The 112418-nt window shown below is 72.7% G+C and carries 94 protein-coding genes, 1 tRNA gene and 3 pseudogenes; 66 read left to right on the plus strand and 32 right to left on the minus strand.

Annotation, left to right across the window (positions count from 1 at the left end; genetic code table 11):
• From AB0C96_RS26085 to AB0C96_RS26140, 12 genes and pseudogenes are all read left to right on the plus strand, one after another.
• Positions 1-105 (plus strand): annotated as a pseudogene (locus AB0C96_RS26085) (ABC transporter ATP-binding protein); the annotation flags it as partial.
• Positions 106-556: 451 nt separating this feature from the next.
• Positions 557-1423, plus strand: a complete 867-nt coding sequence (gene hpnC, locus AB0C96_RS26090; protein WP_362920356.1) for a squalene synthase HpnC — start codon at positions 557-559, stop codon at positions 1421-1423.
• Positions 1420-2373 carry a presqualene diphosphate synthase HpnD gene (hpnD, locus tag AB0C96_RS26095; RefSeq protein WP_362920358.1) on the plus strand — a complete coding sequence of 318 codons (954 nt, stop codon included), beginning with the start codon at positions 1420-1422 and terminating at the stop codon, positions 2371-2373. The genes hpnC and hpnD overlap by 4 nt, the downstream gene beginning before the upstream one ends.
• 100 nt (positions 2374-2473) lie before the next feature.
• Positions 2474-3883, plus strand: a complete 1410-nt coding sequence (gene hpnE / locus AB0C96_RS26100) for a hydroxysqualene dehydroxylase HpnE (RefSeq protein ID WP_362920359.1) — start codon at positions 2474-2476, stop codon at positions 3881-3883.
• Between the two features lie 53 nt (positions 3884-3936).
• The gene (locus AB0C96_RS26105; RefSeq protein ID WP_362920361.1) at positions 3937-5001 is read left to right on the plus strand and encodes a polyprenyl synthetase family protein; all 1065 of its coding nucleotides are present in this window, start codon (positions 3937-3939) and stop codon (positions 4999-5001) included.
• Between the two features lie 107 nt (positions 5002-5108).
• A complete protein-coding gene (shc, locus tag AB0C96_RS26110; protein WP_362920363.1) occupies positions 5109-7127 on the plus strand; it encodes a squalene--hopene cyclase in 2019 nt (672 codons plus the stop codon).
• Positions 7127-7795 carry a 1-hydroxy-2-methyl-2-butenyl 4-diphosphate reductase gene (locus AB0C96_RS26115; RefSeq protein ID WP_362920364.1) on the plus strand — a complete coding sequence of 223 codons (669 nt, stop codon included), beginning with the start codon at positions 7127-7129 and terminating at the stop codon, positions 7793-7795. The genes shc and AB0C96_RS26115 overlap by 1 nt, the downstream gene beginning before the upstream one ends.
• Positions 7796-7800: 5 nt before the next feature.
• Positions 7801-8826, plus strand: a complete 1026-nt coding sequence (gene hpnH / locus AB0C96_RS26120; RefSeq protein ID WP_362920366.1) for an adenosyl-hopene transferase HpnH — start codon at positions 7801-7803, stop codon at positions 8824-8826.
• 81 nt (positions 8827-8907) lie between these two features.
• Positions 8908-10788 carry a 1-deoxy-D-xylulose-5-phosphate synthase gene (gene dxs / locus AB0C96_RS26125; protein ID WP_362920368.1) on the plus strand — a complete coding sequence of 627 codons (1881 nt, stop codon included), beginning with the start codon at positions 8908-8910 and terminating at the stop codon, positions 10786-10788.
• Positions 10785-12191, plus strand: coding sequence for an aspartate aminotransferase family protein (locus AB0C96_RS26130; protein WP_362920370.1), 1407 nt, complete (start codon positions 10785-10787; stop codon positions 12189-12191). Before dxs ends, AB0C96_RS26130 begins: the two co-directional genes overlap by 4 nt.
• 40 nt (positions 12192-12231) lie before the next feature.
• A complete protein-coding gene (locus AB0C96_RS26135) occupies positions 12232-12849 on the plus strand; it encodes a GNAT family protein (RefSeq protein WP_362920372.1) in 618 nt (205 codons plus the stop codon).
• A 14-nt stretch (positions 12850-12863) separates the two neighbouring features.
• Positions 12864-14030 (plus strand): serpin family protein, encoded by a 1167-nt coding sequence (locus tag AB0C96_RS26140; protein ID WP_362920505.1) that lies wholly within the window; start codon positions 12864-12866, stop codon positions 14028-14030.
• A gap of 30 nt (positions 14031-14060) precedes the next feature.
• Here AB0C96_RS26140 and AB0C96_RS26145 read toward each other — a convergent pair whose 3' ends face one another.
• Positions 14061-14864, minus strand: coding sequence for a tyrosine-protein phosphatase (locus AB0C96_RS26145; protein ID WP_362920373.1), 804 nt, complete (start codon positions 14862-14864; stop codon positions 14061-14063).
• Between the two features lie 255 nt (positions 14865-15119).
• Here AB0C96_RS26145 and AB0C96_RS26150 point away from each other — a divergent pair, with 255 nt between their 5' ends.
• On the plus strand, positions 15120-15920 hold the full coding sequence (locus AB0C96_RS26150; RefSeq protein ID WP_362920374.1) for an SGNH/GDSL hydrolase family protein: 801 nt from the start codon (positions 15120-15122) through the stop codon (positions 15918-15920).
• Positions 15921-16008: 88 nt separating this feature from the next.
• Here AB0C96_RS26150 and AB0C96_RS26155 read toward each other — a convergent pair whose 3' ends face one another.
• Complete coding sequence (locus AB0C96_RS26155; RefSeq protein ID WP_362920376.1) at positions 16009-16500, minus strand: ATP-binding protein; 492 nt, start codon at positions 16498-16500, stop codon at positions 16009-16011.
• Positions 16501-16610: 110 nt separating this feature from the next.
• Here AB0C96_RS26155 and AB0C96_RS26160 point away from each other — a divergent pair, with 110 nt between their 5' ends.
• The 3 genes from AB0C96_RS26160 to AB0C96_RS26170 are packed head-to-tail and all read left to right on the plus strand — an operon-like array spanning position 16611 to position 18665.
• A complete protein-coding gene (locus AB0C96_RS26160) occupies positions 16611-17477 on the plus strand; it encodes a helix-turn-helix transcriptional regulator (protein WP_362920378.1) in 867 nt (288 codons plus the stop codon).
• Between the two features lie 7 nt (positions 17478-17484).
• Positions 17485-17763, plus strand: a complete 279-nt coding sequence (locus tag AB0C96_RS26165) for a DUF397 domain-containing protein (RefSeq protein WP_362920379.1) — start codon at positions 17485-17487, stop codon at positions 17761-17763.
• On the plus strand, positions 17760-18665 hold the full coding sequence (locus tag AB0C96_RS26170; RefSeq protein ID WP_362920380.1) for an SAM-dependent methyltransferase: 906 nt from the start codon (positions 17760-17762) through the stop codon (positions 18663-18665). The genes AB0C96_RS26165 and AB0C96_RS26170 overlap by 4 nt, the downstream gene beginning before the upstream one ends.
• Positions 18666-18704: 39 nt before the next feature.
• On the opposite strand, the gene AB0C96_RS26175 is transcribed toward AB0C96_RS26170, so the two are convergent.
• Complete coding sequence (locus AB0C96_RS26175) at positions 18705-19727, minus strand: carbohydrate kinase family protein (RefSeq protein WP_362920382.1); 1023 nt, start codon at positions 19725-19727, stop codon at positions 18705-18707.
• A gap of 377 nt (positions 19728-20104) precedes the next feature.
• Here AB0C96_RS26175 and AB0C96_RS26180 point away from each other — a divergent pair, with 377 nt between their 5' ends.
• From AB0C96_RS26180 to AB0C96_RS26215, 8 genes are all read left to right on the plus strand, one after another.
• Positions 20105-21511 carry an FAD-dependent oxidoreductase gene (locus tag AB0C96_RS26180; RefSeq protein ID WP_362920384.1) on the plus strand — a complete coding sequence of 469 codons (1407 nt, stop codon included), beginning with the start codon at positions 20105-20107 and terminating at the stop codon, positions 21509-21511.
• A gap of 89 nt (positions 21512-21600) precedes the next feature.
• The gene (locus AB0C96_RS26185; protein WP_362920386.1) at positions 21601-22449 is read left to right on the plus strand and encodes a GNAT family N-acetyltransferase; all 849 of its coding nucleotides are present in this window, start codon (positions 21601-21603) and stop codon (positions 22447-22449) included.
• Positions 22450-22657: 208 nt separating this feature from the next.
• The gene (locus tag AB0C96_RS26190; RefSeq protein WP_362920388.1) at positions 22658-23869 is read left to right on the plus strand and encodes an MBL fold metallo-hydrolase; all 1212 of its coding nucleotides are present in this window, start codon (positions 22658-22660) and stop codon (positions 23867-23869) included.
• A gap of 156 nt (positions 23870-24025) precedes the next feature.
• Positions 24026-25975 carry an ATP-binding protein gene (locus AB0C96_RS26195; protein WP_362920389.1) on the plus strand — a complete coding sequence of 650 codons (1950 nt, stop codon included), beginning with the start codon at positions 24026-24028 and terminating at the stop codon, positions 25973-25975.
• On the plus strand, positions 25965-26414 hold the full coding sequence (locus tag AB0C96_RS26200; RefSeq protein WP_362920390.1) for a roadblock/LC7 domain-containing protein: 450 nt from the start codon (positions 25965-25967) through the stop codon (positions 26412-26414). Before AB0C96_RS26195 ends, AB0C96_RS26200 begins: the two co-directional genes overlap by 11 nt.
• Positions 26415-26416: 2 nt before the next feature.
• Positions 26417-26812 (plus strand): DUF742 domain-containing protein, encoded by a 396-nt coding sequence (locus AB0C96_RS26205; protein ID WP_362920391.1) that lies wholly within the window; start codon positions 26417-26419, stop codon positions 26810-26812.
• A 19-nt stretch (positions 26813-26831) separates the two neighbouring features.
• Positions 26832-27416, plus strand: a complete 585-nt coding sequence (locus AB0C96_RS26210) for an ATP/GTP-binding protein (protein ID WP_362920393.1) — start codon at positions 26832-26834, stop codon at positions 27414-27416.
• On the plus strand, positions 27413-28015 hold the full coding sequence (locus AB0C96_RS26215; protein ID WP_362920394.1) for a GAF domain-containing protein: 603 nt from the start codon (positions 27413-27415) through the stop codon (positions 28013-28015). The genes AB0C96_RS26210 and AB0C96_RS26215 overlap by 4 nt, the downstream gene beginning before the upstream one ends.
• 87 nt (positions 28016-28102) lie before the next feature.
• On the opposite strand, the gene AB0C96_RS26220 is transcribed toward AB0C96_RS26215, so the two are convergent.
• Together AB0C96_RS26220 and AB0C96_RS26225 are read right to left on the minus strand one after the other, a co-directional pair.
• A complete protein-coding gene (locus AB0C96_RS26220; protein WP_362920395.1) occupies positions 28103-29413 on the minus strand; it encodes an acyl-CoA dehydrogenase family protein in 1311 nt (436 codons plus the stop codon).
• 301 nt (positions 29414-29714) lie between these two features.
• Positions 29715-32939 (minus strand): amidohydrolase family protein, encoded by a 3225-nt coding sequence (locus tag AB0C96_RS26225; RefSeq protein WP_362920396.1) that lies wholly within the window; start codon positions 32937-32939, stop codon positions 29715-29717.
• A 182-nt stretch (positions 32940-33121) separates the two neighbouring features.
• Here AB0C96_RS26225 and AB0C96_RS26230 point away from each other — a divergent pair, with 182 nt between their 5' ends.
• A complete protein-coding gene (locus AB0C96_RS26230; RefSeq protein WP_362920397.1) occupies positions 33122-34045 on the plus strand; it encodes an alpha/beta hydrolase in 924 nt (307 codons plus the stop codon).
• A gap of 8 nt (positions 34046-34053) precedes the next feature.
• Here the strand turns inward: AB0C96_RS26230 and AB0C96_RS26235 are convergent, their stop codons facing one another.
• From AB0C96_RS26235 to AB0C96_RS26245, 3 genes are all read right to left on the minus strand, one after another.
• Complete coding sequence (locus AB0C96_RS26235) at positions 34054-34959, minus strand: transketolase (protein WP_362920398.1); 906 nt, start codon at positions 34957-34959, stop codon at positions 34054-34056.
• Positions 34960-35035: 76 nt separating this feature from the next.
• On the minus strand, positions 35036-35686 hold the full coding sequence (locus AB0C96_RS26240) for a transketolase (protein ID WP_362920507.1): 651 nt from the start codon (positions 35684-35686) through the stop codon (positions 35036-35038).
• Positions 35687-35893: 207 nt separating this feature from the next.
• Entirely contained in the window at positions 35894-36187 is a 294-nt protein-coding gene (locus AB0C96_RS26245; RefSeq protein WP_362920399.1) for a YiaA/YiaB family inner membrane protein, read from the minus strand.
• 175 nt (positions 36188-36362) lie between these two features.
• Here AB0C96_RS26245 and AB0C96_RS26250 point away from each other — a divergent pair.
• From AB0C96_RS26250 to tsaA, 10 genes and pseudogenes are all read left to right on the plus strand, one after another.
• Positions 36363-36436, plus strand: a tRNA-Pro gene (locus AB0C96_RS26250).
• Between the two features lie 956 nt (positions 36437-37392).
• Entirely contained in the window at positions 37393-37974 is a 582-nt protein-coding gene (locus AB0C96_RS26255) for an NAD(P)H-dependent oxidoreductase (RefSeq protein WP_362920400.1), read from the plus strand.
• A 158-nt stretch (positions 37975-38132) separates the two neighbouring features.
• A complete protein-coding gene (locus AB0C96_RS26260; protein WP_362920401.1) occupies positions 38133-39023 on the plus strand; it encodes a menaquinone biosynthesis protein in 891 nt (296 codons plus the stop codon).
• Positions 39024-39108: 85 nt separating this feature from the next.
• Positions 39109-39276 carry a hypothetical protein gene (locus AB0C96_RS26265; RefSeq protein WP_362920402.1) on the plus strand — a complete coding sequence of 56 codons (168 nt, stop codon included), beginning with the start codon at positions 39109-39111 and terminating at the stop codon, positions 39274-39276.
• A gap of 102 nt (positions 39277-39378) precedes the next feature.
• On the plus strand, positions 39379-40317 hold the full coding sequence (locus AB0C96_RS26270; protein WP_362920404.1) for an NAD(P)-dependent oxidoreductase: 939 nt from the start codon (positions 39379-39381) through the stop codon (positions 40315-40317).
• A pseudogene (locus tag AB0C96_RS26275) lies at positions 40314-41056 on the plus strand (sigma factor). The gene AB0C96_RS26270 and the pseudogene AB0C96_RS26275 overlap by 4 nt, the downstream one beginning before the upstream one ends.
• 72 nt (positions 41057-41128) lie before the next feature.
• Positions 41129-41707 carry a carboxymuconolactone decarboxylase family protein gene (locus AB0C96_RS26280; RefSeq protein WP_362920509.1) on the plus strand — a complete coding sequence of 193 codons (579 nt, stop codon included), beginning with the start codon at positions 41129-41131 and terminating at the stop codon, positions 41705-41707.
• A pseudogene (locus AB0C96_RS26285) lies at positions 41704-42007 on the plus strand (RNA polymerase subunit sigma-24); the annotation flags it as partial. The gene AB0C96_RS26280 and the pseudogene AB0C96_RS26285, both read left to right, overlap by 4 nt.
• Before the next feature lie 212 nt (positions 42008-42219).
• Positions 42220-42678 carry an MBL fold metallo-hydrolase gene (locus AB0C96_RS26290; RefSeq protein WP_362920405.1) on the plus strand — a complete coding sequence of 153 codons (459 nt, stop codon included), beginning with the start codon at positions 42220-42222 and terminating at the stop codon, positions 42676-42678.
• Positions 42679-42855: 177 nt separating this feature from the next.
• The gene (gene tsaA / locus AB0C96_RS26295; RefSeq protein WP_362920407.1) at positions 42856-43260 is read left to right on the plus strand and encodes a tRNA (N6-threonylcarbamoyladenosine(37)-N6)-methyltransferase TrmO; all 405 of its coding nucleotides are present in this window, start codon (positions 42856-42858) and stop codon (positions 43258-43260) included.
• A 353-nt stretch (positions 43261-43613) separates the two neighbouring features.
• Here tsaA and AB0C96_RS26300 read toward each other — a convergent pair whose 3' ends face one another.
• On the minus strand, positions 43614-44243 hold the full coding sequence (locus AB0C96_RS26300; RefSeq protein WP_362920409.1) for a TetR/AcrR family transcriptional regulator: 630 nt from the start codon (positions 44241-44243) through the stop codon (positions 43614-43616).
• Positions 44244-44347: 104 nt separating this feature from the next.
• Between AB0C96_RS26300 and AB0C96_RS26305 the strand changes: the two genes are divergently transcribed.
• Together AB0C96_RS26305 and AB0C96_RS26310 are read left to right on the plus strand one after the other, a co-directional pair.
• Positions 44348-45391, plus strand: coding sequence for an NAD(P)/FAD-dependent oxidoreductase (locus AB0C96_RS26305; RefSeq protein ID WP_362920411.1), 1044 nt, complete (start codon positions 44348-44350; stop codon positions 45389-45391).
• A gap of 588 nt (positions 45392-45979) precedes the next feature.
• The gene (locus AB0C96_RS26310) at positions 45980-46924 is read left to right on the plus strand and encodes an alpha/beta fold hydrolase (RefSeq protein ID WP_362920511.1); all 945 of its coding nucleotides are present in this window, start codon (positions 45980-45982) and stop codon (positions 46922-46924) included.
• A gap of 103 nt (positions 46925-47027) precedes the next feature.
• On the opposite strand, the gene AB0C96_RS26315 is transcribed toward AB0C96_RS26310, so the two are convergent.
• The 3 genes from AB0C96_RS26315 to AB0C96_RS26325 form a co-directional block, all read right to left on the minus strand.
• On the minus strand, positions 47028-48404 hold the full coding sequence (locus AB0C96_RS26315) for an NtaA/DmoA family FMN-dependent monooxygenase (protein ID WP_362920413.1): 1377 nt from the start codon (positions 48402-48404) through the stop codon (positions 47028-47030).
• Between the two features lie 20 nt (positions 48405-48424).
• A complete protein-coding gene (locus AB0C96_RS26320) occupies positions 48425-49696 on the minus strand; it encodes an LLM class flavin-dependent oxidoreductase (RefSeq protein ID WP_362920415.1) in 1272 nt (423 codons plus the stop codon).
• A gap of 76 nt (positions 49697-49772) precedes the next feature.
• Positions 49773-49943: a putative leader peptide gene (locus tag AB0C96_RS26325; protein WP_362920418.1), complete on the minus strand. Its 171-nt coding sequence runs from the start codon at positions 49941-49943 to the stop codon at positions 49773-49775.
• 400 nt (positions 49944-50343) lie between these two features.
• Between AB0C96_RS26325 and AB0C96_RS26330 the strand changes: the two genes are divergently transcribed.
• The 5 genes from AB0C96_RS26330 (at position 50344) to AB0C96_RS26350 (ending at position 55509) form a co-directional block, all read left to right on the plus strand.
• On the plus strand, positions 50344-50832 hold the full coding sequence (locus AB0C96_RS26330) for a helix-turn-helix transcriptional regulator (RefSeq protein WP_362920420.1): 489 nt from the start codon (positions 50344-50346) through the stop codon (positions 50830-50832).
• A gap of 79 nt (positions 50833-50911) precedes the next feature.
• A complete protein-coding gene (locus tag AB0C96_RS26335) occupies positions 50912-51523 on the plus strand; it encodes a hypothetical protein (protein ID WP_362920513.1) in 612 nt (203 codons plus the stop codon).
• The gene (locus AB0C96_RS26340; RefSeq protein WP_362920422.1) at positions 51516-52736 is read left to right on the plus strand and encodes an MAB_1171c family putative transporter; all 1221 of its coding nucleotides are present in this window, start codon (positions 51516-51518) and stop codon (positions 52734-52736) included. Before AB0C96_RS26335 ends, AB0C96_RS26340 begins: the two co-directional genes overlap by 8 nt.
• Before the next feature lie 153 nt (positions 52737-52889).
• On the plus strand, positions 52890-54116 hold the full coding sequence (locus AB0C96_RS26345) for a cytochrome P450 (protein WP_362920424.1): 1227 nt from the start codon (positions 52890-52892) through the stop codon (positions 54114-54116).
• Positions 54117-54357: 241 nt separating this feature from the next.
• Entirely contained in the window at positions 54358-55509 is a 1152-nt protein-coding gene (locus tag AB0C96_RS26350) for a serine hydrolase (protein WP_362920426.1), read from the plus strand.
• A 197-nt stretch (positions 55510-55706) separates the two neighbouring features.
• Here AB0C96_RS26350 and AB0C96_RS26355 read toward each other — a convergent pair whose 3' ends face one another.
• The 3 genes from AB0C96_RS26355 to AB0C96_RS26365 form a co-directional block, all read right to left on the minus strand.
• Positions 55707-56285, minus strand: a complete 579-nt coding sequence (locus AB0C96_RS26355) for a DUF309 domain-containing protein (RefSeq protein ID WP_362920515.1) — start codon at positions 56283-56285, stop codon at positions 55707-55709.
• A 191-nt stretch (positions 56286-56476) separates the two neighbouring features.
• Positions 56477-56809 (minus strand): DUF427 domain-containing protein, encoded by a 333-nt coding sequence (locus AB0C96_RS26360; protein WP_362920428.1) that lies wholly within the window; start codon positions 56807-56809, stop codon positions 56477-56479.
• Between the two features lie 253 nt (positions 56810-57062).
• On the minus strand, positions 57063-57935 hold the full coding sequence (locus AB0C96_RS26365; protein ID WP_362920430.1) for a TetR/AcrR family transcriptional regulator: 873 nt from the start codon (positions 57933-57935) through the stop codon (positions 57063-57065).
• A gap of 206 nt (positions 57936-58141) precedes the next feature.
• On the opposite strand from AB0C96_RS26365, the gene AB0C96_RS26370 reads away from it, so the two are divergent.
• The 4 genes from AB0C96_RS26370 to AB0C96_RS26385 all read left to right on the plus strand — a co-directional run bounded on the left by AB0C96_RS26370 (position 58142) and on the right by AB0C96_RS26385 (position 64344).
• Entirely contained in the window at positions 58142-60208 is a 2067-nt protein-coding gene (locus tag AB0C96_RS26370; protein ID WP_362920432.1) for a SpoIIE family protein phosphatase, read from the plus strand.
• Between the two features lie 109 nt (positions 60209-60317).
• A complete protein-coding gene (locus AB0C96_RS26375) occupies positions 60318-61718 on the plus strand; it encodes a glutamine synthetase family protein (protein ID WP_362920433.1) in 1401 nt (466 codons plus the stop codon).
• Complete coding sequence (locus tag AB0C96_RS26380; RefSeq protein WP_362920435.1) at positions 61718-62914, plus strand: amidohydrolase family protein; 1197 nt, start codon at positions 61718-61720, stop codon at positions 62912-62914. Before AB0C96_RS26375 ends, AB0C96_RS26380 begins: the two co-directional genes overlap by 1 nt.
• A gap of 188 nt (positions 62915-63102) precedes the next feature.
• On the plus strand, positions 63103-64344 hold the full coding sequence (locus tag AB0C96_RS26385) for an MFS transporter (RefSeq protein ID WP_362920517.1): 1242 nt from the start codon (positions 63103-63105) through the stop codon (positions 64342-64344).
• A 258-nt stretch (positions 64345-64602) separates the two neighbouring features.
• On the opposite strand, the gene AB0C96_RS26390 is transcribed toward AB0C96_RS26385, so the two are convergent.
• Both AB0C96_RS26390 and AB0C96_RS26395 read right to left on the minus strand, forming a co-directional pair.
• Positions 64603-66141, minus strand: coding sequence for a M81 family metallopeptidase (locus AB0C96_RS26390; RefSeq protein ID WP_362920437.1), 1539 nt, complete (start codon positions 66139-66141; stop codon positions 64603-64605).
• 72 nt (positions 66142-66213) lie between these two features.
• Positions 66214-67392: an ROK family transcriptional regulator gene (locus AB0C96_RS26395; protein WP_362920439.1), complete on the minus strand. Its 1179-nt coding sequence runs from the start codon at positions 67390-67392 to the stop codon at positions 66214-66216.
• A 231-nt stretch (positions 67393-67623) separates the two neighbouring features.
• Between AB0C96_RS26395 and AB0C96_RS26400 the strand changes: the two genes are divergently transcribed.
• The 5 genes from AB0C96_RS26400 to AB0C96_RS26420 all read left to right on the plus strand — a co-directional run bounded on the left by AB0C96_RS26400 (position 67624) and on the right by AB0C96_RS26420 (position 75436).
• The gene (locus AB0C96_RS26400; protein ID WP_362920441.1) at positions 67624-69387 is read left to right on the plus strand and encodes a peptide ABC transporter substrate-binding protein; all 1764 of its coding nucleotides are present in this window, start codon (positions 67624-67626) and stop codon (positions 69385-69387) included.
• On the plus strand, positions 69384-70334 hold the full coding sequence (locus AB0C96_RS26405; RefSeq protein ID WP_362920443.1) for an ABC transporter permease: 951 nt from the start codon (positions 69384-69386) through the stop codon (positions 70332-70334). Before AB0C96_RS26400 ends, AB0C96_RS26405 begins: the two co-directional genes overlap by 4 nt.
• A complete protein-coding gene (locus AB0C96_RS26410) occupies positions 70331-71233 on the plus strand; it encodes an ABC transporter permease (RefSeq protein WP_362920444.1) in 903 nt (300 codons plus the stop codon). Before AB0C96_RS26405 ends, AB0C96_RS26410 begins: the two co-directional genes overlap by 4 nt.
• Positions 71230-73233, plus strand: a complete 2004-nt coding sequence (locus tag AB0C96_RS26415) for an ABC transporter ATP-binding protein (protein ID WP_362920446.1) — start codon at positions 71230-71232, stop codon at positions 73231-73233. The genes AB0C96_RS26410 and AB0C96_RS26415 overlap by 4 nt, the downstream gene beginning before the upstream one ends.
• 805 nt (positions 73234-74038) lie before the next feature.
• Complete coding sequence (locus tag AB0C96_RS26420; protein WP_362920448.1) at positions 74039-75436, plus strand: NADP-dependent succinic semialdehyde dehydrogenase; 1398 nt, start codon at positions 74039-74041, stop codon at positions 75434-75436.
• Between the two features lie 7 nt (positions 75437-75443).
• Here the strand turns inward: AB0C96_RS26420 and AB0C96_RS26425 are convergent, their stop codons facing one another.
• The 6 genes from AB0C96_RS26425 to AB0C96_RS26450 form a co-directional block, all read right to left on the minus strand.
• Entirely contained in the window at positions 75444-75623 is a 180-nt protein-coding gene (locus tag AB0C96_RS26425) for a hypothetical protein (protein ID WP_362920450.1), read from the minus strand.
• Positions 75624-75704: 81 nt separating this feature from the next.
• On the minus strand, positions 75705-77840 hold the full coding sequence (locus tag AB0C96_RS26430) for a SpoIIE family protein phosphatase (RefSeq protein ID WP_362920451.1): 2136 nt from the start codon (positions 77838-77840) through the stop codon (positions 75705-75707).
• A gap of 251 nt (positions 77841-78091) precedes the next feature.
• Positions 78092-79309 carry a metallophosphoesterase gene (locus AB0C96_RS26435; RefSeq protein ID WP_362920453.1) on the minus strand — a complete coding sequence of 406 codons (1218 nt, stop codon included), beginning with the start codon at positions 79307-79309 and terminating at the stop codon, positions 78092-78094.
• A gap of 134 nt (positions 79310-79443) precedes the next feature.
• A complete protein-coding gene (locus tag AB0C96_RS26440) occupies positions 79444-79971 on the minus strand; it encodes a DUF1990 domain-containing protein (protein ID WP_362920455.1) in 528 nt (175 codons plus the stop codon).
• 186 nt (positions 79972-80157) lie between these two features.
• Complete coding sequence (locus AB0C96_RS26445; protein WP_362920457.1) at positions 80158-80922, minus strand: crotonase/enoyl-CoA hydratase family protein; 765 nt, start codon at positions 80920-80922, stop codon at positions 80158-80160.
• Positions 80922-82589 carry an acyl-CoA dehydrogenase family protein gene (locus AB0C96_RS26450; RefSeq protein ID WP_362920459.1) on the minus strand — a complete coding sequence of 556 codons (1668 nt, stop codon included), beginning with the start codon at positions 82587-82589 and terminating at the stop codon, positions 80922-80924. Before AB0C96_RS26450 ends, AB0C96_RS26445 begins: the two co-directional genes overlap by 1 nt.
• 79 nt (positions 82590-82668) lie before the next feature.
• Between AB0C96_RS26450 and AB0C96_RS26455 the strand changes: the two genes are divergently transcribed.
• A complete protein-coding gene (locus AB0C96_RS26455) occupies positions 82669-83439 on the plus strand; it encodes a PaaX family transcriptional regulator C-terminal domain-containing protein (RefSeq protein WP_362920461.1) in 771 nt (256 codons plus the stop codon).
• A 28-nt stretch (positions 83440-83467) separates the two neighbouring features.
• On the opposite strand, the gene AB0C96_RS26460 is transcribed toward AB0C96_RS26455, so the two are convergent.
• Positions 83468-84673: a lactonase family protein gene (locus AB0C96_RS26460; protein WP_362920463.1), complete on the minus strand. Its 1206-nt coding sequence runs from the start codon at positions 84671-84673 to the stop codon at positions 83468-83470.
• Positions 84674-84948: 275 nt separating this feature from the next.
• Here AB0C96_RS26460 and AB0C96_RS26465 point away from each other — a divergent pair, with 275 nt between their 5' ends.
• Complete coding sequence (locus AB0C96_RS26465; protein ID WP_362920465.1) at positions 84949-86037, plus strand: tetratricopeptide repeat protein; 1089 nt, start codon at positions 84949-84951, stop codon at positions 86035-86037.
• Here AB0C96_RS26465 and AB0C96_RS26470 read toward each other — a convergent pair.
• Entirely contained in the window at positions 85931-87355 is a 1425-nt protein-coding gene (locus tag AB0C96_RS26470) for a lipase maturation factor family protein (protein ID WP_362920467.1), read from the minus strand. The two genes, AB0C96_RS26465 and AB0C96_RS26470, sit on opposite strands and share 107 nt — an antisense overlap.
• Positions 87356-87728: 373 nt before the next feature.
• Here AB0C96_RS26470 and AB0C96_RS26475 point away from each other — a divergent pair, with 373 nt between their 5' ends.
• Positions 87729-87899, plus strand: coding sequence for a hypothetical protein (locus AB0C96_RS26475; protein WP_362920518.1), 171 nt, complete (start codon positions 87729-87731; stop codon positions 87897-87899).
• 49 nt (positions 87900-87948) lie between these two features.
• On the opposite strand, the gene AB0C96_RS26480 is transcribed toward AB0C96_RS26475, so the two are convergent.
• Both AB0C96_RS26480 and AB0C96_RS26485 read right to left on the minus strand, forming a co-directional pair.
• Positions 87949-88524, minus strand: a complete 576-nt coding sequence (locus AB0C96_RS26480) for a TIGR03086 family metal-binding protein (RefSeq protein WP_362920469.1) — start codon at positions 88522-88524, stop codon at positions 87949-87951.
• 121 nt (positions 88525-88645) lie between these two features.
• Positions 88646-90475 (minus strand): alpha-L-fucosidase, encoded by a 1830-nt coding sequence (locus tag AB0C96_RS26485; RefSeq protein WP_362920471.1) that lies wholly within the window; start codon positions 90473-90475, stop codon positions 88646-88648.
• Positions 90476-90806: 331 nt separating this feature from the next.
• Between AB0C96_RS26485 and AB0C96_RS26490 the strand changes: the two genes are divergently transcribed.
• Together AB0C96_RS26490 and AB0C96_RS26495 are read left to right on the plus strand one after the other, a co-directional pair.
• Positions 90807-92369, plus strand: a complete 1563-nt coding sequence (locus AB0C96_RS26490; RefSeq protein ID WP_362920473.1) for an AMP-binding protein — start codon at positions 90807-90809, stop codon at positions 92367-92369.
• 283 nt (positions 92370-92652) lie between these two features.
• A complete protein-coding gene (locus tag AB0C96_RS26495; protein WP_362920476.1) occupies positions 92653-93798 on the plus strand; it encodes a glycoside hydrolase family 88 protein in 1146 nt (381 codons plus the stop codon).
• A gap of 45 nt (positions 93799-93843) precedes the next feature.
• On the opposite strand, the gene AB0C96_RS26500 is transcribed toward AB0C96_RS26495, so the two are convergent.
• Complete coding sequence (locus tag AB0C96_RS26500; protein WP_362920478.1) at positions 93844-96087, minus strand: alpha-galactosidase; 2244 nt, start codon at positions 96085-96087, stop codon at positions 93844-93846.
• Positions 96088-96276: 189 nt separating this feature from the next.
• Here AB0C96_RS26500 and AB0C96_RS26505 point away from each other — a divergent pair, with 189 nt between their 5' ends.
• Entirely contained in the window at positions 96277-96597 is a 321-nt protein-coding gene (locus AB0C96_RS26505) for a DUF1330 domain-containing protein (RefSeq protein WP_362920479.1), read from the plus strand.
• Between the two features lie 205 nt (positions 96598-96802).
• The gene (locus AB0C96_RS26510; protein WP_362920481.1) at positions 96803-98890 is read left to right on the plus strand and encodes a restriction endonuclease; all 2088 of its coding nucleotides are present in this window, start codon (positions 96803-96805) and stop codon (positions 98888-98890) included.
• 42 nt (positions 98891-98932) lie between these two features.
• Here the strand turns inward: AB0C96_RS26510 and AB0C96_RS26515 are convergent, their stop codons facing one another.
• On the minus strand, positions 98933-99736 hold the full coding sequence (locus AB0C96_RS26515; RefSeq protein WP_362920483.1) for an alpha/beta hydrolase: 804 nt from the start codon (positions 99734-99736) through the stop codon (positions 98933-98935).
• A gap of 47 nt (positions 99737-99783) precedes the next feature.
• Complete coding sequence (locus tag AB0C96_RS26520; protein ID WP_362920485.1) at positions 99784-100731, minus strand: aminoglycoside phosphotransferase family protein; 948 nt, start codon at positions 100729-100731, stop codon at positions 99784-99786.
• A gap of 113 nt (positions 100732-100844) precedes the next feature.
• Here AB0C96_RS26520 and AB0C96_RS26525 point away from each other — a divergent pair, with 113 nt between their 5' ends.
• The 7 genes from AB0C96_RS26525 to AB0C96_RS26555 all read left to right on the plus strand — a co-directional run bounded on the left by AB0C96_RS26525 (position 100845) and on the right by AB0C96_RS26555 (position 108556).
• Positions 100845-102089 (plus strand): CapA family protein, encoded by a 1245-nt coding sequence (locus AB0C96_RS26525; protein WP_362920487.1) that lies wholly within the window; start codon positions 100845-100847, stop codon positions 102087-102089.
• A 122-nt stretch (positions 102090-102211) separates the two neighbouring features.
• Positions 102212-102832: a TetR-like C-terminal domain-containing protein gene (locus AB0C96_RS26530; protein WP_362920488.1), complete on the plus strand. Its 621-nt coding sequence runs from the start codon at positions 102212-102214 to the stop codon at positions 102830-102832.
• A gap of 162 nt (positions 102833-102994) precedes the next feature.
• The gene (locus tag AB0C96_RS26535) at positions 102995-104215 is read left to right on the plus strand and encodes a cytochrome P450 (RefSeq protein ID WP_362920490.1); all 1221 of its coding nucleotides are present in this window, start codon (positions 102995-102997) and stop codon (positions 104213-104215) included.
• A 47-nt stretch (positions 104216-104262) separates the two neighbouring features.
• Positions 104263-104457 carry a ferredoxin gene (locus AB0C96_RS26540; protein ID WP_362920492.1) on the plus strand — a complete coding sequence of 65 codons (195 nt, stop codon included), beginning with the start codon at positions 104263-104265 and terminating at the stop codon, positions 104455-104457.
• Positions 104454-105716: an FAD-dependent oxidoreductase gene (locus AB0C96_RS26545; RefSeq protein ID WP_362920494.1), complete on the plus strand. Its 1263-nt coding sequence runs from the start codon at positions 104454-104456 to the stop codon at positions 105714-105716. The genes AB0C96_RS26540 and AB0C96_RS26545 overlap by 4 nt, the downstream gene beginning before the upstream one ends.
• A gap of 40 nt (positions 105717-105756) precedes the next feature.
• Positions 105757-108261, plus strand: coding sequence for an excinuclease ABC subunit UvrA (locus AB0C96_RS26550; protein WP_362920496.1), 2505 nt, complete (start codon positions 105757-105759; stop codon positions 108259-108261).
• A gap of 82 nt (positions 108262-108343) precedes the next feature.
• Positions 108344-108556, plus strand: a complete 213-nt coding sequence (locus tag AB0C96_RS26555; protein WP_362920498.1) for an EF-hand domain-containing protein — start codon at positions 108344-108346, stop codon at positions 108554-108556.
• 107 nt (positions 108557-108663) lie between these two features.
• Here AB0C96_RS26555 and AB0C96_RS26560 read toward each other — a convergent pair whose 3' ends face one another.
• Together AB0C96_RS26560 and AB0C96_RS26565 are read right to left on the minus strand one after the other, a co-directional pair.
• The gene (locus AB0C96_RS26560) at positions 108664-111042 is read right to left on the minus strand and encodes a GH92 family glycosyl hydrolase (protein ID WP_362920499.1); all 2379 of its coding nucleotides are present in this window, start codon (positions 111040-111042) and stop codon (positions 108664-108666) included.
• A gap of 124 nt (positions 111043-111166) precedes the next feature.
• The gene (locus AB0C96_RS26565; protein ID WP_362920501.1) at positions 111167-111379 is read right to left on the minus strand and encodes a hypothetical protein; all 213 of its coding nucleotides are present in this window, start codon (positions 111377-111379) and stop codon (positions 111167-111169) included.
• Positions 111380-111443: 64 nt separating this feature from the next.
• On the opposite strand from AB0C96_RS26565, the gene AB0C96_RS26570 reads away from it, so the two are divergent.
• Entirely contained in the window at positions 111444-112085 is a 642-nt protein-coding gene (locus tag AB0C96_RS26570; RefSeq protein ID WP_362920503.1) for an HAD family hydrolase, read from the plus strand.
• The last annotated feature ends 333 nt before the right edge of the window (positions 112086-112418 follow it).

Here is a 112418-nt window from a genome sequence, read left to right on the forward strand (position 1 = left end):
CGCGACACCTGCGACCGCGTGCTGTGGCTGGAGCGCGGCGAGTTGCTGATGGACGGCCCGACCGACGAGGTCATCAAGGCCTACGAGAAGGAGACGGGCAAGTAGCCCCGCTCACCTCGAAGGCCTCCGTGGGGCTCGCCTCGCGGGGGCCTTCCTCGGTGAAGGGATGGTCAACTGCACCGGAGCCGGGAACAGTTCGCGCGCGGTGGATGTTGTCCGGATCGTTGCCTTCGGGCTTCGGTACCCGTTCGGACGCGGACGAGTTGTACGACGTAAGCTGTACGGGTACCGAACGATATAAGTGGTACAAGTCGGGCAATGCTCACCCAAGAGGGCGATGAGGGCTCGATCGGGGCGCGTCGCCAGCTGCGGCGTGTCCGAAATAGGATGTTTTAGCTTGGCGGTGTAGAACGGGAGACGTGACGGCAATGGCTACTGGTTCGCTCCGGCACCGAAATGCGCCGGGCAGTCCCCGGTGAGCCGACGCGACGAGCGGGCGCGTCGTGCCCTCCTCCGGAGGGCGGCGACGGGTGACGGGCGGGACCAGACGCGCGCCGTGCTCGATCAGGCCGCACACGAGAACTTCCCGGTCGCCCCGTTCTTCCTGCCCCGTGCCTGGCGGGCCGATCTGATGGCCGTCTACGGCTTCGCCCGGCTGGTCGACGACATCGGCGACGGTGACCTCGCGCCCGGCGGCGGCGACGCCGTCCTCCTGGGGCTCGACCGTGCGCAGTACGACGACCGGCCCGCGCTGCTGGACGCCCTGGAGGCGGACCTGGGGCGCGTCTTCAGCGACCGCGCCCCCGGGCCCAAGCATCCGCTGATGCGCCGGCTCGGCCCGACCGTCCGCCGCTGCGAGCTGACCCCCGAGCCCTTCCTCGGCCTGATCGAGGCCAACCGACAGGACCAGCGGGTGAGCCGCTACGGCACGTACGGCGACCTGGTCTCCTACTGCGAGCTGTCCGCCAACCCCGTCGGCCGGCTCGTCCTCGGCATCACGGGCACGTCGAGCCCCGAGCGGATCCGCCGCTCCGACGCCGTCTGCACCGCCCTACAGATCGTCGAACACATCCAGGACGTGGCCGAGGACCTCGGGCGCGACCGCATCTACCTCCCCGCCGAGGACATGAAACGCTTCGGTGTCACCGAGGCCGATCTGGCCGCGCCGAGCGGGGGCGCATCGGTGCGCGCACTGATCGCGTACGAGGCGGAACGCGCCCGTGAGCTGCTGAATGAAGGCACCCCGCTGGTGGGTAGCGTCCACGGCAGACTCAAGCTGCTGCTGGCCGGTTTTGTTGCCGGCGGACGTGCCGCACTCCAGGCGGTCGCAGCCGCCGAACACGACGTACTCCCTGGACCGCCCAAGCCGACCAAGCTCAGCCTGCTGCGCGAGGTCGGGGCGACATTGCGAAGAGAGGGGTGAGTCGGACCGTGGAGGTTACCGCACACACATCCGCGCCGGTGCTCGCTGCATATCGCTACTGCGAGGCCATCACCGGGCAGCAGGCACGGAACTTCGCCTACGGCATCCGGCTGCTGCCGACCGACAAGCGGCAGGCCATGTCGGCGCTCTACGCCTTCTCGCGCCGGGTCGACGACATCGGCGACGGCCGTCTGGAGCCCCTCGCCAAGCAACAGCGCCTGGAGGACACCCGGGCGGTGCTGGCCCGCATCAAGGACGGCCGGATCGACGAGGACGACACCGACCCGGTGGCCGTCGCCCTCGCCGACGCCGCAGCCCGCTTCCCCATCCCGCTCGACGCACTGGACGAACTGATCGACGGTGTGCTCGCGGACGTGCGCGGCGAGAGCTACGAGACCTGGGACGAACTGAAGGTCTACTGCCGCTGCGTCGCCGGGGGCATCGGCCGGCTCTCGCTGGGCGTCTTCGGGACCGTACCGGGTGCGCCCGGGGCCGAGCACGCCCCCGAGTACGCCGACACCCTCGGTCTCGCCCTCCAACTGACCAACATTCTCCGGGACGTTCGCGAGGACGCCGGCAACGGCCGGACGTACCTCCCCGCCGAGGACCTCGCCAAGTTCGGCTGCTCGGCCGGCTTCGACCGGCCGGTCCCGCCGCCCGGCTCGGACTTCGCCGGACTGGTGCACTACGAGGTCAAGCGCGCCCGCGCGCTGTTCGCCGAGGGCTTCCAGCTGCTGCCGATGCTCGACCGGCGCAGCGGCGCCTGCGTGGCCGCGATGGCCGGTATCTACCACCGACTGCTCAGCCGGATCGCCGCCGAGCCCGAGGCGGTGCTGCGCGGCCGGGTCTCCCTGCCCGGCAGGGAGAAGGCGTTCGTCGCGGTGCGGGGGCTGTCGGGCCTCGACGCGCGGGCGATCGGTCGCCGGCAGGCCGTCAGGAGGCGTGGATGATGTGCCGGGCCGCCCACGACAGCGGCGACCCCGCGTCAGCGTGGCGGGCAACCCTCCCCTGGGCGCCTGCGTCCATGACACCGGTACAGGGGGAGGACACATGACGTCGCACGCCACCACCGCGGTGGTCATCGGGGGCGGACTCGCGGGCACGACCGCGGCGCTCGCGCTGGCCGACGCGGGGCTGCGGGTCACCCTCGTCGAGGGCCGGCCGCGGCTCGGCGGACTGGTCTTCTCCTTCCGCCGCGAGTCCACGGCCGGCGAGCTGAGCGTCGACAACGGCCAGCACGTCTACCTGCGGTGCTGCACCGCGTACCGGGCGCTGCTGGAGCGGATCGGCGCCGCGGAACTGGTTCCGTTGCAGGACCGGATGGACGTACCCGTCCTGGACGCGGACCGGATGCGGCTCGGCCGGCTCCGCCGCACCGCGCTGCCCGTGCCGCTGCACCTCGCCCAGAGCCTCGCGGGCTACCCGCACCTGTCACCGGTGGAGCGGGCCGGCGTGGTGCGCGCCACCCTCGCGCTCAAGGGCCTCGACCCGGCCGACCCCGCGCTGGACGGCATCGACTTCGGCAGCTGGCTGCGCCGGTACGGCCAGTCGCCGCGCGCCGTCGAGGCGCTGTGGGACCTGGTCGGCATCGCCACCCTCAACGCCCGCGCCGCCGACGCCTCGATGGGCCTGGCCGCCAAGGTCTTCAAGACCGGGCTGCTGTCCGCTCCCGGCGCCGCCGACATCGGCTGGTCCCGGGTCCCGCTCGGCGACGTCCACGACGCCCTGGCCCGTACGGCGTTGGAGAAGGCCGGGGTGCGCATCGCCCTGCGCACCCGCGCCACGGACCTCGACCGCACCGACGACGGCTGGCGGGTCTCGGTGGCGAACGGCCCGCACGGCAGCGAGCAGCTCACCGCGGACACCGTCGTCCTGGCCGTACCGCAGCGCGAAACGCACGCCCTGCTGCCCGACGGGGCGCTGCCCGGCAAGGACCGGCTGCTGGACATCGGCACCGCACCGATCCTCAACCTCCACGTCGTCTACGACCGCACGGTGCTGCGCCGCCCCTTCTTCGCCGCGGTCGGCTCCCCGGTGCAGTGGGTCTTCGACCGTACGCACGCCTCCGGGCTGCCGGGCCTGCCCGACGGGGCGGGCTGTCAGTACCTGGCCGTCTCGCAGTCCGCCGCGCAGGAGGAGATCGACCAGCCGGTCGCCAAGCTCCGCGCCCGCTACCTGCCCGAGCTGGAGCGGCTGTTGCCGGCCGCCCGGGGCGCCAGGATCCGCGACTTCTTCGTCACCCGCGAGCGCACCGCGACCTTTGCGCCCGCCCCGGGCGTCGGCAGGCTCCGCCCCGCCGCCCGCACCCGAGCCCCCGGCCTGTACCTGGCCGGCGCGTGGACCGCCACCGGGTGGCCCGCGACCATGGAAAGCGCTGTTCGCAGCGGCACGGCCGCCGCTCGCGAGGCACTCACCGAACTCGGCTTCCCCCAGGGCCAGTTGCCTCAGGAGGCGGCATGACTACGAGTACGAGCGCTCCCACGAGCACGAGCACCGGAAACAGAGGAGAAACCGTGAATCCGGCTTCCCCAGCTATCGACACCGCGAGCGTCACCGCGCTGCTGGAGCGCGGGCGGACACTCGCCACGCCCGTGCTCCGTGCCGCCGTGGAGCGGCTCGCTTCTCCCATGGACACCGTCGCCGCCTACCACTTCGGCTGGATCGACGCCGAGGGCAAGCCCAGCTCGGGCGACAGCGGCAAGGCCGTCCGGCCCGCCCTCGCCCTGCTGTCGGCCGAGGTCGCCGGCGCGGCCCCCGAGGTCGGCATCCCGGGCGCGGTCGCCGTGGAGCTGGTGCACAACTTCTCGCTGCTCCACGACGACCTGATGGACGGCGACGAGCAGCGCCGGCACCGCGACACGGTGTGGAAGGTGCACGGCCCCGCGCAGGCCATCCTCGTCGGTGACGCACTCTTCGCCCTCGCCAACGAAATACTGCTGGAGCTCGGCACCGTCGACGCCGGCCGCGCCACCCGCCGGCTCACCCTGGCCACCCGCAAGCTGATCGACGGCCAGGCGCAGGACATCTCCTACGAGCACCGCGAGCGGGTCACCGTCGAGGAGTGCCTGGAGATGGAGGGCAACAAGACCGGCGCGCTGCTGGCCTGCGCGGTCTCCATCGGTGCGGTGCTCGGCGGCGCCGACGACCGCACCGCGGACACCCTGGAGAAGTACGGCTACCACCTCGGCCTCGCGTTCCAGGCCGTCGACGACCTGCTCGGCATCTGGGGCGACCCGGAGGCCACCGGCAAGCAGACCTGGAGCGATCTGCGCCAGCGCAAGAAGTCGCTGCCGGTCGTCGCCGCGCTCGCCGCCGGCGGTCCGGCCTCCGAGCGGCTGGCCCAGATCCTGGCGGCCGACGCCAAGAAGAGCGAGACCGAGATCGCCGACTTCACGGAGGAGGAATTCGCCTCCCGCGCGGCGTTGATCGAGGAGGCCGGCGGACGGGAGTGGACCTCCCAGGAGGCCCGCCGCCAGCACGCCACCGCCGTCGCCGCGCTGGACGAGATCGAGATGCCGGAGGAGGTCCGTGCACAGCTCGTCGCCCTGGCGGACTTCGTCGTCGTACGAGAGAGATGATCGCCATCGACACCGAATAGATCGCAGTCGCCGGCCGGTGCCAGCCGGGCGCCGGCCGACGGAATCCCTGAGCTGAGCATTGACGGTTCACTGCAGAAGGGGAAGCCATGACAGCGACGACCGACGGAAGCACCGGGGCGCTGCCGCCCCGGGCCCCCTCGGCCAGCGAAGCCACCGCTGAGACAACCGAATCCGCCGCGCAGACGCGGACCGCCGTACGCAAGGACACGGCGGACGCCGCCCGCCGCGCGACCACACGCGCCACCGACTACCTGCTGTCCGTCCAGGACCCGAACGGATGGTGGAAGGGCGACCTCGCCACCAACGTCACGATGGACGCCGAAGACCTGCTGCTCCGTCAGTTCCTGGGCATCCAGGACCCGGAGCTCACCGAAGCGGCGGCCCGCTACATCCGGGGCGAGCAGCAGACCGACGGCACCTGGGCCACCTTCCACGGCGGGCCCGGGGAACTCTCCACCACCATCGAGGGCTACGTCGCCCTCCGGCTCGCCGGGGACGAGCCCGACGCCCCGCACATGGCCAAGGCCTCGGCGTGGGTCCGCGAGCAGGGCGGGATCGCCGCCTCCCGGGTGTTCACCCGCATCTGGCTGGCCCTCTTCGGCTGGTGGAGGTGGGAGGACCTGCCCGAACTCCCGCCGGAGCTCATCTACCTCCCCCGCTGGTTCCCGCTCAACATCTACGACTTCGGGTGCTGGGCGCGGCAGACCATCGTGCCGCTGACCGTCGTCTCGGCCAAACGCCCGGTCCGCCCCGCGCCGTTCGCCCTCGACGAGCTGCACGTCGACCCGCAGAACCCCGACCCACCCCGGCCGCTCGCCCCGGCCGCCAGCTGGGACGGCCTCTTCCAGCGCCTCGACAGGGCGCTGCACCTCTACCACAAGGTCGCGCCGCGCACGCTGCGCGGCGCCGCGATGCGCTCCGCCGCCCGCTGGATCATCGAACGACAGGAGAACGACGGCTGCTGGGGCGGTATCCAACCCCCCGCCGTGTACTCCCTCATCGCCCTGCACCTCCTCGGCTACGACCTCGACCACCCCGTGCTGCGCGCCGGCCTCGCGTCCCTGGACAGGTTCGCGGTGTGGCGAGAGGACGGTGCCCGGATGATCGAGGCCTGTCAGTCCCCGCTCTGGGACACCTGCCTGGCCACCATCGCGCTCGCCGACGCCGGAGTGCCCGCGGACCACCCGCAGTTGGTGAAGGCCGTCGACTGGATGCTCGCCGAGCAGATCGACCGGCCCGGCGACTGGAGCGTGCGACGGCCTCAACTCCCTTCCGGCGGCTGGGCGTTCGAGTTCGAGAACGACACCTACCCGGACATCGACGACACCGCTGAGGTGGTCCTCGCGCTACGCCGGGTCCGGCACCCCGACCCGCAGCGGGTTCAGGCCGCGGTGAACCGGGCGGTGCGCTGGAACCTCGGCATGCAGTCCCGGAACGGGGCCTGGGGCGCCTTCGACGTCGACAACACCAGCCCGCTGCCCAACCGGCTGCCGTTCTGCGACTTCGGCGAGGTCATCGACCCGCCGTCGGCCGACGTCACCGCCCACGTCGTCGAGATGCTCGCCGACGTCGGCCGCGCCCACGACCCGCGGACCCGCCGCGGCATCGCCTGGCTGCTGGCCGAGCAGGAGCCCACCGGGGCCTGGTTCGGCCGCTGGGGCACCAACTACGTCTACGGCACCGGCTCGGTGCTCCCCGCGCTCGCCGCGGCCGGTGTCCCGCGCTCGCACCCGGCCGTCCGCCGGGCCGTGCGCTGGCTGGAGCAGGTGCAGAACGACGACGGCGGCTGGGGCGAGGACCAGCGCTCGTACCAGGACAAGGAGAGGTGGGCCGGACGCGGCACCTCGACCGCCTCGCAGACCGCCTGGGCGCTGATGGCGCTGCTGGCGGCCGGGGAGAGGGAGAGCGAGGCGGTCCGGCGCGGGGTGCGCTGGCTGGTCGGGACCCAGCGCGAGGACGGCTCCTGGGACGAGCCGTACTACACCGGAACCGGCTTCCCCTGGGACTTCTCCATCAACTACCACCTCTACCGCCAGGTCTTCCCGCTGACCGCCCTGGGCCGCTATCTGGGCGGGGGACCGGCCGGTGCCACGGTGGGGGCCTGATGCCGAAACGGCCCCCGCCGGACGCGGACCCGCCGCTGCTGATCGCCTGTGCGCTCGGCATCGAACGGTTCGCGCTGCGCGGCGGTGACCGTGGGGGAGCGGCCGGCGCGGAGCGTCCGGAGGTGGTCGTGCTCCGCACGGGGATCGGCCCCCAGGCGGCCGAAAGCGCCCTCACCGAAGCGCTGGGCGAGGGGACCGTCACCGCACGGTCCCCCGTCGTCGCCAGTGGCTTCTGCGCGGGCCTCGCCCCCGGGATGCGCCCCGGCGACGTGGTCGTCGCCGAGGCCACCCGTGACCACCGACCCGGCGCACCGGACGTGACCTGTCGTGACAACGGGCCGCTGCTCGGGGCGCTGCGGCGGCGCGGCCTGACCGTGCACAGCGGCCTGCTGCGCGGCTCCGACCACGTCGTGCGCGGCCCCGAGCGGGCCGCGCTGCACGCCGCCGGCGCGATCGCGGTGGACATGGAATCCGCCGCCACGCTGGGGGTGGCCCGGCGCTCCGGCGGTCGTCCGGTTGCGGCCGTCCGGGTGGTCGTGGACGCCCCAGAACATGAACTCGTACGTATCGGCACCGTGCGCGGTGGAATATCAGCCTTCACAGTGCTGCGCTCCATGCTTCCTGTCTTCTACGAATGGCACCGTTCTTTGCTGCTCCCCAGGAGGTGAGCCAGATGGCCATGCCGCTCCGTCAGTCCATCCGGGTCGGGACCTATCTTTTTGAACAGAAGATGATTCGCCGGCGCGAGAAGTTCCCGCTCATCGTCGAGCTGGAACCGCTCTTCGCGTGCAATCTGAAGTGCGAGGGCTGCGGGAAGATCCAGCACCCGGCGGGCGTGCTGAAGCAGCGGATGCCGGTGGCGCAGGCGGTCGGGGCGGTGCTGGAGTCCGGCGCGCCCATGGTCTCCATCGCCGGTGGCGAACCACTGATGCACCCGCAGATCGACGAGATCGTGCGGCAGCTGGTGGCCCGGCGGAAGTATGTGTTCCTGTGCACCAACGCCATGTTGCTGCGCAAGAAGATGGATCTGTTCACGCCCTCGTCGTATTTCGCCTTCGCTGTGCACATCGACGGCATGCGGGAACGGCATGACGAATCGGTGGCAAAGGAAGGCGTATTCGACGAGGCGGTCGCGGCGATCAAGGAGGCCAAGCGGCGCGGCTTCCGGGTCACCACCAACTCCACCTTCTTCAACACCGACACCCCGCAGACCGTCATCGAGGTCCTCAATTTCCTCAATGACGACCTGAAGGTCGACGAAATGATGCTCTCGCCCGCCTACGCCTACGAGAAGGCCCCCGACCAGGAGCACTTCCTGGGCGTCGAACAGACCCGGGAGCTGTTCCGGAAGGCCTTCGCCGGCGGCAACCGGCGCCGCTGGCGGCTCAACCACAGCCCGCTCTTCCTGGACTTCCTGGAAGGCAAGGCGGACTTCCCCTGCACGGCCTGGGCGATCCCCAACTACTCGCTGTTCGGCTGGCAGCGCCCCTGCTACCTGATGAGCGACGGCTACGTCCCCACGTACCGGGAGCTGATCGAGGAGACCGACTGGGACGCGTACGGCCGCGGCAAGGACCCGCGCTGTGCCAACTGCATGGCGCACTGCGGTTACGAACCCACCGCCGTCCTGGCCACCATGGGCTCCCTCAAGGAATCCCTCCGGGCGGCCAAGGAGACCGTTGCGGGGAACCGCGGGTGACCCGATGAGCAGGCACGGAGCCCGCCGCCCCAAGGGCTCCCCGGCGTCACGGTCAGTCGAACGATCAGAGGGGGACCGAACATGACGATGCTGGAGAACATCCGGGGGCCGCGCGACCTGAAGGCGCTGCCCGCGTCCCGCCTGCCCGAACTCGCCGAGGAGATCCGGCACTTCCTCGTGCAGGCGGTCGCCCGCACCGGTGGGCACCTCGGGCCGAACCTGGGTGTGGTGGAGCTGACCATCGCCCTGCACCGGGTCTTCGACTCGCCTGCGGACCGGGTGCTGTTCGACACCGGTCACCAGTCGTACGTGCACAAGCTGGTCACCGGCCGGCAGGACTTCTCGAAGCTGCGGGCCAAGGGTGGGTTGTCGGGGTACCCCTCGCGGGCGGAGTCGGCGCATGACGTCATCGAGAACAGTCATGCCTCGACGGTGCTGGGCTGGGCCGACGGTCTGGCGAAGGCCAATCAGGTGCGGGGCAAGGACGACCATGTGGTGGCGGTCATCGGTGACGGTGCGCTGACCGGTGGTATGGCCTGGGAGGCGCTCAACAACATCGCGGCTGCCAAGGACCGTCCGCTGGTCATCGTCGTCAACGACAACGAGCGGTCCTACGCGCCGACCATCGGCGGTCTGGCCGACCACCTGGCCACCCTGCGCACCACCGACGGCTACGAACGCTTCCTGGCCTGGGGCAAGGACGTGCTCCAGCGCACCCCGGTCGTCGGACAGCCGCTCTACGAGACGCTGCACGGCGCCAAGAAGGGGTTCAAGGACGCCTTCGCACCCCAGGGCATGTTCGAGGACCTGGGCCTGAAGTACGTCGGCCCGATCGACGGCCACGACATCGCGGCCGTCGAATCGGCGCTGCGCCGCGCGGCGGGCTTCCACGGACCGGTGCTGGTGCACTGCCTCACCGAGAAGGGCCGCGGCTACCGACCGGCCCTGGAGGACGAGGCGGACCACTTCCACACCGTCGGGGTGATGGACCCGCTGACCTGCGCGCCCGTCGCCCCGCGCGGCGCACCGTCGTGGACGTCCGTCTTCGGTGACGAAATGGTCCGCATCGGCACCGAGCGCGAGGACGTCGTGGCGATCACGGCGGCGATGCTGCAACCGGTGGGTCTGGGCAAGTTCGCCAAGGCCTTCCCGGACCGGGTCTACGACGTCGGCATCGCCGAGCAGCATGCGGCCGTGTCGGCGGCGGGCCTGGCCACCGGTGGTCTGCACCCGGTCTTCGCGGTCTATGCGACCTTCCTCAACCGCGCCTTCGACCAGGTCCTGATGGACGTCGCCCTGCACCGGTGCGGCGTCACCTTCGTCCTGGACCGGGCCGGCGTCACCGGAACCGACGGTGCCTCGCACAACGGCATGTGGGACATGTCCCTGCTCCAGGTCGTCCCCGGCCTGCGGATCGCCGCGCCGCGCGACGCCGACCAGCTCCGGGCCCAGCTGCGCGAATCCCTCGACGTGCACGACGCGCCGACGGTGATCCGCTTCCCCAAGGAGTCGGTGGACGATCCGATCCCGGCCGTGGACCGGTTCGGCGGTGTCGACGTCCTGCACCGGGCGCCGCACCCGGACGTCCTGCTGGTCGCCGTCGGTGTGATGGCCCCGGTCTGCCTGCGGGTCGCCGAACTGCTCGCGGCGCGCGGCGTCGACACCACCGTCGTCGACCCGCGCTGGGTGAAGCCGGTCGACGAGGCCATCCCGCTGCTCGCCGCGCAGTACGCGATGGTGGCCGTCGTCGAGGACAACTGCCGTACCGGAGGCGTCGGGTGGGCGGTCGGGCAGGCGTTGCGGGACGCCGACGTGGACGTGCCGCTGCGCACCTTCGGGATTCCGGAGCAGTTCCTGCCGCATGCCAGGCGCGGTGAGCTGCTGGCGGACCTCGGGCTCACCCCCGCCGAGATCGCCGGCCGGATCAGCGGTGCCCTGGGCCGAAAGGAGCGCACACCATGAGCGGATTCGACCTCGCCGAGCTGCTCGCCGAGCGCGGCGCCGAGCGGTACGAGCTGCACGGCCGCCACCTCAACCACCAGCTCCCGCGGATGCTCCACACGATCGGCTTCGACAAGGTCTACGAGCGGGCCGAGGGCGCGTACTTCTGGGACCGTGACGGGCAGGACTACCTGGACATGCTCGCCGGGTTCGGGGTGATGGGCCTCGGCCGGCACCACCCCGTCGTCCGGCAGGCGCTGCACGACGTCCTGGACGCCGACCTGGCCGACCTCACCCGCTTCGACTGTCCGCCGCTGCCCGGTCTGCTCGCCGAGAAGCTGCTCGGCCACGCACCCCACCTGGACCGGGTCTTCTTCGGCAACAGCGGAACCGAAGCCGTCGAGACCGCCCTGAAGTTCGCCCGCTACGCGACCGGACGACCGCGGATCGTCTACTGCACCCACGCCTTCCACGGCCTGACCACCGGCTCGCTCTCGGTCAACGGCGAGGACGGCTTCCGCGACGGCTTCGCACCACTGCTGCCGGACACCGCGATCGCGCTGGGCGACCTGGCCGCGCTGGAACGGGAGCTGAAGCGCGGCGATGTGGCGGGCTTCGTCGTCGAGCCCGTCCAGGGCAAGGGCGTACACCCCACCCCGCCCGGATTCCTGTGCGCCGCACAGGAGTTGCTGCACCGGCACAAGGCCCTGCTGATCGTCGACGAGGTGCAGACCGGCCTCGGCCGCACCGGCGACTTCTTCGCGTACCAGCACGAGGACGGCGTCGAACCGGACCTGGTCTGTGTGGCCAAGGCGCTCTCCGGCGGCTACGTCCCGGTCGGCGCCACCCTCGGCAAGGACTGGATCTTCAAGAAGGTCTACTCGTCGATGGACCGGGTCCTGGTCCACTCCGCCAGCTTCGGCGCCAACGCCCAGGCGATGGCGGCCGGTCTCGCGGTGCTCGCCGTGATGGAGGACGAGGAGATCGTCGCCAACGCCCGGCACACCGGCGAGCTGCTGCGCTCCCGGCTCGCCGCGCTGATCGACCGGTACGAGCTGCTGCACGACGTACGGGGCCGCGGCCTGATGATCGGCATCGAGTTCGGCCGCCCCACCTCCCTGGGGCTGCGCAGCCGTTGGACGATGCTGCAAGCGGCCCGCAAGGGGCTGTTCGCGCAGATGGTCGTGGTCCCGCTGCTGCAACGGCACCGCATCCTCACCCAGGTCTCCGGCGACCATCTGGAGGTCATCAAGCTGATTCCGCCGCTGATCATCGGCGAGCGGGAAGTGGACCGCTTCGTCGAGGCGTTCACGGCCGTCATGGACGACGCCCACGGCGGCGGTGGGCTGATGTGGGACTTCGGGCGGACGCTGATGAAGCAGGCACTGCCGACGCGCTTGAGTGGCAGCACCGAACGGGAATAACCGGAGGACACCGCACTGGTCGGCCGGACACAATGCGAGGATGGCCGACCGTGTGCGCACCGCTCCGACCCCCGACTTCCTCGGCAAGCCCACGCTGACGGGCGAACGGGTCCTGCTCCGCCCCGTCACGGCCGACGACGTGCCCGCTCTGCTGCCGATGTTCCGGGACACCGAGGCCACGCGCCTGACCGGCAGCCACGGCGAGGACGAGCCGGACGAGACGCGGCTGCGCGCCTGGTACGACACCCGGTGGCACCAGAACGACCGGTTGGACCTCGCGGTGGTCGAGCGGGCGACCGGCGACGTCATCGGTGAAGCGGTGCTCAACGAGTGGGATCCGGGCAACGAGAGCTGTGGCTTCCGCATCTGCCTCGTACCGGCCTCCTTCGGGCAGGGCCTGGGGACGGAGGCGACACGGCTCATCGTCGGCCACGGCTTCGAGGAACTGGGCCTGCACCGCATCTCGTTGGAGGTCTATGCCTTCAACCCGCGGGCCCGCCGGGTCTACGAGAAGGTGGGCTTCGTCCCCGAGGGCGTACTGCGCGATGCGCTGCTGTGGGAGGGCGAGCGGGTGGACGCGGTGGTGATGTCGATGCTGGCGCCGGAGTGGTTCCGGCACGGCGGACGACCCGAAGCAGCCGGCCGCGGACGACGCTGAGGGGGGTGGTGGCGATGGTCGCCGCGACGACGGTGCGCTCGGTCAACGCCATGACGGCCCGCTGGGCGCGGGAGACGGTCGGGGAGCAGGGCACGGTGCTCACCGCGGCCGGGGTCTGGCCGCTGCTGGCTCTGCTGGCCGGTCCGGCGGGCGGACCGGCCCGCGCGGAGCTGGCCGAGGCGCTCGGCACGGATCCCGAGGACGCGGTGCGCGAGGGCTGCGCTCTGCTCGCCGCGCTGGACGCCGCGGCCGGCGTCGACACCGCGCTGGGGCTGTGGGCCCGGCGCACCCTGCCGCTGCGCCCCGCGTGGCTGAACGGTCTGCCGCCCGGCGTGCACGGCGAGCTGACCTGTGACCCGGAGGCCGACCAGGCGGCGATGGATGCCTGGGCCCGCCGGCACACCGACGGACTGATCGCGCAACTGCCGGTCCAGGTCACCCCCGACATGCTGCTCCTGCTGGCCACCGCGCTGCTGGTGCGCACGACCTGGCGGGAGCCCTTCACGGCGTTCCCGTCCCGGGCGTACGAAGGGCCGTGGGCGGGACGGGAGTTGACGGTGCTCAGCCGCTCCGGTCCGGACGTGGAGCAGGTACGGGTGCACGGCACACCGGCCGGCCCGCTGACCGCCGTACGGGTCGAGGGCGACAACGGGCTGGACGTCCACCTGCTGCTCGGCGGACCGGAGCTGCCGGGCGGCGAGGTGCTGCGGCACGGCGTCGCCGCGTTGGGCGGTGCCTACCCGACGGTGTCCGGGGCGGCGCTGACCGACGGCGCCGGGCCGGGGCTGCGGGTGACGACGGTGCCGAGCTACGACGGCGCCCCCCGTCTCGACCTCACCGCCACCGGGTTCACCGTCGACGCCGAGCACGACCTGCTCAAGCGGGCGGACCTCTTCGGGCTCACCACCGCCTCGGACACCTCCCGCGGTCACTTCCCGGGGATCAGTGACGTCCCGCTCGCGGTGGCGGCCGCCCGGCAGGCGGCGACCGCTACGTTCGGCCCGCTCGGCTTCCGGGCGGCGGCGGTCACGGTGATGCCGTTCGCCGCCGGCTCCGTCCCGCCGCCCCCGCCGTACCAGGCGCTGCGGATCGCGGCCCACTACGACCGGCCCTTCGGCTTCCTGGCGGTGCACCAGGCATCGGGGCTGGTGCTCGTCGCGGGGTGGGTGGCCGAACCGTGACGGGGCCGCCCGGCAGGTGCCCGTGTGGTGTCAGTCCAGCAGCCGGTCGCGCAGCCGCTCGCGGGTGGCCGGCGCCAGCTTCAGCCCGTCGGTGAGGTAGCTCTCCGTCGATCCCCAGGTCTGCTCGATCGCGTCGTACGCGGCCGAGAGGTACTCGGCATGCGCCCCGAACAGCGGGGAGAGCAGCTCCATGACCTCCTGCGACATCCCCACCGGTGAGCTGTCGGAGCGACGGATCTTGTAGCGGCGGTGCGGATCGTTGGACTTGAGGTAGTCCGCCTCGATGGCGTCCCGCTCCACGCCGATCGCCAACAGGGTCACGGCCACGGAGAGACCCGCGCGGTCCTTGCCGGCCGCGCAGTGCATCAGCGCCGGGACGCTGTCCTCGGCGAGCGCATGGAGCACCCGGCTGTGGTCCTCGGTACGCGTGGTGATGATGTGGCGGTAGGTGGCGGTCATCCGGGCCACGCCCTGGCCGTCGCCCAGCGCGCCGCGCAGTTGGTCCAGCTCACCTTCGCGCACCATCGCCCAGAACTCGGCGCCGTCGGCCGGGTCGGTGAGCGGGATGTTCACGTTGCGCACGCCCGGCAGAGTGACGTCGGGGCCTTCCAGCTTGATGTCCGCCGCGTTGCGGAAGTCGAAGATGGTGTGCAGCCCGAGTCTGGCCAGAAATGCCGCGTCCTCCTCCGTCGCATGGGCGAGGTGTCCGCTGCGGAACAGCCGGCCCTCCCGTACGCGACGCCCGTCCACGGTCGGCAGCCCGCCCACATCGCGGAAGTTGCGCACCTCCGCGAGCTCGGGGTGGGCCTGGGGGACCTGCGGCGTCTGCGTCACGGGCGCTCCTAGGTATCGGCCCGCCGACGCTGCTCGCCGGCGAGGCGGGGCACGTTCCGACCATACGACATTGATGCAATACGCAATCAGGCCGCGATGGAGGCGTGTGGGAGTGCGGCGCAGCGCTCGGGAAGCAATGTGTGATCAATCATTATTCCAACTTGAGAAGAATTTGACCTGGTGGCATTAATCACCCCTCGTCAACCCCTGGTTACGGTGGCGTAGGTCACTTCTGAAGGTGAAGTATGTCCTGACGTGGCAGACGATTCGAAGAACATCAGCAGCGGCGCCCACGGCGCCATCGGGTCGTACGCAGCCGTCGGGGACAGCTTTACTGAGGGGGTCGGGGATCCCGGCCCTGACGGGGTGTACATCGGTTGGGCGGACCGGCTCGCGGTCCTGCTTTCGGACCAGCAGGCGGAGGGGGACTTCCGCTACGCGAACCTCGCCGTACGGGGACGGCTTCTGGACCAGATCGTCGAGGAGCAGGTGCCGCGGGCCAAGGCGCTCGCCCCTGCTCTGGTGACGTTCTGTGCCGGTGGCAACGACATCCTGCGGCCGGGCTCGGACCCGGACGCGGTCGCCGAGCGTTACGAGGCGGCGGTGGTCGATCTCCGTGCGTCGGTCGGCATGGTCCTGCTCTGCACGGGTTTCGACACCCGCGGTGTCCCCGTGCTCAAGCATCTGCGCGGCAAGATCGCGACGTACACGGCCCATGTCCGGGCCATCGCGGACCGGCACGACTGCCCGGTCCTGGACCTCTGGTCGCTGAAGTCGGTGCAGGACCGGCGGGCCTGGAGCGAGGACCGGCTGCATCTGTCGGCCGACGGACACACCCGGGTGGCGCTGCGCGCGGCCCAGGTGCTCGGCCTGCGGGTGCCGGCCGACCCGGACCAGCCGTGGCCCCCGGAGGCGGAGCGGTCGGCCGCCGATGCGCGGCGGGACAACGTCCACTGGGCTCGGGAGCACCTGGTGCCGTGGATCGGGCGCCGGCTGCGCGGTGAGTCCTCCGGTGATCACGTCGAAGCCAAGCGGCCCGATCTGCTGCCGCTCTAGGGGAAGAGCCCCTCGGTACGGCCCCTGGGGTGAAGAGACCCCAGGGCATGACTGAGGCCTCGATTCCGTCAACGGCGGAATCGAGGCCTCAGTGCGCCGCGGTGCCGGTGTACGGCAGGTCGGCCCATACGATCCGACCCTGACCGCCGTCGGTGGGCCGCGAGCCCCAGCCGTCGGACAGGGCGCCGACGAGGAAGAGGCCGCGTCCGCACTCCTGATCCAGGGTGCCGGGCTGGACGTGCGGCGCCGTGACACCCGGACCGCCCTGGTCGGTGACCTCTATCCGTATGTGCGTCCCGACGAGAGTGAGCTCACAGCCCACCTTCTCGCTCTCGGTGTGCCGTACCGCGTTGGTGAAGAGTTCGGAGACCACCAACTCCACGTCGTCGCGGACTTGTTGATCCGCGCCCCACTCGCACAGCAGCGCACTGACGCGTCTGCGCGCCTCGGGAACGGAGGTGCGCCGCGCCGGCAAGTGGAACGCGTCCTGCGGGTACTGGGCGACGAAGCCGCCACAGCGCCCTAACGAAGGAGCGTTGTTGGAGGAAGCCACGACGTAACTATGTGCGATGTTGGTCACCGATGGCAAGGATCACTCTGTAATTTGCAGAATCGTAAGTGCAGTCTGTTCGTTGTGAGTGACGGCATGACACACTGCTGATCACTGAAGTCAGTTGGAGGCGATCGGACGTGGCGGACCCACGGTCGGCAGGTGCACCGACCGTCCTGCGGGTGGTGCTCGGCAAGCGACTACAGGACCTGCGCGAAAAGGCAGGACTCTCCTTCGAGCAGGCCGCCGCGGCACTCGACGTGACCCACGCCACGATACGGCGCATGGAGAAGGCAGAGGTCGGCCTCAAACTCCCCTATGTCGAGAAGCTGCTGGCGACCTACGGCGTCGTCGACGAGGACGAGGTGGAGGGCTTCCTCTCGCTCGCCCGCGAGGCCAACAAGCCCGGCTGGTGGCACCGCTTCCGAGACGTCCTCCCCGAGTGGTTCAGCGCGTTCGTCAGCCTGGAGGGCGAGGCCAACCTCATACGGGCCTACCAACCGCACTACGTCCCCGGGCTGTTGCAGACCGAGGACTACGCCACCGCCGTGCTGCGGGCCGGCATGCCACACGCCTCCGGAGCCGACATCGACCGGATCGTCGCGCTGCGCATGGAGCGGCAGTCCCTGCTCACCCGCGACAACGCACCGACGCTGTGGGTGGTCATGGACGAGACCGTCCTACGGCGCCCGATCGGCGGTCCCAGGGTGATGCGCGACCAGATCACCCGGCTGATGGAGGCCACCGCACTGCCGAACGTCCGGCTGCAGATCATGCCCTTCGCCGCGGGCCCGCACCCCGCCATGTACGGACCCTTCCACATCTTCCGCTTCCCGATTCCGGAACTCCCGGACATCGCCTACGCGGAAAGCCTCGTCGGAGCCGTGTACTTCGACCAGCGCAACGACGTCTCGCAGTTCCTGGAGGCCCTGGACCGGATGTGTGCGCAGGCCGCGCCGGCACACACCACCGAGGCCATTCTGGGTGGCTTTCGCAAGGAGATCTGAACCCCCCATGGATCGCATACGCATCTACAACGGCATGCCCGCCAAGGAGCTGGGCACCGAGGGCTGGCACAAACCCTGGAGCGGCGGAAACGGCGGTGAGTGCGTCGAGGCGATGAGGCTGGGGGACGGCCGGATCGCGCTCCGCCAGTCGACCGACCCGGACGGCCCGGCGCTGATCTACACCCACCGCGAAATGGTGAGCTTCATCGAGGGCGCCAAGGCCGGCCACGCCGACTTCCTGCTGTCCGCGACCCCCGGCCGGTGCGCCGAACGGAGCACGGCATGAGCGCGCCGGACGTCCCCCCGCCGGCACCGGAATCCGCCGTCCCGGAGTTCGGGCCGTACGCCCCGGGCCCGGAGCACTCGGGATTCCCGGTCGAGCAGATCGACACCAGCCGGCCGCACCCGGCCCGGATGTACGACTACTACCTCGGCGGCTGGGACAACTACGAGGTCGACCGGGTGGCCGCGGAGCGGGTCATCGAGGTCCACCCCCAGGTGCGGCTCAGCGCCCGCGCCAACCGGGCCTTCCTCCACCGGGCGGTGCGCGAACTGGCCCGCGGCGGCGTCCGCCAGATCCTCGACATCGGCACCGGCATCCCCACCTCGCCCAACACCCATGAGGTGGCCCGTGAGATCGCGCCCGACACCCGGGTGGTCTACGTCGACAACGACCCGATCGTGGCGACACACGCCGGCGCCCGCCTCACCAACACCGCGGACACCGGGTTCGTGCTCGGGGACGTCCGCGACCCCAAGGCGATCCTGCACCACCCCACCGTCCGGGAGCTGATCGACTTCGACCGGCCGGTGGCGGTGCTGCTCGTCGCGGTCCTGCACTTCGTCCGGGACGACGAGGACCCCGCCGCCCTCGTCGCGGCCCTCGCCGAGGAGCTCCCCGCGGGCAGCCATCTGGTGCTGTCGCACGCGACCGGTGAACCCTACGAGGCGTATGAGGGCGGCCGGACGGACGAGGTGGCGCGGGCCGGGGTGGAGGACGTCTACAAGAGCGCCACCGCCACCCTCAACCTGCGGTCCAGGGCCGGGATCGAGCCGCTCTTCGGGCCGTTCGCGCTGCTGGACCCCGGTGTCGTCCGCGTGCCGCTGTGGCGGCCGGACGGCCCGGTGCCCGGGCCCGAGGAGCTCAACAACACCATCTTCTACGCCGGGGTGGGTCGCAAGGACTGAAGCCGCCGCCCCGGGGCTCCCGTGCGCCGGGGCGGCGGCCTACGCCCCCGCAGGCGAGACCTCGGGCTCCGGAGGCTCCGGAAGCCCGGGGTCGCCGACGGGCGGCGGCGCGGGGAGGGTGACGGTCGCCACCGGCGCCTCGGGGAGGACCCCGTGCAGGCCGTCCGTGTCGATGGGGGAGGTGTGCGTGCCCCGCGTGGTGCACGCATGCGCCCCCGCCACGGCGCCCAGCCGTGCGCAGTCCTCCAGCGGTCGGCCGGCCAGCCGGCCGTAGAGGAAACCGGCGGTGAAGGCGTCGCCCGCGCCGTTGCTGTCCACGACGGGACCGGGCGGGACCGCCGCCGGCACCAGCCGAGGGGTGCGGTCGTTGGACGTGAGCAGGTAGGCGCCGCCGGCCCCGGCCGTCGCGACCACCGCCTCGGCGCGCCCCATGCGCAGGATGTCCCGCATCACGTCGCTGATCCGTTCGCCCGCCCCGGCCGTGCTGAGGAACACCAGGTCCGAGCGGAGCGCGAAGTCGCGGTGATGCTCCGTCAGGCCGTCCCAGTCGTGCAGGTCGGTGGAGACCGGGATGCCGAGCTCCTCGATGTCGTCGTAGAGGAAGCGGGCGAAGTGCGTGATGGAGAGGTGCACGTGTCGGGCCCGGCGGAGCACGGGGAGGTAGTGCTCGGGCGGCATCCGCAGGTCGTGCGGGTCCCGGGCGTCGTAGAAGGACATCCGGTGGCCGTCGGGTGAGACGAGGTTGACCGCGCGCCGGGTGCCGTGCGGCGAGATCAGCGGCCGGAAGTCGACACCGGTGCCGGACAGCCGCTCACGGACGAGACTGCCCGGGTGGTCGTCGCCGAGGAAGTCCACCAGCCCGGTGGCCAGCCCGAGCGCCGCGCAACCCAGTGCGACGCCGGTGCCGGTGTGCCCCGCACCTTCGTGGATGGGCGGGACCGGATGGGAGTCGGCCGGGGGTACCGGCAGCGCGCCGACCGGCACGTTCGTGTCCACACCCGTCCCACCGACGACGAGTACGTCATATGCGTCATACGGCTCGGAAACCTGCTGGAATGTCACAAGCGTCCTTGAATCCCTCGCTGGTGAGACCGTTTGCGGACGGGGCGTCCGCAGCCGGGAGTCTAGACGCACGCGCGCGCCAAATCGGGATGTCAGGAACGGGGGTGGCACGAGGGAGGCGCGGGCGGACGACCCTCCGCAACGGAGTGGCGTGAGCCGCCGACGAATCTGATGGGACGTCTATTCCATTGCCGCCAGGCGGTGTTGACATGCAAGCGGGGCGCGCTGAAGTCTGAGATCCGGTGGTGATCGGCTTCCGCGGACGGTGCCCTCTCTGGGCTCGGCGAGCGGACGCGGGCATGGCAAATGGGTTCCGGGCACGGCGACGAGCGGCCCGTCCGGCGGTCGGACGGTCCCTGTGGGGGAGCGAGGTGGGGATGGCAGAGCACTCCAATGGCGGGCGCACCGCGATCGTGATCGGTGGCGGGCTCGCCGGGATGCTGGCCGCCACGGCCCTGGTGGGGCACGCCGATGCGATCACGGTCGTCGAGCGCGACCGCTACCCGGAGGGGCGCGCCTTCCGCAAGGGCGTCCCGCAAGCCCGCCATCTGCATGTGCTCCTCAGCGGCGGACAGCGCGCGCTGGAGGAACTGCTGCCCGGCACGGTCGCCGCGCTCACCGAAGCGGGCGCGCACAGCCTGTACCTCTCGCGCGATCTGCTCACCCGCACGCCCACCGGGTGGCAGCGCCGCTTCGACGAACGACGCCACCTCACGCTCAGCATCACCCGTCCGGTGCTGGACGCGGTGGTGCGGGAACGTGTGCTGCGGGCGGCGGCCGCGTCGCCCACCCGGATCGAGGTCCTGGAGGCGACCGAGGCGATCGGCCTGACCGGGGACGCCGCCCGGGTGACCGGGGTACGGGTCCGGTCACGGGACGGCGGTCCGGGCGGGCGGACCGAGCGGGAGCTGTCGGCGGACGTCGTGGTGGACGCCTCGGGCCGTGGCTCCCGTGCGCCCCGGTGGTACGCCGAGCTGGGGCGGAGCGCCCCGCAGGAGGAGACCGTGGACGCGGGGCTCGCCTACGCCACCCGGATGTACCGCCCCAAGGACCCGGCCACCGCCCCCGATGTCGGCGTCAACGTCCCGAGCTGGCCGGAGTGCCCGCGCGGCGCCGTCTACGTGCCGGTCGAGGACGGCAATTGGATGCTGACCATGTCCGGAGTGCGCGGGCACCATCCGCCCACGGACGAGGGCGAGTTCACCGCCTTCAGCGCCACGGTCGGCGACCCGTACATCCACGACCTGCTGGTGCAGGCCGAGCCGCTCTCCCCGGTGCACGGCTTCCGCGACACCCGCAACCGCCGCCGGCACTTCGAGCGCCCCGGTGCCCTGCCGGAGGGCTTCCTCGTCCTGGGGGACGCCGGCTGCACCTTCAATCCCGTGTACGGCCAGGGCATGTCGGTCGCCGCCCTCGGCGCGCTCGCGGTGCGCCGCACGCTCACCGGCGGAGGGGGGTTGCGCCCCGGGATCACCGTCGAGGCGCAGCGTGCGGTGGCCCGGTCCGTGGAGCCCGCCTGGATCGCCGCGGTCGGCGCGGACCGCCCGTACGCCGGGCCCGAGGAGGGCAGGGCGAGCCTCGGCGAGCGGCTGAACGCCTGGTACATCGACCGGCTCTTCGCCCGCGCCGCCATCGATCCGGTCGTCGGCGCGGCCTTCCGGGACGTCTTCTGCCTCACCGCCCCGCCTGCCCGGCTCGTCGCCCCACGGGTCCTGCTGCGCACCCTCTTCCTGCCGCGCCGCCCCGGCCTGCCCGCCCCGCCCCTGACGGTGGAGACGGCCTAGGTGCGGCGGCCGGGAAGGGGGCCTTCCCGATCTCCGTGGGTTCGGGAAAAGGAGCTGCGCCCGCCCGTGCAGGCGCGGGAGGGCGAGCCATGACGTGGACGACGACCCAGGACCCCGGCGCTTTCGAGGCGGCCGCGGGGGAGTTCTTGCGCGCCCGGCCGGCCGAGCACACCGTACTGCTGACGGTGGTGTCCACGGTGCGGACGATCGGCGCGGATGTGTACGGGGCTGACGCCCCGTCATACGGTTGGTGGCGGCCGGGCGGGCGGGGCACGGTGGGCGCCGCGTTCGTCTGGACGCCGCCGCGGGCGGTGCTGCTCTCGCCGATGCCGGACGGCGCCGCGGCCGAGCTGGTGGACGCGCTGGCCCGCGAGGGGGCCGAGGTCCCGGGGGTGAACGCGGGGCGGGCGGCCGCCGGGGCGTTCGCGATGGCCTGGCAGCGGCGGTTCGGTGGCACGGTGCGCACCGCCGAGCGGCACCGGTGCTACCGCCTGGGCGAGCTGACGCCACCGGTCCCCGCGCCGCCCGGTGCGGCCCGGCTCGCCACCGCCGCCGACCGCGAGTTGCTGCGCGCCTGGTTCGCGGCGTTCGCCGCCGAGATCGGTGATCGGCCGCCCCGGGACGAGCGCGCGGTCGACGCCCGGATCGCGGACGGCCGCTGCACGCTGTGGGAGGGCGACGGCCGCCCGGTGTCGATGGCCGGGGTCACCGCCACGCTCGCCGGCATGGCCCGGGTGGCTCCCGTCTACACCCCGCCCGGCCTGCGCGGGCGCGGCTACGCGGGGGCGGTGACCGCCGCCGTCTCCCGGGCCGCCCGGGTCTCCGGCGCCAGGGAGCTGCTGCTCTTCACGGACCTGGCCAACCCCACCAGCAACGCCCTCTACCAGCGGCTGGGCTATCGGCCCATCGATGATCATGTAGTACTGGAGTTCGACTAGCTCGGTGTGTGCCGTGCCGTCCGGGACGCGGATCACACCGTGGCGCGGAATGTCACGGCCGGTCGCGCGGTTGGCGTCTGCGGGTGATGGTGTTGAGTCCGGGCGTCGTGGTGCAAAAGCCGCACGGCGGCGCCGGGCGGCCGGTGCGCCGGAACCCACCGCTCCCGCGGCCCGTTCACTTCGCGACCGCCCCGACCATGGAGGTGCCGTGACCGCTTCCCGCCCCCGCCGCTTCGACCTTTCCGCGCTGCGCCCCGCGAGCTTCGGCGCCGAGCCCACGGGGGAACGGCTGGCCAGGATGCGCAGATCGCCGCAGTTCGTGGACGGCCAGTTCCGCAACCCGGTGCCGACGCGGCAACTGCTCAACGGCTCCGCGCTGCCGATGGCGCGCACCCAGCTCAGCCGCGAGGGCCGGCTGCGCCGGGCGCCGGTCGGCCGGATCCCGGTGCACCGTCCGACCGTCGAGGAGTGGGGCAGGCCGCCCGCCTCCGGGCTGCGACTCACCTGGATGGGGCATTCGAGCGTGCTCGCGGAGATAGACGGGCAGCGGGTGCTCTTCGACCCGGTCTGGGGCGAGCGCTGTTCGCCGTTCACCTGGGCCGGTCCCAAGCGGATGCACCCGGTGCCGGTTGCGCTGGACGAGCTGGACCCGGTCGATGTCGTGGTGATCTCGCACGACCACTACGACCACCTCGACATGCCGACGATCCAGGGGCTGATCCGCACCGGCGCGGCCTTCGTCGTCCCGCTCGGCATCGGCGCCGACCTGGAGTTCTGGGGCGTGCCCGAGGAGCGGATCACCGAGCTCGACTGGCACGAGTCCACCCGCGTCGGCGGGCTGACCCTCACCGCCACCCCCGCACAGCACTTCTGCGGCCGGGGCCTGCGCGGCCCGCAGCACACCCTGTGGGCCTCCTGGGTGGTCGCCGGGCCGGAGCACCGGATCTACCACAGCGGGGACACCGGCTACTTCCCCGGATTCGCGGAGATCGGCGCGGCGCACGGCCCGTTCGACGCCACGATGATGCAGATCGGCGCGTACAGCGACTTCTGGCCGGACATCCACATGACCCCGGAGGAGGGGCTGCGGGCGCACGCGGACCTGTCCGGGGGCGTCCCGGAGGGGGTGCTGCTGCCGATCCACTGGGGCACCTTCAACCTCGCCCCGCACCCGTGGTCCGAACCTGCGGAGCGTACGGTGGCGGCGGCGCGGCGGGACGGTGCCAAGGTGGCCGTGCCGCCGCCGGGCAAGCCGTTCGAGCCCGCCGACGAGCCAGTGGTGGAGCCCTGGTGGCGGGCCGTTGCGGTGCCGCCCGTGCAGGGCTGGCCGAGTTGGCCGCCGGCGCGCGTCGCACCGGCGAGCGCCGTCCGAGAGCCGTCGCACGAGGCTGCCACGGAGGCATCAACTCCCTCCGTATGAACGGAGGTTCGGATCGGTCCGCACGGACATGCGGACCACACCCACCCAGGGAGGTGGCGAGGGGTAGCGAAACCCCGAAGTAGGTCGGAACCCCACCCCCGCAACAACTAGCGTGCGTGCTCCGCGAACTGCCAACGGCCGATCCGGAGGGCGCTGATGCCTACCGCATTCCCCCAGGGGACCCAGACGTCCCAGGAGGCTCAAAGGTCCCCGGAGACCCAGGGTTCCCCGGGGGCCGCCGCCGTACCCGCCCCCCTCCGGCGTCGGGAGCGGGAAGGCGGACGACACGGCCGGGCCTCCTTCCCGGAGTCGGCCGCCGACTCGGCGATACGGTCCCGCCTGGTCCGGCTCGCGGCGGTGCCCTGCCTGTTGACCGCCGTCGTCTGCACCGCCGTGGCCGCCTTCGTCGTCCAGGCCGGTGGTGCGCGGATCACCGGCCGGGAGTGGGCGGTGCTCTGCGGCGGCCTCGCCGTGGTCTGCGTCATCGTGCTCACCGCGAGCGCCGCCGCCAACGCCGAGGCCCGCGCCACGGTCACCCGCTACGCCCGGCTGCGCCAGGTCTGCGCCCGCAGCCAGTCCGACCTGTACGACCTCCTCGACCGGGTACGTCAGGGCGAGTGGCTCCAGCGCCGCGAACCCGATCCCGGCCCGGTGCCCACCGGCGACACCCTCGACCTGCTCGCCCACGAAGTGGCCGCGGCCGGCCGGGCCGCCGAGTCCGCGGTCATCGACGCGGTCGCCATCGCCCGCAGCAACGCCAGCGGCAGCGAGCAGAAGGTGGAGGTCTTCGTGAACCTCGCCCGCCGGCTCCAGTCCCTGGTGCACCGTGAGATCGAGCTGCTCGACGAGCTGGAGAACCAGGTCGAGGACCCGGACCTGCTCAAGGGGCTGTTCCACGTCGACCACCTGGCCACCCGCATCCGCCGGCACGCCGAGAACCTGGCCGTCCTCGGCGGCGCCATCTCGCGCCGCCAGTGGAGCCGCCCGGTCTCCATGACCGAAGTGCTGCGCTCCTCCATCGCCGAGGTCGAGCAGTACCCCCGGATCAAGCTGGTGCCCCCGATCGAGGGCACCCTGCGCGGACACGCCGTCGCCGACGTCATCCACCTGCTCGCCGAGCTCGTCGAGAACGCCACCATCTACTCGGCCCCGCAGACCCCGGTCCTGCTGCGCGCCCAACTCGTCACCTCGGGCCTCGCCATCGAGGTCGAGGACCGCGGCCTCGGTATGTCCGCCGACGAGCAGACCCGGATGAACGCGCTGCTGGCCGACCCCGATCACGTCGATGTCGCCGAGCTGCTGAGCGACGGACGGATCGGGCTCTTCGTGGTGTCCTCGCTCGCCCGCCGGCACGGCGTCGTCGTCCAGCTCCAGAGCAACATCTACGGCGGGGTGCAGGCCGTGCTGATCATCCCGCAGGGGTTGCTGGGCGAGGACTCGGCCGGCGGCGAGGCGGGGGGCGCGAACGCACCCCGGATCGGTTCCCCGGACGCCGACCCGGCCCGTGAGCACGGGAGGTACGACCGCGTGTACGACGGCGGCCACGAAGCCGACCAGGGCACCGGCCACGACGCCCGTGCCCTCGGTGACGCGTCCCCCCGGCATGCGGCCATCCCCGGCCCCGGCCCGGCCCCGGACGCCGCCACCCGCCGCCGACTGGTCCACGCACAGGGCGGCCACACCCCCGAAGTCCCGCCGACCGAGCCGCAGTCGACCGAGCCCTACGCCCCCGACGCCGGCCCCGCGGCCGAGCGCCCCGCGGACCCCGGCCCGGTCGTCCTGCCGCCCGCACCACCCCCCTCCGTGGACCACGGTGCCCGCCCGCGGTTGCCCAGGCGCCGCAAGCAGACCCACCTCGTCCCCGAACTGCGCGGCGACCCGATCCTGCCGTCCACCACGCACCGTACGGGCCCCGAGCCCGAGCACGACCCCGGCCTGATGGCCGCCTTCCGGCGCGGCTTCAGCCTGGGCGAGGAGAGTTGCGCCGGCCTCCCCGGCGACGACGGCGACCCCCCGGCTCCGGCCGGCGACGTCCTGCCTTACGACCGTGACCACGATGCCCCGATGGCCCGCCCCCGAGGAGACGACCGCAACCATGGTGAGTGATGTGCGTGCGCAGGCCCCTTCGCAGCTCCAGAGCAGTCAGCACACCGATCTGTCCTGGCTGCTGACCGGGCTCGTCGAGCGGGTGCCGCACGCCCGCAGCGCGGTCCTGCTGTCCTCGGACGGCCTCGTCAAGGCGGCCCACGGCTTCGACCCGGACAGCGCCGACCACATGGCCGCCCTGTCCTCCGGCCTCTACTCCCTGGCCCGCAGCGCCGGAGTGCGCTTCGGCGAGGGCGATGACGTCCTCCAGGTCGTCGTCGAGCTGGAGTCCACGTTCCTGTTCGTCTCGACCGCCGGATCGGGCGCCTGCCTGGCCGTGCTCGCCGGGCGCGACGCCGATGTGGCGGTGCTGGGCTACGAGATGTCCATGCTGGTCAAGAGCGTCCGGCCGTATCTGTCCACCCCCGCGCGCCACCAGGCCTCCGCGGGCGGTCGTTGACCGTGACCGTGCGTCGCCGGCGGCGGGCCGGTGATCCGTGGTACGACGACGAGGCGGGCCGGCTGGTCCGCCCGTACGCCGTCAGCAACGGCCGGACCCGTCCGACGGCGCAGTTCGACCTGCTGACCATGGTGATGGCCACCGGCCGACGACCCGTCGCCTGTCAGGGCCCCGACCACGCCCAGGTGCTCGGGCTGTGCGACGGGCCGATCTCGGTCGCGGAGATCGCCGCCCACATACGGCTGCCCGCCGTGGTCACCAAAGTGCTCCTCGCCGACCTCGTCGATTGCGGGGCGCTCACCGCGCGGGCCCCCGTGACCGTTTCGCCAGGGGCCGCGTCCCGTACCGACCGAGCCCTGCTGGAGGCGGTGCTGAATGGACTTCGCAAACGACTGTGACCCCCACCGGGGGGACCCCATGCCCGTCTCGACCGACCTCTTCCCGACCGCGCTGAAGATCCTGGTGGCGGGTGGCTTCGGAGTGGGCAAGACGACCTTCGTCGGAGCGGTGAGCGAGATCGAGCCGCTCAGCACGGAGGAGATGCTGACCCAGATCAGCGTCGGCACCGACGACCTGGCGGGCGTCGAGAGGAAGAGCACCACGACCGTCGCCATGGACTTCGGCCGGATCACGATCAGCCCCGCCCACACCCTGTACCTCTTCGGGACGCCGGGTCAGCAGCGCTTCTGGTTCATGTGGGACGAACTGTCCAACGGCGCGCTCGGCGCGGTCGTCCTCGCCGACACCCGGCGACTGGACCAGTGCTTCGCCGCCGTCGACTTCTTCGAGCGGCGCGGTATCCACTTCGCCGTCGCCGTCAACGAGTTCGACGGCTCCCACCACTACGACCCGGACGAGGTCCGCACCGCCATGGACCTGTCCGCGGACGTCCCCGTCGTGCTCTGCGACGCCCGCCAGTGCAGTTCGGCCACCCACGTCCTGGTAGCGCTCGTCCAGCACCTGCTCACCCCCGCCCTCGCCGCGACCCCGGAGCTGCCATGAACCACCCCGCCTCCCGCGTCCCGTACCTCTCCTACGACCCCACGCGCCATCTGCTGCTCACCCCGCAGGACGACGAGGCCCCGGCGCGGGTGGCCCGGCTGCGGGCGCTGGGCATCGGTGACTCCCCGCTGCCCGCGTTCGACGCGTTCGCGCGCAAGCTGGCCCGGACCACCCGGGCGCCGTACTCGATGGTCAACTTCATCGACGAGCACCGGCAGTACTTCGCCGGCCTGTACACCCCCGACCAGGACCGGGCCGTCGAACTGGGGCCGGCGCCCGCCAGCGCCCAGCCCGGCCGGGTGATGGACCGCGACCACGGCTACTGTCCGCACGTCATCGTCCGCCGCAAGGCCCTGGTCCTGGAGGACGTCTGTGACTACCCGCGGTTCGCCGGCAACCCCGTCGTGGACGAGATCGGCATCCGCTCCTACCTCGGCGCACCGCTGATCGACCGGACGGGCATGGCACTGGGCACGGTCTGTGTGGTGGACCTCGAACCGCGGCCCTGGGGGCGGGAGGGGCTGGCGACGATCAAGTCCATGGCGGCCGAACTCGTCGAGCAGATCCACCGCATGGAGCAGCAGCGCGACTCCTCCTGATCCGGCGCGGGCCCCGGGCGGCCGCCCCGGGGCCACGGCCTCGACGGTGCGCCGCCGGCCGCGGCCCCGGGTCGGCCGCCCGGCAGGTCACCTCAGGCGGGCGAACCAGGAGCGCTGACGGGGCGGGGCGGTGCGCTGGCCCGGCACCGTGGCCCGGTCGTCCTCGTCCGGCGCCGCGTCCAGACCGACGCCGTCCTCCGGCCACTCCGACGGGTCCAGTCGCAGCAGCTCCGCGAGCCGGGTGGACCACTGGCCCTTCGCCTGGCCCAGGGCCAGTTCGCCCAGGCGCAGCAGCTGGATGTCGGAGGTGCCGGCGGGGGCGAAGATGTGGTGGGCGTCCCGCAGGAAGCGTTCGATCGGGCGGTCGACGAACAGCCCGCACGCGGCGTGCACGTCCATCGCGTCGCGCGCCGACTCCAGCGCCGACTCCACATTGACCAGCTTGGCGTTCATCAGCTCCGCATCGCACGGCAGCCCCTGGTCGAGCAGGTGCACCGCGTGGTACGCGGACAACCGGGCCAGCAGCAGCCGCGACTGGATGCGGCCGAGCTTGAGCTTGATGTTGGCGAGGTCGGCCAGCGGCTTGTCGTAGCGCTGCCGCTCGGTGCAGAACGCCGTGGTCTCGTCCAGCACGGCTTGATGGATGCCCAGTGACACGGCGGTCAGGTTCGGCCGCCCGTACAGCACGCTGGAGGAGTACGCGACACAGAGCCCGTCGCCCTCCCGGCCCAGCAGGTTCGCCGCCGGGACCCGGCAGTCGTCGAAGAACAGCTCGCCGAAGCTGAAGCCGTGGAGCCCCATGGCCGGCTGCTGCGGTGCGACCCGGAAGCCGGGGGTGCCGGACTCGACGAGGAACGCGGACAGCCCCCGGGAACCCTCGCCGGTGCGGGCCACCACCCCGTGCAGGTCCCCGACGTGGCTGTTGCCGACGTAGATCTTGCGGCCGTTGAGGACGTAGTCGTCGCCGTCGCGGACCGCGGTGGAGGCCATGCCCAGCACGTGCCCGCCGGACTGCGGTTCGGTGACGGCGATGGTCGGCAGGCAGTCGCCGGACGCTATGGCCGGCAGCCAGGTCTTCTTCTGCTCCTCGTCGCCGAAGTGGACGATCTTCGCGACGCCCAGCTGGGACGCCTGCACCATGGCGCCCATCGCGGCGCTGACCCGCGAGAGCTCCTCGATGATGATCGTCTTGGCGACGTGCCCCGCACCCATCCCTCCGTACGCGCGGTGGATGGTCGCGCCGATCCACCCCTGGCGGGCGATCCGGCGCGAGAGGTCGTGGCAGACGGTTCGGCTCGCCTCCATCTCCGCAATCCGGGGACGGACCTCCCTTTCGGCGAAGTCCCGCACCCGCATGCGGAGTGCTTCATGTCTCTGGTCGGTGAAGTAGCGATGCAAGACGAGCCCTCTTTCGCGATCTTCTCCGCGCTGGTCGCACCCCGTCTTGGGACGGCACTGGCGGTGCCGTCCGCACGTGGACGTACCGGAACGTGATCTGTCGCTTACCGCGTGCAATACCCGTTGGCATACCTGCTGCGGGGCGCCTGAAACATCAACCGGGTGCATTCACGCGCAGGGTTGAAGCACACGGCATGTGTGCACCACCCCCCGTCCGACGACGGCCGTGGCGCGGTTCCGGAGCGCCCCGGAACCGCGCCACCCCACGCCTCCCCCGCCGCCGCGGAAGGGGCGTCCGGGGTCAGTGCGCGAGGTGGCAGCAGGACTCGCGGCGCTGCTGCCGCCCCACCTCCAACCAGTCGGCACCGGCCGACCGCGGCGCGCTGGCGGTGGGCGCCGGGAAGGAGTCCACCAACTCCCGCTGCTCGACCAGTCGTCCGCCCCGCAGCACCGCGGAGGTCCGCACCAGCGCGTCGAAGTCGCTGAACGGATCGCCGTCCACCAGCGTCATATCGCCGAGCTTGCCGACCTCCAGCGTCCCCAGGTCCCGCTCCGCGCCGAACGCCCGGGCGGGCAGCGCGGTCGCGGTGCGCAGGGTCCGGCTCACGCTCAGACCGCCCCGGTGCAGCGCCCGCAGGCACAGGTGCAGGCCCAGACCCACCGGCGTCAACGGCTGGTCGGTGCCCAGCGCGACCAGCCCGCCGCCGTCCAGCACGCGCCGGTAGACATCCACTTCGACGTCGATGTCGGCCAGTTGGGCCGCCGTGGGCCGGTGCCTGGCGTCCTCCCGTACGACCGCGGCGTCCCAGGGCGGCATCAGCCTCGTCACCCGTACGTCGTCGGCCAGCGCGGGCGCGTCGCCGAGCAGCGGGGACGCCGAGAACGGGGTCGCGATCAGGTGGAAGCCGGTACCGGCGTAGACGTCCACGACGTCCTGGTAGGCGTGCCCGCTGCGGGAGACGGCGTGCCCGAACTCCAGCCGCTGGGTGGCCTGGAGATGGGTCGTCAGATCCTGACCCAGCTGCGATCCCGGGGTGAGCAGGTGGCTCCCGGAACGGACCCCGAGCCGGTCGTGGGCGAAGCGCGCGGCCTCCGCCATGACCCAACCCGGCGCCCTTACATACGTCTTGACGAAGTCCCACTCCAGGGCGGCGCCGCGGGCCAGCGACCGGCGCAGTCCGGCGCGGGTGCGGTGTGCGCGCCCCATGCTGTACGCCACCCGACCGCCGTCCAGCAGCTCCCCGCACGTCAGCAGCCGCGGCCCCATGAGCACTCCGGCCGCCACGGCCTCCCGGATGCGGGCCTGTTCGTAGGAGAAGCCGCCGCAGGAGACCGTGGTGGTGATGCCGTACGCCAGTTGCAGTGCGCTCTGGCGGCCCCCGTACGTCGTCTGCCACGGATGGGTGTGCGCGTCCCACAGGCCGGGCAGCACGGTCCGCTCCGAGGCGTCCACCCGGCGGGCGGTGCCGGAACGGCGTGCGCGATGCGGCTCCACCGCGGTGATCCGCCCGTTCCGCACCACCACGTCGACGTCCTCCCGCACCTCGTCGCCGGTGCCGTCCCAGAACCGGCCGGCGTGCACGACGGTGTCCCGCGCGCGCGAGGGGCGGTGGTCGAGGGAGAGCGGAACGGTCCGGGCCGGTCCGCCCGACACCGCGATCAGCCGCAGCGTGCCCGAGGAGAGGTAGAGGAGCGTGCCGGAGTCGCCGGACCACGACGGGTGGTCGGCAGGCTCGTCGGTCAGCCGTCGCGGTGCGCCGTCCGGTGTGCCGTCGGGCCGCACCGGCAGCACCCACAGCGCGGACTCGGCGATCAGCGCCATCCAGCGCCCGTCGGGCGACCACACCGGCCCCGAGTCGTAACGGTCGGCGATCGAGAGGTGCTCGGCGACCGCGAACAGCCGTCCCTCGCCGGTCTCGGCGTCCACCACCCGGATGACGTTGTAGCCCTCGCGGAAGCGGCGGTTGAGGCGGTTGCGGTCGCAGAACGCCAGATGGCGGCCGTCCGGCGACCAGCTGGGGCGGCCGGGCAGCCCGCCGGCGCCCATCGGCGCGGCCAGTAACCGCTCCGTCCCGTCCGACAGCGTCCGCACCACGAGATTCCCCGACATGTCGAGCGCCGCCAGTCGTCCGCCGTCCGGCGACAGCGCCGGCTGCACCCGGCCGCCGGTGGCCAGCACCGTCTCCTCGCCGGTGGCGAGCTCCCGGCGGCGCACCGCGAACAGCCCGTCCCGGTCGTCGGCGTACAGCAGCGCACGGCCGTCACGGGACCAACCGGGCGCCAGGACGTAGCGGGTGGCGTCGGCCCGGACGACCCTGCGCACCGGGCCACCGCCCGAAACCGGCGCCAGCCACAGCGAGTTGAGCGCGGCGAAGGCGATCCGCCGGCCGTCGGGGGAGAGCGCCGGCAGATGCACCCCGCGCACCGGACGCACCGCGGTCCGCTCGAAGCCGTAGTCCTTGATCTGGTAGTCGGGCCGCTCCAGCGGCAGCCGCGCGGTGAACGGGATCGTCTCGGCCTGCTGCGGGGCATCGGCCCGGACGATCCGGAACTGTCCGCCGACCGTCAGCAGCAGCGCGTCCCCGGTGACCCAGCGGGGCGGCACCGGCGCCACGTCACCGTCCACCTCGACCCGCGCACCGTCCACCACCAGCGCGCAGGTGGGCCCCGGATAGTCGGTCGTGCGCAGGTAGGCCAGCCGCCCCGTGGGGGACAGGGTCGGCGCCATGACCTGGGCGGCCGCGGTCTCGGTGTGCTCGGTGCGCACCGCGCCGCCACCGTCGGCCGGCGCCGAGGCGACCGTGCGGGAGACCAGTGCGGTGCCCGATGCCTGCCCCCGGACGAACGCGATCCGGGAGCCGTCCGGCGACCAGCAGGGGTCGAAGTCCTCCCAGGGGCCGTCCTGGTGGGGCCCGTCCTGGCCGGGCAGTCCGGTCACCCGGGTCAGTCGTCCGGTCCGCACCTCCAGCACCCAGATGCGGTATGCGCTGCCGGTCACCGCATCACCGCGGCGCTCGGAGGCGAACGCGATCCGGGTCCCGTCGGGGGACCAGGCGGGGCCGCGGTCGTCCCAGGGGCCGTCGGTCAGCTGCCGCAGGTCGGAGCCGTCGGCGTCGACCGCCCACAGGTGGAAGTTGCCGCCCCGATAGGCGCAGAGCGCGATCCGGCGGCCGTCGGGGGAGTGCACCGGGCGGGTGGGCTCCAGGTCGGGCGGGGTGAGGGCCACCGCGGTACCGCCGGCTCGGGGCAGCGACCACAGGACGTTCTGGACCTCGGCGACCAGCCGGTCGCCGGCCGGTGCGAGGGAGGCCGCGCCGTTGGTGGCGGCGGTGAGGGACAGCGTGGTGCCGGGGGCGTGGGCGCTGTCCGCGTACGCCTCGGGGCCGTCGACGGCGATACCGGCGAGCCCGGCCGCGGCGGCGGCCGATGCGGTGCCCTGGAGGAATCTGCGGCGCGAGAGCGGGGACGGGGGCGCCGGGCGGGCGGCGGGGACGGGGGTGTTGCCGGAGTGGTCTTTGGCGTCCAACGATCCTCCTGTGAACGGGAGTTGAGACACAGGTGAAAGGAGCGAACCGCCTGATCGTGTCATGCGGCGCCGGCCGTCGGTCAACTCCGCCACGCGCGCCCCGTGGCGCACCGGCGTGCGGAGCGGGAGAGTGGGCGCCGACGACCCGTCAGCCACCGCCCCGGCACTCAGGAGACGACGCCATGCAGGCCATGCAGCAGGACTTCCACCAGGCAGCGGACGGTGCCCGGATCGCCACCTACACCTGGCTTCCGGAGGCCGGGCACCCGCGCGCCCTCGTCCAGATCGCCCACGGCGCCGCGGAGCACGGCCGGCGCTACGACCGCTTCGCCCGCTTCCTGGCCGGCCACGGCTACGGCGTGATCGCCTCCGACCACCGCGGCCACGGCGCCACCGCCGCCTCCACCGGTGGCCGCGGGGTGGTCGGCCCGGACGCCTGGCGGGCGATCGTCACCGACCTCAAGGGCATCGGCGATCACGCGGCCGCCGTCCACCCCGGCACCCCGCTGGTCCTGCTCGGACACAGCATGGGCTCGATGCTGGCCCGCGACTACGCCCAGGAGTACGGCGCCGACCTCGCCGGGCTGATCCTGAGCGGCACCTTCCGCACCCTGCCCGGGCTGGACGTCGACGGCGCCGTCGACGAGCTGGAGGACGAGATCTCGGCACACGGCCGCACCGCACCCTCCCCCTTCATCCCCCGCCTCTTCGGTTCCTTCAACGACGCCTTCACCCAGCGCACCGGCTACGAATGGCTCTCCCGCGACACGGCCGAGGTGGACGCCTACGTCGCCGACGAGGACTGCGGCTTCCCGTTCTGCGCCGGCCTCTCCCTCGACTGGGTGCGCGCCATCCGCAAGATCAACGACCCGGACAACCTGGTCCGCATCCCCCGCGGACTCCCCGTCCACCTCGTCGTCGGCGACCTCGACCCGTGCAACCAGCGGATGACCCTGGTCCATGAACTCCTGGAGGACTTCCGCTACCTGGGCACCCGGGACCTGACCTGGAAGGCGTACCCGGACGCCCGCCACGAGATCCTCAACGAGACCAACCGCGACCAGGTCCAGGACGACCTGCTGGGCTGGCTCGACAAGCACGTCTGACCCGGCGCCTAGCGGGACGGCACGAATCCGGCGATCCGCTCGCGCAGCCCGCGCGGGTCGAGGCCGTGCGCCGCGAGGTGCTCGTCGAGCTGTCCGTAACGACGCAGCTCCCGGCGGTCGACGCCGAGCCCGAGCACCCGGTGCGGCCGGTCCACCAGCGCGTCGTTGGCGAACCGCGTCGAGGTCCCCGCGAGGTACGGCTCGACGACCACCACGTCCGCGGCGTCCGCCGCGCCGGCCGCGGTGCGCAACGCCTCGGCGTCGAAGGGGCGCACCGTCGTGGCGTAGAGCACGGTCACATCGAGCCCCTCGGTCGCGGCCAGCACGTTGTCCAGCATCGGTCCGACCGCGGCGACCACACCGCGGCGCCCTTCCCGCAGCCGCTGGAAGCGCGCCCCGTCCACGGCTCGCGGAGCCGCGTTGACCTGCACCGACAGCCGCACGTACACCTTGTCGTCACCGGCTGCGGCGGCGTGCCGCAGCAGCGCCTCGGCCTCGTCCGGGTGCCCCGGCACATGCACCGTCCAGCCGTCGAGGGTGTCCAGCAGCGCCACGTCACCGGGTGACATATGGGTGAAGCCGCCGCTGGGCCAGTCGTAGGAGGCGCCGGCGCTCACCAGCACCCCGCCCACGCCCTGGTGCCCGAAGTCCAGCTTCACCTGCTCGAAGGGGCGCTCCACCAGGAAGCTGGCGAAGGTGTGCACGATCGGTCGCAGCCCGGTGAGCGCCAGCCCGCCGCCCACCCCGAGCAGCAGCTGTTCCCGGATGCCGACGTTGACCACCCGGTCTGGATGCCGTAGGGCCGCCGCGGCGAAGCCGTCCACGCCGATGTCGGCGAGTACCAGCGCCAGCCGCGGGTCCTCGTCCAGCAGTCGCGAGGTGACCGCGGCGAAGCGCTCTCGCATGGTGTCCATCACTGAATCCCTCTCGAAGTCGTGGTGTGGGGGACGGTCCCGGCCGCGGGTACGGCGGCCGAGCCGGACGGTGTGCTCAGACGCCCTTGGGCTCGACACGGGCGATCACCGCATGCGGGCGGCCCGGGTGCGGTGCGGTGTAGGCCGCATGGAGCGCGTCGTGGTCGCGGCCGTCCACGGTGGCCACCGACCAGCCGGCGGCCTCGAAGCGGGAGGCGATGCCGCCCCGCCAGCCGTGCGTGGCGGAGGAGTTGTCGATGACCAGGGTGTGCAACCGGTCCAGGCCGGCCGCGCCCGCATGGGCCAGCGCCTCGTGATTGCTGCCCTCGTCCAGCTCGGCGTCGCCGATCAGCACCCATACGGCCGGTCCGGTCCGGCCCTGTGCCCGCAGCCCGAGGGCGGTGCCGACGCCCAGCGGGAGTCCGTGCCCCAGCGATCCGCTGCCGATCTCGGCGCCGGGCACCAGCAGCCGGTCGGGGTGGTGGCCGAGCGGTGAGTCGTACGCGCCGAAGCCCGGCAGCCAGTCGACCGGGAAGAAGCCCTTGGCGGCCAGCACCGCGTAGTAGGCCATCGGCCCGTGGCCCTTGGAGAGCAGGAAGCGGTCCCGCTCGGGGTCGGTGAGGGCGGCGGGCGAGACCCGCAGCACCCGGTCGTAGAGGACCCAGACCGCGTCCAGGGTGGAGGTGGCGGCCGGACCGTGCTTCTCATCGCCCGTCATCAGGCTCATCAGCCCGGGCAGTTCGGCGAAGCCGATCCCCGCACCCGTGACGGCCGTGGCCGTGCCGACCGCCGCTGCCGCAGGCTCCTCGGTGTGGGGCGTTTCCTTCGATTCCGACGCGGTGTTCGTCATGCCGTCGAGCTTGCAACCTCAAGGAAACTTGAGGTCAAGTGTGAGGCCGCCGACCCGGAGGTCGGCGGCCCCACGAGCCCGGAATCAGACCTGTCCAGGGTTGAAGACGTCCTGCTCGATGAGGAGCTTGTCGATCCGGGCCTTGTCCACCCGGTTGGTCACCTCCGCGACCTCCTGGCGGTCCCGTACGCACTTGGCCAGCGTGAACGCGGAGGAGACCACGAAGATCAGGCCGAGCGCGAGGAACCCGCGCTCCCAGGGCCCCACCGGCAGCTTGATGATCCCGATCGTCAGCGCCGCCATCGACAGTCCGAAGGAGATCGCGGCCTGCACGAAGAAGGCCGTCGTGGTCGGCCGCTGAATCGAAGGAGTAGTCATGCGCGTAGCGTGGCGGTGCGCCGACAGCGGCGCATGAGTACCGCTACTCATCCCGGCGTCCGCGCCCGCACCACCCCGCGGTGCCGCGGTGCCCGGATATGGCAGCACCCACCCTCTGACATGCGGTATCGTTCTCGTGCGCGGTCAGCCGGGAACATCCGGCCGGAACGGGCACCGGGACGTGGCGCAGCTTGGTAGCGCACTTGACTGGGGGTCAAGGGGTCGCAGGTTCAAATCCTGTCGTCCCGACAGGGGTTCGCCTCATTGTCGCAGGTCAGAGGCCGTTTTCTCGTTCGCGAGGAAGCGGCCTTAGGCGTGCTCCAAGGCCTGTCTCTCACATTCGTCTCACGGTTCATGGTTCGACGTGGGGCTCGGAGGCTGCTCGGCGTCGTGAGTTGGTGACGATATGTACCTGTCCTGTTCGTAAATCCGATCTGTCGATCACTGCGCGGGATCAATGGTTGCTCGCCACGATTACAGATTCTGGCTGGCAGGTTTTCGCTTGACGCTTCTGCCATCGATCAAGTGCGCGCCCGACAGGTCCAGCGGCTGGTCAAACGCTGGACGAGTCGGGCGATGGTGAGGCACCCGCTCCTGTCTTCATCGAAGGCGTGGCGCGACGTTGAGGCAGCACTCCTGGCGTGGCGTCAGGTTCCTGCGGCGGCGAAATCCAGTCAGCCCTCTGTGTCGTAAGGTGTCGTGCCGAAACTGGTAGCGCCGCGCTCCAGACTGGCCGTCTGCAGTTGCCGCTGCCGCACTGGTGGCCTCCCAGGCCCCAGGCGGAGAGATTGTCGTCGACCCGGAAGACGGGCTTCACGAACCGCTGCCCCCTCTGCCGACCTCGCTGCATGCACTGGCTCGCGAAGCCCTTGAACGTGTCCTCGGGGACGGTTTCGGGCTGGCACATGGCTGACGGCGCGGATGGCGCGGCCTCCCGAACAGGACAGCAGGCGCACACGCCCAGCGACCGACAAAAGCCGCCAACTTCATCCTGGGCGGTGAAGATCACCAACAGTATCCGGGAGTTGAGCCAGAACCACGACTCCTCGACAGAGCCGCCGGTCGTTATCGCCGCCCTGCCTAACCCACGCTCCGATGTCACACGCCGCCGGGCTGTCTCGTCTCGGGTCTTGGAAATGGACGCCGCACCGATGCCCGGACTGCGGCAGGTCCACCGCACCAGGAGCAGAACAGGACTATCGGACATGCCTAAGATCGGCATCATCATCGGCAGCACTCGGCCTGGCCGGAAGGGCGAGCAGGTGGCCCGCTGGGTTCGGGACCTAGCGGCCAAACACGCGGGTGACGCCGCGGACTTCGAGCTCGTGGACCTCAAGGACTACGCGCTGCCGCTGCTCGACGAGCCCCTGCCGGCCGCCCAGGCGCCGGGGCACCAGCCGCACACCCGGCGGTGGGCCGAGCGGATCGGGTCGTACGGCGCGTTCATCATCGTGACGCCCGAGTACAACACCGCCCCGCCTTCCTCCCTGACCAATGCCATCGACTACCTCTACGCGGAGTGGGGCGGCAAGCCGGTCGCCTACGTCGGCTACGGCGTCCACGGCGCGGTCATGGCGGTGCACAAGCTGCGTGCGCAGGCGGGTCAGCTGCGGATGGCGGACATCGGGCCGCAGCTGGCGCTGAGCCTGCGCGAGGACTTCGTGGCCTTCACCGACTTCCGCCCGCAGGAGCTGCACGTGCCGAAGCTGCATGGGCTGGTCGACGAACTGCTGGCCTGGGCACAGGCGCTCGCCCCGCTGCGCGCGGCGTCCCCGACCGCCGCCTGATTGCCCGATACCCCTCCCCGCACCCTCACGATGCCGTGCGGGTGCGAACGGTGGCGGTCCGCCCCCGGCCCCCACACCCGGAGCGGACCGGCTGGCGGGCGTGGGCCGACCCGGCAACCCATCGCAAGACCCAATCTCCCCCGTCGTAGCATTCGACCGTGAAAATCGGACACGATGCCGACCGTGAGCGGCGCCGCCCGCGTTTGGGGCACACCGGATTTCTCGACTGCGTGCCGCTGTTCTGGGGGCTCGCCCGCACCACGGCGCTCTTGGACGTCGATCTGGTAGCAGATACCCCGGACCGTCTCGCCCGGCGGCTGCTCGCGGGCGATCTCGATATCGCGGCGGTGCCCGCCGTCACCTATCTGCGGCACAGTGAAGAGCTGCTCGCCCTGCCCGGCATCGCCTCTGGAAGCGATGGGCCGATGATGTCGTCCGTGCTGGTCAGCAACGTGGGCTTGGACGAACTGCACGGTGCCACTGTCGCGTTGGCTCCCGCCGGGCCCACCTCCCGGCGGCTGGCGCGCCTGCTGCTGGAGGAGCGGTACGGTGTGGTCTCACGGTACGTGCCCGGCTCCCGGGACCCGGTCTTCGTCCTCCGCGGCGCGGACGCCGCCGTGTTGTTCGGGGACTCAGCGCTGGACGCTGCGGTGTCCCGAGGCCGGACGCCCGCCGGACCGCGGGTGCACGACCTCGCCGGGCTGTGGCGCGAGTGGACCGGTCTGCCGTTCGTCTTCGCGGTCTGGGCGGTGCGCCGCGAGTTGGCCCGGCGCCGGCCGGACGCCGTCGCAGCGGCGCACCGCGGTCTGCTGGCCGCCCGCGACCTTGCCCGCGCTGAGAACGCCGAACTCGCCGCGCGCACCGCCCGCTGGGAGCCGTACGACGCTCCCACGCTGGAACGCTACTTCGGCCGCGCCCTGGACTACTCCTTCGGGCCGCGCCAGGTGGCCGGGCTCGCGGAATTCGCCCGCCGTACCGGCCACGGTGTCCCGGCTGTGGTGTCAGGTGAATGGTTCCCCGGGGTGGGCGACGAGAGTGCGGTGACGTGACGGCGGCAGGCTGACCCGGCGCTACCGGTCCGCAGTGCCCTCCCACGCGGCAAGCGCATGTCACTTCCGGCCCGGCAGTTCCCGGGTGCTGGAGTACCTGCGCGTGGTGGCTCCGCAGCGCGCGTACGCCGTGCACGACGGCCTGGTGAGCGACTGGGGCCTGCGGGTGCTGGACGGCGTGCTGGCCGGCGGGGCGGAACGCTCCGGGGCAGAGGTACGCCGTCCGGCGGTGGGCGAGACGGTCGACCTGTAGCCGGTCCGCCGGTACTTGTCCGGCCACTTCGCCGCCGATGTCACAGCGAGCGGGGCTGTCTCGTCTCGGGTAGCAGAGATACGCGTCCGAAAGCGGAAGGTGATGGTCATGCGGGTTTTCGTGGCAGGTGGAACCGGGGTGCTGGGGCGGCGGCTGGTTCCGCAGCTCGTTGCCCGCGGGCACCAGGTGACCGCGACGACGACGAGCGCGGCCAAGTTGGGGCTGCTGCAGCGGCTGGGCGCGGAAGGGGTCGTCATGGATGGCCTGGACGCGGCTTTGGTCGGTCAGGCGGTGGCCCGGGACCAGCCGGACGTGATCGTGCACCAGATGACCGCGATCTCCCTGGCGCACGCCGGCAAGCCCGACATCAAGCACATGGACCGCTGGTTCGCCACCACCAACCGGCTGCGGACCGAGGGCACGGACCACCTGCTGGCCGCCGCCGAAGCGACGGGTGTGCCCCATGTCGTCGCCCAGAGCTACGCCAACGGGAACGGCATCCGCGAAGGTGGCTGGGTGAAGACCGAGGAAGACCCGACAGACCCGATGCTGGGGACGTCTGCCGCCCCGGGAATGGCGGCGGTCCGCCACGTCGAAGAGATGGTCCTCAAGGCCGGCGGGGCGGCCTTGCGCTACGGCGGGTTCTACGGGCCGGGTGCCACCGACGACCAGGTGGACCTGATCCGCAAGCGGCAGTTCCCGCTGGTGGGGCGCGGTACGGGCTACAGCTCGTGGGTGCATCTCGACGACGCGGCGAGCGCGACCGTCCTGGCGGTGGAGCAGAAGGCGCGAGGCATCTTCAACATCGTCGACGACGAGCCGGCCCCGGCGAACGACTGGCTGCCGTATCTGGCCGCGTGCGCGGGCGCGAAGAAGCCGATGCGGGTGCCCGTATGGCTGGCGAAGCTGCTCGCCGGCGAGGTGGCGGTGCTGATGATGACCGAGGGGCGCGGCTTCTCCAACGCCAAAGCCAAGCGCGAACTCGGCTGGGAACTGCGCTACCCGTCGTGGCGGAAGGGCTTCAAAAAGGAGCTGGCATGACGCGCACCGAGGACTTCGAGAACCTGCGCCCACTGCTTTTCTCGATCGCCTACCGGATCCTGGGCAGCGTGAGCGATGCCGAGGACGCGGTCCAGGAGACCTGGCTGCGCTGGGAGTCCTCCCCGACGCAACCCGTCTCCGCCAAGTCGTTCCTCTCTGCCGTGGTCACCCGGGTCTCGCCTTCGGCTTCCCGGAAATCGCCTCCGCGGTGGGGCGCTCCGAGGCCGCATGCCGGCAACTCGCGGTGCGGGCGCGCCGCCACATGGACGCGGGCCGGCCCCGCTTCGAGGCCGACCGGCGCGAGCGCGAGGAACTCGCCGAGCGGTTCTTCGACGCCTTCAGCGAGGGAGACGTCGACGCGCTGCGGGAGGTTCTCGCCGCCGACGTGCACATGGTCGGCGACGGCGGCGGCAAGGCCCCGCTGTGGGGCAAGGAAGGCGCCTTCGGTATCGACCAGGTGGCCCGCCGGGTCGCCGCCTTCGCCCCGCTGTTCACCGGGGTCGGCGGCGTCGTGGAGCTGCACGAGGTCAACGGCCAGCCCGGCGCGATCCTTTGCGCCCGGGACGGCAAGATCCTCGGCACCTGGGCGCTCGACATCCTCGACGGCCGGATCCAGGCCATCCGCGCCGTCATCAACCCCGACAAGCTTGGACACATGGGTCAGGTCGCGGACGCCTGGGCGATTCTCCGCGAAGCGAGCGGGGCCCGCCGAACCGCGGAACAGCCGGACGGCGCCTAGCACGACGGTAGTCACATCCGCGGTTCCTGCGGTGTCTTTATGGCAGACAAACACATCTACACGGAGGACAGCATGACGCTGCGCGTTCCGAAGGCGGAGCTTCCCGCCGAGCTCGCCGAAAACATGATCAAACAGCTCGGTGCCGTGCCGGAGCCCGTTGAGGTGATGTGGCACAACCCCCGGCTCGCCCGGGCCAACCTGGAGTTCTCCGCCGAACTGGGCACGTGCGACGCGGCCGACGCGGGCCTCAAGACGTTCGCGCACATGGCCGTCGCGGCGCAGGTCGGGTGCAGCTGGTGTCTGGACGTCAACTACTTCCACGCGCTGAACCAGAACCTGGACCTGGCCAAGGCGAGCCAGGTGCCGCGCTGGCGGACCTCGGACGTGTTCACGCTGCTGGAGCGGGACGTGCTGGAGTACGCCGAGGCCATGACCAACACGCCGCCGACCGTCACCGACGAGCTGTCGAAGCGTCTGCTGGATGCGCTCAGCCCGGCGGGGATGGTCGAACTCACCGCGTTCATCGGCTTCGCCAACATGGCGACCCGGGCCAACACCGCGCACGGGATCACCTCGCAGGGCTACTCCGAAGTGTGCGAGGTTCCGCTGGCCGCGCGTTCGGAACCTTCCGGCGCGGAATCGGCGACATGACCGAGGACCCGTTCACTGCCCACCGCGGCCTGCTGTTCACGATCGACTACGAAATGCCCGGGTCGGGCGACGAGGCGGAGCACGTGCTGCAGGAGTCCAGGCTGCGGTGGGCCGACGTCGACCAGGCGGAGGTGCGTGACCCGCGAGTAGCCCTACCTCGTCGGGGCCGTGACGCGGCAGGCGCTCAACCGGCGGCGGACGTTGGCGCGCCAACGCGAGGACTACGTGGACGGGTGGCTCCCGGAGCCGCTGCTGACCCGCCCGGATGTCGCCGAGGACGTCGAACCCGCGGAGAGCGTCGGCCGCGGGTATGGAGCTTTCGATCTGTTCTACCTGCCGGGTGCAGTACGGAGCTCCGCGCGACGACTGCCCGGTCTGCCTGGACGAGCGGCAGTACGTCGGCTGGAACGGCCAACAAGGGACCACCCTGGCCGAGTTGCGTGGCCAGTGGCCGGCGCGGTCGGCTCGACGACGAGGGCCCCGGTGTCATCGGGGTTGGCACGGAGCCATCGGTGGCCGTCGGCCAGCGTGCGCTGCTGATCCGCTCGCCGTCCGGCAACGTGCTGTGGGATTGCGCGGGCTACTTCGATGACGACCTCGCCGCCGAGATCGAGGGCCTGGGTGGCATCAGCGCGATCGCGGTCAGCCATCCGCACTTCTACGGCGGTGTGACCGAGTGGGGCCGGACGTTCGACGCTCCGGTGCGGGTTCACGCCGAGGACCGTGACTGGGTCGGGCGACCCGATCCGGCGATCGAATACTGGGCGGGCGACACCCACCGGATCGCGCCCGGCATGACGCTGATCAACGCGGGCACGCACTTCGCCGGAGGCACCGTGCTGCACTGGGCCGACGGCCCGGACGGGCGCGGCGCGCTGTTCAGCGGAGACATCCTCAGCACCGACGGGTCGGCCGGGGTCCGTCGTTCCGCAGACCGATACCTGCGCTTTCTGCGGGACGACGGCTCGTAGCGGAGCCGAGCCGGACGGGTGCGTGGCCGGGGACGGCGCAGATCGCCCGCGTCCGGATGAGGATGGCTGCGACGGCTACGATCCGGAGTCCTGGAGGCGAAACGCGCCGGAACCCCCGGGACCGCCGGGCTGGTTGAGTCCGCAGTGCGGCCCGGCTCACGAAAGGATCCATTGCTCTTGACCACGTACACGTTGCGCCCCATCGGGCGCGTCGAGTCGACGCTGACCGACCGGGCGGCGGCACCCCGGCAGCCCGATGAGGGAGCCCCCGACGCCTGGCTCGTCTTCGACGACCGGTTCGCCCCCGCCCTGGAAGGCCTGATCCCGGGCATCGACGTACTCCTGCTCACCTGGCTCGACCGCGCCGACCGAGACACGCTCACCGTCCACCCTCGCGGCGACGCCACCCGGCGACACGCAGGCGTGTTCGCCACCCGCGCGCCCGATCGGCCCAACCCGATCGGCCTGCACGCCGTCCACATCCTCGCGATCGCGGACACGCGCGTGCATGTCCGCAACCTCGAAGCCCTCGACGCGACCCCGATCCTGGACGTCAAACCCCTTCTCACCCAGGGCCGTTGACGTCAGTGCAATACGCCGCATCGCCATCCAGACCGATGCCGGAGCTGGCGAGCGTCACGGCCTGTGCGCGTAGCCGGGTGCAGACGTTCGGTATGCCGGGAAGGCGGCTCGGCCCGAGTGCGGCGGGGCTGTAGGGTCCGCGACCCGGTGCGCACTGGCCGCTGCGGCAACGCCGAAATCCCGGCTGAGTGCGCGCACTCATCGCCTCGGCTGAGCGTGTGCAATCGGCGCTCAGGACTTCACAGGCAGTCACGGTCAGTGGGGGCTGTGTGAAGCGTGGGTCCGGTCGGCATTCCAAACTGCGCGGCGGGCCACTACACGGAAGGTGGGTGTGCCTCTCATGACGGGCGAGGTCAGGTCGTGCTGCCGGCTTCAGCCTCGGCCGCATGCCGACCGTCCGGGCCCTCGGGGTACACCGCATCCAGCAGACCGCGGACAAACCGGTCGGGGTCGTCCAGGCCAGCGGCAGCCAGGGTGTTGGGGCCATCCGTCAGCAGGTGCGGGATGGCGGCGTGCATGGCGAGGGTGACGGCGGCGGATCGCTGCGGGGTGACGGGCAGTCCAGCGGCCCGCTGGGCCAGCTCGAGGCCCGCGAAGTCGGCGGCGGCGATCGGGTCGAGGATGGGTGAAAGCCAGGCTTTGCGGGCTGCCTCGGCCTGCAGCTCCAGATAGGCGAGCAGGCGGGAGCGGCCCGGCCCGGCGACGTTCTCCAGCAGTCCCCGGAACATGGCCACCAGGCCCTCACGGTCGGCGGGTCCCGCTCCGGCGGCCATCAGCTGTGCCGTGATCTCGTGGTACTGCTCCACGCACCGCTCGGCCACCGCGCGCAGCAAGGCGTCCCGGGTGGGGAAGTAGTTCTTGGCGGTGCCCGGTGGCACCGTGGCGGCCGCGTCGACGGCCCGGTGCGTCAGGCCGCGTCCGCCGGCATCGGCCAGCACCTCGATGGCCGCGTCGCGCAGCAGATCCCGGCGGTCCCGATTCACCGTCAGTGCTCCTCACTCCTTGGCGCCTTGCCCACAATACCCCAGCCGTGGTACCACATCTGTGGTGATCCGAGATCGACGGGCGGGACGACTTGGGAGGCGTGATGACCGGAACGGCGGTTGTCGTCGGGGCGGGGGTCGGCGGGCTGGCGACGGCAATCGGGCTGCGCCGCGCGGGATGGAGCGTGTCCATCCTGGAGCGTCGAACCGAGCTGGAGCGGTACGGCACCGCGTTCGGCATCCACCCCACTGCGCAGGACGCCCTGGACCGCCTTGCGGTGGGCGAGGATTTCCGCCGCCTCGCAGTGCCGTACCGGGGCGCACGGATTCGTACCCCGGGCGGGCGGGTGGTGGCGAACCTCCCGCTGGAGCGCATCGAGCGCAAGTTCGGCCGTCCCGAACTCCTGATCTCCCGGCCATACCTGATCGACGCTCTGCTGGAGCAGCTGGACGCCTTCGGGAACGTGCCCCTCGAACTCGGAGAGAACGTCTCCGACGTAGAGTCGCTGGTGGCCGGACACGACCTGGTGATCGGCGCCGACGGCATAGGCAGTGCCGTGCGCGCCGCCTGCTTCGGCGTACGCAGCGCCCCGCGACGCGTGGGGACCGTCGCCTGGATCGGCATCGCAGACTTCGAGAGTGGCGTGTACGGCGAGACCTGGGGCAAGGGCCAGTTCTTCGGAATGACCCCGGTCGAGCCGGGCCGCACCAACTGGTACGCCGCCGTGCCCGAGGCCACCACCGCCGCACAACTCTGCGGGTACTTCGAGGGCTGGCACGAGCCCATACCCCGGATCCTCGCCGAGACAGATCCTGCCATCTGGATCCGCTATGAGATGCGGCATCTGTTCCCCGCCCTGCCGACCTTCGTGTGCAAAGGAAAGGTCGCGCTGGTCGGCGACGCGGCGCACGCTATGACGCCGAACCTGGGACAGGGCGCGTGCACGGCAATCCTGGATGCGGAGGCTCTGACCAGGGCCGTCGCCGAACGCGGACCCAACGGTCTGACGGCCGCCCTTCGCGCCTACGACTCGGAACGCCGGCGCAGCGCCCAGCGGGTCGCCTTCGGCTCCCGGAACCTGCACCGCTTCATGTCCACCGAGCACGCTCGACTCCGCAACTCGATGATCCGTCTGCTGCCGAGCTGACGGGTGGCTGGCGGTCACGCTCCGAACTGATTGCGCACCGAAAACGCGGCATTGCGCATTCGCTGTGCATCAAGTGCCAACATTGCGCACCGCTTCTCACGCGCCTCTCACGGATGGGACGTCATGAGATGGCATCAGGTGTCATGCAGGGCGGATGAGATAGGTCCTGACCTGCCCGATTTGGACTGGTGAACATTAGTCAGACACCCGTTCGACCGCTGGGCGCCAAGGGGTCGCAGGTTCAAATCCTGTCGTCCCGACTTGCGTAGTCGCAGGCGGGAGCCCGTTTTCGCAGAGATGCGGAGACGGGCTTCTGTGGCATTCCGGACGGTGTGTGCGACGCCGCGCACTCACGAGCCGCGCACTCGCGGCGCTGCCGGCTCGACGTGCTGTCTCGTGGCGGCCGGCTTTCACCTTATGGGGTGAATTTACTGGTGCAGTAGCCCCATTTGGCGCCTTGTCCGACTAACGTGGTGTTGTTTCCGATGTGCTCCGCGTGCCTGTCCGGCCGCCGTTGCCGACCGCCAGCCGTCCCGCCGTTGCCACTCGTCCGAGCCCCGGACCCGCCCTGATCAGGCTGTGAACGCCATGGACGCGACCGCACCGCCGCCGGGAACCCGACCACCGCCCGTCGTCCCGCCCGGCCGGCTGCCCGGATACCCCGGCCCGACCCAGTGGCACCGCGTCCCCGCCAACGGCCAGCACTACCTCGACACCGGCTCGGGCCACCCCGTACTGCTGCTGCACGGCAACCCGTCCTGGAGCTACGTCTGGCGGCATCTGCTGCCCGTCCTGTCACCGCACGTCCGCTGCCTGGCCCCGGACCTGCTCGGCATGGGGCTGTCGCCCCGGCCCCCGGTGCCCCCTGACGTCACCGACCGCTACACGGCCCAACTCGACGCCATGGACGCCCTCTTCGACCACCTCATCGACGTCCGTCGACTTCCCGGCCGGCGGTGGACCCTGGTGATGCACGACTGGGGCGGTCCGCTCGGCGTCGCATGGGCACTGCGCAACCCGGGGGTGGTCTCCCGGCTGGTCGTCCTCAACACCATCGCCTTCCGCTGGCCCCCGGGCCACCGCCTGCCCGTCCCGCTGAGATGTATCAGGGACTACGCACCCTTGGCCGCCCTCACGCACCTCACCAACGCCTTCGCCCGCGCCGCGGTACGCGTCGGCGTGGTCCGTCCGCTCGCCGCCGCGGAGCGCCGGGCGTACCTGTTGCCGTACGCCCGGCGCCGGGACCGCAGGGCGATCGTCGCATTCCTGCGGAGCATCCCCCGTCATGACGACGCGCCGGCCTGGCGGTTGCTCGAACCGGAGGACGGCGGCAGCGGTCTGACCGGACTGCCGGTGTTCGTCGGCTGGGGGATGCGGGACCCGGTCTTCACCCCGCTCGTGCTGGACGCCTGGGTGCGCCGGTTCCCACAGGCCCGCGTCCACGTCTACGCCGACGCCGGTCACTACGTGATGGAGGACGCCGCCACCGCCCTCGGGGGCCACCTTCGCGACTTCCTCCTGGAGACGGCGTGACGGCGAGCGGCCCGGACCGGGTGCTCGTCACCGGCGGCAGCGGCTTCCTCGGTACGGAGATCTGCCGCCGGCTCACCGCCCGCGGCACCCGAGCAGCGGAGCGTCATGAAGCCGCCCGCTCGTCGAGCGGCGCGGCGTCCGGGTGGGCCAGGCCGAGGTGGTCGCGCAGCGTGGTGCCCTGGTACTCCGTTCGGAAGGCGCCCTGCTCCTGGAGCAGCGGGACGACCCGGTCGGCGAAGGCGTCGAGGCCGCCCGGGGTGATGTGCGGGACGAGGATGAAGCCGTCGGAGGCGTCGGCCTGGACGAAGTCGTTGAGGGTCCGGGCGACCGTGGCCGGAGAGCCGACGAAGGACTGGCGGTTGCCGGTCTCGATGACCAGGTCGCGGATCGACCACTTGTTGGCGGCGGCGAGCTCCCGCCACTCGCGGGCGGTGGCCAGCGGATCGCGGTACATCCGCACCTGGGCTCGGCCGCGGGCGATGGTGTGCTCGCCGGGGTCGGGGTCGACGTCGGGCAGCGGGCCGTCCGGGTCGTACGCGGACAGATCGCGGTTCCAGACGAACTCCAGGTGCTTGATCGCGGTGGCGCCGCTGACCTGCTGGCGGCGCACCTCGCGGGCCAGCTCCGCCGCCTCGGCGTCCGTGTCACCGAGGACGAAGGTCGCGGCGGGCAGGATCAGCAGCTGGTCGGGCCGGCGGCCGTATGTGGCCAGGCGGCCCTTGACGTCCCTGTAGAACGCCTGCCCCTCCGTAAGAGTGCTGTACCGGCTGAAGATCGCGTCGGCGCCGGCCGCGGCGAACTCGCGGCCCTCGTCGGAGTCGCCGGCCTGGAAGACCACCGGCCGCCCCTGGGGGCTGCGCGGGACGTTGAACTGTCCCTGGATGTCGAAGTGCCGACCCTGGTGGACGAAGGCTCCGGCCCTGGCGTCCCGCAGGAAGGTGCCGGTCGCCTGATCGGCGACGAGCTCGTCGCCGTGCCAGGAGTCGAAGAGCTCCTGGGCGGTCGCCAGGAACTCCTTCGCCCGGGAGTACCGCTCCTCCTGCGGCAGGAAACCGCCGCGGCGGAAGTTCTCGCCGGTGAAGGCGTCCCAGGAGGTGACGACGTTCCAGGCGGAACGCCCACCGGACAGGTGGTCGAGGCTGGCGAACTGGCGGGCCACCTCGTAGGGCTCGTTGAAGGTCGAGTTGATGGTGCCGGTCAGGCCGAGGCGTTCGGTGACCGCGGCGAGGGCGGCGAGGACGGTGAAGGTGTCGGGCCGCCCCACCACGTCCAAGTCGTAGATCTTCCCGCCCTGTTCGCGCAGCCTGAGCCCCTCGGCGAGGAAGAGGAAGTCGAACTTGGCGCGCTCGGCGGTCCGCGCGAAGTGCGCGAAGGAGCTGAACTCGATGTGGCTGCCGGCCCCGGGGTCGCTCCATACCGTGGTGTTGTTGACGCCCGGGAAGTGCGCGGCCAGATGGATCTGCTTCAGTGGCTTGCTCATGTCGGTGGGGCCCTTCCGGCTCAGGCGGTGGTGGGGGTGAACCCGGGCCCGACGGGCGGAGCCGAGAGTTCGGGGGCGTAACGGTTGGCGGGGCGGGCCAACCCGAGCAGGCCGCGCAGGGTGTCGGCCTCGTAGGCGGTGCGGAAGGCGTCGCGGCGCTGGAGTTCGGGGACCAGGCCCCGGGTGATGGCCGGCAGGTCGTGCCCGGCGACGGCGGGTCGCAGCCTGAAGCCGCTCAGGCCTTCCGCCGCCAACTCCTGAATGAGGTCGGCCAGTTGGGCGGGTGTGCCGGTGAAGATGCGCGCGTCGCTCGGATACGGCTCTCCCGCGAGGGCGTCGAGGCGTCCGCGCCGGTCCTCCGCGGCGGCCTGGTCGTCGTCCAGGAAGACCACCAGGTCACCGAAGACGTGCAGGGGCTCGGCACCGCGCCCGGCCGCCTGCTGCTCGGCGCGGATCGCGGCGACGATTGCGCGGGCCTGGTCGGCGTCGTGCGGGGTGACATAGCCGATGTCGGCCTGGCGGGCGAGAAGCCGGTGGGGGACTGTCCGGTGGGCGAGTGCGGTGACGACCGGCTGCCCCTGCGGCGGCCGGGGCGTGATCGAGGGGCCCTTGACGCTGAAGTGCCGGCCTTCGAAGTCGATGTAGTGCAGCCGGTCGCGATCGATGAAGCGCCCGGTGGCGACGTCACGGATCTCCGCGTCGTCCTCCCAGCTGTCCCACAGGCGGCGCACCACCTCCACGTAGTCGACGGCCTCGTCGAGGAGTTCGCCGGCCACCTCCCGCGCCACCGGACCGTCCGGGCCCTCGGCGCCGAGGCGCGGGAGCTCCCGGCGGCCGAAGTGCGCGGCCTCGTTCTGCCGTGCCGACACCTCGATGCGCAGGCCCGCGCGACCGGCGCTGACGTAGTCCAGGGTGGCGATGGCCTTGGAGAGGTGGAACGGCTCGGTGTGCGTGGCGACCACGGTCGGGACCAGTCCGACGTGCCGGGTCAGGGGGGCGACCCGGGCGGCGACGAGCACCGCGTCCAGCCGTCCGCGCACCTGGTCGGTGCGCCCGTCCGGCTCGGTGGGGTGCGCGGACTGGAGCCCGAGCCCGTCCTCGATCGTCACGAAGTCCAGCAGGCCCCGCTCGGCCTCGGCGACCAGGACGGCCCAGTACGCGGCGGTGAACAAGTCCCGGGGCCGGGCGGCCGGTTCGCGCCAGGCGGCCGGGTGCCAGCCCGCGCCCTCCAGCGCGACGGCGAGGTGGAGCGAAGAGGGCAGGGGGGAGGAGAGCGAAGGAGAGGGGGACACGAAAGGGTGCCTTCCTGATCGACCGTGAGGGAGCGCCGTGCCTCGTCCGGAGGCTCGGCGGAATGAGGTGGGGCCTTCAGGAACAACAGAGCGCGGCGGCCACGCGCTGGAGGTCGATATGGGGCCGCGAATACAGCAGGACGCGGCGCCGGGGAGCCAGGACCCTGACGGGCGGGCAGGACGGCGAGGCCATGACCGGAGGGGAGGACGGGGACGTCAGGGCACGCAGGCAGGACAGGGGTGCCATGACCGTCACCTCCGCCCTCCCGGCTCGGTGTGCCCGGGGCCGCGCCGGGCGCCGCAGATGCGCCGCCGGCCACCGACCCTTCCTTGCCGTGCGGCACAACGCGCCGTCCCCGTCGGCTATTCCCGCCCGACGTCGGCTATTCCCGCCCGACGCCGGCGCGTTGAGGACGGGGGCGAGCACGGTCTCCTGCCGGCGCGGCCGGTGCGCCGCCGGGCGCCCGGTCCTTCGTCCCCGCTCTCCCCGCTGCCGTCACTCAACTGTTGGTTAAGACGGCCGACCCTCACTGTCCGTAAGTGGACTGGTGCACCCCGTTCGTTACGTGACAGGATGGGAGAGGCGCCAAGGGCGGCCTTAACTGTTCGTTGGGTTCGATGCGTTCGATGAATGGGGGAGACGGGGGATGGGCGTGGGGGGCGACGGCCGGTCCGGGACGGCGGGCAGTGTGCTCGCGGAGCGGCTCAACCACCTCTTCGCGAACATGCACCCGCCCGGCGCGCCGTACACCAACGCCTTCGTGGCGGAGGAGATCAGCGGTGGGGCCGAGGAGTACGGCGGGGTGAAGGTCACCGAGCAGTACCTGTCGATGCTGCGGAACGGCAAGCGGGCGAACCCGAGTCCGGAACTGCTGCGCGCGCTCGCCAAGTTCTTCGCCGTGCCGGTCGGCTACCTGCTGGGGGACCTCTCCCAGCCGCAGGCCGCGCGGGTGGAGGAGGAGGTCCGCTTCCTCGCCGCGATGCGCGACCAGCGGGTGCGGGCGATCGCGCTGCGGTCCGTCGGGCTGCCGCCGGAGGTGCAGGACAGCCTGACGACGATCATCTCCCAGTTCCGGCAGCAGATGAACCTGCCGGCCGACCCGCCGGCGCAGGGTGGTGACGGACGGGGTGAGTGATCCGGTAGGGACCGTGGACCGCGGCCAGCTCTTCGCCACCTGGCGGCCGGCCGGAGACGAGGACGGGACGAGCATGCGAGTGGGGCAGATACGCAGGCGGTGCAAGCGGCTCATCAGGGAGTTGGCGCTGCCCGCCGCGACCGATCTGCGAGGGATGTGCGAGATCGTCGCCACCCGCGTCGAGCGGCCCGTGCATCTGGTGCCGATGAGCCTGGGCGGGGTGGTCTCGGGCATGACGGCCGTCACCGACGACGGCTACTGGGTCTTCTACGAGCTCAAGACCTCACCGTGGCACCAGGCGCACATCGTGCTGCACGAGCTGAGCCACCTGCTGCTGGGACACGGTCAGGACCCGGCCGTCACCGAGGACGCCCTGAAGGTGTGGACCCCGTCGGTCGACGTCGCCACCGCCATGCAGCGGATGGGTCTGACCATGGGGTTCGCCCGGCACCACGGCTATGACAACCTCGCCGAGCGGGAGACCGAGGTGCTCGGCACCCTGCTGATGGAGCGGGTGGTGCCCTCGGAGGCCGAGCGCGAACTCCCCCTGGAGGGGCAGGCGGCCGAGCTGGCCGCGGCCCTGGGACCCGCGCTGCAACACGTCCGGCGGGAGCAGGACGCCCCGGCCGGCGGGGCGGCGAGCGATGACGTCGGCGCGGGCGCGGCGGGCGACGGGGGGCCGCGTGTTTGACGCCATCTACCTCTCGTTCGGGCTGGCCGCCTGGGTGATCGTCGGATACAAGTCCGTCGCGTGGTTCCGGGACCGCAGCAATGCGGACCTGGGGCTGGCCTGCGTGATGACCGGTGGCGTGGCGACGGTCTTCCTCTTCTCCGCGCCCAGCCTCTACCGGGCCTTCGACCGGCTGGTGGGCGTGGCCAACCTCGCCATGGTCTTCCTCTACTCCTCCGTCGTGGTGTTCGCCGCGGGCGCGCTCGTCCTGCTGCTGCGCTGGACGGCGGGCGAGGGCGCGGCAGCCCGCCGCCGCGCCCGGGCCCGGGCACGCGTGGCGGTCGGCACGGTCGCCGTGCTGTGGGCGGTGGCGATCACCGGCTTCGCGGTCGGCCGTCCGGACGCCGTGGAACACCCCAGGGACTTCAGCACCGCATACACCGACTCACCCGGGGTCATGCTGTTCCTGGTGCTGTATTTGACCATCTTCGGATCGAGCCTCGCGGGCCTGGGCACGCTCTGCCCCCGCTACGCCGCCCGGCTCGGCGGCACGCATCTGGCGCGCGGTCTACGGGTGTTGGCGGCGGGCTGCTGGCTCGGCCTGGTCTACTGCGCGTGCAAGGTCATCGGCTTCGTCCTCTCCTGGACGGGCCACCCCGCGCTCTGGCTCTCCAACGGGGTGGCGCCGCTGAGCGCCTCGGTCGCCGCGATCCTCGTCCTCGCCGGATTCGCGCTGCCGGCCGCCGGCCCCCGCGTCGCCGCCTGGCGCCGGCTGCGGCGGCTCTCCCCGCTCTGGCGGACCGTCACCGCACATGCCCCCGAGGTCACCATGGAGTCCTCGGCGTGGTCGGTGCGTTGGCCGTTCGCGGATCTGGAGTGGCGGGCCAACCGGCAGATGGCCGAGATTCGGGACGTGCAGCGCGGGATCCGTCGCCATGTGGAGTCGGACGCCGTCGACGTCGCCAGGGAACGGGCCCGGGCGGTCTCCCTCGACGACCGGCAGCTGGCCGCTGTCGCCGAGGCCGCCGCGCTGCGCCGGGGGCTGGAGAACCGCGCGGTCGGCCACTTCCCGGCCCACGGCGCCGACAGCGTGGTGGTGGCCACCGGCTCGGACGAGGCCGAACTCAGCGCCGAGTACGAGCACTTGGCGCTGGTCGCGGACGTCTACCACTCCCCGCTGATCGAGACCGTGCTCACCGAGCTGCGGCAGCGGAGCGCCATGGCGCGGGACTGAGGAACAACCACAGACGGGGTGGCCCGGCACGGGGGTCCGGGCCGCCCGAACCGCGTGGAGCGGCACCGGTCACCGGCCGGTGCCGCTCGCGCTCGTCGTACCGGATGGCGTGCGGCCGGCGGCAGGCGGCCACCGGGGCATACAGTCGGGATCATGCAGAACACCGCCGAGACCGGCCCCGATGCCCCGATCGACGTGACCCCCCTCCTCGACGACCCGTACGCCGCCTACGCCGCGCTGCGGGAAGCCGGCCCGGTGCACCGGATCACCGGTAACGACGGCAACCCCGCATGGCTGGTCACCCGCTACGACGACGTCCGCCGGGCCCTCGCCGACCCGCGGCTCTCCCTGGACAAGCGCAACGCCACCCCCGGCGGCTACCGGGGCTTCGCGCTGCCGCCCGCGCTGGACGCCAACCTGCTCAACATGGACCCGCCGGACCACACCCGGGTCCGCCGCCTGGTCGTCAAGGCCTTCACCCCCGGCCGGGTCGACGCGCTGCGCGCGCCCGTACGGCGGGTGGCCGACGGGCTGTTGGACGCGATGGTGGAGCGCGGCGCCCCGGCGGACCTGATCGCCGACTACGCGGGGCCGCTGCCGATCACCGTGATCTGCGATCTGCTCGGCATCCCCCAGCGCGACCGGCGCGACTTCCTGGCCTGGTCGGACGCGTTGATCACGCCGGATCCGACCCGGCCGGAGCTGATGAAGCAGGCGGTCGGGGCGATGCTGGAGTTCTACACCGGTCTGATCGCGGCCAAGCGCGCGGAGCCCGGCGACGATCTGCTCTCCGACCTGATCGCGGTGCGCGACGACGCCGACGGCAACCGGGACGGCGACCGGCTCACCGAGGACGAACTGACCTCGCTCGCCTTCCTCATCCTCTTCGCCGGGTACGAGAACACCGTCCACCTCATCGGCAACGCCGTGCTCACGCTGCTCGACCATCCGGAACAACTCCGTCAGTTGCAGCGTAATCCAGCCGAACTGCCGGCCGCGGTCGAGGAGTTCCTCCGCTACGACGGGCCGGCCCCGTTGTCGATCCGCCGCTTCCCCACGGAGGACGTGGAGATCGGTGGGGTGCGGATCCCGGCCGGGGAGAGCGTCCTCCTGTCGATCGCTTCCGCGAACCGCGATCCCGTCCGCTTCCCCGACCCCGACGTGCTGGACCGCGGCCGGGACCTCTCCGGGCACCTCGCCCTGGGGCACGGCATCCACTACTGCCTCGGCGCGCCCCTCGCCCGGATGGAGGCGGTCACCGCGCTGGAGGCGCTCCTCAGCCGGTTCCCGGGCCTCCGGCTGGACGTTCCGCGTGGTCAACTGCGGCATCGCCGGGCGCTGCGGGCACGTGGCCTGATTTCGCTGCCCGTCGCCTGGTAATCGAAAAACGAACAGGTTTTTGAGGCGTAACCCTTCGCCGATGAGGTAGAAAGGTTCCTGAGACCCGCCCGGTGTGCATCCCCCGTCGCACCGGGCGGGTCCTTCTTTGCACCTGTTGCAGGTGCGACACATCACCCCCGACACGCCGGGCGTCACCCACCTGCTGTGCTCCGTCTGGCTCATCCGTGCTGCGGGAGGCGCCGACCCTACTTAGCGTGACGGCATGGCATGTGATGCACGTGTGTCCCAGAAGGCAGCCGCGATGGCCCTCGCCGCCCTCGCCGGAGTTTCGCTGACGTCCATACCAGCCGCGGCCGGGGCGACGCCCCGTCGATCCGTCCGCGCCGACGCCGGGGTGCAGGTCGCCACCGCCCCCGGCATACCAAGGCTGCCCAGCGGCCTGACCGCCCTGTCCTGGATGGTGGCCGACGCGGACACCGGCAGCGTGCTGGCCGCCAAGGACCCGCACCGCCGGCTCGCCCCCGCCAGCACCCTCAAGACGCTGTTCGCGGTCACCGTCCTGCCGAAGTTCTCGGCCGACTCGGTCCGTCAGGTCAGCGCCACCGACCTGGCCGGCCTCGGTGCCGGCAGCAGCGTCGTCGGCGTCAAACAGGGCGGCCGCTACACCGTCGGCGACCTGTGGCGCGGTGTCTTCCTGCGCTCGGGCAACGACGCGGTGCACGTACTGGCCGCCATGAACGGCGGCTGGCAGACCACCGCCCGCGAGATGCAGCAGACCGCGCGCAGACTCGGCGCGCGCGACACCACGGTGAAGTCCCCCGACGGCTATGACGCGCCCGGCCAGGTGTCCTCCGCCCATGACCTGACCGTCTTCGCCCGCGCCGGGCTCGCCGACGAGGACTTCGCCGGCTACTGCGCCACCGCCCGCGCCGTGTTCCCCAGCTCCGGCGGTACCTCGATCGAGAACACCAACCGGATGTTGGTGGGCTCGCACGGCATGTCCCGCTACCCCGGCATCATCGGCGTGAAGAACGGCTACACCTCCAAGGCCGGCAACACGCTGATCGCCGCCGCCCGCCGGAACGGCCGTACGCTGCTGGTCACCGTGCTGAACCCGCAGTCACAGGTGGTCAACGGCGTCTACAAGGAAGCCGGTTCGCTGCTGGACTGGGGCTTCCGCACGTCCGACAACGCCCAGCCGATCGGCACCCTGGGGGCCGACCGCACCGCTGACGACGGCCCGCTCCTCCCCGTGGCCGCCGAGGCCGCCGACGTCGGCACCCGTGACGGCGTCCTCTGGCGCCCCGCCCTCGTCCTCGGGGCGGGCCTCGCCGGGATGGCGGTGCTCGGGCTGGGTGGCCTGCTCGCCGCGGGACGGCGGGTGCGGGTGCGCAGCGGGGAGGGGAGAGGGCGGCCCGGCGGGGGCTCGTAGGGTCCGCCGGGCAGGTCCTGGGACGGCGGCCTCGGGGTGGACGGGGCCGCCATCGCCTGGCCGTTCACGGCCGGGGGCCGGCGGCACATCGTGCCCCTTGCCTCCGTGGGCCAACTCGGCTGCATCCATGCCGAGTTGACTCGTCACCCGGAGTTGCCCCGCCGTCCGGAGTCCTCCGCCCGTCTTCCTCGCCGTCTTCAGCGTCCTTGGGCCGGGCGACTCCCGGTCGGGGTGTCAGTGCCGCGGAGCCGGGGAGCCGACTCCGCCGCCGACACGGTCCCGGGGCCGGTCAGACGGCCGGTCAGTTCGCGTGCCCAGGACCGGAGTCCGGCGATGTCGATCCCGTGGGGGGCGGCGTCCTCGTACGGTGCGATGGCCGTCAATCCACGGTCGAGCAGCGCCGTGCCCCCCACGGCATTGCCCCGGGCCCCATGGGTGAGCCCCACCGCCAGCTGGGCCAGCCCCCGCCACAACTCGCGCTCCGCTTCCGGCGCCGCCTTCCAGGCGTCCTCCAGCACCTCGTGGGCGTGGAAGGGCATCCCGGCGTCGAGCAGCCGCTGCGCCTCGGCCAGCGACTGCGCCGGCGTACGGGACACCCCCTCGGGCTGCCGTGCCACGCCCGGGGAGCCGTACGGCAACGGCCGGCCGAGGCCGTCCCGCGGGCGGGCGTTACGGGCCCGGCCCTGCTCGTCGCGGTCCCGGCGGCGGGCGGGGGAGTCCTCCTCCGTGCCGGCTCCGCAGTGCTCGCAGACCGCGCTGCCGGGCCGTTCCCGGATCCGTCCACAGGCCCGGCACACCTGGTCCAGCCAGCAGGCCGGGTCGCCGCCCTGGTCGTGAGCCCTCTTCGCGTCATCCACGCTTCGATTGTGCGCCCTGCGGCGCGATGCCCCCGAAGGGCCCGGAGGCGGGAGCGGAATCGGCAGGAAACTTCCTCCTCGCATCGGCCCTACCGGTGCCGCCGGGTGCCTCAGGCGACCTCGACCTCGTAGAAGCACAGATGATCCTTGATCTGCGCGACCTCCGGATGCGGATCGGGGTACGCCCAGGCCACGTCCTCCGGGCCGCCGGGGAGCGACCAGTAGGAGGCCGTGCCCTTGAAGGGGCAGACGGTGTGCGTCTCGGACGGGGTGAGCAGCTCGGTGCGGACGTCCTCGGGCGGCAGGTAGTAGCGCACCGGGTAGCCGGTCTCGGCGAGGAGGAGCGGACGGCGGCTGTCCGCCAGCAGCTGACCGTTGACCTCCACGCGGACGTGGTCGGTGCCCTGCGAGATCTCGATGTGGTGGCCGTGAACGGCACTCATGGTGGGTTCCCTTCGGTGGACGGGGGCTGCGGCAACGGGGCGACGGCGGACGGAACGCCTCACCGTACGACAGGCCTGCGGGCCGGTGCCGGCGCGAGGTCCGGACGCCTGGGGTGTTCACCCGTGCAGCGATCCCGTGCGGAGCCGCGTTCGGCGTTGGTGGCCTCGACGCCCCTGCTCAGGCAGGGTTGTCCGCCAGGCCGACGAGACCTCCAACTCGGGCCAGGGCGGGGAGGGACGCCGGTGCCCGCTCTCAGTCGGCGGTCAGTTCGCTCTCCACGAAGGCCAGCAGCGCGGCGTGCATCGTGTCGGGGCCGGTGCCGCCCGGCGCGGAGGCGAGCACCTGGGTGGCCAGCCCGTCGATCAGCGCGGTCAGCCGCAGTGCGGCGAACTCCGGATCGACGCGGCGGAAGACGCCCTGCTCGATGCCGCGACGCAGGACGTCGGCGACGGTGCCGCGCCACTGCCGGTGGGAGTGCTCGTACAGCCGCCCCACGGCCGTGGAGCGGGCGGCCTCGGTCCACAGGTCGAACCGCACCAGCCACTGGCGGCGCTGTTGCTCGCTGCGCGGGGTCTGGAGCGCGATGAGACGCAGCAGCTCCGCGCGGGCGTCCGGGGCCCCGGCCAGGCCGGTGGCGCGGCGCTCGGTGTCCTCGTCCAGGTACCGGCGCACGGCCGCTTCCAGCAGCTCGTCGCGGCCGGCGAAGTGGTAGTGCACGGCGGCGGGACTGGTGCCGCAGGCCGCCGCGACATCGGCGACCCGGACGCCGTGGAAGCCGTGCTCGGCGATCAGCCGGACGGTCTCCCGGACGAGCTGGAGCGGTCGCCCGCCCTCGGGGACGGGCGCCGGCTCGCGGCCGGGCGGTGCCGCCGGCCGCTCCCGGGCGCCGAGCAGCCAGCCGGTGTCGACCCCGCCGAGGTCCGCGATCCGCACCACCTCGGCCAGGGTGAAGCGCCGGGTGCCGCCCAGCGACCTGGAGAGTTTCGAGGGGTCCATGGCGATGCGCCGGGCGAATTCGCGCTGGCTGCAACCGAGCCGGCCGATCAGCTGCCGGACACGGTCCGTGACCGCTCCGGCGTCGTCGGTGACCCGGGGGTCGGCGTCCTCCCCGGGGGCGTTCTCCATGGCCCGGGACCGTAACAGGCGTGTTGAGAAAATCGCAATGGTGGGGGAGACGGGGTGGCGAGGTATCGCTGGTCCCGTGCGGTGATGAGGGTGGTGCGGCGAGAGTGACTGACGAGTGCGCCAGTGTCGGTGAGCGGGGTGGGGCGGCCCCGCGGAGGCGCCCGCCGGACACGCCGTAATCCGGGTGAATGTGGCAAAGTGACGACATGGCTGTCCGCCGGGGAGCGAAGCGGCCCACCGTGTCGGTGCCGGACGACTGGCCCGCCCACCCGGACCTGACGCTTGCCCTCAACGGCATGGGCGGCTTCGACTGGGACCTCGACAGCGGGCTGATGCACATGGACCCGCCCGCCCTTGAGGTCTTCGACATGCACCCGTCCGAGTACGACGACCGCCCCGCGACCCTCAACCGCCGCGTCCCCACCCATGAGGCGGCCCGGCTGGACGCCCTGGTGGACCGGGCGCTCAAGGACGGCAGCGACTCCTACGGCGCCTACTTCCGGGTACGGTTGCGCGACGGCCGACTCCGCTGGACCCACGCCCAGGGCAGCATCCGCCGGGACAGGACCGGACGCCCGCGCCGCATCATCGGCGTGGTCCGCGACGCCACCCACGAGTACACCCACGCGGCGGAGCGGCTCGCGGTCGACGAGGAACGGCGTCGGCACACCAGCGTCGTCGAGCGCACCACCGCAGCCCTGGCGCACGCCAGAACGGTCGGCGAGGTGATCGCGGTGCTCGCCGACGAGCAGGGGCTGAGCCGGCTGGGAGCCGAGAACATCATCCTCGGACTGGTCGAGGCGGGCCGCATCCGGCTGGTCTCCGAGGGCAAGGCCGGCAGCTTCGTACCCGACCTCGAGTACACCCGGGTCGGCGACGAGTTCCCGATGAGCGAGGTGGTGCGCACCCTCACCCCGCGCTATGTGCACAGCCGCGCGGAGTTCAAGTACGGCTACCCCCGGCTGTGGCCCGCCATCGAGCCGCTCAACGTCAACTCCGCCGCCTATCTGCCGCTGATCGCCCAGGGCCGCCTCATCGGCGTGATCGGCCTGTTCTACGAGCGCGAGAGCGAGTTCCGCGACCAGGAGCGCAACGTCCTGCTGGCCCTCGGCAGCAGCATCGCGCAGAGCCTGGCCCGCGCCATGCTCTACGACCAGGAACACGAGATCGCCGCCGGCCTCCAGCAGGCCATGCTGCCGCGCCGGATCCCCGGCGTCCCCGGCGCGCAGATCGCGGTCCGCTACCGCTCCGCCCGGATGGGCCGGGACATCGGCGGCGACTGGTACGACGTGATCCCGCTCCCCAACGGCCGGGTCGCCGCCGTCATCGGCGACGTCCAGGGCCACGACACCCAGGCCGCGGCGCTGATGGGCCAACTGCGGATCGTGCTGCGCGCCTACGCCGCCGAAGGACACGCCCCCGCCACGGTCATGGGCCGGGCCTCCGCCTTCCTCAACGAACTGGAGACCGACCGCTTCGCCACCTGCATCTACGTCGACGTGGACCTGAGCACCGGCGCGGCCCGGATCGTCCGGGCCGGCCACATCGACCCCCTGCTCCGCCACCCCGAGGGCATCTGCCGCCGGCTCCCGGTGGCCGGCGGACTGCCGCTCGGCATCTCCTCCGAGTTCCGGCGGCTCGACTACCCCGTCACCACCGTCCAACTCGCGCCCGGGGACACCCTGCTGCTGTGCACCGACGGCATCGTCGAACAACCCGGGACCGACCTCGACGAAGGGATGCAGCACCTGGCCCGCGAGATCCGCGAGGGCCCGCAGGACGTCCAGCAACTCGCCGACCGGCTCTGCGAGTCCGCGGGCGAACGCACCGGCGAGGACGACATGGCGATGCTGCTGATGCGCCGTCTCGGCGCCCCGGAGCACGACACCGTGGGACGGTTCCGCCAGTACATCCCCCCGGCCGACCCGGAAGCCCTCTCCGCCGCCCGGCACATGATCCGGGCCGCGGTGCGCGCCTGGGGCGCGGCCGAACGGGCCGAGGAGATCGAGCTGGTCGCCGACGAACTGATCACCAACGCCCTGCTGCACACCGACGGCGAGGCGGTGGTCAACATCCGGATGCCGCACAGCGTCGAGCGCCGGCTGAGGCTGGAGGTCGAGGACCACTCCAGCAGCCTGCCCCGGCGCCGCGAACCGGGCGAGGCCGGCGTCTCCGGCCGGGGCCTGCTCCTCGTGGACCGGCTGGCGGACGTTTGGGGTGTGGAGCCGCGCGGCGGCGGAAAGTGCGTATGGTGCGAGTTCAACTGCCCCTGACCGGGATGGGGGTACCTCCCAGCGTTGGCCGGGGGAGCGTCCAGCCGTCCCGGACATCAGCGGGGACACGGACGCCGAGCGATCGGCACGGGCGAGTGAGGACGGCTCTATGGCAACGCGGGCTGCGGAACAGCGCGAGAACGCCGGCCAGTCGGCGGCGCGGCTGGCAGCGGAAGGCGTCCAGAACGTGGCACTGACCTGGGTGGACAACGCGGGCATCACCCGCGTCAAGACCGTCCCGGCGCGGCGCCTGGCGGACGCCGTGGTGCGCGGTGTGGGGATGTCGCCGGTCTTCGACGTCTTCACCTCCGACGACGCCATCACCGCATCCGACCACCTCGGCGGGCCCGACGGGGACCTGCGGCTCTTCCCCGACCTGGACCGCCTCACCCCCCTCGCCGCCCAACCCGGCTGGGCCTGGGCCCCGGTCGACCGCTACGACCAGCTCGGCGTGCCGCACCCCGCCTGCCAGCGGCAGTTCGCCCGGCGGATGGCCGAGCGGGCCGGCGCGGCCGGCCTGGACGTGCGGATGGGCTTCGAGACCGAATGGGTGGTCACCCGCGCCCCCGAGGGTCACCAGCCGGCCGCCGTCGCGGCACAGGAGCCGCTCGACTACCCCTGCGCGGGCCCCGCGTACGGCATGACCCGGGTCGTGGAACTCTCCGACTACCTCCGCGACGTCACCGAGGCGCTGGCCGTCCAGGACATCGACGTCCTCCAGCTCCACCCCGAGTACGCGCCGGGCCAGTTCGAGGTCACCACTGCCCCGGGCGACCCGGTACGCGCTGCCGACGACGTCGTCCTGGTCCGCGAGACCGTCCGCGCGGTCTCCGCCCGGCACGGGCTGCGCGCCTCCTTCGCCCCGTCCGTCGTCGCCGGACAGGTCGGCAACGGCTGCCACCTCCACCTCGGCCTCTACCGCGACGGCCGCAGCCTGCACCGCACCGCCGACGCCGACTGGGGCCTGGCACCGGACGCGGTGGCCTTCCTCGGCGGCATCCTGAACGCGCTGCCCGCCCTGCTCGCCATCGGCTGCCCGTCCCCCGCCAGCTACCTGCGGTTGCAGCCCTCCCACTGGGCCGGCATCTACCAGTGCTGGGGCGTGGAGAACCGCGAGGCGGCGATCCGGCTGATCACCGGCGCCCCCGACGACCCGGACGGCGGCCACGCCGAGGTCAAGACCTTCGATGCCGCCGCCAACCCCTACCTCGCCGTCGGGGCGGTGCTCGCCGCCGGACTGCACGGCATCGAGTCCGGCGCCCGGCTGCCCGCGCCGCAGACCGGCGACCCGGGCACCCTCGGCGTCCGCGAGCGCGCCCGGCGCGGCATCGTTCGGCTGCCCGCCACCCTCGGCGAGGCCGCCGACCGGCTGGAGAAGTCGGCGCCGCTCCACGAGGCGATGGGCCCGGTGCTGCACGGCGCGGTGCTCGCGGTCCGGCGCGCCGAGGAGGCGCACTTCGCGGACTGCGAACCCGAGGAGATCGCCGCCGCCACCCGCTGGCGCTGGTGATGCCCGCGGACGCCCCGGGGAGCGTCCCCGGCCCCGCCGACGACCTGCCGCCGCTGGTCGACCACCACTGCCACGGCGTGATCCGGCACGACCTCGACCCCGGGACGTTCGCCGGGTACCTCACCGAATCCGACCGGCCACCCGCGGCGGGCACCACCTTCTTCGACACCCAGGCCGGCTTCGCCGTCCGCCGCTGGTGCCCGCCGCTGCTCGACCTGCCCGCGCACTGCCCGCCCGACCGCTACCTCGCCCGCCGCCGCGCACTGGGCCCCGACGAGACCCGGCGCCGCCTGCTGCGCGCCACCGGCATCGGCACGTACCTCCTGGACACCGGGCTGCCCGGCGACCTCACCGGGCCGACGGAGACGGCCGCCGCGGGCGGGGGCGTCGGCCACGAGGTGGTCCGCCTGGAGACGCTCGCCGAGCACACCGCGGCCGCCGTACCCGACGCCGACGACCTCCTCGACGCCCTCGCCCTCGCCGTCCGGGACGCCGCCCGGAGCGCCGTCGCCTTCAAGACCGTCGTCGCCTACCGCCACGGCCTCGCGCTGGCCCCCGAGCGGCCGGACACCGACGCGGTGCACGCCGCCGCACGCGCCTGGTGGGCCGCCGGGACGCCCCGCCTCACCGACCCGGTCCTGCTGCGCCATCTGATCTGGTTGGCCGTCGCCACCGGCCGCCCCCTCCAGCTCCACACCGGCTTCGGCGACCCCGACCTCCGGCTCGACCACGCCGATCCGGCGCTGCTGACCGACCTGGTCCGCGCCACCGCCGATACCGGCACCGACCTGGTGTTGCTGCACTGCTACCCCTACCACCGGCAGGCCGCCTATCTGGCGGCCGTCTTCCCGCACGTTCACGCCGACATCGGGCTGACGCTGACCCACACCGGCCCGCGCGCCACCGCCGTCCTCGCCGAATTCCTGGAGCTCGCCCCCTTCGGCAAGCTGCTCTTCTCCACCGACGCCTATGGCCTCCCCGAGTTGTACGTGGTCGGCAGCGCGCTCTTCCGGACCGCGCTGGCCGGCGTGCTGGGGGAGTGGACGGCCAGTGGGGCGTGGTCGGAGGACGACGCCCGCCGGGTCGGGGCGATGATCGCCGCGGAGAACGCCCGCCGGGTGTACGGGCTGCCGGCCCACGGCGTCACACCACCGGACGGTCGCCCGCGCGCGCAAGGAGGCTCGCCCGCGCCGTGAGGACGCCGGCTCGGCGCACGTAAGGAGCACACGGCCGGAGTGCCTCTTCCGCCCCGCCGTCCGGCGTGCCACCGGTGCGTGCTTTACTGCGCCGCGTGGCCCCTACAACGACTTCCGGTGAGACCTCCGGTGGGACGTCCGGCGAGACGTCCGGCGAGACCTCTTCGCCGAGCCCGCAAGAGCATGAAATACCCCTGCGCTCGCGGATATTCGCCGATCTGACCCCGCTGCGCACCTCCCCCGACTACCGCCGCCTGTGGTGCGGCAACACCATCTCCTGGATGGGCCAGCAGATGACCGCACTCGCGGTCTCCCTCCAGGTCTACGCCATCACCCGCTCCACCTTCGCGGTCGGCATGGTCGGCCTGTGCTCACTGGTCCCGCTGGTGGTCTTCGGGCTGTACGGCGGCGCCATCGCCGATACCGTCGACCGTCGCAAACTGGGCCTGTACAGCGCCGCCGGCGCCACCGCGATGTCCGTGACGCTGGCCACCGCCGCGCTCGTCGGATACCACCGGGTCTGGCTGCTCTACACCGTCGTCGCCCTACAGGCCGTCTGCTTCGCGATGAACTCCCCGGCCCGCACGTCGATGATCCCCCGGCTGCTGCCCACCGAGCAGCTGCCCGCCGCCAACGCCCTCAACTCCCTGACCAGCAACCTCGGGCTGATGGGCGGGCCGATGCTGGGCGGTGTCATCGTCGGCCTGTGGGGGTACCAGGCGGCCTACCTCATCGACGTGGCGGCGTTCAGCGGATCGCTGTATGCGATGTGGCGGCTGCCGGCGATGCGCCCCGACCAGGGGGACGGCCCGCGGCGCCGGGCCTCCGTCCTGGACGGCCTGCGCTTCCTGGCCACCCGCCCCAACCTGCGGATGACGTTCTTCTCCGACATGGCCGCGATGGTGCTCGCCCAGCCGCGCGCGCTGTTCCCCGCGGTGGCGGTGCTCTGGTTCGCCGGGGACGCCAAGACCGTCGGACTGCTGGTCGCCGCGCCCGCGGTGGGTGCCGTACTGGGCGGGCTGTTCTCCGGCTGGCTCGGCGGGATCCGCCGGCACGGACTGGCCATCCTGATCGCGGTGGCCTCCTGGGGCGCGGCCATCGCCTGCTTCGGGCTCTCCCGTCACCTGTGGCTCGGACTGTTCTTCCTGGCGGTGGCAGGCTGCGCGGACACCGTCTCGATGGTGTTCCGCAGCACCATGCTTCAGGCCGCCACGCCGGACGCGATGCGCGGCCGCCTCCAGGGCGTCTTCATCGTCGTGGTGGCCGGCGGCCCGCGCCTGGGCGACTTCCTCGCCGGCTCGGTGGCCGACCTGACCTCACCGGCCACCGCCGTCATCGGCGGCGGCCTCGCCTGCATCCTCGTGGTCACCGTCCTCGGTCTCACCCGCCGCGCCTTCGCCCGCTACGACGCACGCGATCCACAGCCGTAGGGGCGGGCGTTCCGTCCGGGGCGGTGTGGGTGGGGCACCCGGGGCCTCGGGGTGGGACACCCGGGCCTCGGAGTGGGGCAGGCGTGGGGTGGGTGGGGCCCGTAGGGGGTGGGCGAACGGATCCCGTAGGGGACGGATGCGCCCCCTGCGGGGCCACAACGCGGCGGGTGCGGGGGGTATTCCCGTGTCCGGTCGGAACCGAGCGCGCCACAGCAACACGGGCGTCAAGCCCGCCACAGCAACACGGGCGTCGGCCCGTCACAGCAACACGGGCGTGAGGTCCGGGTCCTCGAAGCCCTCGTCGTCGAAGGGGTAGAGCGGCCGCAGCACCTTGTGGTGACCCAGCCGCAACAGGTCCTGGTCGACGCCGCCCGGCGTGAGGGCGAGGAGCCAGTCCGCGGCCATCGCGTACAGCTCGGGCTCCAGGTAGCCGATCTTGACGACCACCAGGTCGTGGGCGAGCGGGTCCAACGAGCCGAAGTCGGCACGGGTGTGGAAGGGCTTGCGGCGTTCGGTCAGGACGACGGTCACCCCGCCGCAGGTGACGGCCGCGGACCGGCCGCCCCCGTCGTACGCCGGATTGCCGCGCGGCGCACCGGAGTCGGGGGCGGCCCCGTCCTCCAGAGCGGTGACGGTGCCGGTCAGCTCGTACGGCTCCGCGTGCGCACCGGTGCCCGCGCTGAACCGGCCGCCCACCCGGAGCACCACCTCGGCGCCCACCCCGGCGTCGAAACAGGCGGCGACCGCCTCCGGGTCGGTGATGCCCGGATGCAGGGCGGTCACCCGGCCGCTCGCCAGCTCCTCGTCGGCCAGCAGCCGGCCCAGCATGTACGGCAGGTCGCCCGCGCCGCCGGCTGTGGGGTTGTCGCCCGAGTCGCTGATCAGGAAGGGCCGGGCGGGGGAGGCGACGGCGCGGGCGATGCAGTCGTCGGCGTCGCCGGTCGGGCCGACGAACACGAACTCGCGGCGGGCGTCCCAGTACGCGCGGGCCAGTGACGCGGCCTGGGCGACGGCGAGTCGGGGATCGTCCCCGGTGACCACCACCGCGGCCCGGCAGCGCTGCTCGTCGGCCCAGGCGTACCCCACCCAGACCGCCGCGTCGACGATCCCGTCGAGCGCCTCGACCGCCGCCAGTCGACCGTAGAGGGACGCGGCCGGTTCCAGCCGGGTGCTGGTCTTCTCGCCCGGGAGGAGCACCGGCACCTGCACCCAGGCCCGGTGCGGGCGCCCCCTCCCGGAGACCAGCCGCTCGGCGAGCTTGCGGGCCGCCCGCTCCCGGGTGTCCCAGGCGTCCTCGTGCGGTGCCATGCGGTGCGCGGTGAGCAGGTCGAGGTGTTCGGCGAGCCGGCGCGAGACGTTGCCGTGCAGGTCCATGGCGGCCGAGATGAGGGTGGCGGGGCCGGTCGCGGCCCGTACGGCGTCGGTGAGGTCGGCCTCCGCATCGTCCAGGCCGACCACGCTCATCGCCCCGTGAATGTCGTAGACCAGGCCGTCCAGCGGCCCCGACGCCGCGATGCGGTCGGTCAGTTCGGTCTTGATGCGGTCGTAGGTGGCGCGTTCCACCGGGCCGCCGGGCACCGCGACGGCGTGCACCAGCGGCACCCACTCGACCCGCTCGGCCAGCTCGTCGTCCGGCCGGGTCCAGGTGTAGCGGTCCAGCAGCGCGTCGCCCCGGGTGACGCGGAAGTCCTCGTAGGTCGAGCGGTGCGGGCAGAACTGACTGGACTCGATCGCCATGCCCCCGATGCCGATGCGCAGGCGCGGCGAGAGGGACCGGGGGCCGGTCGGTACGGGCATGAGGGCTCGCTCTCCACGGGGTGGCGGGTGGCGGGTGTGGGTGGTGCGGCGGGCCGTGGCGGCGGGGGAGGGTCAGTCACGTCCGGCCGCGGCCGTGGCGGTGGCGCCGGTCCCGGCGGTCCGGCGGAGTACGGCGTGGCCCGCGCCCAACAGGCCGGCGTCCGGGCCGCAGGCGGCGGCGTCGATGGTGAGTTCGCTGGTGGCCATCGGCAGACAGCGTTCGTAGAGCACCCCGCGGACGGCCGCCACCAGCGGCTGGGCGCCGGCGAGCGCGCCGCCGAGGACCACCGCCTCGGGGTTGAAGAAGTTGACCACGACGGCGAGCACCGCGCCGATGTCCCGGCCGGCCTGCCGGACGAGGGTGGTGGCGTGCGGTTCGCCGTTCTCGACCAGTCGCAGGATGTCGGTGGCGGAGTCCACGGCGAGGCCCTGGCCGCGCAGCGCGGTGGCGAGCGCGGCACCGCTCGCCACGGTCTCCAGACAGCCGATGTTGCCGCAGGAGCAGGGGAGTCGGGCGGCCTCGTCCACCCGGACGTGGCTGATGTCGCCGGCCGACCCACGGGCCCCGCGGTACAGCCGGCCGTCGCTGATGACACCGGACCCGATGCCCCGGCCGGCCTTGACGACCACCAGGTGGCGCCGGGTGGGGTGGGCGGCGCGGTGTTCACCCAGCGCCATCATGTTGGCGTCGTTGTCCAGCAGCACCGGCAGGCCGAGGCGGTCCGCGAGCCGGTCGCGCAGCGGGAAGAGGTGCCAGCCGGGCATCCGCGACGGCGCGATGATCCGGGCGCCGTCCGCGTCGACCGGGCCGGGGAAGCCGACGCCCACGCCGCGCACCGTACGCCCGGCCGCGCGTTGCCGCTCGGCCAGCGCCCCCAACCGCTCGGCGAGCGCGTCCAGGGCCGGTTCGGGGCCGGCGGTCAGGTCGACGGCTTGGTCGTCGGTGTCGCGGGCGCCGCCGGTCAACCCGACCGCGCCGGTGCGGATGTGATGGCTGCCCAGGTCGGCGGCGAGCGCCACGGCTCCCCGGTCGGCGACCCGCAGCAGTCGTGGACGGCGGCCGCCGCGCGAGGCGCCCTCGCCGGACTCGGTGAGCAGCCCGGCCTCGACGAGTTCCTGGACGCGGGCCGAGACGGTGGACGCGGCGAGTCCCAGCTCGCGCACCAGGTCCGCGCGGGAGGCGGCGGAGCCGTTCGCGACGAGTTCGAGGACGTGCGCGGGGGAACCGGGCTGCTCGTCGAGGGCGGTCATGGGGCACCTTTCGCCGGACGGTGCGGGTTGCGGAGCGGGAACCTCCTTCGGCCTCCGAAGGAAGTTCCCGTGTCAACTCGCCGACAGTAGACCGCAGTTGGGCTGTTTCGCCAAGGTCTTGACTTCTTTTCCCGGCCGTCCGTACTTTGCTCGCACTCCTCGACCGGCCGAGCCACCGGAGGCAGCATGGGTCTGCGCAGTGTCCGAAAACGCGGTCCCCTGGGGCGGGTTGTGGTCGCCGTTCTGCTCGGCGCCTCGGTGCTCGTCGGCCTGGTCGGCTGTACCCCGGCTGGCAACGTTGTCACCGACCTCGGCGCCACCGGCGGCACGCCCGTCCGGGGCGGCACCGCCACCATGGCCCTGCCCCCCGCCTCCACCCCCAACTGGATCTTCCCCATCGGCGCCCCCGGCTATCTGGCCTCCTACAACAGCGCCATCCAGGACCTGCTCTTCCTGCGGCTGTTCACGCCCGAGCGGAAGGGTGACGGGCTGAGCATGGACTCGCCCCGCAACCTCGCGGAGGCGCCCCGCTACGGCGACCGGAACACCACCGTCACCATCACCCTCAAGAAGGGCCACCAGTGGTCCGACGGCACGCCCGTCACCACCCGTGACGTGGAGTTCTGGTTCGACCTGATCAAGCACAACAAGCGGGAGTGGGCGGGGTATTCGCCCAAGCTGATGCCGGACGACGTCGTGGCGTTCGACGTCCTCGACGACCGCACCTTCCGGCTCCGGCTCGACCGCGCGTACAACCCCGCGTGGTTCACCGCCAACGAGCTCCAGGACTTCGTGGCCCTGCCGGTACACGCCTGGAACCCCGACAACGAGGCTCCCCAGCGGGCCTTCGCCCGCCTGATGCGGCACGCCAGGCAGTTCTCCCGGTTCGCCACCGACCCGCTGTGGAAGACCGTCGACGGGCCCTGGACGATCGAGAAGTGGAGCACCTCCGGACAGGTCTCCCTGGTTCCCAACACGAGGTACCGCGGGCCCGACAAGCCCCATCTCGACCGGGTCGTCCTCAAGCCCTTCACCACCGCCGACTCCGAATTCAACGTGCTGCGCGCCGGCGGCGTCGACTACGGCTACCTACCGCCCTCCGTCATGGCGCAGGCGGCGACGTTCAAGGAGCGGGGCTACCGCATCGACCCGTGGGAGGGCTGGGCGATCACCTACATCGTCCTCAACTACCAGCACCCCACGGCCGGCCCCCTGCTGCGCCAGGCCTATCTGCGGCAGGCGCTCCAGCTGCTGATCGACCAGAAGGCGATCTCCCGGGTCGTCTGGCACGGCAGCGCCGCCCCCACCCTCGGCCCGGTCCCCGCCGGCCTGCTCGACGAGGACCCCTACCCGTACGACCCGGAACGGGCGAAGTCCCTGCTGTCCGGACACGGCTGGGCCGATCGGGACGGGGTGTTGCGCTGCGTACGACCGGGACGTGGCGCGCATGCGTGCGGCGCGGGCGTCCGGGAGGGTCAGGAGCTGCGACTGTCGCTGCTCTCCCAGTCCGGGTCGACCGAGACCTCCAACACCATGCAGGTGGTCAAGTCCGAGTTCGGCAGGGCCGGTATCGCCCTCGACGTCCGGCAGCAGCCGCTGAACACCGTCCTCGGCACCACCGTCCCCTGCAAGCGGACCGAGCCGCTCTGCGCGCAGTGGCAGCTCGGCTTCTTCGGCACCCAGGGCAGCTGGTACTTCCCGGTCGACCCCAGCGGGGAGCAGATCTTCGCCACCAACGCCCCCTCCAACATGGGTCGTTGGTCCGATCCGGAGACCGACCGGCTGATCCGGGACACCGAGTACTCCGACGACCCCGCCGCGATGCGCGACTACGGCCGCACGGTGGCCCGCCGGCTCCCCGTCCTGTGGACCCCCAACCCCGCCTACCAGGTCTCCGCCATCCGCAACGACCTGCGCGGCGTCGACCAGAACCCGACGCTCTCCCTCACCCCGCAGAACTGGTACTTCGTCAAGAAGGGCGGTGCCGACCGGTGATCCGCTTCCTGGTCCGGCGCAGCGCACAGGCCCTGGTCGTGCTGCTGCTGGTGTCGGTCGTCGTCTTCGTCCTGCTGCACCTGCTCCCGGGCGGCCCGGCCCGCGCCATCCTCGGCGTGCAGGCCACCCCGGACGCCCTGGCGCACTTCAACCACCAGCAGGGGTACGACCGTTCACTGCCGGAGCAGTACCTGATGTACCTCGGTCGGCTGCTCACCGGCGACCTCGGCGAGTCGTACAAGCTCAACCAGAGCGTCGCCTCGCTGCTGGCCGAGCGGCTGCCCAAGACCGCGCTGCTGGCGGGGCTGTCCCTCGCGCTGGCCGCGGTCCTCGCGGTCCCGCTCGGCATCCTTCAGGCCGTACGCCGCGGCACGGCCGTCGACCACCTGTTGACCGGCGCGGCCTTCCTCGCCTACGCCACCCCGGTGTTCTTCCTCGGCCTGGTCCTCATCCTCGTCTTCAGCCAGCAGCTCCCCCTGCTGCCCGCCGAGGCACCGCAGGCCGACACGGTCGGCGGGATCCTCGCCGATCTGCCGGCCCTCGTCCTCCCCGTCGTCACCACCGCGCTCGGCACCATCGCCGCCTTCAGCCGCTACATGCGCTCCGCCGTCCTCGACAACCTCGCCGAGGACTACGTCCGCACCGCACGCGCCAAGGGGCAGTCCGGCGCCCGGATCATGGCCCGCCATGTGCTCCGCAACGCGCTGATCCCGCTGGCCACCCTGCTCGGCCTCTATCTGCCCACCCTCTTCAGCGGCACCCTCGTCGTGGAGTCGATGTTCAACTACCCCGGAATGGGGCTGCTCTTCTGGAACGCGGCCCAGGGCTCGGACTTCCCGGTGCTGCTCGGCGTCACCCTCGTGGTCGGCGTCGCCACCGTGCTCGGGTCCCTGCTCGCCGACATCGCCTATGCCGTCCTCGACCCGCGCATCAGGAGCGTGACGTGACGACCCCAGCCCTCGACGCCGCCCGGCCGGAGGCCGTCCCGGCCGCACCGGGCCCGGTCCGCCGCACCCTCGCCGTGTTCGCCCGCAACCGGCTCGCCCTCACCGGGGCGCTGGTGCTGCTCGCGCTGCTCGCCTTCTGCTTCCTCGGGCCGCTGATCCACCCCACCGACCAGATCCACACCGACCTCTCCCAGGCCAACCGCGCCCCCGGCACCGGCCATCTGCTGGGCACCACCGACCTGGGCTACGACCAACTCGGCCGGCTGATGTACGGCGGCCGCACCTCCCTCGAAGTCGGCTTCGCCGCCGGGCTGTTGGCCACCCTCTTCGGCACGGTCTACGGCGCCGTCGCGGGCTACTGCGGCGGCTGGGTGGACGCCGCGATGATGCGGATCACCGACGCCGCGCTGGCCGTCCCGGCGCTCTTCCTGCTCGTCGTGGTGGCCGCGATCGTCACCCCCAGCAAGCCCGTCCTGATCCTGATCATCGCCTCCGTCGCCTGGCTCTCCCCGGCCAGGCTGATCCGCGGTGAGGCGCTGGCGCTGCGCGGCCGCGACTACGTCCACGCCATGCGGCTGATGGGCGGCGGCGGGGGCCGGGCAGTCTTCCGGCACGTGCTGCCCAACGCGATCGGCACCGTCGTCGTCAACGCCACCTTCCAGGTGGCCGACGCCATCCTCTACGTCGCCTACCTCGCCTTCCTGGGCCTGTCCGTCCCACCGCCCGCCGCGGACTGGGGATCGCTGCTCTCCGCGGGCATCACCTACACCCAGGTCGGCTACTGGTGGCTGATCTTCCCGCCCGGCATCGCGATCGTGCTGGTCGTCGCCGCGTTCAACGTCATCGGGGACGGCCTGCGGGACGCCTTCGACGTCCGGCTGAAGAGGAGCCGAGCATGACCGCCGCCCCCCTCCTGGCCATCGAGGACCTGCACGTCGAGGTCGGCGGCCGGGGCCGCACCGTCCACGCCCTAGACGGCATCGACCTCGACCTCGCCCCCGGGGAAGCGCTCGGCCTCGTCGGCGAATCCGGCTGCGGCAAGACCATGACCGCACTGTCCGTCCTCGGCCTGCTGCCGCACGGCGGGAGGGCCACCGGCGGCCGGATCCTGTTCGACGGCACCGACCTCGCCGCCGCCCCCGAAGCCGTCCTGCGGGACGTGCGCGGCAACACCGTCGGCATGGTCTTCCAGGACCCGCTGACCTCCCTCAACCCCACCCTCACCATCGGCGCCCAGGTCGCCGAACCACTGCTGCTGCACCGCCGGATGAGCCGGGCCGAGGCCTGGACCAAGGCGGCGGACACCCTGCGGCTGGTCGGAATGCCGCACCCCGAGGAGCGGCTGACGAACTACCCGCACCACCTCAGCGGCGGCATGCGCCAGCGCGTCGCGATCGCCATGGCGCTGGTCTGCGAACCCCGGCTGCTGATCGCCGACGAGCCGACCACCGCCCTCGACGTCACCACCCAGCAGCAGATCCTGGACGTCATCGACGACCTCCGCGCCCGCCTCGGCATGGCGATGATCCTGGTCACCCACGACCTCGGCGTGATCGCCACCCGGGTCGACCGGGTCGCGGTGATGTACGGCGGCCGGATCGCCGAACGGGCGCCCGTGCGGCCGCTGTTCACCACCCCGCGGCACCGTTACACCCAGGCCCTGTTCGCCGCCCTGCCCGAACGCGCCACCCACGGCGCCGGCACGCTGTCCACCATCCCCGGCCTACCGCCGTCCCTGCTCACCCGCCCCACCGGCTGCCGGTTCGCCCCGCGCTGCGCCTTCGCCACCGAGATCTGCCGCGCCGCCGAGCCGGAACTCACCGACGGCCTCGACGACTGCCCACCCGCCGCCACCGCCCACGCCTTCGCCTGCTTCCACCCGACCGGCCCGGCCCCGGCCACCGCCCCGTCCCGCCCGCCCGCACCCGCCGCGCCCCCGGTACGCACCGACGAAGCCCTGCTACGACTCACCGACGTCGGCAAGAGCTATCCGCTGCACCAGGGCCCGTTCGCCCGCCGCAAGGGAGCCGCCGAGGTCAGTGCGGTGGCCGGGGTCTCGCTCACCGTCCGCCGCGGTGAGACCTTCGGCATCGTGGGGGAGTCCGGCTGCGGCAAGTCCACGCTCGGCCGGCTGGTCGTCGGCCTGGAACCGCCCACCACCGGCAGCGTCCACGTCGCCGGCCGCGACATCACCACCCTCGCCAAGCGGGAACTCCGCGCCCACCGGCGCACCGTACAGCTGATGTTCCAGGACTCCTACGCGTCCATGGACCCCCGGATGCGGGTGGCCGCGATACTGCGCGAACCCCTGGTCATCCAGGGCATCGGCGACCGCACGGAACAACAGCGACGGATCACCGGACTGCTGGACGACGTCGGGCTGCCGCGCGGTGCGGTGGACCGCTACCCGCACGAATTCTCCGGTGGCCAGCGCCAGCGCCTCGGCCTGGCCCGCGCCCTCGCACTGGCCCCCTCCCTCGTCGTCGCCGACGAACCGGTCTCCGCGCTCGACGTCTCCGTCCAGGCGCAGATCCTCAACCTGATGCGGGAGCTACAGCACGAGAAGGGGCTGAGCTACCTCTTCATCTCGCACGACCTGGCGGTGGTACGGCACCTCGCGGACACGGTCGGCGTGATGTACCTCGGCAAGCTCGTCGAGACCGGCCCCGCCGAACAGGTCTTCACCCGGCCGCTGCACCCCTACACCCGGGCGCTGCTACGCGCCGACGAGACCCCGCTCACCGGCGAGCCCCCGTCGGCCGCCGCCCCACCCTCCGGCTGCCGCTTCCGCACCCGCTGCCCCCTTGCCACGCACCAGTGCGAAGCGGCGGAGCCGCCACCTGCCGAGCCGTTGGTCCCTGGGCACCGGGTCTCTTGCCATTTCCCCCTGACGGGGTGAGTTTCGCCCCACGTTTTTGGCTTTCCCGCCGTGGCCTGGCGGCCGGCGCTCCCCCACGTTTTTGTCTGCGGCGCCGTGTGTCGTCTCGCCGTTGCGCCTGCGGCGGGCGTGGGTTTGTGGGTGCGGTGACGGGCCTCCGGGGTAGGGGTGTGGGACTGCTTCGCTTTACGTCCCACACCCCTGCCCCTCCGGCCCGTCCCCTCCCGTGAGTGGGAGGAAAGACGGTCGTGGGGGCGGGTGTGAGTGGGCTGGTGCGCGCAGACGACGCTCCACGGGCACCCCCACCGGTCTTCTTCCACCCATCCACGGGAGGGGGCGGACCGCAGGACGAAGTCCGGAGGGGCGCACCCGCAGCCGAACAGCCCCGCGCAGCGGCAACAGCCCGCCGCAGGCACAACGGCGAGAAAGCCGAAAACAGCCGGCTGCCAGGCCAAACGGCCAGCAACACCCACGGCGGGAAAGCCGATAACGTGGGCAGGGGGCCACCAAGCGCACATGGAGCCAACCACGGCGGGGGAGCCGAAAACGTGGGAGGTCAGCCAAGCGCAGCGAAACGCGAAACGCGTAAACGGATGGGAGGCCCAACAATGCGCGCGCTCGACCGTGATCCGCAGCTCACGGCCCCGGACCTGGGAGGCCCGCCGCCCAGCCCCGTTCCGGAGCCTCTGCCCGGTCCGCCGGTGCCCGCACCGCCGCCGGAGCCCATTCCGCCGGAACCGGAGCCGATCCCCCGTCCGCCCGGACCCGACCCGGTCCCGGACCCGTCCCCCGAGCCCGGACCGTATGTGCAAGGGAGGTGCTGATCATGGCCATCGCCACGGTCAACCCGGCCACCGGCGAGACCCTGAAGACCTTCGAGGCGCTCAATGCCGGCGAGATCGAAGACCGCCTGGTCAGGGCGGAGCAAGCGTTCCAGGAGCACCGCACCACCTCGTTCGGCTACCGCGCCGAGCTGATGGTCAAGGCCGCCGAGCTGCTCGACGGCGACCAGGACGGCATCGCCCGCACGATGACCACCGAGATGGGGAAGCCGCTGGTCCAGGCCCGTGCGGAGGCGGCGAAGTGTGCCAGGACCATGCGGTGGTACGCCCAGCACGCCGAGCAACTGCTCGCCGACGAGCACCCCGACCCGGCCGACGTGCGGGACTCCGGGGCGAGGCGCGCCGTGGTCCGCTACCGCCCGCTCGGCACCGTCCTCGCGGTGATGCCTTGGAACTTCCCGCTCTGGCAGGTCGTACGCTTCGCCGCGCCGGCCCTGATGGCGGGCAACACCGGACTCCTCAAGCACTCCTCGAACGTCCCGCAGACCGCGCTCTACATCGAGGAGCTGTTCCGCCGCGCCGGCTACCCCGACGGCTGCTTCCAGACCCTGCTGATCGGATCCGGCGCCGTCGAGGACGTCCTGCGCGACCCGCGGATCGCCGCGGCGACGCTGACCGGCAGCGAGCCCGCCGGCCGCTCGGTGGCGTCCATCGCCGGCGACGAGGTCAAGAAGACCGTGCTGGAGCTCGGCGGCAGCGACCCGTTCATCGTGCTGCCCTCCGCCGACCTGGACAAGGCGGCCCGGGTCGCCGTCACCGCACGCGTCCAGAACAACGGCCAGTCGTGTATCGCCGCCAAGCGGTTCATCGTGCACACCGACGTCCACGACGCCTTCGCCGAGCGGTTCACCGAGCGCATGGCCGCGCTGACCGTCGGCGACCCGATGGACGAGGGCACCGACGTGGGGCCGCTCTCCACCGAGCAGGGCCGCTCCGACCTGGAGGAGCTCGTCGACGACGCGGTCCACCAGGGCGCGACCGCCCTGTGCGGCGCCCGGCGCCCGCCCGACCACCGGGCCGGCTGGTTCTACGAGCCGACGGTGCTCTCCGGCATCACGCCCAGCATGCGCATCCACCACGAGGAGGCCTTCGGCCCGGTCGCCACGCTCTACCGGGTCGCCGATGTGGACGAGGCGGTACGGGTCGCCAACGACTCCCCGTTCGGCCTCGGCTCCAACGCCTGGACCCGCGACCCGGACGAACAGGAGCTGCTGGCACGGGACTTGCAGGCCGGCGGGGTCTTCTTCAACGGGATGACCGCCTCCCACCCGGGCATGCCGTTCGGCGGCGCCAAGCGCTCCGGCTACGGACGGGAGCTCTCCGGGCACGGGATCCGGGAGTTCTGCAACATCACCACGCTGTGGTACGGGCCGGAGGAGTGAGGCCGGCCTACGGCGCGCCCCACAGGGGCGAGGAGAGCACGAACGCGCGGTTCCGCGGGCTGCCGCCCAGGCCGCGTCCCCCGGACCGGCGCCCCGGGCCTTGCAGCCGGCGGTCCACGGCATGGTGGATGTCGTCGAAGCAGCAGTCCACCACCAGGACCCGGGAGTTGGCCCGTGCCTCGCCCACCTGGCGCTTGATCAGTTCGATCGGCAGGGCGGAGTAGCCGAGCGTGACGGCCGCCGGACCGGTTCGGGCGCCGCAGCGGGGTCAGTTCGGGCCGTCCGCCACCACGAACTCGCACCACAGCGCCTTGCCCGCCCCGCGCGGCTCCGCGCCCCAGCGGTCCGCGAGCGCCTCGACCAGCAGCAGCCCCCGGCCGGACGTCGCGGTCTCCCCGGGGCTGCGCCGGCGCGGCCACTGGCTGGAGCGGTCCTCGACCTCCAGCCGGATCCGGCGCGGGGTACCGGGCAGCAACTCCATGGAGACCAGGGCGCCGCTCTCGGTGTGGGTCAGCGCATTGGCGATCAGCTCGGACGCGGCGACCTCGACGTCGTGCGCGATGCTGCCCGCCCGCCACTGGTCCAGAGCACGGCGCAGCGCCGAGCGGACCTCCCCGGTGCCCGACGGGTCGGCCTGATGGACGTGCACCCGCATTCGTGGGGCGGTGGCGGCACCGGCAGCGGGCAGCCGGTGCAGCAGCAGGAGGGCCATGTCGTCCTCGGAGCCGGGGTCGCTGCACAGATGGTCCGAGAGCCGGTCGGCGAGCGCCTCCAGGTCGGCGGGCCCGGCGCGGACCGCGGCGGACAGCGCGTCGATGCCCGCCGAGATGTCCTGGCCGGGCCGTTCGACCAGGCCGTCGGTGCACAGCAGCAGCGTCGACCCGGGCTCCAGGAACAGCTGGGTCTCCGGGAAGTGGTCGTGCCCGAAGGCGGTGGCCAGGCCCAGCGGCAGCCCGCCGCACACCTCGGGCCAGTCGATGTGCCGGGCGGCGTTGCTGATCAGCGGTCCCAGGTGGCCGGCCCGAGCCACGTACAGCGCCCCGGACTCCAGGTCGGCCTGGACGTAGGTGCAGGTCGCGAACCGCTCGGTGTCCAGTTCGGCCAGGAAGCGGGAGGCCCGCACCAGGACGGTCTCCGGGGAGTGCCCCTCACTGGCGTACGCCCGCAGCGCGATCCGCAGCTGGCCCATCACGGCGGCCGCATGGGTGTCATGGCCCTGCACGTCGCCGACCACCAGCCCGGTCCGCCCCTGGGGCAGCGCGATGACGTCGTACCAGTCGCCGCCGACGTCCCGCCCGACGCCCGCCGGGTGGTAGCGGACGGTGACCGCACCGCCCGCGAGGGGTGGCAGCCGGCGCGGCAGCATCGTCTCCTGGAGCCCGGTCGCGAACTCCCGCTCCTGGTCGAAGAGGGTCGCCCGCTGTACCGACTGGGCCACCACGCCGGCCAGCGCCAGCGCCAGGTTCCTGGCCTCCGGTGACTGCACCGCCGGCTCGGCATTGAACAGCCCCAGGCCCCCGATCACGGTGTCCTGGGCGATCAGCGGCAGGAACGCGGTGCTGCCCGCCGGCAGGACGTCGGAGTACGGGCGCAGCCGCGGATAGCGGGCGATCAGTTCGCCGCGGGTGCTGAGGAAGATGGGCTGCCGGGTGCGCGCGGCGTCGGACAGCGGCAGGGTGTCGTCCAGCCGCGCCGTGTTCAGCTCCTCGGGCGGCCCGCCCTTGAGCCCGGCGGCCGCGACGATGGTGAACCGATCGTTCTCGACCAGGCCGAGCAGCAGCCCGTCCGCGCCGAACCGCCGGGCGCTGCCGGTGCCGGTGAGTACCCGCGTCACGTCCTTCATCGACAGCGCCCGGGCCAGCGCGGCCGTGGTCTGCTGGACCATCACGGTCTGCCGCTGGCGGTCCTGCTGGAGCGAACGCAGCAGCGCGGAGTCCGCCAGTTCGCCGGTCGCCTCCCGGACGATGCCGATGACCCGGTAGGGGACGCCGTCCGGGGTGTGCAGGATCCGCCCCTGGGAGTGCGTCCAGCGCCAGGACCCGTCGCGGCAGCGGACCCGGAAGTACGCGCCGTAGGACGCCTGGCCGTCCTCCAGTGCCTGCGAGAGCGCCTCGTCCAGCCGCCGCCCCTCCTCCGGCGGCACCCGCGTGACCAGCGACATCGGCGCACCGTCGTACTCGTCCGGGCGCAGGTCGAAGACGTCCAGGGCACCGGGGTCCAGCTCCATGACCCCGCCGTCCAGGTCCCAGTCGAAGGTGCCCATCCGGTTGAGCGAGAGCCGCGCGCGCAGCCCGATGGGCTCGTGCCGTGACACCCCCGGCGTGTCCTCCTGGACCCGGCGCCAGTCCCGGTGGGCGCGGGGGTCGTACCCCTCGTCGGACGGTTCGGCCGGCGGGGCGGTCACGGGTCGACCCGCCTCGCCCCGGAGCGCGCGCCGCACGGGCTCACCATGCGAACACCTTAGGCAGCGGTAGCGCGGCCCGCACGTCCGGTGCTTCCTGGTGGTTTCCGGATCGCGGAAGCCGGGTGCGGACGTCGTCACCGCCTCCGGGCCGGGCGGTCCGGGGCACCGTCACCCGGTGCCCGAGGCCGCACCGTGCACGCCGAGGCGGGCCGTCCCGGTGCGAGCGCTGCTCCGGGACGGCCCACCGGTCCTCAGGCGTGCGCCGGCGCCGCCACCGGACGGGACTGCCGCGTCCGGTGCGCCAGGGTGGCCTTCCGCGTCGCCACGTCCACGGTGTACACATCGATGGTCAGCCGGGCGGCCGACACCTTCAGCACCATGAAGCCGTGGTCGGAGAAGTTCTGCCAGGCCGCCGGGTTCTGGAAGTGCGCCTTGCCGTCCTCCGTCTTGGCGGACGCCCCGCACACCACCTGCCGGGTGCCGCCGGTGCGCGCCGTCGGCTCCAGGACCTGGAGCGTGTGGTCGTGACCGGACAGGATGAGGTCCGCCCGGCCGCACACCACCTTCTCGTACATGTCCTTGAGGTGGACGCCGCTGGTGTAGTTCCCGATCTCGAACCCGTCGTACGAGCCGGCGCTGCCGTGCTTGCCGTTGTTCAGGTACGGGTGGTGGCTGAGCACCACCTTCCAGCGGGCGCGGGAGGCGCGCAGCGCGCCGTCCAGCCAGCTCCGCTGCTCGCGCATGTACGGGCCGTCCCAGCGGTAGTACGGGTCGAGCTGGGCGACGTACGAGGACCACGGGATGGTGTCGATGGCGAAGAACTCCACCAGCGGGTCGGCGGCCGGCAGCGGCACGCTGTAGTAACGGCTGGGCATGTACCAGCGCTTGGAGGTCCTGGCGTAGGCGACCTCGCGGTCGCCGCGCGACGGGTCGCCGCCGCTGCCGGGGATCAGCCCCGAGCAGTCGTGGTTGCCCAGGACCATCAGCCAGGGCACGTCGATGCCGCTGTTGGGCTTCTCGAACTTGTCCTGGAACTCCGAGTCGTGGTCGGACTCCGGACCGTTCTCGTAGATGTTGTCGCCGAGGCCGACCGCGAGGCCTATGTGCTCGTCCCGGCAGACGTCGCGCGCCGCGGCCGCCACCGCGTACTGCGCCTCGTCCCCCGTCCCCGCGTCGCCGGTGACCAGGACGGCGAACTCCCCCTTCCCGTTGGGGTGCTGGGGGAACGGGAAGGCCCCCGGGCCGCCGAGGCGGGGCGCGGCCGACGCGGGCGTCTGGGTCGGTGCGGGCAGCACGGCCAGCGCCGCACCGGCCATCGCCCCGCCCAGCAGCGTCCGCCGGTTCACCCACTGCGGGACGCGGCCCGTCGTGCGCATCGGCGGCGCCCCGGCCGCGGCCTCCGAGCCGGCCCGCAGCCACTCCCGCTCGGTCATGTCCGCCTGCGGCGGGATCAGTTCGTCATCACACATGCCTGGCTTTCTTTCACGGTCGGCGGGGGCGATGGTGACGAAAAGATGAAGCCCAGGTGGATGTATGAAGATCAGCGATGCTGGGGCTACGCGTCGGTAACCAGCTGTCTCCGTAAGGCCTCAGGGCGTGAGGATCAGGGGGTCCGACCGCCTCGCCGAGGGTTGGCGAGCCGACGGAGGGTGCGGCCGAGATGGCGGGCGTACTGGCGCTGCGCCACCGGGACCAGCGGACCCCCGAACCGGGTCAGACGGGCGGCGGGGCGGCTGAACGCGGTCACGACGAACCACACCGAGCCGTCCGGGCGCCGCTCGGCCAGGAAGGCCTCCTCACCGCACTCGGGGTGCCCTTCACGGGTGCCGTACGCGAAGCCGATCCGGTCCTCCTCGGCGACCGTCCACACCACCCGGCAGGGCGCCCGCAGTCGCAGCGGCCCGATGCCCAGGGAGACCTCGACGGCCACCCCGGGCGCGGCCCGCGGGGCGTCGGCCCGGATGACGGCACCCGCGGCGCGGTGCATCCGGAAGGTGGTGATCGCCTCGCCCGCGGCGGCCAGCACCTCCGGTCCGCGGCCGATCGGCACCTCCTCGTGGAGGTGGTGGTAGCCGGGCGGCAGGGGGGTGCGCCGGGTGCCGCCCTGCTCGGGGTAGTTCACATCGCTCACGGTGGGGCTCCTTGCCTGTGACGGCTGCGTACACTGCCGTGACCAGGACGGAAGTGCAACGCGGGCGGGCCGGCGGGTGGGTGCGCCGCACCGTGCGGCGCGGTGTGGTGCGCCGGCTGGCCGGCCGGGCGGCGTGGAGCCGGTCCGGCCGGGCCAGGGCCGCGGCGCGCCCGGGGGAGGCGCCCGCTACGTCGGGTCCGCCTCGCCGTGCCGTCCCGCCCCGGCGGCGAACCGCGCCGCACCCGTCATCGCCTCGGCCAACACGCCCTGCCCGTAACGGAGTTCGTCGGCCATGGCGGTCTCCTCGTCCCGGCCCTCCTGGTCCAACAGGGAGGCCCGGTCGCTGCGCAGACAGGCCTGCGGGAACCGGGCCAGCTCGGCCGCCAGCAACTCGGCCTCCGCGCGGGCGGTACCGGTCGGCACCACACGGTTGGCCAGCCCGATGTCCAGCGCCTCTGCCGCCGCGACCGGACGGCCCGTCAGGACCAGGTCCATCGCCCGGCCGGCGCCGATCAGCCGCGGCAACCGCACCGTTCCGCCGTCGATCAGCGGCACCCCCCAGCGCCGGCAGAACACCCCGAAGACGGCGTCCTCCTCGACCACTCGGAGGTCGCACCACAGTGCCAGCTCCAGCCCGCCGGCCACCGCATGGCCGGCCACCGCCGCGATCACCGGCTTGGTCAGCCGCATCCGGGTCGGCCCCATCGGGCCGTCGCCGTCCGGCGCCACCCGGTTGCCGCGCTCGGTGCCCACCGCCTTGAGGTCGGCGCCGGAGCAGAACGTCCCGCCAGCGCCCCACAGCACCGCCACCCGGGCCCCCTCGTCGGCCTCGAACTCCCGGAAGGCGTCCGCCAGTTGACGTGCGGTCGGGCCGTCCACGGCGTTGCGGGCGGCGGGCCGGGACAGCACCACCGTCGTCACCGGCCCGGCGCGCTCGATCCGTACGGCCATCAGGTCGCGTCCCCGGACGCCGGGACGGCCGGGCGGGGCCGGGCGCGCTCCAGGATCGCCGTGAGGTCGGCGCCGGCCGGGAGGGTGCCGAACGCATGCCCCCACTCCCCGTCGAGCCGTGAGGCGCAGAACGCATCGGCGAGCGCCGGGTGGCTGTAGCGCACCAGCAGCGAGGCCTGGAGCACCAGCGCCATCCGCTCCGCCAGCGACCGCGCCATCAGCTGCGCCCGTTCGGGGCTGGCCAGTGCGCCGAGCATCGTGCGGACCCCGGCCACCGCGTCGTCCAGTCGCCGATCGGCGCCCGCCGCGCTCTCCACCTCGGCGAAGAACGCGTCCAGCGCGGCCGGCTCCTTGCCGAGCGCGCGCAGCACGTCGAGGGCCGCGACGTTGCCCGAGCCCTCCCAGATGGACAGCAGCGGCGCCTCCCGGTAGAGCCGCGGCATGCCCGAGTCCTCGACGTAGCCGTTGCCGCCCAGGCACTCCAGCGCCTCCGCGGCATGGGTGCTGCCCCGCTTGCACACCCAGTACTTGCCGGCGGCCAGCGCCAGCCGGCGCAGCGCCGCCTCCTGGGCGTCCCCGGCCGCCGACCGGTCCACCGCCGTGGCCAGCCGCATCCCCAGCAGCGTCGCCGCCTCCGACTCGATCGCCAGGTCCGCGAGCACCGAGCGCATCAGCGGCTGCCGGTCCAGCTCCCTCCCGAACGCCCGCCGGTGCGCGGTGTGGTGCAGCGCCTGCCGCAGCCCGGCCCGCATCCCGGCCGCCGACCCCAGCACACAGTCCAGCCGGGTCATGTTCACCATCTCGACGATGGTCCGCACCCCGCGCCCCGGCTCGCCCACCGGCCAGGCCACCGCCTCGTCGTACTCGATCTCCGAGGACGCGTTGGAGCGGTTGCCCAGCTTGTCCTTGAGCCGCATCAGCCGCAGGCCGTTGCGCGTGCCGTCCGGCAGCACCCGCGGGAGCAGGAAGCAGCCCAGTCCCTCCGGGGTCTGCGCCAGCGCCAGGAACACATCGCTCATCGGCGCCGAGGTGAACCACTTGTGACCGGTGATGCGGTACGTCCCGTCGCCGGCCGGCACCGCCCGTGTGGTGTTGGCCCGCACGTCCGAGCCGCCCTGCTTCTCCGTCATCGACATGCCCGCGATCAGGCCCGACTTGGTCAGCGGCGCGCGCAGCCCGAAGTCGTAGGTACGGGAGGCCAGCAGCGGCTCGTACTGCGCGGCCAGGTCCGGTGCGGCGCGCAGTGCCGGGACGGCGGCGTAGGTCATCGAGATCGGGCAGCCGTGCCCCGCCTCGGCCTGCGACCAGACGTAGAACTTGGCGGCGCGCACCAGATGTGCGCCGGCGCGGTCGTCGGTCCACGGCGCGGCGTGCAGGCCGTGCCGCACCGCGACGGTCATCAGCTCGTGCCAGGCCGGATCGAACTCCACCTCGTCGACGCGGTGCCCGTACCGGTCGTGGGTGTGCAGCCGGGGCGGCCGCTCCTCCGCGCGGCGCGCCTGTTCCTGCACCGCGGCCGTGCCGGCCAGCGCGCCGAGTTCGGTCACCTCGCGCACGCCCCACTCGGCGCCGTCCCGGCGCAGCGCCTCCAGCAGGGCCGGCTCGTCCGCCGTGCTGAACCCGTTCAGCGGCGGAGCCTGATTCACGACTTCATGGGTGACGGTCATATCTCGACGTTACAGAATTCGATCAGCCGTGTGAAGTGTGTAATGCGCCGGCCCGGCGCCGCTAGACTTTCCAGCACATATGAACGACGCCGCTCACCACGCCGACTCCAGCGCCACCGCCGACCTCGCGCTGCGGTCGCTCACCGCGCGCTCCATCGTGCTGAGCACCCTCCTCGGCCACCACCCTCCGGAACTGCCGGTGCGCGCCCTGGTGCGGGTCGGTGAGCTCTTCGGCATCGCCGAGGGCACCGTCCGCGTCGCCCTCTCCCGCATGGTGGCCGCCGGCGACCTGCGGCAGGCGGACGGCTCCTACGCACTCACCGCCCGCCTGCTCGCCCGTCAGGCCCGGCAGGACGAGAGCCGCTCACCCCGGACCCGGCGCTGGCGCGGGGACTGGGAGATCGCCCTCGTCACCACCCCGGAAGGCCGACCGGCCGCCGAGCGCACCGCACTGCGCCAGGCCATGGCGGAGCTGCGGCTGGCGGAACTCCGCGAAGGCAGCTGGCTGCGGCCGGCCAACCTCCACCGGCCGCGCCCGCCGGTCGTCGTCGAGCAGTGCACCTGGCTGACCGGCACCCCGGACGACGACCCGGCCGGACTCGCGGCCCGGCTCTGGGACCTGGACGGCTGGGCGGCGCGGGCCCGGGCCCTGATGGCCGCGCTGTCCCGCGCCGGCACCCTCGCCGACCGCTTCACGATCGCGGCCGCCGCCCTGCGCCATCTCCTCGCCGATCCGCTGCTGCCGGACGCCCTGCTGCCCCAGGGCTGGCCGGGCGACCAACTCCGCGCCCGCTACGACGAGTTCGAGCGCGAGCTGAGCGAACTGCTACGGCAGTACCTGTCCGGCTGATCCCTCGGCACGCCCCGGTCCGACTCGCTCACCGCGCAACCACACAGACCGGCATCGGCGTCGCGAACGGCTCGGTGGCGTTGGTGAGCGCCCCGGTCCGGGTGTCCACCGAGAACACCGACACCGAACCGGACTTCTGGTTCGCGGCGAACAACCAGCGCTCATCGGGCGAGAACGCGATCTGCCGGGGGAAGTCCCCGCCCACCGGCACGGTGTCCAGCAGCCGCAGCCCGGCCCCGCCCCCCTCCACGGCGTAGCGGGTGAGGCTGTTGTGCCCGCGATTGGCCAGGAACGCGAAGCGGCCGTTGCGGGTGACCAGGATCTGCGCCGGGTAGCTGGTCCCCGGACCGGTCCCGGTGGACTGCGGCCGGCCCGGCGTCAGCCGTCCGCCGGCCCGGTCGTAGCCGCAGACCACCACCGTGTTGTCGACCTCGTTGGCCAGGTACGCATGGCGGCCCGAGGGGTGGAAGGTCAGGTGCCGCGGGCCGGCCCCGGGCCGCAGCGTCGCGTACGACACCTGGGTGAGCCGCCCGGCCGCGGTGTCCAGTCGGTAGCTGTAGACCGTGTCGTTGCCGAGGTCGACGGCCAGCACATGGCGGCCGTCCGGGCTGGTGACGATCTGGTGGGCGTGCGGCCCGTCCTGGCCGGGGCCGGGCGGCGGGGCGGAGTGGGTGACCAGGTCCGTACGTTCGCCCAGGGCGCCGGTGGCCCGGTCGATCGGGTGCACCGCCACGCTGCCGGAGAGGTAGTTGGCGCTCAGCAGCCAGCGCCCCCCGGGGTGCACCGAAAGGTGACAGGGGCCGGCGCCGCCGGTGGAGCGGGTGCCCAGCACCGCGGGCGGCGCGCCCGGCGCCAGTGCGAGCGCGGTCACCGCGCCCTGTTCCTGCTCGTCGACCGCGTAGAGCGTGCGTCCGGAGGGCGCGAGCGCGAGGTAGGAGGGATCGGCCACCCCGGTGACCACGCCGGTGGCGGTGATCCGCCCGGTCATGGTGTCGTACGTGCCGAGGCCGATGCCGGTCCCGCCGCCCTCCTTCGAGGTGTACGTGCCCAGGAAGAGCGGCCGGGCGCCGGGCGGGCGCCGGCCGGGGGCGCGTCCGGCCCGCGCGGGCGCGGCGTCCGCGGCGGTCAGCAGCCCCACCCCGGCCGTCGTGGTGAGTCCCGCGGCGACGGTCCGCAGGAAGCGGCGGCGGCCGACCCCGGTCGTGGACTCCGTTCCGGTGCGTCCAGCTGTCATGCCAGCAGAGTGGCCCGCACCACCGACGTCGGCAAGAGGTGCAACCTCGATTGCACAGGATGCAACGCCTTCGGAAGGCCCCGGGACGCCCGGGAGAGCACCGGACCAGCGGTGTGACCCTGAGGAACCCCTACGTCCGCATGATGACCAGGACCCCCATCCGTAGCACTCCAGTCGTACGGAACAACACATACATGGACGGATTCGCCGGCCCGCTCACCGCTCGTAGGTTGTTGATCAAGGCGACGGAGAGATGATCGAGAGGCCACGGATTGATGTACGGCAAGGCATTCGCCCCGGAGTACCAGGGCGAGTTGGGCGCGGCACTGGGCGTGAACTCCTCGTACGAGGAGGTGTTGGCAACGGCCAGTCGCGCATACGCCGAGGCGGACACGGCGCTGGACCGCGCGCGGGCCGGCCTCGCGGTCGCCGAGGCCAACCGGCGGCTCGGCCGGGTCGCCGAGGCCGGCGCCGCCTGGCGGTCGAGCTACCGCAGCGCCCGCACCGCCGGTGACGCGGGCGCCATGGCCTGGGCGCTGTGGAGCGGCGGCACCCTGGCCCGGCAGTGCGGCAGCCTGCCGCTGGCCCGCCGGCTGCTCACCCATGCGGTGGCGCTGGCCGACGACGGCGGCGACCGCCTGGCCCATGGCTACTCGCTCGCCGGACTCGCCGAGACCGGGCGCATCCAGGGCGACTACGCCGCGGTCGCCGACCTCCACGAGCAACTGCTGGCCCAGGCCCGGGCGCACGGCGAGGCCCGGCACACGGTCTGGGCGATGTCCGGCATCGCGCAGATGCATCGCAACACCGGCGACTACACCAAGGCCCTGGAGCTGTTCGAGGAGTCCGCCCGCATAGCCGAGCAGGGCGATGACTCCCGTGGTCGCGCCTGGTCGCTGCGGGGGGTGGCGGACGTCCTCTCGGTGCAGGGCGAGACCGACCGGGCGCTGGCCCTGCTGTCCGAGGCGGAGGCCATCTGCCGCCGGATGGACCTGGCCTCGGCGCTGGCCTACAACCACAAGATGCGTGCCAACGTCCTCTATCGCGCGGCCCGTTACGCATCGGCCCGGGACACCTACGACCTGGCACTCGGCGAGTTCCGCGCGATGCAGGAGCCCCGTGGGGAGGCGCTCTCCCGGCTGGGACTGGCCAAGTCGCGCTCCCGCCTCGGCCGCGACCGTGACGAGACGTTGACCGAACTCGCCTCCCTGGAACGGGACTTCAAGCGAATTGGGCTCCGTCATGCACGGGATATGGTCATCGCGTTCCGTGCAGAGCTGACCGCCCGATCGGCGGCAGGAACTCCCGCTCCTCGGTCCGATGCCACCACGCTCCGGTCTCCCGCAGTTCCCGCCAGGTCGTGAACCGGTAGCGGAACACCCGGGCCCTGATCCGGGCCGGCGGCAGATCGGGGAACGGATTGCTGCGCAGCAGCCGCAGGGTGTCCCGGTCGTTCTCCAGCAGCCGCGCCACGAACGGTACGAACCACGCCCGCGCATAGGCCGGCGACAGCGCCGCGAACCACATCAGCCAGTCCAGTCGCAGATGGTACGGCGCGAACTGCCGCGGCAGCCGCCGCACATCGCCCGGCTTCCCGTGGAATTCGTAGGCGACCCAGGTCGTGTCGGGCCCGGTGACCGCGTCCGCGGTGCCCTCCACCACGATCTCCCGGCGCACCCGCGTGATCGTGCCGAACGCGCCGTAGGAGTTCACCAGGTGCAGTGACTCGTAGGAGGTGTTCATCATCTGCTGCCGGGTCAGCAGATTGCGCGCCGGCCGGTAGCTGAGCAGCGCCACGCCGGCGGTGGCCGCCAGGGCCAGGGCCTCGAACCACACCGGCGGCGCGGGGAGCGCCCCGGACGGCTGGGCCCACAGCGGTGCGGCGGCCGACAGGGCCAGCGCGATGGTCACCCAGTTCAGCCAGGCGAAGTTGCCGGACAGCACCAGCCACAACTGCGTGACGACCATGGCGAACGCGGCCCAGCCGGCGATCGGTTGGGGCGTGAACAGCAGCACCGGGAGACCGAGTTGGGCGACGTGGTTGGCGGCCACCTCGACCCGGTGCAGCGGCCGGGGCAGATGGTGGAAGAACCAGCTCAGCGGTCCCGGCATCGGCTGGGTCTCGTGGTGGTAGTAGAGGCAGGTCAGGTTCCGCCAGCAGTGGTCGCCGCGCATCTTGATCAGCCCGGCCCCGAACTCCACCCGGAACAGCACCCAGCGCAACAGCCACATGATCGTCACCGGGGGAGCGGTGTCGGCGTTGCCGAGGAACACCGCGAGCGAGCCGGCCTCCAGCAGTAGCGACTCCCAGCCGAAGCTGTACCAGGTCTGCCCCACGTTCACGATGGACAGGTACTGCGCCCACAGGACGGCCCACAGCAGCATCGACGCCCACAGCGGCACGGCATCCGCGGCGCCCGCCGCCACCGCGGCGGCCAGCGCCACCCCGGACCACGACCAGAGCGCGAAGAAGCGGTCCGAGTAGCGCCAGTGGAAGATCGACGGTGCCGCGCGGAACGGCACCCGGGCCACGAAGGCGGGCACCGGCAGGATGCCGCGCGCGCCGATGAGGGCCCGGAACTGCCGCACCGCGGTGAGGAACGCGACGACGTAGAGAACGGCCAGCAGCCGCTGGAAGACGAGTCGCCCGAGCCAGTAACCGGAATCCGAGAACCATGCCACCCGCCCATGGGTAGCACTGCGGCCGCGGAGCCGGGAACACTCCCTCCGCGGGGTCACTCTCCAGCGTAGGGATCGGGGCAAATGCAGCAACCCGGCCGCCATTCGGGTGAGTGAGGTGCGTCACAATTAATGCCGGATTTCCCGTCACTTCCGGGGCGGGGAATTCCCGCCTTCCGGTGATCCTTCGATATCGCCGGAAAACGTCGAGCGCCCTGCGTGCGGCGTCGTTACCCTGAGGGACGACGGACGACCTTTTCTGGGAGACGCCAACACCATTGGCCCGTCGCGGGAACGCCACAAACCTTGGCCGACCTCCCGGTTTGTGAAAGAGGCGCCACCGCGTCGGACCAATACCTCGATGAAGGAGTGCGTGGTGGCATTGCACAAGGCTCAACACAAGCAGCCCCGCTCGAAGCAGGGCGAGCGACCAGGTCGTATCAAGGAAGTCCGCAACCTCGAAGTCTGGGACCGCTGCGCGCCCGTGCGGCTCGCCGGCTGCGACGACGACCCCGCCGAGCCCTACATCATCCGCGGCATCGACTGACCGCCTCCTCGCTCGGGCGTCGGCCCCGACCCACGGCGTCGGCCCAGGGTCAGGGCCGACGCCCGAGCAGGCACAGCAGCCGGACGAGGTCGTCGGCGTCCGGCGGGGGCTCCACCGCCGGCGCGAACAGTCCGGACGCGGCGAGCCCCGGGGCGTAGGGCTCCACCTCGCGCAGCGCCGCCGTCGCCAGATCGCCGGGCAGCCGCTCCTCGGCACCGATCGCCCGGGACAGATCCCAGGAGTGCACCACCGCATCGGCCATCATCTGCGTGCAGTACGCATCCGCCGGGGCGGAGCCGTACGACAGCTGGACCGTGCGGCCGAGGGCGCCGCGCTCCGAGAACGCCGCCACGGCGGCCACCGCCGCCCGGTCCCAGGTCTCGACCGGGTCGTCCCCGAGCACGTCCCCCTCGTAGTCCGATCCGACGTCGGTGATGGCGGCGCCGTCCCGCACCAGGCGCGGCACCCACAGCTGCTCGGCGGTGAGGTGGTTCACCAGGTCCCGCACCGACCACTCCGCACACGGCGTCGGGCCGTCCCACTGGTCGTCGCGGACCGCGTGCACCCGGCTCCCGAACAGGGCCAGTGCCTCACCGTGGGTCCGCAGGATCTCGTCGTGGCTCATGCTCCCCGAGGATAGGAGCGGGCGCCGACGGCCGCCGCCGCGACGGCCCGAACGGTCCAGTCGGCGGCGGGCGGAGCTGCCGTCCCGTCCGCCGATCGGTGCCGCCCTGGCCGTCGCGGTCTCAGTCGGCGTAGAGCTGACGCTGCGGCACGATCTGCTGGGCCTGGCTGGGGCTGGACCACAGCAGCTTCACATGGGCCTCGCCGGTCCGCTCCGTGTAGTCGATCCGGATGCGGTGCCGGTGGCCGGCCCTGAGCGCGACGGTCCCCTTGTCGACCTTCGGCTCGTGCGGGGTGGTGCTGTCGATGACCGGCTTGTCGTCGACCCACACCTGGACGGTGTCGTCGGAGACCGTGGTGAGGGTGTAGGTCTCGTCGAAGCGCGGCTGGAGGGAGCCGGTCCAGCGGGTGCTGAAGTGGTCGGCGGGGATCGCCGGGTCCGGCGAGCCGTCGAAGCGGTAGGACTTGTTCACCGTCGGATCCACTCCCGTCACCGCGGGCGGGCCGGAGAAGGAGTCGTTCGCCCAGCTCTGCGCCGTCAGCCCGGTGCCGTTACCCGCCGGCGCTGCGGCCGGCGGCGTGATCGTGAGCCGGAGGACGGTGGCGATCGGGCCGGTGGCCGGGCCGGACGGGGTGAGGTCGAAGCCGTCGCCGGACCGGGCGACCGCCACCCGTTGGGAGCTGCCCAGGACCCGGGCCGAGGTGATCTCGAAGGGGGTCCGGGCGGTGAGGTGCAGGGGTTGGCCGGCCTTCGGCCATGACGTGACCGAGGCGTAGAGCGCGTTGCCCCGGCGGGAGACCGCGCCCCACGGGGGCTCGGCGACCAGCCCGGTGTGCCCGGCGCCGTACACCGCACCGCCCTGGCCGGCCGTCCCCAGCCAGCGGCCGGTCTCCCGCAGCCGGTCGAGGGACGGCTGCGGGATGCGGCCCAGCCGGTCGGGGCCGACGTTGAGCAGGTAGTTGCCACCGCGGCCGGCCACGTCCAGCAGGTTGTGCACGACCGTCGCCGGAGACTTCCAGTTGGTGTCGTACGCGGCGAAGCCCCAGTGGTCGTTGAGCGTCATACAGCTCTCCCACAGCTGCCCGTCGACCGGCTCGGCGGGGATCTCCTGCTCCGGCGTACCGAAGTCACCGTCGACCACCCCGCGTTTGCCGACGCGATTGTTGACGATCAGTCCAGGCTTCAGGTCGTGCAGATACGCCTGGAGTTCGGCGCCGTCCCGGCGGGACCAGCGGTTGGTGGGGTTGTCGGTGTCCCATTCGCCGTCGAACCACAAGAGCGCCGGGTCGTAGTCGTCGATCAGCTCCTTGAGTTGGCCGTACATCCGCTTCTTGTACCGCGGGAAGGTCGCCGGGTCGGCGAAGTCGGGGTCGTGCCAGTCCCAGATCGAGTAGTAGAAACCGAGTTTGATCCCGGCGGCGTCGGCGGCCCGTTTCAGCTCACGGAGGATGTCGCGGTGCCGGTCGAAGGCCGAATGGTCGCGCAGGTTCCAGGTGTTCTGCTTCGTCGGCCACATCGCATAGCCGTCGTGGTGTTTGGAGGTGATGACGATATAGCGCTGGCCGGCGTCCTTGGCGGCCCGGACGATCGCCTCGGCGTCGAAGGCGGACGGGTTGAAGGTGGCCGCCTGCTTCTCGTACTCGGCCCTGGGGATATGGCACTCGCGCTCGATCCACTCCGCATTGCGGCAGACGGTGCCGTCCGGCCGGGTGTACTCGCCCTCCAGGTTCGAGTACGCGCCGAAGTGGATGAACATCCCGAAGCGGGCCTGCCGCCACCACGCGGTGCGCGGCGCGGTGAACGGGTCGTCGGTCGCGTGGTTGGTGCCCGGTCCCGTGGCGCGGTGGGACGGGGGCCGCGCGGCGGACGCCGGGCCGCCGACCGTCAGCAGCAGGGCGCCCAGCACCCCCAACACCACCGGTATCCGGAACGGTCTCGTGCGACGGTGCATCGCTCGCTCCTCATGTCGGGCGGTCACTCGGTCCGTCGTGTGCGTGCCTCCTGTGCCACCCCGCATGGTGCAGTCCGGTTGCCGGGACCGGAAGCCCCTGGGCGCAATAAACATCGGAGCATAGGAGGTTAACTCGCAGGAATTGGGCCGGTGTTGGGGGAGTTGGTCAGAGGAATCGGGCGGAGACCTCGGATCTCATACGGTGTCGGTGGGGGTGGCCGATTCCGTACGGTCGGCGCCCCGGGCCGCCCGTCAGCCCCGGTGCGCCCTGGTCAACGGCCCGGGATTGCCGGTTCAATGAGCGGCCCCGGTCGCACTCACTGGAGGCACCATGGAAGCCGTCGTCCCGCCCGTCGCCGGCACCCCCGCCATCCGCTGTGCGGGCCGGGAACGCGACTACCCGACCTTCCTCGAACGCGCCGCGCGGATCGCAACCGGCCTGCGCGCGGCCGGAGTCGAGCCGGGCGACCGGATCGCGGTCGTGCTGCGCAACGAACCCGCCCACCTGGAGATCACCGCCGGTGCCGCCCTGCTCGGCGCCTCCGCCGTCCCCGTCAACTGGCACTTCCGGCGCGACGAGCTCCGCCATGTGCTCACCGACAGCGGCAGCAAGGTCGTCTTCGCGCACACCGACCTGCTGGACCAGGTGGCCGCCGCACTCCCCGACGGCGTACGGATCGTCGAGGCCGCGGTGCCCCCGGGGGTGGCGGCCGCCTGCGGCTTCCCGGCACCGCCGCCCACCGGAGCGCACCCCCTGCTCGACGACTGGCTGGCCGCCCACCGACCGCTCGCCGCGGAGGTCGGGGAGCGCCCGCCCACGGTCATCTACAGCTCCGGAACCACCGGCCGCCCCAAGGGAGTTCTGCGGGAGCCGGTCTCCGCGGACCGGTTGGCCGAGGGGGTGCGGCTGTTCCTGGAGTACTTCGCGGTCGCCCCCGGTGGCCGTACGCTCATCCCGGCGCCGCTCTACCACGCGTCCCCCAGCCAGCACGCCATCCTCGCCCTCGCGGCCGGCCTGGACATCACGCTGATGCCGCGCTTCGACGCCGAGGAGTTCCTGCGGCTGATCGAACGGCACCGTATCGAGCAGGTGCAGGTCGTGCCCACGATGTTCGTCCGGCTGCTGCGGCTGCCCAAGGACGTGCGGGAGCGCTACGACCTCTCGTCGCTCACCTCCGTCGTGCACGCCGCGGCGCCCTGCCCGCCGCACGTCAAACACGCCATGATCGACTGGCTGGGACCGGTCCTGCGGGAGTACTACGGCGGCAGCGAGACCGGCGCCGTGACCTGGTGTGACAGCGACGAGTGGCTGGCCCACCCCGGCACCGTCGGACGGGCCACCGGGACCGGCGGGGTCGCGGTCATCGGCCCCGACGGGGAGCGGCTGCCGGCCGGCGCCACCGGCGACGTCTACCTCAAACCCGCCGACAACTGGCCCGATTTCACCTACCTCGGCGACCCGGACAGGCGCGCCGCCATGGAGGCGCCGGGCCTGCCCGGGTACGTCACGATCGGGGACGTCGGCCATCTCGACGCGGACGGCTACCTGTACCTCAGCGACCGCCGCAACGACATGGTCATCTCCGGCGGCGTCAACATCTACCCCGCGGAGATCGAGGGCTGTCTGCTCGCCCTCGAAGGAGTGCGGGACGCGGCGGTGTTCGGCATCCCGGACGAGGAGTTCGGCGAGGTGCTCGCCGCCCATCTGGAGACCGAGCCGGGCGTGCGGCTCGGCGCCGCGGCGGTACGCGCCCATGTCGCCGAGCGGCTCGCCGGGTACAAGGTGCCGCGGGCCGTGGTCTTCGAGGAGCGGCTGCCGCGGGACGAGTCGGGCAAGCTCTTCAAGCGGCTCCTGCGGGACCCGTACTGGGCGGGGCACCAGCGCACGATCTGAGCCCCCGGGCGACCTCTCGCCGCCGCCCCCGTTCAGCGGGGAGGGTCCGGCAGTCGGGCCCCGATGCGGCCAGCTCCGCGCGGATCGGGGCGAGTTCCCGTCGGAATCCGTCATGAACGGCGGTGCGGGCCGCGCCCGGCGAGTGAGGCCGCGGCCCCTTCCACAAACGGACGTCTGCTGCCACGATGTCCCTCGCCATTCATCACATGTGGGAATGCTGTTCCCATTCATGAACAGTCGTGGTTCTCGCATGTCTGAACTTCCGTCCCGGAAGGGGCCGTTCATGGAACGTCGGCAGTTCCTCGCCACCGGCGCCGCGTTGGCGGCCGGCACCACACTGTCCGTCCGCCCCGCCGTCGCCGTGCCGGGCCGCCGACCGCCCGAACGGCTACCGGCCCGCGCCGAGATCGTCACCGTGCTGCGCAGGGTCGCCGACCACTGGATCGGCGCCCACCCGGACCCCGGTGACAACCAGTGGGCCCGCGCCACCTTCTTCAGCGGGCTGATGGCACTGCACCGCCTCACCCGCGAACCCCGCTACCTCGCCTACGCCCGCACCTGGGCGGAGCGCCATGCATACGGGCTGCACAACGGCGTCACCACCCGGCACGCCGACGACCACTGCGCCGGCCAGACCTACCTCGACCTCTACGCCCTGGACGCCTCGCCCGACCAGGCCAAGATCGCCGCCATCGAGGAGTCGCTGCGGCGGATGGTGGACTCCTCGGCCCAGAAGCACGACGACTGGTGGTGGGCCGATGCGCTGCACATGGCGATGCCGCCGTTCGCGCGGCTGGGCGCGTTGCGCGACGACCGCGCGTACTGGGACGCGCTGCACGCGCTGCACACCCACACCAGGAGCGCCGAGGGCGGCCGGGGTCTGTACGACCGGGAAAGCGGCCTGTGGTACCGCGACAAGCGGTTCCTGCCCGGCGGCATCTCCTCGCCGAACGGCAGGCCCGTCCTGTGGTCGCGCGGCAACGGCTGGGTCGCCGCCGCCCACGCCAAGGTGCTCGCCGTCCTCCCCGACACCTTCACCCCGGTCCGCGGCTACCGGGCCGCCCTCGTCGAGGAGTTGGCCGCGCTGCGCGCCGTCCAGCGCACCGACGGGTTCTGGAACGTGAACCTCGCCGACCCTGCCCACCTCCCCGGCCCCGAGACCAGCGGCACCGCCTTCTTCGTCTACGCCACCGCGTACGCGGTGCGCACCGGGCTGGTCCCGCGCGGTGCCTATCGGCCGGTCGCCGCCCGCGCCTGGAACGCGATGGTCGGCACCGCCGTGCACCCCGACGGCTTCCTCGGCTACGTCCAGAACGCCGGCGACCGGCCGGAGTCCGGCCAGCCGGTCACCCATGACTCCACCGCCGACTTCGGAGTGGGGGCGTTCCTGCTCGCCGGTACGGAACTGGTGGCGCTCGGGGCCGACTGATTCGGTTGACGGCCCGTCAAGCAGGCGCGGTTCCAGGCCGAGCGTTCAGTCGCCGTTGCGACCCCGCCGTGCCTCCGCCCGCCGTGCCTCCGTCCGTCGCACCTCTGTCCGTCGTGCTTCTGCCTGCCGCGCCTCTGTCCGTGGTGCTTCTGCCTGCCGTGGGTCTCCCTGCCGTGGGTCTCCCTGCCGTACGGCCTCCAGCAGCACCAGCCGCTCCGGGAACAGCGTCGGCGCCTGCACCCCGACCTCGGCCAGCAGCCGGCCCGGCAGCGTCACGCCCCGCTCCCACCAGGGCAGCACCGAGGTGAACGGGCCCTCCGGGCGGTCGCCCGGCGGCAGCGGCGACAGGTGGTACTCCGCGTCCGGATCGAGGCCCGGCAGCCGCACCCGCCCGGCCGGCGACTGCACGCTCGTCGCCATCTGCACCAGCGCGAACACCGCCCGACCGCGGTCGGGGGCGACCACACCGTGCACCCACAGCGCCGGATCGGGGTGATCGCCGTGCACCACCGTGCCGGAGTGCAGCAGCGGCCGCAGCGCCTTGTACCGCGTCACCCACTCCGCCAGCCGGGCACGCTCCGCCGGGCTCGCCGCGGTCAGGTCCCACTCGATCCCGAAGTGGCCGAAGAGCGCCGTCCCAGCCCGGAAGTCCAGCGGATGGCTGCGCCCCGTCGTGTGCGCCACCGGAGCCCCCACGTGCGCGCCGAGCAGTTCGGGCGGCAGCAGCAACCCGGTCCAGCGCTGGATCCGCTGCCGCTCCAGCGCGTCGATGCAGTCGCTGGTCCACACCCGGTCGGTGCGCTCCAATACGCCCAGGTCCACCCGGGCGCCGCCGGACGCGCAGGACTCGATCTCCAGGTGCGGGTGCCGCGCGCGCAACTCGTCCATCAGCCGGTAGACGGCTGCCGTCTGGTGGTGCGCGGCGGCATCCACCAGATCCCGGTTGTGGTCCCACTTGAGGTAGTCGATGCGGTACTCGCGCACCAGGGCGTCCAGCCGGCCGCACACATACCCGTAGGCCTCCGGGCGGGTCAGGTCGAGGACCTGCTGGTGACGGGAGGCCGGCGGGGTCCGGGGCGGGGCCGCGGCCAGGATCCAGTCGGGGTGCGCACGGGCCGGCCCGGAGTCCGGATTGATCATCTCCGGCTCGACCCACAGCCCGAACTCCAGGCCCAGCCCCCGCACGGTGTCGACCAGCGGATGCAGCCCGTCGGGCCAGACGCCCTCGTCCACGTACCAGTCGCCGAGCCCGGCGCGATCGTCCCGCCGCCCGCGGAACCACCCGTCGTCCAGGACGAACCGCTCCGCCCCCACCTCGGCGGCCGCCCGCGCCAGCCGTTGCAAGGTGGTCAGGTCCTGTGCGAAGTAGACCGCCTCCCAGGTGTTGAGGGTGACCGGGCGGGCGGTGGCCGGGTGCCTGCCGCGGGCGCGCAGCTGCCGGTGGCAGCGGCCGGCGAGTTCGTCCAGCCCGTGCCGCCCGTACGCGCCGTAGACCCAGGGGGAGCGGTACGTCCCGCCGGGGGCGAGTCGGAGCTCGCCGGGCAACAGCAGCTCGCCGCCGGCCAGTACCGCGTGCCCGGCCGGGGTCCGCTCGGCGAGCGAACGGTGGTTGCCGCTCCAGGCCACGTGCAGCCCCCACACCTCACCGGAGCGGAAGCCGAACCCGGTCTCGCCCACGAGGTGCAGCAGGGTGGCGTCGCTGCCGGTGCGCCCGCGCCGGCTCTCCCGCAGATGGGTGCCGAGCGTGAACGCGTGCCGCTGCGGGGCGCGCTCGCGGAGATGGCGTCCTGTCAGATCGAGGATCTCGGTGGCTCGGGCGGGGACCGGTAGGGCGAGGTTCAGCTCGGTCAACTGGTAGGGATCGTCACCGGTGTTGGTGACCGCGGCCCGCAGCCGCACCAGCCCGGCATCGGTCAACTCGATCTCCAGGACGAGCGCCAGACCGCCGGCCACGTCCGTCGCCTCGACGGTCAGCCGGCGGCCCCCCTCGCCCACGGCGCGGGCGCCGACCGCGAACGCGGGTGCGGCGGCCGACCCCGCACGGTGGCCGCTCAGCCCGGGGGTGCCGAGCCAGCCGGCGGACTGCTGCGGCAGCACGCTCACCGGGACCGGCTCGTCCGGCGCATTGGAGACGGTCTGTGCGACATCGGCGGTGCGCAGCGCGGCGAGCCGGTGGGGCGCCGGCTCGCCGAGGTCGGCGCCCCAGTGCACGATGCGCGGCAGCCCGGTACCGGACAGATCCAGCAGCAGGCTGGTGCCGGCGGCCCGGAAGTGCAGCAGGTCGTCCATGACGGATCCCTTCCCGGAGGGGACGGTGTTCGGCGGCGGTACGAACGATGCCCGCTGAGGCGGCGGTACGAACGATGCCCGCTGAGGCAGCGGCACGAACGATGACCTGTGAGGTAATCGACCCCGGCGGCGCCGGCTGGAAACGTGGCGGTCGACGCAGCCCGCCGCCACACCGAGAGAGGCCTTCCCATGACCGCATTCGCCATCGCCCACCTCCGCCCCACCGCCCCGCACCCGGACATCGCCACCTACATCGAGCGGATCCAGGCGACCATGGACCCCTACGGCGGACGGTTCCGCGTGCACAACGCCCAGGTCGAGGTGGTGGAGGGCGAGTGGCCCGGCTTCGTCGTGGTCATCGAGTTCCCCGACATGGACCGGGCCCGGGCCTGGTACGCCTCGCCCGCCTACCAGGAGATCCTCCCGCTGCGCACCCGGCACATCCCGGGCGACCTGATCCTGGTCCCCGGCGTCGCACCGGACTACGACGCCACCGCCACGGCCGCTTAGCAAAGGACGGCGCGCGCCTAGGGCCCGCACCTGCCCGGCCGCGTGTCCGGCCGGATCGGTGCACTCGCCGTCACCCGTCCGGACATCTTCCCGTCCCGCCACCGGTCCGGCCCCCCGCCCCCGCTAGAGTCGGGGGAACAGCGCAGGTGACGCCGCTTCCACAGGGTGCCGGGGGCGTCGCCCCGGGGGGAGGACACAGATCGACATGAGCCGCCGTTCCCATGGATTAGTGGCCGTCTGGGCCGAGGCGCAGCGTCAGCAGCAACGCCGGGAGGAAGCCCAGCGCCGTGCGCAGATGCAGCACCAGCGCGACCAGGAACGGCAGGCACGGGACGCCGAGCGCGCCATGGCGCGGATGCACCGCGAACGGCAGGTGGCCTACCGGCGGCAGCGCGAGGCCGACGCCCGCCGGCGCACCGAGGAGCTCGACGCCCGGGTCTCCGCGCTGACCGGCCTGCTCGCCGAGGGCTGCCGGGCGCCCGCCTTCACCGCCGCCGCGCTGCTGCGCCCCGAACGCGTCGAGGAGTTCGCCCCCGGCGCCCTGGCCACCCCCGTGCCGATGCCCGACCCGGCCCGCTACCAGGTGCCGACCGGTGGCTGGCACGTGGGCGCCGCGCGCCGCGACCGCGCCCAGGGGGAGGCCCGCGCCCGCTACGAGCAGGACTGGTACGCCGCGCAGGCGGCCGAGAGCCGCCGCCAGGCCCAACTCGCCGCGTACCGACAGCAGTACGACCAGTGGGCCGCGGGCGCGCTGGCCGAGATCCGGCAGCACAACGCCGGCATCGAGGAGCTGCTCGCCGCCCTCCGCGGCGGTGACGCGGAGGCGGCCGTCGAGTACTTCTCCGCCGCGCTGTACTCCTCCACCGCCTGGCCGGAGGGCTTCCCCCGCCAGGTCGCCGCCGCCTACGACCCGACGTCCCGTCAGCTCGTGCTGGACTGGGAACTGCCCGGCTACCAGGTCGTCCCGGAGAACAAGGCGGTGCGGTACATGCCCACCGCCGACCAGGAGCGGGAGACGGCCCGGCCGGTCGCCCAGCGCCGGGCGCTCTACCGCGACGTGCTGGCCCAGAGCGTGCTGCTGGTGCTGCGCGACCTCTTCGCCGCCGACGCCTACGGCATCCTGGACGCGGTGGCGCTCAACGGCTTCGTGGCCGACGTCGACCCGGCCACCGGCCGCCCCGCCCAGGTGTACCTCGCCACCGTCATGGCCCCCCGCACCGCCTTCGACGCCCTGCACCTGGAGCAGGTCAGCGCGGTGGAGTGCCTGACCGACGCGCTGCGCGGGCAGCTCGCCGCACGCCCCGACCAGCGCACCGCGGTGCGTCCCGGGCGGCTCCCGGGCGAGGTCGGCGGCGGCACCCCGGTCGTCACCCACGGCACCGACGGTGAACCGGACCTGTACGCGATGGACCCGATCGCCTTCGAGAACCTGATCGCCGAGCTGTTCCGCGCCATGGGCATGCAGGCCGTGACCACCCAGCGGTCCGGTGACGGCGGCGTCGACGTGGACGCCCTCGACCCCGACCCGATCCGCGGCGGCAAGATCGTCGTCCAGGTCAAGCGCTACCGCAACACCGTCCCGCCCACCGCCGTCCGCGACCTCTACGGCACCGTCCAGTCCGAGGGCGCCAACAAGGGCGTGCTGGTGACGACCTCCCGTTTCGGCCCCGGCGCCCACACCTTCGCCAACGGCAAGCCGCTGAGCCTGATCGCCGGCCCCGAACTCGTCGACCTGCTCGGCCGGTACGGGCTGCGCGGCCGGCTGGGCCCCGACGACCGGACCGGCCCGCGCACCGCCGACGAGGCACCGGACCACAACGTTCTCGGCATGAACTGGTCCGGCGAGGTCGCCCTCGACGTCTGTGCCCTGGTGTGCAAGGGCAGCACCGTGCTCAGCGACGACCACTTCGTCTTCTACAACAACCCGCGCACCCCGGACGGCTCGGTGCGGATGCTGCCCGGCTTCGCCCCCGACCGGGCCGCGATGCAGGTGCGGTTCGAGGAGCTGCCGCCGGACGCCGACCGGCTGGTCCTGGTCGCCGCCGTCGACCCCCAGGTCAACCCGGACGCCGACCTCGCCGGCTTCACCGAGGCCCGGATCCGGCTGCTCGACGCCTCCGGGGCCGAGCAGGGGCAGCTGGAGGTCTCGGACGGGCGGCGCGGCGAGACCGCCCTGGTGCTCGGCTCGTTCCGACAACGGGACGGCGGCGACTGGGACTTCGTGATCGGCGGGAAGGGCTACCCCGGCGGTCTGGAGGCGCTGGTGCAGGAGTACGGCATCGACGTCGCGTGACGGGTCCGCCGCCCGCCCGCCGCGGCCGGCGTCGGCTCCGCCTCAGCTCTGCCAGAGCCGGGTGAGGACGGCGTTCACCTCGTCCGGGCGGTCCTGGTGCGGGGCGTGGTCGGTGCCGGCCACCTGGATGTGACGGGCGCCGATCGCCTCGGCGAGGTACTCCCCGCAGGCCGCCAGCGCCCGGCCGGTGAACTCCCGGTAGGCGGGGTGCGCGGTCTCCCAGGTGCCGTTGATCACTGCCTTGGGCATGGTGGCCCGGGCCAGCGGTCCGAGGGGCAACTCCGCATCCCAGACCGGACGTTCCCGCATCGCCGAGCGCGCCGCCCGCAGCATCCGCGGGGTCGGCTCGGGCACCGGCAGGCCGTAGGGCTCGGTGGACTGCCGCAGGTAGTCCTCAAGGCTCGGCTCCTCGGCGACCGCGCCGAACGCCGCCCGGATCCGCTCCAGCGCCGCCGCCACGGTGGGATCGGCGGCCGCGGTGCGCAGCGCGGACGGCTCGATGAGGGTGAGCGACTGCACCGCCTCCGGGCGGGCCGAGGCGGCCAGCATCACGGCCGCCGCACCGTACGAATGGCCGACCAGGTGCGCACCACGGCCCAGCAGGTGCAGGACGTCCTCGGCGTCGGTCCGGTAGTCGCTGCGCGGGGTGTCCGGGCTGTCGCCGAACCCCCGTCGGTCGACGAGTTCCAGCCGGAACAGCTCGGACAGCGGGCGCTGCCCCGCGAAGCACGCGGTGCCCCAGCTCATCGTGCCGTGCACCAGCACCGCCCGCGGCGCACCGGGCGTCGCCTCGTCCCACACCGTCACATGGAGCGGATCGCGGTCCGTGAGGTGTTCGTCCTTCATGTGCACCAAGTCTAGGGGGTGTTCGCGCCACCGGCCCCCTCCGAGATCTACAGTCCGGCCAGCTCCGCCAGCACCTGAAGCTCCGTCAACTCCTCGGCGCCGCCCTCGATGTCGTCGTGATCGGCGCTCCACAGGGCGCTCTCCACACCGCGCGCCACCGACCAGGCGAGCAGCCGCGCGGGGTCCTCGCCGAGCACCTCGGCGACCAGTGCGTACCGCTCGCGGAGCACCGGCCGGGGCTCGGGGTGCGCGAAGGGGTCGTCGAGCTGGAGCAGCAGCGGCCAGGGGTCGTACGCCGGGTCGCCGACCATCGGCTTGGCGTCGATGACCAGCCATGGGCGGCGCTCGGCCGCCAGGACGTTGCTCGGGTTGACGTCGCCGTGCACCACGACCTCGCGCGCGGCCGTCGCCGGCAGGGTGCGCAGCAGTTCGATGCCGAGCGCCACCAGCCCCGGATCGTAACCGGGCCGCAGCCGCCCCATCCGCTCCGCCGCCAGGTCCGCCCACTGCGCGCACACCGCGTCGACCCGCTCCAACTCCCCGGCCGCCGGGGCCGGTGCGGCCCACAACTCCCGCAACAGGCCCGCGGCGAGGGCGAGCCGCTCGGCGGGCGGCAGCCGAGCGTCCCCGAGCGCGGTGCCCGGCCGGCACCGTTCGATCAGCAGCGCGCCCCGCTCGCGGTCCGCGTCCAGCAGCCGTACCGCGCCGTTGCCGTCCCAGGCCCGCAGTGCCGGGCCCTCGCCGTCGGCCTCGCGGTGCGGCCAGGTCACCTTGAGGACGGCGGCCGTGCCGTCGGACAGTTCGGCCGGCGCCACCCAGGAGCAGCTGCCCCCGTGGAACGGGGCACCGAGCCGCACCTCCCAGCGCTCCTCGATCTCCCGCAGCATCCCCGGCAGGCGCGCCAGCCAGGCCCGCCCGGAGGCGGTCCGTCCCATCTGCTCGACGACCGGCAGGCCGGCGGGGAAGCGGTCGTCGGGGTGCGTGGTGTGGGCCATCCGGGCAGCGTAACCACGGCTGCGGCCTCCGTGGCGGCTCCGTATGGGGGAGAGCCGCAGACACCCGCGCGCACCGTCATTTCCGGCCGTGAACGGCTGGTATCTGTCGGGGCATGAGCGCGTACAGACGGTATGCCGTGGCCGCCCTGCTCGTCGCGCTGGCCGTGGGGTGCAGCGGCCCGCGCCCCGTTCCGCGACCGGCCCCGCGGCCGACCCCGGCAACCACCCCCCGCGCGCACGCGGGCGCCCCCGCCGCCAGGGCCACCGGTCGGCTGCCCTTCACCCTCGTCGCCTCCGGGGACGCCATCCCGACCCACCCCGCGGTGCTGGCCACCGCGCGGGACGACGGACCGCTCGGCGGCTACGACTTCCGGCCGATGCTCCGCGGCGTCCGGCCCCTCATCGACTCCGCCGACCTGGCGCTCTGTCATCTGGCCGCCCCGCTCGGCCCGCTGACCGGCCCCTTCACCGGATACCCGGTCCTCCAGTCGCCGCCGCAGATCGCCACCGCCCTGAAGGCCACCGGCTACGACTCCTGCGCCACCGCCTCCAACCACGCCCTGGACCACGGCGTCCCGGGCGTGCGCCGCACGCTGAACGCGTTCGACACGGTCGGGCTGCGCCACACCGGCTCGGCCCGGAACGCCACCGAGGGCCGTCGCCCGGCGCTGCTGCGGGCTCCGGGCGGCGCCCGGGTGGCCGAGCTCTCCTACACCTACGGCATCGAGGGCGGGCGGCGCCCGTCGGACCCGCCGTGGGGCGTCGAACTGCTCGACGGGAAGCGCATCCTCGCGGACGCCAGGGCGGCCCGCCGGGCCGGCGCCGACATCGTGGTCGTCAGCCCGCACTGGGGCACGGAGTACCGCACCGCCCCCGACCGGCGACAGCTGGCGCTGGCCCGGAAGCTCACCGCCGCCACGACCGGCGGCCGGCCCGACGTCGATCTGATCGTCGGCACCCATGCGCACACCCCGCAGCCGTACGAGAAGGTCCACGGCGCCGGGGGCCGCGGTACCCGGGCCGGCGGCCGACGAAGGGCGGCCGATCCGCGCGGTGGCGGTACCTGGGTCGCCTACGGACTGGGCGACCTCATCGGAGGCGGCACACACGACGAGCGCGGAAAGATGAGCACCACCGCTCGCTTCACCTTCACGCCCCCGGCCACGCCCGGCGGTCGCTGGAAGGTCACCAAGGCGGAATTCATCCCGCTGTGGTGGGACGCCGAGGCGGGCCGCGTGATCGATGTGAACAAGGCGATCAGGGCCGGACGGCTGGACCTCACACCCGTTCGCCACCGCATCCGGCGCATGGTGCTGAGCAGGGGCGCGGACAAGGCCGGATTGGTGATGGGCGGATAACGGCAGCGCCGACGGTTCGCTGGGGCTCCGGCGATTCCCCGGGCCTCGGCGCCGCCGCACACGGGCCGATGTGAAACGCTGGAGCGGTACGCCACAGGTCCAGGGAAGGGAGTCGGAGGGCAGTGAGCGAGCATGCGGCCGTCCGGGCCCGGAACCCGCGCGGGCAGGGCGAGCGTCTGCGGGAGGAACTGCTGCGGGCCACCGAGCGTCTGCTGGAGGAGGTCGGCAGCGAGGACGCACTGTCGCTGCGGGCGGTGGCCCGCGCGGCGGGCGTTGCCGCGCCGAGCATCTACCGTCACTTCTCGGACAAGACCGAGCTGGTCTGGGCGACCCTGGAAGTCAGTTACGAGCGGCTGGCGGCGGCGATGACCGGAGCCGAGGCCAAGGCCGCCCCCGACGACCCGGTGGCCCGGCTGCGCGCCCAGTTGCGTGCGTACTGCCGCTACGCCGTCGAGCACCCCGCCACCTACCGGCTCCTGTACGAGACCCGGCAGACGCCGGTCGGCCCCGAGCGGCTCGCCGGGCACCCGGCCGGGCTGTTGGTGCGCAGCTGGCAGCGGGCGCTGACGGCGTGCGAGGACGCCGGCTGGCGGGTGCGCGGCTCGCGGTCCGAGGCGCCCTATGTGCTGTGGTCGGCGGTGCACGGCCGGGTCATGCTCTGGCAGGTCATGCCGAGCCGCAAGGACACCCGACGGCTGGACCGGTTCGTGGACGAGGTCCTCCAGCTGCTGCTGGAGCGCTGAACCGCGCAGCGGGCGCGGCCGATTCCCCACCCTTCCCACCCCCCCCGACATAAATAGCTGCGTATTACACATGTAAGTTTACGGGTGTTAGGCGAACGTTCCACTCCGCGTGCACGCCCTCCGCCGGCGTGCACGCACGGCCCGTCGAGTGAGATGAGCGAGATGACACTTCCCACCGCCCCCGCGCCGCTCCCCGTAGCGCCCCCGAGCGACTGCCCCTTCGAGCCTCCCATCGAGTTCACCGCCCTGCGCGCCGAGCGGCCGATCTCCAAGGTCTCCCTCCCGGACGGCAGTTGGGCCTGGCTGGTCACCCGCTACGCCGACATCCGGGCGATCCTCGGCGACACCCGCTTCAGCTCCGACACCACCGTCCACGGCTACCCGCTCAGCGGTATGACCGGCGGCCCCAGCACCCAGAACCGCGGCTTCATCCGGATGGACCCGCCCGAGCACACCCGGCTGCGCCGGATGGTCACCCGGGAGTTCATGGTCAAGCGGGTCGAGGCGCTGCGCCCCGAGATCCAGCGCCTCACCGACGAACTCTGTGACGCGATGGAGCGCGCCGAGGGGCGCGAACGGGGCGGGGTGGACCTCGTCGAGGCGCTGGCGCTGCCGGTCCCCTCGCTGGTCATCAGCCTGCTGTTGGGCGTCCCGTACGACGACCACACCCTCTTCCAGCGGCTCACCGGGACCCTGCTCTCCCGCACCGTCCCCGACGCCGAGCGCGAGGCCGCCCGGGTCGAACTCCGCGACTACCTCGACGAGTTGGTCACCGCCAAGGAGGCCGACCCGGGCGACGACATCCTGGGCCGGCTCATCGTCGAACAGCAGCGGACCGGTGAGATCACCCACGACGAGGTGGCCGCCTTCGCGGCCCTGCTGCTGATCGCCGGGCACGAGACCACCGCCAACATGATCGGCCTGAGCGCGCTGACCCTGATGCGCGACACCGAGACCGCCGAACGGCTGCGCCAGGACCCCGGTCTGATCCGCGGCGCCGTCGAGGAGTTGCTCCGCTTCCACAGCATCATCCGCAACGGGCCGCGCCGGGTCGCCACCGCCGACATCGAGATCGACGGGCACCTCATCCGTGCCGGCGAGGGCGTCGTGGCGGCCGTACCGTCCGGGAACCGCGACGAGAGCGTCTTCGCCGACGCCGACCGGCTCGACGTCCAACGACCCAACGCCCAGCACCACATCGCCTTCGGCTACGGCATCCACCAGTGCCTCGGCCAGGCGCTGGCCCGTGTCGAACTCCAGGTCGTCCTCGCGACGTTGCTGCGCCGCTTTCCCACGATGCGGCCCGCGGTGCCGATCGAGGAGATACCGTTCCGCACCGACATGTCGATCTACGGCTGTCACACCCTGCCCGTCACCTGGTGACCGGCCGCACCGTCAACCCCGCACACCGACCCCCACGGAGCCCCGCCATGAAGATCACCCTCGACGCCGACAAGTGCTGCGCCGCCGGCCAGTGCGTGCTGATCGCCCCCGAGGTCTTCGACCAGCGCGACGAGGACGGCGTCGTCGTCCTCCTCGACGCCGAACCACCCGCCGAGCAGCACCACGCGGTCCGCGAGGCCGCCGCGATATGCCCGGCCGCCGTGATCGAGGTGCACGCATGACCGCCCGGCCGATCGCCGTCGTCGGCGCCTCGGCGGCCGGGCTCGCCGCGGCCGAGACGCTCCGCCGCTCCGGCTGGACCGGCCCGCTCACCCTCATCGGCGACGAACCCCACCTGCCGTACGACCGGCCGCCGCTGTCCAAACAGCTGCTGCACGGCACCTGGGAGCCCGCCAAGCTGCTGCTGCGCACCGCGGAGCAGCTCGCACCGCTCGACCTCGACCTGCGGCTCGGCACCCGCGCGACCGGACTCGACGTGGCCGAGCGCAGCCTCACTCTCGACGGAGGCGAACGCCTCGACTGCGCCGGAGTGATCGTCGCCACCGGTGTCGTGGCCCGCACGCTGGCCGGCGCCGACCGGATCGTCGGGGTGCACACCCTGCGCACCCTCGACGACGCACTCGCCCTGCGCGGCCGGTTGGGCGACCCCGGCCGCCGGCTGGTGGTCGTCGGCAACGGCGTCCTGGGCTGCGAAGCCGCCGCGGTGGCACGGGAGTTGGGGCATGACGTCACGCTCGTCGGCGTCGGCCCGATACCGATGGCCGCCGCCGTCGGCGACGAGATCGGCGCGCTGCTGGCCGAGGAGCACCGGGCACACGGCGTCACCCTGCGCACCGGCGCGGTCGACGGCTTCGAGAGCGCCGCGGACGCGGTCACCGGCGTGCGGCTGGCCGACGGCACCGTGCTGCCCGCCGACACCGTGCTCCTCGCCATCGGCTCCACCCCCGCTGTCGGCTGGCTGGGCGACCCCGCGCTGGACACCACCGACGGTCTCCGCTGTGATGCGTACTGCGCGGCCGCCCCCGGCATCTACGCCGCCGGCGACGTGGCCCGCTGGGACCACCCGGTCCACGGCCGGCCGGTGCGCTTCGAGCACCGGATGAACGCCACCGAACAGGGCATGGCCGCCGCCCGCAACCTGCTCGCCGAACTGGCCGCCACCACCCCCGCACCCACCGACGGCGCCACCGACCGGGAACGCCGCCCCTTCGCGCCCGTGCCGTACTTCTGGTCCGACCAGTACGCCCTCAAGATCCAGGCGTACGGGCTGACCGGCGGCGCCGACCGGGTCGAGACCACCGTGCTGGACCGGGCGGCGCGCCGTGCCGTCGCCCTCTACGGCCGCGACGGGCGCGGTGTCGGCGTGCTGGCGACCGGGCTCCCGCCCCGCCAGCTCCGGGCGCTGCGCGGCGTGGTCGCCGACCCGCTGCCGTGGGAGGAGGCGCGCGACCGGGTCGCCGCCGCAACGTCCGCCGGCTGACCCGGTCCGATCCCGCCGCACCGTGCCCGATCATGGAGGGATGGCCGACTCGTACGTACGGGTGCGCGGCGCCCGTGAGCACAACCTCCGCACCATCGATGTGGACATCCCGAGGGACGCGCTGGTCGCGTTCACCGGGGTGTCCGGATCGGGCAAGTCCTCGCTGGCCTTCGGCACCCTCTTCGCCGAGGCCCAGCGCCGCTACTTCGAGTCGGTGGCCCCCTACGCCCGGCGGCTGATCCACCAGGTCGGCGCGCCCAAGGTCGAGGACATCACCGGACTGCCGCCCGCCGTCGCCCTGGAACAGCGGCGCTCGGCACCCACCTCCCGCTCCTCGGTGGGCACCGTCACCACCCTCTCCAACACCCTGCGGATGCTCTTCTCGCGCGCCGGCGACTACCCGGAGGAGATGCCGGAACGCCTGGACTCCGACGCCTTCTCGCCCAACACGGCGACCGGCGCCTGCCCGGAGTGCCACGGCCTGGGCACCGTCCACCGCGTCACCGAGGAGTCGCTGGTCCCCGACCCGTCGCGGTCCCTGCGCGAGGGCGCCATCGCCGCCTGGCCGGGCGCCTGGCAGGGCAAGAACCTCCGCGACATCCTGGCCGCCCTCGGCCACGACATCGACCGGCCCTGGCGCGAGCTGCCGCAGGCCGACCGCGACTGGATCCTGTTCACCGACGAACAGCCCGTCGTCACCGTCCACCCGGTCCGCGAGGCCGGTCGCATCCAACGCCCCTACAAGGGCCAGTACATGAGCGCCCGGCGCTATGTGCTGCACACCTTCGCCGACTCCAAGAGCGAGACGCTGCGCAAGCGGGTGCAGGGCTTCATGGTCGCCGAGCCGTGCCCGGCCTGCGGCGGGCGGCGGCTGCGCCCCGAGGCGCTGGCCGTCACCTTCGCCGGCCACGACATCGCCGCCCTCGCCGGCCTCCCGCTGGGCGCCCTCGCCGAGCTGCTCCGCCCGACCGCCGCGCGGACCGACGAGGAGGTGGCCCCGGCCCTCGCCCGCGACCTGGTGGCCCGGATCGAGGTGCTCACCGAACTCGGCCTCGGCTACCTGAGCATGGACCGGTCCTCGCCCACCCTCTCCGCGGGCGAGCTACAACGACTGCGGCTCGCCACCCAGCTGCGCTCCGGCCTCTTCGGCGTGGTCTACGTCCTGGACGAGCCGTCCGCCGGACTCCACCCCGCCGACACGGAGTCCCTGCTCACGGTGCTCGGCCGGCTCAAGGAGGCCGGCAACTCGCTGTTCGTCGTCGAGCACGACATGGACGTGGTGCGGCGCGCCGACTGGATCGTCGACATCGGCCCGCGGGCCGGGGAGCACGGTGGGCAGGTGCTGCACAGCGGCCCGGTCGCCGGGCTCGCGGAGGCCGAGGCCTCCGCCACCCGCCGCTTCCTCTTCGCCACCGAACCGCCGCCCGCCCGCACCCCGCGCCGCCCCTCGGGCACGCTGACGCTGCACGGCGTCACCCTGCACAACCTTCGCGATCTGGACGCCGCCTTCCCGCTCGGCGTCTTCACCGCCGTCACCGGTGTCTCCGGGTCGGGCAAGTCGACGCTGGTCACCCGCGTCCTCGCGGAAGCCGTACGGGACCACCTCGGCGCCGACCAGCCGGAGACGGCCGGCACCGACCAGTCCGAGGACGGCGCGGTCGGCGAGGACGGCGCGGTCGGCGAGGACGGCGCGGACACCGGGGCGCCGGCCCGCGCCCAGTTCACCGGTGCCGAAGGACTGGAGGCGATCGACCGGCTGGTCCGCGTCGACCAGAAACCGATCGGCCGCACCCCGCGCTCCAACCTCGCCACCTACACCGGTCTCTTCGACGCGGTGCGCAAGGTCTTCGCCGCCACCGACGAGGCCCGCGCCCGCGGCTACCGGGCCGGCCGGTTCTCCTTCAACGTCGCGGCCGGTCGCTGCGAGACCTGCCAGGGCGAGGGCTTCGTCGCCGTGGAGCTCCTCTTCCTGCCCGGCACCTACGCGCCCTGCACCGCCTGTCACGGCGCCCGCTACAACCCCGAGACCCTCCAGATCACCTACCGGGACCGGACCATCGCCGAGGTGCTGGCGATGACCGTGGACACCGCCGTCGCGTTCCTCGCCGACATCCCGGCCGCCGCCCGCAGCCTGCGCACGCTCCAGGACGTCGGCCTCGGCTACCTCCGGCTCGGCCAGCCGGCGACCGAGCTGTCCGGCGGCGAGGCCCAGCGCATCAAGCTCGCCGCCGAGCTCCAGCGCCCCCGTCGCGGGCACACCCTCTACCTGCTCGACGAGCCCACCACCGGCCTGCACCCCGCCGACACCGAGGTCCTGCTGCGCCAGCTGCACGGACTGGTCGACGCCGGGCACACCGTCGTGGTCGTCGAGCACGACATGGGGGTGGTCGCCGGCGCCGACCACGTCATCGACCTCGGCCCGGGCGGGGGAGCGGACGGCGGCCGGATCGTGGCCGCCGGCACCCCCGCCGAGGTCGCGGCGGCACCGGGCAGCCGTACCGCCCCCTACCTGGCCCGTCGGAGGGCGCGACCGGCCCGGTCTTGACGGTCCGCTAATGTACGCAGGTCAGATCACCAGGCAACACCACCGCGCAGCACTGCGCAGCACCACGGAGGGGGCACCTCGCATGGCAGACATCGAGAAGGCCAGGGCGGCGTTCGACCGGTTCGACGCGGACGGCGACGGGCAGGTCACGCCGGACGAGTTCAAGCGGGCGATGGCCGAGATGGGCGACCCGTTCGTCACCGGTCCGGTCGCCGAGGCGGTCATCAAGGCCAAGGACACCGACCACGACGGCACCATGTCCTTCGACGAGTTCTGGCAGGCCCTCCAGGACTGACGTCCGCAGGACCGTCCCGCCCCCTCCGCCTCCGCGTCCGCCCGCGGACCGGCCGCGCGCACCCCGCGCCACCGGTCCGCGGGCCCACGCGGAGCCGCCGCCCGCCGCTACGGCGTACCGGCGGCGGGCGCCGTGCCCACCGGCGGTGGCGCGGCGTGCTCCCCGGTGCCCCAGGCCGACGGCTCGGTGCCCACGGTGAACGCCAGCCGGTGTCCGGTGCGCAGTTCGTCGGTGGTGAGGTACGTCCGGTCCCGCTCGGACCCGTCCAGCCGCACCGACTGCACATAGCGCTGCGCCGACGACGTCCCGGGCGCCGTGATGGTGAACCGCCCGGCCGGGTAGTAGCGCCGGTCCAGCGTCAGCTCCACCCGGTCGAACACCGGCGTGCTCAGGCCCCAGTTGTCGGTGCCCGGCTGCACGGGGAACACCCCGATCGACGAGAGCACCATCCACGCCGACATCGTCCCCAGGTCGTCGTTCCCGGTCATCCCGGTCGGGGCGTCGGTGAACAGGGTCAGCGCGGCATGCACCACATCGGTCGTCTTCCAGGGGCGGCCGGTGGAGAGGTAGGTGTACGGCGCGATCAGATCGGGCTCGTTCTGCGGGTTGTACTTGTCCGCGTTGTAGTAGTCGTACGGGCCGTTGACCCACACCTCCCGGGCGGTCTTCTCCGGGTCCTGAAGCAGCTTGCGGTAGGCGAAGAACGCGTCGAGCCGCTCATCGGCCTTGTCCTTGCCGCCGATCAGCCCGATCATCCCCCGCAGGTCCTGCGGCACCAGCCACTGGTACTGCCAGGACGTGCCCTCGTGGAAGCCCTCGCTCTTGGCCGGGTCGGCCGGACCGGTGAAGGCGCCGTGCTCGTCGCGGGCCCGGAAGAACCCGGTCGAACGGTCGAAGATCTTCCGGTAGTTCTGCGCCCGGTCCGCATAGCGGTCGGCGTCCGCCCGGTGCCCCAGATCGCGCGCCATCTGCGCCAGCATGGCGTCCGACAGGGCGTACTCCAGCGTCGCCGAGGCGCCGTGGTCGAAGTCCGAGTCACCGGGCTTGCGGTGCGGGCGTCCCTTGACGTAAGGCGCGAAGCCGTCCTTCAGGTACGGCGCATTGGCCTCCCTGCCGACGGCCGGCGAAGCGTCCGGCGGCACCCCGTCGGCGTTCTTCTTCAGCGCCGCGTACGCCTCCTCCTCGTGCCCGGCCAGCAACCCCTGCTGGTAGGCGTTGGTGAGGAACGGGGTGACCGGATCGCCGGTCATGATGTTCGTCTCGACCGTTCCGTAGCCCCACTTGGGCAGCCAGCCGCTCTCCTTGTCGATCCGCAGCACCGACAACGCCATATCGCGCGACTCCCGCGGAGCCAGCAGGGCGAGCAGCTGCGCCTGGGTGCGGTAGGTGTCCCACAGGGACCAGTTCTGGTAGTACGCGGAGCCCCCGAAATCGGCGGTGCGGTGGGTCTTCCGGTCCCATCCGGTGTAGCGCCCGTCGACGTCGCTGCCGATGTTCGGCGCGAGGAACGACCGGTAGAGCGAGGAGTAGAAGGTCCGGCGCAGCGTCCGGTCGCCGCCGCGGACCTTCACCAGGCCCAGACGGCGCTCCCACGCGGCATCGGCGGCGGCCCGCGCGCGGTCGAAGGAGAGCCCGCCCTCGGCGCGCAGGTTACCGGCCGCGCCCGCCGCGTCGACGTAGCTGAGGGCGGTGGTCGCCTCGACCGTGCGGTCCTTGCGGGTGTCGAAGCGGACGTAGGCGCCGTGCCGTCCGGCCCCGGTCGACGCGGTGGATCCGGGCGTCACCTTGTCCCCGTCCCAGGTTCCGTACGACGCGAACGGCCGGTCGAAGCGGGTGAGGGTGTAGACCGTGTACGGCTGGGTGTCCTGGCAGAAGCCCCGGCCGGTGATGGCGGTGCGGATGGTGCGGGAGTCCAGCACCTCGACCCGGGTGGAGACGGTCCGGTGCAGCGACTGGCCCGTGTTGAGCAGCACGTTGGCCTTGTCGGTGGCCGGGAAGGTGTAGCGCTGCCGGCCGGTGCGGGCGGTGGCGGTCAGCTCGGCGGTGATGCCTCCGTAGGACGTCAGCCCGACGCGGTAGTAGCCGGGCCGGGCCGACTCGTCGTCATGGCGGAAGGCGGCCGCGTACTTCGCGTTGTCGGTCTCGGTGACGTCGCCGGTGGTGGGCAGCACCGGCAGGTCGCCGCCGAGCCCGCAGCCGACCCCGGAGATGTGCACCGAGCTGAAGCCGCGGATGTGGTCGGCCTTGTAGTCGTAGCCGGTGGTGTGGCCGGTGTCGGGGGAGAGCTGCACCATGCCGAAGGGTAGGGCGGCGCCCGGGTAGGTGTTGCCGTCGTTCTGGCTGCCGATGAACGGGTTGACCAGGTCGGTGAGTGGGCCGCCGGGTGGTTCGGCCTGCGCGACGGGGGCGGTGAGTGCGCCCCCGATCAGCGCGGCCGCCAGCACCGCGCCGGCGGTGCGCAGCCGGGTGCGACTGGGCCTTGACATGGGTCCGAACCTCCGGAGGGCGTCGACAACGTTGTCAGAGCGCGCTCATTCTTGGTGCCGGACAGGTGCGCGTCAAGGGGTGGCGCGGGGTCAACTCCGGTGCTGCGGCCGGTTCTCGGTGGGCTCACCCGGTGCTGCCGCCTGGGCGGGACGGCACGAACGGGCAGCACGGTGCGGACCCGTACGCTCCCGGTCCGGCGGCGGCCCATGCGGCGAGCAGCTGCTCGTACTCGGCCTGCTCGTCCGGCCACAGAGGCCGGCCCATACGTGCGGCCATGAATGCGCGTATGCGCTCGTTGGCCTCGGCGGTGGCGTCAGGGACGCATGTGGTCGCCATGGCGCGGATGGTACGGCCGGCCACTGGCAAGCGCACACGGATTGCCCGCCCTTAGGCTGTTCGCATGATCCGCGCAGTGGCATTCGATGTCGGCGAAACGCTCATCAGAGATGACCGCGGGTGGGGGGCGTGGGCCGACTGGCTCGGCGTCAACAGGCACACGCTCTCCGCCCTGGTAGGCGCGGTGGTCGCCCAAGGCCGGGACAACGCCGATGCCTTGAGACTGGCACGGCCGGGGATCGATATCGAGGCGGAGCGGGCAGCAATGGAGCGGGCCGGCCGGGGCGAGTTCCTGGACGAGTCAGACCTGTACCCGGACGTTCGGCCCTCCTTGGCAGCAGTCCGGGACGCGGGGATTCGCGTGGTCGTGGCCGGTAACCAGACGGCCCGGGCCGCCGAGTTGCTGCGCGCGCTTGATCTGCCGGTGGATGCACTGGCCACGTCAGGGGAGTGGGGGGTGGCCAAACCGTCCGCCGAGTTCTTCGCGCGCACGGTGGTCCTGGCGGGTGTTCCGGCTGGCGAGGTGCTGTACGTCGGTGACCATCCGCAGAACGATGTTGGCCCGGCCCGCGCCGCCGGGATGCGGACGGCCCACCTGCGCCGCGGTCCGCTCGGGCATCTTTGGGCAGACAGCGCGGAAGCGCGGGCCGCGGACTGGCGTGTTCAGAGTCTGACTGAGCTGGTGGACGTGGTCCGCCCGAGGTGAGCGTCAATGACACGGCCCCACCTGCGTTGTGCGGCGGGGCCGTTTGAGTTCCCGCAGCGTGACGGTGCGAGTACGGTTCGGAGTGGCTGCACCGAACGGAGACAGCAGTGCGACACGAAGTCGCTGTCACAGCAGCGGTTGATGGCAGGGAGGTAGCCATGAACCCCGACCCGTGACCGACGGTCGGTCCCCAGCCTCGGGTGCGTCTGCGGCAACGCGGGGGTGCTGAGCCGAGGTGGTCAAGCCCAAGGGCAGGGTGGGCCATCACCCAGCCACAGGCGAAGGGGAAGACCAGGCGGGCGAGCGAAAGCGAACCCTTGTAGTTAAGGGCCG

The sequence above is a fragment of the Streptomyces sp. NPDC048506 genome (assembly GCF_040651315.1).
Lineage (GTDB): Bacteria > Actinomycetota > Actinomycetes > Streptomycetales > Streptomycetaceae > Streptomyces.

Bases quoted from the DNA above. Each gene is read 5' to 3' on its own strand.
- hpnE (WP_362920359.1), top strand. From the start codon at position 2,474: ATGACGTCGCACGCCACCACCGCGGTGGTCATCGGGGGCGGACTCGCG.
- shc (WP_362920363.1), top strand. From the start codon at position 5,109: ATGACAGCGACGACCGACGGAAGCACCGGGGCGCTGCCGCCCCGGGCC.
- AB0C96_RS26115 (WP_362920364.1), top strand. From the start codon at position 7,127: ATGCCGAAACGGCCCCCGCCGGACGCGGACCCGCCGCTGCTGATCGCC.
- hpnH (WP_362920366.1), top strand. From the start codon at position 7,801: ATGGCCATGCCGCTCCGTCAGTCCATCCGGGTCGGGACCTATCTTTTT.
- dxs (WP_362920368.1), top strand. From the start codon at position 8,908: ATGACGATGCTGGAGAACATCCGGGGGCCGCGCGACCTGAAGGCGCTG.
- AB0C96_RS26130 (WP_362920370.1), top strand. From the start codon at position 10,785: ATGAGCGGATTCGACCTCGCCGAGCTGCTCGCCGAGCGCGGCGCCGAG.
- AB0C96_RS26135 (WP_362920372.1), top strand. From the start codon at position 12,232: ATGGCCGACCGTGTGCGCACCGCTCCGACCCCCGACTTCCTCGGCAAG.
- AB0C96_RS26140 (WP_362920505.1), top strand. From the start codon at position 12,864: ATGGTCGCCGCGACGACGGTGCGCTCGGTCAACGCCATGACGGCCCGC.
- AB0C96_RS26165 (WP_362920379.1), top strand. From the start codon at position 17,485: ATGGATCGCATACGCATCTACAACGGCATGCCCGCCAAGGAGCTGGGC.
- AB0C96_RS26170 (WP_362920380.1), top strand. From the start codon at position 17,760: ATGAGCGCGCCGGACGTCCCCCCGCCGGCACCGGAATCCGCCGTCCCG.
- AB0C96_RS26180 (WP_362920384.1), top strand. From the start codon at position 20,105: ATGGCAGAGCACTCCAATGGCGGGCGCACCGCGATCGTGATCGGTGGC.
- AB0C96_RS26185 (WP_362920386.1), top strand. From the start codon at position 21,601: ATGACGTGGACGACGACCCAGGACCCCGGCGCTTTCGAGGCGGCCGCG.
- AB0C96_RS26195 (WP_362920389.1), top strand. From the start codon at position 24,026: ATGCCTACCGCATTCCCCCAGGGGACCCAGACGTCCCAGGAGGCTCAA.
- AB0C96_RS26200 (WP_362920390.1), top strand. From the start codon at position 25,965: ATGGTGAGTGATGTGCGTGCGCAGGCCCCTTCGCAGCTCCAGAGCAGT.
- AB0C96_RS26210 (WP_362920393.1), top strand. From the start codon at position 26,832: ATGCCCGTCTCGACCGACCTCTTCCCGACCGCGCTGAAGATCCTGGTG.
- AB0C96_RS26215 (WP_362920394.1), top strand. From the start codon at position 27,413: ATGAACCACCCCGCCTCCCGCGTCCCGTACCTCTCCTACGACCCCACG.
- AB0C96_RS26230 (WP_362920397.1), top strand. From the start codon at position 33,122: ATGCAGGCCATGCAGCAGGACTTCCACCAGGCAGCGGACGGTGCCCGG.
- AB0C96_RS26235 (WP_362920398.1), bottom strand. From the start codon at position 34,959: ATGGACACCATGCGAGAGCGCTTCGCCGCGGTCACCTCGCGACTGCTG.
- AB0C96_RS26240 (WP_362920507.1), bottom strand. From the start codon at position 35,686: ATGAGCCTGATGACGGGCGATGAGAAGCACGGTCCGGCCGCCACCTCC.
- AB0C96_RS26245 (WP_362920399.1), bottom strand. From the start codon at position 36,187: ATGACTACTCCTTCGATTCAGCGGCCGACCACGACGGCCTTCTTCGTG.
- AB0C96_RS26255 (WP_362920400.1), top strand. From the start codon at position 37,393: ATGCCTAAGATCGGCATCATCATCGGCAGCACTCGGCCTGGCCGGAAG.
- AB0C96_RS26270 (WP_362920404.1), top strand. From the start codon at position 39,379: ATGGTCATGCGGGTTTTCGTGGCAGGTGGAACCGGGGTGCTGGGGCGG.
- AB0C96_RS26280 (WP_362920509.1), top strand. From the start codon at position 41,129: ATGACGCTGCGCGTTCCGAAGGCGGAGCTTCCCGCCGAGCTCGCCGAA.
- AB0C96_RS26305 (WP_362920411.1), top strand. From the start codon at position 44,348: ATGACCGGAACGGCGGTTGTCGTCGGGGCGGGGGTCGGCGGGCTGGCG.
- AB0C96_RS26310 (WP_362920511.1), top strand. From the start codon at position 45,980: ATGGACGCGACCGCACCGCCGCCGGGAACCCGACCACCGCCCGTCGTC.
- AB0C96_RS26315 (WP_362920413.1), bottom strand. From the start codon at position 48,404: ATGAGCAAGCCACTGAAGCAGATCCATCTGGCCGCGCACTTCCCGGGC.
- AB0C96_RS26325 (WP_362920418.1), bottom strand. From the start codon at position 49,943: ATGGCACCCCTGTCCTGCCTGCGTGCCCTGACGTCCCCGTCCTCCCCT.
- AB0C96_RS26330 (WP_362920420.1), top strand. From the start codon at position 50,344: ATGGGCGTGGGGGGCGACGGCCGGTCCGGGACGGCGGGCAGTGTGCTC.
- AB0C96_RS26345 (WP_362920424.1), top strand. From the start codon at position 52,890: ATGCAGAACACCGCCGAGACCGGCCCCGATGCCCCGATCGACGTGACC.
- AB0C96_RS26360 (WP_362920428.1), bottom strand. From the start codon at position 56,809: ATGAGTGCCGTTCACGGCCACCACATCGAGATCTCGCAGGGCACCGAC.
- AB0C96_RS26365 (WP_362920430.1), bottom strand. From the start codon at position 57,935: ATGGAGAACGCCCCCGGGGAGGACGCCGACCCCCGGGTCACCGACGAC.
- AB0C96_RS26370 (WP_362920432.1), top strand. From the start codon at position 58,142: ATGGCTGTCCGCCGGGGAGCGAAGCGGCCCACCGTGTCGGTGCCGGAC.
- AB0C96_RS26375 (WP_362920433.1), top strand. From the start codon at position 60,318: ATGGCAACGCGGGCTGCGGAACAGCGCGAGAACGCCGGCCAGTCGGCG.
- AB0C96_RS26380 (WP_362920435.1), top strand. From the start codon at position 61,718: ATGCCCGCGGACGCCCCGGGGAGCGTCCCCGGCCCCGCCGACGACCTG.
- AB0C96_RS26390 (WP_362920437.1), bottom strand. From the start codon at position 66,141: ATGCCCGTACCGACCGGCCCCCGGTCCCTCTCGCCGCGCCTGCGCATC.
- AB0C96_RS26395 (WP_362920439.1), bottom strand. From the start codon at position 67,392: ATGACCGCCCTCGACGAGCAGCCCGGTTCCCCCGCGCACGTCCTCGAA.
- AB0C96_RS26415 (WP_362920446.1), top strand. From the start codon at position 71,230: ATGACCGCCGCCCCCCTCCTGGCCATCGAGGACCTGCACGTCGAGGTC.
- AB0C96_RS26420 (WP_362920448.1), top strand. From the start codon at position 74,039: ATGGCCATCGCCACGGTCAACCCGGCCACCGGCGAGACCCTGAAGACC.
- AB0C96_RS26435 (WP_362920453.1), bottom strand. From the start codon at position 79,309: ATGTGTGATGACGAACTGATCCCGCCGCAGGCGGACATGACCGAGCGG.
- AB0C96_RS26445 (WP_362920457.1), bottom strand. From the start codon at position 80,922: ATGGCCGTACGGATCGAGCGCGCCGGGCCGGTGACGACGGTGGTGCTG.
- AB0C96_RS26450 (WP_362920459.1), bottom strand. From the start codon at position 82,589: ATGACCGTCACCCATGAAGTCGTGAATCAGGCTCCGCCGCTGAACGGG.
- AB0C96_RS26455 (WP_362920461.1), top strand. From the start codon at position 82,669: ATGAACGACGCCGCTCACCACGCCGACTCCAGCGCCACCGCCGACCTC.
- AB0C96_RS26460 (WP_362920463.1), bottom strand. From the start codon at position 84,673: ATGACAGCTGGACGCACCGGAACGGAGTCCACGACCGGGGTCGGCCGC.
- AB0C96_RS26465 (WP_362920465.1), top strand. From the start codon at position 84,949: ATGTACGGCAAGGCATTCGCCCCGGAGTACCAGGGCGAGTTGGGCGCG.
- AB0C96_RS26480 (WP_362920469.1), bottom strand. From the start codon at position 88,524: ATGAGCCACGACGAGATCCTGCGGACCCACGGTGAGGCACTGGCCCTG.
- AB0C96_RS26485 (WP_362920471.1), bottom strand. From the start codon at position 90,475: ATGCACCGTCGCACGAGACCGTTCCGGATACCGGTGGTGTTGGGGGTG.
- AB0C96_RS26490 (WP_362920473.1), top strand. From the start codon at position 90,807: ATGGAAGCCGTCGTCCCGCCCGTCGCCGGCACCCCCGCCATCCGCTGT.
- AB0C96_RS26495 (WP_362920476.1), top strand. From the start codon at position 92,653: ATGGAACGTCGGCAGTTCCTCGCCACCGGCGCCGCGTTGGCGGCCGGC.
- AB0C96_RS26500 (WP_362920478.1), bottom strand. From the start codon at position 96,087: ATGGACGACCTGCTGCACTTCCGGGCCGCCGGCACCAGCCTGCTGCTG.
- AB0C96_RS26505 (WP_362920479.1), top strand. From the start codon at position 96,277: ATGACCGCATTCGCCATCGCCCACCTCCGCCCCACCGCCCCGCACCCG.
- AB0C96_RS26510 (WP_362920481.1), top strand. From the start codon at position 96,803: ATGAGCCGCCGTTCCCATGGATTAGTGGCCGTCTGGGCCGAGGCGCAG.
- AB0C96_RS26515 (WP_362920483.1), bottom strand. From the start codon at position 99,736: ATGAAGGACGAACACCTCACGGACCGCGATCCGCTCCATGTGACGGTG.
- AB0C96_RS26520 (WP_362920485.1), bottom strand. From the start codon at position 100,731: ATGGCCCACACCACGCACCCCGACGACCGCTTCCCCGCCGGCCTGCCG.
- AB0C96_RS26525 (WP_362920487.1), top strand. From the start codon at position 100,845: ATGAGCGCGTACAGACGGTATGCCGTGGCCGCCCTGCTCGTCGCGCTG.
- AB0C96_RS26535 (WP_362920490.1), top strand. From the start codon at position 102,995: ATGACACTTCCCACCGCCCCCGCGCCGCTCCCCGTAGCGCCCCCGAGC.
- AB0C96_RS26540 (WP_362920492.1), top strand. From the start codon at position 104,263: ATGAAGATCACCCTCGACGCCGACAAGTGCTGCGCCGCCGGCCAGTGC.
- AB0C96_RS26545 (WP_362920494.1), top strand. From the start codon at position 104,454: ATGACCGCCCGGCCGATCGCCGTCGTCGGCGCCTCGGCGGCCGGGCTC.
- AB0C96_RS26550 (WP_362920496.1), top strand. From the start codon at position 105,757: ATGGCCGACTCGTACGTACGGGTGCGCGGCGCCCGTGAGCACAACCTC.
- AB0C96_RS26555 (WP_362920498.1), top strand. From the start codon at position 108,344: ATGGCAGACATCGAGAAGGCCAGGGCGGCGTTCGACCGGTTCGACGCG.
- AB0C96_RS26560 (WP_362920499.1), bottom strand. From the start codon at position 111,042: ATGTCAAGGCCCAGTCGCACCCGGCTGCGCACCGCCGGCGCGGTGCTG.
- AB0C96_RS26565 (WP_362920501.1), bottom strand. From the start codon at position 111,379: ATGGCGACCACATGCGTCCCTGACGCCACCGCCGAGGCCAACGAGCGC.
- AB0C96_RS26570 (WP_362920503.1), top strand. From the start codon at position 111,444: ATGATCCGCGCAGTGGCATTCGATGTCGGCGAAACGCTCATCAGAGAT.